Here is a 109,463-nt window from a genome sequence, read left to right as displayed (position 1 = left end):
GCCCCACGACGAAGCGCCTGCAGGAAGGCACGGACCTCATCGGCCGTCGGAACGGTGACCTTGGCTTCGGCGTAGATTGGCTCGACCGCACCCGTCGCGCCCGTCCGGTTGTCCGATTGCAGGGCGGCTGCGGGCAGTTCGGGCGCGAGCGTGGCGGTGCGAACCGGGAAGGTGGGGACGCCCTCGCTGGCGGCGGCGTTCGTTTCGGTCTCCTCGAACTTGTCCTCCTCACCGCCGAGGAGCGCCATGAGGGCCGCCTTTGCGGGTCTGGCGGAGGCGTCGGCGTTCCGCGGGGCGGGCTGCGCCGCGACCAGGGTCGTGGCGCCGGCGGGTTCGTTCGTCGCGCTTTCGGGCAGGCTCCAGAGGCCGCGAATGAGATCGATGCCTCCGGCACCGGCGTATCCGAGTAGCGCGGCGGCGGCGAGTGCTCCGCCGACGATGAGGCCGGTTCGCCCGGCGCGCCTGCTTGAGGGGTTGTCCCGCGAGAGGCTAAGCCAGCGGGGCAATTGCTCGCTCTGGTCGTCGACGGACGTCAACTCGACCCGGCTGTGCTGGTTCGCCGGCACCGGCTGAGCCATCCGCGAGGTGACGATGCGCGGGGAATCCATCGGGTCGTGCGAGGCGTCGTCCGCCTGGACATGTGTCGCGTAATCGTATTGCGCATCATCATCGGTTGCGAAGGCATTCGCCGGCTGCGCCGTGGCGCGATCCGGCAGGTGGGCCGAAATCCGATGCGGGTGCGGGGCGGCCGGGTGCGTGGGCTCGGCGGCGGCTTCGGCCGGGGCGGGAGCCGTGGCGCGTGCGGTTTCGATGGGCACGCCGTACCAATCGGTTTGCGCAGCTGCGGGCTCATAGCGCTCGGCCGCGGCAATCGCGAGGCCCCTTGGGTCGCGGCTCGAGGTGGGCGGGATGCGGGCGGCAACGGACGAGACCGTCGCGCTCCAGGGCGCAGCGTGGGCAACCGGCGGGACATCGGCAGGCAGGGGGACGGCGCGCTCCGGCTCGCTCTGGCGCGAAAGGGGGGTGGCGTGCTCCGAGAGGAACCGGGCGCCCGTGTGTGGTTCGCCCGCCGCCGGCGCCGGGTGCCGGGAAACAGATCTGTCCGTCGGAGAGGTCTGCTCGTGCACGTCGCGGCCGGCGGTCGGTTCCGCGACAAAGGTCTCGCGGGGCTCTTCGGACGGGCTCCTGTCATGGGCAACCAGGCTCGTGTGGTTGCCCGATCCAGGGATGTCGGAGGCGGCTTCGGCGCCGCGCAGCTGACGCGCGATCTCGCTCGCGATATCGCCGACGAGATCGCCGGTGCGTGCGACCTCGCTGGTCTGGGCGCTCGAAATCTTGAAAATGGGTGGCGGAGGCGGCAGCTGGCGGCCGCGGAAGGTGCGGGCCGGAGATTTGCCCTCGGCGGCTGCGAGCGGCTTTGCGTCGTCGGCACGGCGCGCAGGCGTTCCCGGGATGCGCAGCACGTCGAACGTGCGCGGCGTCGGCATTTCGCTCTCGGCCAGGAGATCCTCGATGGTCGCGGCAAGCGAGCGAACGGCCTCGTCGGCGCTCGCCGGAGCGGCGACCTCGCGGGGCTCGAACACGTCGGATGCCTCGCCGGCCTCCACGCCACGGTGCGGCGCGGGGCTCGGCGCGGGCTGTCCCGAGGCGCCTGCTGCGCGTTCGATGGTCCGGGAACCGACGATACCGTGCGCTGCTTCATCATTGCGCAGGCCGCCTGATGGTCGGATGGGAGCCACGGACGACATCGGCGCAGGCAACTCGGCGGCGGAATGGGAGTGCGCCGGAGCGAACGCGCCATCGCACGCCGGAGCGGCGGTGCGCGGGGCAAGCGTCGCACCGCCCGCAATGGTGGGCGCGCGCGGCCGGGTCGGGGCGCTCGGAACCGGTGCCGGATCGCCGGGCTGTGCCGCTGCCAGCGGACGGGTGGTACCGGTCGGCGCGACGATATGGGCGCCCGCGCCGCTGGCACGCGGGCGTATGCCGGGCAGAGTAGGGCCGAGGTTATGGGGTCCATGCTCGCCGGCGCCCGGAGCGCCCGGCGAATTGCCGCTGGCGGCGGCATCGGTGAACGCTGGCGTCTGGCGGCGAATAGCGTCGGTCATGGCACTCGTTCCTCGGTTACTCTGCGATCCGGAGCTCACTCGTCTCGCTCCCTCGGGCCTCTCCGGCCGGTCGTGGATTTCATTCCAATTCAAACCAAGCCCGTCTCGCTACTGGCTGCGCGCGGCCGACCGCCAGGCGAGGAATTGCTGGAACAGTTGCTGGCGTGCCTCGGCGGTCAAAGTGGCGTGGCTGCCCTGCTGAAGCTCGCCGTCGAGGAACTGGTTGAAGGCCGCCTGGAGCGCTTCGGGATCGGCCGGCTTGTTGGCGTCGAGCCAATCCTGGACAGGCTGAAATCTCGTCCAGCCCGGAAGCGTGGCGTGGAGGCTCACTTCGCGCCACTTGGGATGGCGCGGAGCATCGAGGAACCGCTCGAAGCGGGAGAGGAAAGATTCGATGAACTCCACGACGCGGCGATGGCGATCGGTCTTCGGCGACCAGTTGTAGACCGCCATCACGGCACCAACAGCGATCGACGAGACCGTCGAATCCGCAGGTACGAGGCCAGGATAGTCTTCCGCTGATAGCCGTACGGGAAGATAAGTGTCCTGGAGTGCGGCGACGTAGGGCACGTCGAGGAGGCGAAATTCCTTCTTGTCGGCGAGGTCGGCGATGACGGAGGCCGGGCGGCCGGCGACGTAGACGGTGGCAGCGATCTCGCCCGCGCGGATTTTCTCGATGGCGAGCGCCTGGTCCATCGACACCGGTCGAACCTCGATGCCGAGGGCCTTGAAGACGGTCGTCGCGGTCATGTAGGTGCCACTGCCGGCGACGTCGAAATTCACGGGTTGCCCCGCGAGATCCTCGATGCGCTCTATGCCGGCGCCGGCAAGGAGATGGAGTTCCTCGTTGTAGAGCTTCGTGACGTAGTGGATCCGCTCCTTGATGCTGTCGTGGATGGCCTCGCGCTCGATGTGGGCGAGGACGTCCGACTGCACGATCGCCACATCCACCCCCTTGAGATAGAGGAGGTCCGTGACGTTCTGCACGGAGCCCTGTCCGAGGATGGGCAACACGCGTATGTCGCCCTCGGGATTGAGGACGGCCGCGAGATCGGCCGCAATCCTGACGTAGGTTCCGCCGATGCCGCCGGAGATCACCCCGACCGTGCCGGTGTTCACCTGCTCGACGCGGGCGGCGTAGGTCGACTGGCTGGCCGCGGGGTCGGCGCTTGCGGCGGAAGCCACCGATGCCGGAGCGAAAAACAGCATCAGGAACGAAAACGCGCGGCTGATGCCCGACGTTCGTGTGCGGGCCGATGCCGATGGGGCGTGGATCGCGGTGCCCGGCAGGTGGCCGGCATTTTCCTCGCGGTCAACATATACACCCTGCATTTCCGCCTCCACCAGGAAACGCGCGTCACGCAAGGCGCGCGCCGGTCAGGGCGCATCGCCGAGTGTGTCGGTTGCGGAAAGCCTAGTGCGAGAGTGCGCAGCCATGCGCGCTTCGCCCGCAAGGGCGGATTTCGCACCACTTCGCGAGGTCCCAACCACTCGCACGCGGTACAGTTGCTGGTCGTTTTCCCCATGGTGGACAGAGGTCCATCCACCGGGGCTCATAACTGCAATTGAGTGTGGCGAATTTGCGATGTCGGGAACGGCTGCAAGGGCCTCTGCCGGGCTATTGTCCGGCGACGGCGAATGGCGTCATGGAGCATTTCTCGGCGGGCGAGGCGGCATGGCGAGAAAGCGACCCGGCCAGCGGCCTGCCGCACCCTCCGGCCCGGACGGCGACCCGGCCTGGAGTTCAGGCCAGACGGCCGTGGCAGTGCTTGAATTTCTTGCCGGAGCCGCAAGGACAGGACGCGTTGCGGGCCACCTTGCCCCAGGTTGCCGGATTGGCCGGGTCGATGCGCGCGGCGGCCTGACGGTTGCGCAGTGGCGCCTGCTGCCCGTTGGCGGCGCGCGCGGCACGCTCCTCGGCGTTCGGGTCCGGGCCGAAGATCTCGTCGGCGTCCGGGTACGGCGAGAAATCGAGGCTCTCGACGTCGTGGTGCAGTTCCATCTCCGGGAGCGGCTCCTCCTCGATCGGCATGCCACCGTCCATTCGCAGTTCGACGTGCATGAGCTGGCCGGTGACGGCCTCGCGCATCTTGGCCAGCATCGACTCGAAGAGCGCGAATGCCTCGGTCTTGTATTCGTTGAGCGGGTCACGCTGGCCGTAGCCTCTGAGGCCGATCACCTCGCGCAAATGCTCGAGCGTCACGAGATGCTCGCGCCAGAGGCTGTCCAGGGTGTGCAGGATCACCATCTTTTCGATCTGGCGCATCGGCTCGGGGCCGATATCGGCGACCTTGCGGGCGGCCTTGGTATCGGTCTCGCGCGTCACGCGCTCGTGCATCTCCTCGTCGGCGATCCCCTCCTCCGCGGCCCAATCGGTGACCGGGAGTGAAATGCCGAAGATGCGCTCGATCTCGGTCTGCAGTCCCGCGGCGTCCCACTGCTCGGCGTAGGCGTTCTTGGGAATGTGCTTGGCGATGAGATCGTCGACGACCTCGCGGCGCATGTCGGCGACCGCCTCGGAGACGTCCTCGAGGCTCATCAGTTCGATGCGCTGCTCGAAGATCACCTTGCGCTGGTCGTTCATCACATCGTCATACTTTAGGATGTGCTTGCGAGCGTCGAAATTGCGCGCCTCGACCTTCGACTGCGCCTTCTCGAGCGCCTTGTTGATCCACGAGTGGACGATCGCCTCGCCTTCCTGGAGGCCGAGACGCTGGAGCATGCCGTCCATCCGGTCGGACCCGAAGATGCGCATCAGGTCGTCCTCGAGGGAGAGGAAGAAGCGCGAGTGGCCGGGATCGCCTTGGCGGCCGGAGCGGCCACGCAGCTGATTGTCGATGCGTCGGCTCTCGTGGCGCTCGGTGCCGAGGACGTAGAGCCCGCCGGCCTCGAGAGCCTTGCGCTTGAGGTCCTCGACCTCCTTCTGGATCGCCTCGCGCCGCTCGCGCACGGCGTCGGCCTCGGGCGTGCGCCCTGCCTGGCGTTCGAGGTCGAGCCAGTCGGCGAGGCGGAATTCGACGTTGCCGCCGAGCTGGATGTCGGTGCCGCGGCCGGCCATGTTGGTCGCGATGGTGACGGCGCCGGGCACACCGGCCTGGGCGATGATGCGGGCTTCCTGCTCGTGGTAGCGGGCGTTGAGCACCTGATGAGGGAACACTTGTCCGGTCTTGGACCGACCGAGCATGGTCTCCACGTAGTCGGCGGTCTCGCGCAGGAAGCCGCGATAGGCATCGTCGGCGCCGTTCTTGGGATTGTCGGCATAGCGCCGCAAGGTTTCGGCGAGCGAGCGCATGTACGTGCGATCGTGCAGGAGGGCGGCGAGACGTTCGGACTTCTCGATGGACGTCGTGCCGACGAGCACCGGCTGGCCGCGCCGGTGGCAATCGGCAATGAGGGTGACGATGGCGCGGTACTTCTCCTCGGCCGTCCGATAGACCTCGTCGTCGTCATCGATGCGCGCGACGGTCACGTTGGTCGGAATGGCGACGACCTCGAGCCCGTAGATGTTGAGGAATTCATCGGCTTCGGTGGCGGCCGTACCGGTCATGCCGGCGAGCTTGTCGTAGAGGCGGAAGTAGTTCTGGAAGGTGATCGAGGCGAGCGTCTGGTTCTCCGGCTGGATCGCCACGTGCTCCTTGGCCTCGAGCGCCTGATGGAGGCCGTCGGAATAGCGCCGCCCCTGCATCATGCGGCCGGTGAATTCGTCGATGATGACGACCTGGTCGCCACGCACGATGTAGTCGCGGTCGCGCTGGAAAATCCGGTGGGCCTTCAGTGCCTGATTGATGTGGTGGACCAGGCTGACGTTCTCGATGTCGTAGAGGGAATCGCCCTTGAGCAACCCGGCGGCACGCAGCAACTCCTCGGCTTGCTGGTTGCCGGCCTCGGTGAGGGAGACCTGCCGGGTCTTCTCGTCGACCTCGCAGGCGTCGGCCGTGAGCGAGGGGATCAGCGAATCGATGGCGTTGTAGAGTTCGGAACGGTCCTCGACGGCGCCCGAGATGATGAGCGGCGTGCGCGCCTCGTCGATCAGGATCGAGTCGACCTCGTCGACGATCGCGAAGGTGTGACCGGAAAGTTCGGCGGGTCGGCCGCCGAACTGGACCATGTCGGCGACGCTCATCTTCATGTTGTCGCGAAGGTAGTCGAAGCCGAGTTCGTTGTTGGTGCCGTAGGTGACATCGGCGGCGTAGGCCATGCGGCGCTGTTCGTCGTCGAGGCCGTGCACGATGCAGCCGACCTCGAGGCCGAGAAAGCGGTAGATCTGACCCATCCAATCGGCGTCGCGCTTGGCGAGATAGTCGTTCACCGTGACGACGTGGACGCCGCGGCCGGCGAGCGCATTGAGATAAACCGGCAGAGTGGCCACGAGGGTCTTGCCCTCACCGGTCTTCATCTCGGCGATGCGGCCTTCGTGCAGCACCATGCCGCCGATCAACTGAACGTCGAAGTGGCGTTGGCCGAGGGTGCGTTTGGCGGCCTCGCGAACCGTGGCGAAGGCTGGCGCCAGGAGATCGTCGAGGCTCTTGCCAGCGGCGATTTCGGCTTTGAAGCTGGCGGTGCGCGCCTTCAGCTCGGCGTCCGTCAGGCGGGTGAGTTCGGGCTCGAGCGCGTTGACCGCCTGCACACGCGAGGCGAACGTTTTCACCCGGCGCTCGTTCGCGTCGCCAAAGAGCTTGCGTGTGATGGAGCCGAAAGAGAGCATGGGTGGCGTGTCCTCGCATGCACGTGGCAGGGTCCCGTCGCCCGACCACATTGGGGGCTCCAGCCGCGAACGATGCCATTCGACCTGTGAGACAGCGGTCAGGACGACGGGCAGGGCCAGCTGGCACCGGTGGGATGGTCGCGGCTCTTGTCGTCGTCGCGCGTTGCCGCGGTCCCGACAGGTGCGCGCGCTCGCCGGCAGCAGACCCTGCGACCACGGCGGAGACATAGGAGGGTGCCCCAGTGTTGTCAACGCGACGAGGGGGGCGACGCTCCGCGGATCGAGGCCGTTGCACGGCCGTTCCCGCTCGCCGAAACGTGACCGGGCCGCAGCTCTGCCGCATTCATTTCGCTAGTGTCACCTACCGTCCGGTGGTATCGCCCGGCCAACATGAGCCCTGGCCGAGTGGTTGCCAGGGTCGCCATGGGCGTCGGCGAACGATCCGATCGGACGTGCGGGCCGGCCGAAGTTTTCGCGGTCGGCGCACGAGGAACAGACGTCTTCACATCCAGGTCCCGCGGGCGAACCTCAGAGCGGCGGGCGAACACTTACGGCAAAGGCAGGTGTCACCCATGACAATGAGAGTTTCGGGCACGTGGCGTGCCGGTTGGGCGCTGGCATCGTTCGTTGCCGGCGTGCTGGTTTTCCAGGCGGACGTTCGGGCAGCGGACCAGGAGGTCCTCGTCAAGGTCAATGGCCGGGACATCACGGCGGCCGATGTCCGCTTCGCCGAGACCGAAATCGGGCCGCAGCTTTCGAGTGTGCCGGAGCGTGAGCGTCGGCGGGTGATCGTCGAGTATCTCATCGACAATGCGCTGATGTCGGAAGCAGGCAAGGCCGACAACCTCGCGAGCGGCGCGGCCTTCGACAACCGCCTCGCTTATTACCGCGAGCGGGCCCTGCGTGATGCATACTTCGACAGTGCCGTCGCCGGACAGGTGACCGTCGAGCAGGCCCGCGCTCTCTATGATGCCCAGTTCGGCGCGGCCGAGGGCAAGGAGGAGGTCCGCGCCCGGCACATCCTGGTCAAGTCCGAAGCGGAAGCCAACGACGTCATCGAGCGGGTCAATCGGGGCGACGATTTCGCGGCGCTGGCGGGGGAGCTGTCCATCGGGCCGAGCAAGACGCAGGGCGGCGACCTCGGCTATTTCACGCGTGGCACCATGGTGCCGGCTTTCGAGGAAGCGGTTTTCGCGCTCAAGGCGGGCGACGTTTCGGAGCCGGTCGAGACCCAATTCGGCTGGCACGTCATCAAGCTCGAGGATCGCCGCATGCAGCAGGTGCCGGCGTTCGATGACCTCAAGGACCGCATCATGGGCTCGCTGCTGCAACGGCGCGCCGAGGAAGTGCTGACGATGCTGCGCGAGAAGGCGAACCTCGAGTTCGTCAATCAGGAACTGCGCAAGGACATCGAGGAGGCCGCGCGCGGCTCCTTCGGCGCGCAATAGTCGACCGGCGAGGGCGTCGCGACGAGGTCTGGACCTCGTCGGCGAACGCGAACACGGCGCTATGTTCTCGGGGTGAACGTCCAGTGGGGGGCGGCCATGCTGGCGGCCCCCCTTTCGATTCCCGTGGCGGCAACCGCGACGTTGAAATCGGCAGGGCGTGCGCCGAAGATGGCGGTGCTTACCGCTTGCCGCCGCAACCCGCCGAGATCGAGAGTGTCCCATGCGACAAACCCCTGCCGCCACGCCCCATGCGCTCGATCCGCTGAGCGCCGAGGAAATTGCCATCGCGGCGGAGGTCGTGCGCGGCGAGGGCGGGCTCGATGCGTCGGCCTGGTTCGAGACCATCACCCTCGACGACATGACGCCACAGGCGCGGGCGTTTCCCGCCGCGGATGGCGATACCGGGACGGCCCGGGGCGCGCGGTTCGCCTATGTCTGCTGCTACGAGCCCTCGAGCAACCGAACGCTCACCGGTCAGGTGGACCTTGCCGCCCGGCGTCTCGTCCGTTTCGAACACGTTCCCGGTGCCCAGGCGCGCATCACCTTCGACGAGTTCGTGCTCGGCGGCGAGATCGCCAAGGCGGATGCAGGCGTGCGGGCGGCACTCGCCAAACGTGGGATCGCCGAAGCCGAGATCGACCGCGTGGTGATCGAGCCCTGGGCGGCCGGCAACTTCGGGATCGCGGGCGAGGAGGGCATGCGCCTTGCCTACGGTCATTGCTGGCTCGCCAACGATGCGAACGACAACGCTTATGCGCGCCCGATCGCGGGCCTCCATCCGGTCATCGATCTGCGCGCCCGCAAGGTGTTGCGCGTCGACGACTTCGGCGCCGAGCCGCTGCCGCCCGATCCGGGGCCGCTCGTCCCAGCCACAGCCCGCGTCGATCTCAAGCCGCTCGACATCGTGCAGCCGGAGGGGCCGAGCTTTACCGTCGATGGCTATCATGTCGCCTGGCAGGGCTTCGAGCTGCGCGTCGGTTTCGATCCGCGCGACGGGCTGATCCTGCGCAACATCGGCTACCGCGAGAAGGGGCGGCTGAGGCCGATCATGCGGCGGGCCGCGCTGGCGGAGATGGTCGTGCCCTACGGCGATCCACGCGGGGGAAATTTCCGACGCAATGCCTTCGACACCGGCGAATACGGCATCGGCCAGCTCACCGAATCGCTGAAGCTCGGTTGTGACTGTCTCGGACACATGCACTACTTCGACGTCCACGTTCACGACTGGAACGGGGCTCCGGTCGCGATCGAGAACGCGGTCTGCATGCATGAGGAGGATTACGGCATCCTCTGGAAGTTCACGGATGCGGCCGCCGGGGTGCGTCTCGTCGCCCGCTCGCGCCGTCTGGTGATCTCCTCCATCAGTACCATCGGGAATTACGTCTACGGGCTCTACTGGTATTTCTACCAGGACGGCACGATCGGCGTGGAGATCAAGGCGACCGGGATTCCATTCCCGAGCGGGATCGTGGCGGGTGACGCGGCGGCGAGCGATTATGCGACCGTGGTCGGGCCCGGTGTCGAGAGTCACGTGCACCAGCACAACTTCTGCTTTCGATTCGACATGTGCGTCGACGGCGCAGCCAACAGCGTCGAGGAGGTCAATTGCGAACCGCTCGCGATCGGGCCCGGCAACCCGCACGGCAATGCCGCGCGCATCGTCGCCCGGCGTCTCGGGCGCGAGAGCGAGGCGCGGCGCACCATCGATCTGGCGAGCGCGCGCTACTGGAAGGTCATCAACACGAAGGTCCGCAACGCGCATGGCGCGCCGGTCGGCTACAAGCTGGTGCCGGGCGCCAACACGCTGCCCTTCAACGCGCCCGAAGGCCCGATCGGGCGCCGCGCCGGGTTCATGTACAACCATCTCTGGGTGACGCCGTTCGCTCCGGAAGAGAAATACCCAGCCGGCTGGTTCCCGAACCAGCATGCGGGCGGCGACGGCCTGCCGCGCTGGACCGAGGCTGACCGGGCGATCGACGGGCGCGAGATCGTCGCCTGGTACACGCTCAACTATCACCACGTGCCACGACCGGAGGATTTTCCCATCCAGCCGGTGGTCTATGCCGGTTTCCATTGGATGGCCGCCGGCTTCTTCGATGCCAATCCGGCGATGGACGTGCCACAGGCGCGCGCCGAGCCTTGCTGTCCGAAGTGATGGTGGCGGACGAGGGGCGCGCCTAGGTACGAACGGCGAGGGGTGGCAACTCGATCGCGGAGAGGAAGCCCGCGAGGTCGTCCGTCACGTGGTGGATGTGGTCGGGCGGCGCATCCCATTCGCCGATCTCGCGCTGGGAGGGGTGATCCTCCATGCTCGAGGAGATCAGGACCGTGGTCATGCCGAGTTCATGGGCAGTGACGAGGTTGTGCGGCAAATCCTCGAACATCGCTGCTCGCGCACCTTCGAGGCCGTGCCGTGAGAGGAAGAGATCGAACGCAGAGCGGTGGGGCTTCGGCACGTAGTTGGCGGCCTTGATGTCGAAGACGTCGTCGAAGAGGTCGAGGACACCGACCTTGCCGGCGACAGCCTCGGCATGCCCGCGCGAGCCGTTCGTGAAGATGTAGCGCCGGCCCGGCAGGCGGGCAATGGCCGCGGCCAGCTCGGGCGCCGGGGCGAGCACGGAATGGTCGATGTCGTGCACGAAGTGGAGGAATTCGTCCGGCTCGACGGCGTGGCGCTGCATCAGTCCGGCGAGGGTCGTGCCGAATTCGAGATAATAATCCCGGCGCATCCTACGCGCCTCGTCGGGCGAAAAGCCGAAGCGGCGCTCGATGAAAAGGTTCATCCGGTCGGCAACCTGCGGAAAGAGGTTGCACTCGGCCGGATAGAGGGTGTTGTCGAGATCGAAGATCCAGACGTCGATCCCGGCAAAGCAGCGGCAGGCGCCGGGGCTGTCGTCACGGGCGCATGCGGTCATCTGGCGGCTCCTGGACATCGGTTCGTTCGAAGTGGTGACGGTGGCCCGCCCGCGCAAGCACAGGCGGCAATGCTCAGCGCTCGTAGAGCCGGCCGAGGTCGGGCATCGGATCGGTTAGGCCGGCGAGCCTCAGGCAATGCCAAGCGAGGGCGTGGTTGGACGAGGTGACCGGCACACCGACCGCTCTCTCGATGGCCGCGCACGCTTCCATGAGGCGAATGCTGGTGCACGAGACGAAGACCATGTCGACGGGCCGCGCGGCGACGACGGTGGCGATCGCCTTCTCGAGGCTGTCGGCATCGATGGCCGCGACCGTCGGATCGTGCTCCTCGTTGAACGAGCCGAAGACGGGCACCTCGTAGCCGCGCCCCTCGATGTAGTTCTGCACGATGGCGTTGACGTCGGCGCGGTACGGGGTGAGCACGGCGATGCGCCGCGCGGCGAACGCATCGAAGGCAGCGAAGGCGGCGGTGATCGGCGTCGTGGCGCGGGCCGACGGCTTGACGCCCGCGATCGCGGCGAACACGCGCTCCTCACCGAGCACCATCGAGGCCGAGGTGCAGCCGTAGGCGACGACATCGAATTCGTCGCCGGGCAGCAGGAGTTCCGCGATGCGTGGAATGTCGTCGCCCATCGCCCGCAGCGTCTCGGGGGTGATGCTGGGCGAGTTGCGGATGCGGGCGTGATAGACATCGACGCCGGGCATGCGGACGGCGCGGCGGAACTCGTGCTCGATGGTGTAGTCGGTCGCCAGCACGATGAGGCCGATGCGGGCGCGCGCGCCGATGGCCTTCTGCGTGGTGAAGGGCAGGTGCTCGATCAGGTGGGTTCGGCGCGCGGTCTCGGCGACGGGACCGGTGCGGGTTTCATCCAGCGTCATGACGCATAGCCTCCGTATCGATCGCCGGCCGGCGCTGTCCGATGAGGTCGGCCAGGATGCGGGCGCAGCCGTGTGCCATGGTCCAGCCCATGTGGCCGTGGCCGCAGTTGAGCCAGAGGTTGTCGATCGGCGAGCGATCGACGATCGGCATTCCGGTCGGCGTCATTGGACGCAGCCCGGCCCAGTAGGTCGGGTGGTCGAAGTCGGCGGCGTGCCCGAAGAGCCGGCGGGCCTTGGTCAGCATCTGCACGAAGTCCTTGGGCCGGTGGCTGGTGTCGTAGCCGGCGATCTCGGCCGTCGCGGTCAGCCGCAGGCGCTCGCCCATCGGACAGTAGGCGAGAAGGTTGTCTTCGTCGACACCGCCGAAACGCGGCGCGCGGTCGGGGTCGGTGATCCGCAGGGTCGCCGAATAGCCTTTCACCGGATAGATCGGCAAGCGGATGCCGAGCGGGGCGACGAGGGCCGGGCTCATCACACCGGTCGCGAGCACGAAGGCATCGCCCGTGATCTCGCCGTCGCGGGTGGTGGCAGCGCGGACTACGTCGCCCGAGAGGCGAAAGCCGTTCACGTGCGTGCGGTAGCGCAAGACCGCCCCGGCGCGCGCGCAGGCTTCGGCGAGATTGCGCGTGAAGAGGTTGGCGTCGCCGCTCTCGTCGTCCTCGGCCACGAGCGCGCCCGCGATCTCGGAAAGGGCGCCCGCGAGCGCCGGTTCGCGCTCGGCGACGGCGTCACGCTCGAGCACGGTGATGGCGATGCCGGCTTGGCGCAGGATGCCGCATTTGGCGGCGGCGGCGGTAAAGCTCGCCGGTGTGCGGTAGAAATAGACGAGACCACCCCGGCGGCCGTCGTAGGCGACACCGGTTTCGCGAACGACGTCGTGGAAGACCTGTTGGGAGTAGACGCAGAGGGCCGACTTGGCGCGCGTGTTGATCGTTGCGCGCTCGGCGGTGCACTGGCCGAGGAAGGCGAGGACCCAGGACCACTGCCTCGGCGAAAGGCTCGGGCGGAAACGGATCGCCTGATCCCCCCGCCAGAGCGAGCGCAGCATCATGCCCGGCGCCTTGGGTGACGACCAGGCGTAGGCATGGCCAGGAGCCATCAGACCCGCGTTGGCAAAGCTCGTGAAGCTGGCCGGGGCGTCCGCGCTGTCGACGATGACCACTTCGTGGCCGTCCTTGAGCAGCTGAAACGCCGTCGTCACGCCTGCAATGCCCGCGCCCAGGACAACGATCCGCATCGGCACGTCCCTGCCTCCCCGAGCCGCAGATGGCGCCCGTGTCCGGGTTCGAGCGGACACGGGCGCCAGCCAAATCAGTCGCGGGCCGCGATGATGGAGATTTCGACCGTGTACTGGGGCGCCGCGAGCGTCGACTGAACACAGGCGCGGCCCGGCGTCTGGCCGGGAACCACCCAGGCATCCCAGACCGCGTTCATCTCGGCGAAGGTCGAGATGTCGGTCAGCCAGATCGTCGCCGAGAGCATCTTCGTCTTGTCGCTGCCGGCTTCGGCGAGCAGCTTGTCGACGCGGGCGAGAATGTCCTTGGTCTGCTCGCCGACCGATTTGCCGGGCGCACCCTGCGCAACCTGACCGGCGAGATACACCGTGTTGCCGTGAACGACCGCCTGGGTCATGCGCGGGCCCGGCTGAATACGTTGGATTGTCATGGTTTTTTCCCCTTCCCTCTCAACATGCGACGCGCACCGAATGGCGGCCCTATGGAAGGTCGCCACGTTAGTCGAGCGCGCGCCGCGTGGGAAGGGTTGGCGGCCCTTCTTGGGGCCTAGTGACGAGAGGCATGGCGTGCCTTGGGCCAGCAGCGTGTTGGTCTGCGGCACGATGGGCGACAAGGCGCTTGCTGGATGTCTGGAGCGACGTCTCGGATCCGCAATCGGGGCTCGGTGGCAGTCTCTGAGCGCCACCGGCGGGCCGCTTGCTGAGACCGCGCGCTAACGTTGCGTAAACCGCAACCGGCAATCCTGTCGCACCGGACCGTCGCAAGGGGCCGGAGCGGCAGGATGATAGAATGAAGCTCGCGGGTGACGAGGTCGGGCGAAATGGGACGGGCGCGCTGTGGCGCGGGGTCGAGCGCGCGGGCGCCGCTGTGCCGATCGCCCTCGTGGTGCTGCTGGCGGCCATCGCCAACGGTCTCGTCGTGCGCGTGCTCGAGGAATGGTCGCTGCCGGGGCGTGGGGGGCTGCTCACCGGTATCGGTCCCTTCGAACTCGTGGCTGTCGCCGTCGCGAGCCTGATGATCATCGAGGCGCGGGGCGCCGGGGCGCCGCCCGAGCGCTTCGGCTGGGCCGAGGTCATGGTCGGGCTCGCACTGCTGGTTCCGAGCAGCGCCGCGTCCTGGGGGGTCGTGCTGGCCTATGGCGGGCTCGCGAGCTTTCGGGCGCGCGGCGAGGCGCGGCACGCCTATCTCCTGCTCTCGGCGCTCGCCGTCGCGGCGCTCTGGAGTTCACTCGGTGTCAAGTTGTTGGCTGGGCCCCTGACGGCGTTCGATGCCGGCCTCGTCGGCTGGCTGCTAGAGGTGTGCGGCACCGCGCCGGTGGTCACTGGGCACGTCGTCACGGTCGCAGGGGACCACCGGCTGATCGTGCTCTCGGCCTGCAGTTCGCTCGCCTATGCGCCGCAGGCGTTGGTCGCCGTCTGCGCGGTGGCACTCATGGGCGGTCGACCGCACGCCTCCCGGCTCCTCACCGCGATCGCCGGCGTCACACTGCTGCTGATCCTGGCCAACACGGCGCGCCTTGCCGTCATGGCGCTTTCTGCCGAGCAATACGCATTCGCGCACGGGCCGATCGGGGCCAACCTCTTCGACGGGCTCATGGTTTTCTCGGCGATCGCGGCCGGGTGGTGGAGTTCGCGCGCATGAGGGCTTTGCATCCGCGTATCTCGGGGCTCGCCCTCGTCATTCTCCTAGCCGGCCTCGGCATCGCACTGAAGACGGAGCGGTATACGGGGCGGCACGGGGGTGACGACCGGGTCGTGTCGGCCAGCGTCGTTCAAGCGCTCGATGGGCATGGCTGGCGGCTCGTCCACCGGCGCATGCGGGGGCCCGATCAGGCATACAGCTTCGTGGCCTTCGCGAAATCCGGCTGTGAGCGCACGCTCGGCGTCGCCCTCTTGGGGCGCACGCACGAACTGGCAGGGTTCGCGCGCCGGGAACTCGGGCCCGCGACCCGCTTCGTCTTTGCCGGCGGCCTCTGGGAGGAGCTGCCCTGGTGGGCTGGCGCGGTGAGTCCAGGGCTCGGCCTGGCGCGGCGGCTCGGACTGGCGGGCCACGAGCACACAGATGACGTCCTGGCGCTCGCCTGGCAAGGCGAGGATGGCGGATTGCTGACCCATTGGCCGATGGATACGGGCGGATGCGCCATGCCGGAACCGGGCGAGCTGATCGGCTCGACCGCTGTGGTGGGGCCGGTGCGTGCACCTGCCGCATAAGGCAGCATACGCACGAATTTGTGTCCCCGCCAAGCCATCCGTGACAGGTGACAGGCCCCTATCGCGATCGAAGGAAGCGCAGCGGCCAACACACCTAATTACTGTTCAGTGATTTTCCGGATTTTAGTTCGACTTTAAGCAACTGAGGTCAATCTGCTTGCATGACAGGTTTGGAATGCGCAGGTCCTAGGGCTCAGGGGGGCAATCCCTCCGCAACGTCTGGATTGGACAATGCACTCTCGGAATGAGGGAAAAGTGGGACGGACGGCGGCTCGGTTGGCCGGCGCGGTGGTGTTGGCCGCCATGTTGTTCGCGGCGCCGGCGACAGTCTGGGCGGCGCCCGGCGGCAATGGTAACGGCAACGGCAATTCGTTCGGCTACGGTTGGTACAAGAACAATGGCGGCGGTGCCGGCGCGCCACTGCCCGGCGTCGCGTTGACGCTGCTCGGCCAGGTCATCGGTGTCGGCGGGCTCGCGCTCGTGTATCGTCGCCGCCAGGCGCGCAAGCACCAGAGCGGCTCCAGCGAGCGACCGCACTAACTTTCCCCGGTTTTCTCAACCGACGGTGAAACCGGCGGAACGCGCGAACAGCGTGCCCGCTCCGTGCCCCGTGAAAAGTTCCAGCAGGGTGGCGTGCGCCACCTTGCCGTTGAGGATCACGACGGCCTCGACGCCCGATTCCACAACCTCGATGCAGCTTTCGACCTTCGGGATCATGCCGCCCGTGATGGTGCCGTCGGCGATGAGCGCGCGCGCCGCCTCGACGGTCAGCTCCTTGATGAGGTTGCCGTCACGATCCAGCACACCCGCGACATCGGTCAGCAGCAGCAGGCGTTTGGCGCGCATGGCCGTCGCGAGCGAGGCGGCGAAGGTGTCGGCGTTGATGTTGAGCGTCTGACCGTCAGCCGCGACTCCGAGCGGGGCGACCACGGGGATGAGGTCGCTCGCGATGATCACGTCGACGATGTGCGGGTTGACCGCCATGGGCTCGCCGACGTGGCCGAGATCGACGGCCTTCATCAGATTCGAGGTCGGATCGACCATTGTCTTTTCGAGCCGGCGGGCCCGCATCAGGTTGGCGTCCTTGCCGCAGATGCCGACGGCATTGCCCCCCTCGCGATTGAGGGCGGCCACGATCTGCTTGTTGATCGAGCCGGCGAGGACCATCTCGACGACGTCGATGGTGGCATCGTCGGTGACCCGTAGGCCGTGGCGGAACTCCGACTTGATGGCCAGCCGGTCGAGCATGGCGCCGATCTGTGGACCGCCACCGTGGACCACGACGACATTCACGCCCGATTGCTTCAGCAGCACGATGTCGCGGGCGAAGGTGCGTGCGAGTTCGGGGTCGCCCATGGCATGACCGCCGTATTTCACGACGACGGTCTGCTTGTCGTAACGCTGCATATAGGGAAGCGCCTCGGACAGGATCCTGGCCTGATCCTGGGCCGAGTGGTCGTCGGGCGTAGGCGCACTGCTGGACTTGGTCACGGCTCGAACTCGACTAGCGGGCCTGCGGCGAGGGGTCGCCGCGGCACAGTTGCCGCTGGTCAAACCGCTCCGCAGGCCCCACTGTCAAGGGTCTCTAGCGCGGGCGTGTCTCGGGGCTTGCCCAAGAGACGCCCATTTGCTTTGCAAGCCAGGAATGGAGCCGGTAGCGGACCGGTAACGTCGAGAAGGGCGCGGCCAGCGCGCCACGGTGTGGTGAGTTTGTTCGGGGTGGCGCGGGGTGATGGCGGAGGCGGCGGCAGTCGGTCCCGGGGCGATCCAGCCTTCACCCAACCTGCAGGCCAGCCTGCAGCGGGCCGCCCGCTATGCCAGTGAGCAGGGGCACGGCGCCATCACCATCGAACACCTGCTGCTGGCCTTGACCGAGGACCCGGATGCCCTCGTCGTGCTAGCGACCAGCGGTGTCGAGCTCGGCCGACTGCGGCACGATCTCGCCGATCTCCTTGCGCGCAGCGGCGCGGTCGCGGAACCGACCGGCGGGGGCCAGATCACGGCTTCGAACGACCTGCGCAAAGTGTTCGACTACGCGAGTGCCGCTGCTCGCCAGTCGCAGCGCGGCGTGCTCGACGGGGCGATGCTGCTGGCGGCGATCATCGGTGACGGGCGGAGCGCCGGCGCGCAGTTTCTGCGCGGCCAGGGGGTGACGGCCGAAGCTATCCTCAAGTCACTCGACCTCATTGCCAGGTCGGTTGCCAGGCGCTCCGGGAACATCCCGCCCGCCGGGGTGAATGCGGCCACCGGGCCCGGCGCGTCCGCCAAGGCCGGTGCCACGCCGACGGTGACAACCGCCGCGTCGGCGACTGGCGGCGCGAGCCCGGACCCGCAGCCGACTACCGGGCCGCGCGGTGCTTCCGAGGCCGAGCGGACCGGGGCTCACCGCCGTCCATCGGCCACCGAGGGGGACACTGGCGGCGCCGAACCTCGATCTCATCGCCCAGGCGATCACGCGGACCTCGCGCGGTTACCGGCGGCTGCGTCCGGCCCCGCTCCCACCGCCCGCAAGCGCGTGGCGGGTGAGCGTGAACTGGCGCGGCTCGACGGCATCGCGGGGCATTCGGAACGGGCCGAGCAGGTCGGATCGCCATCGGTCGGTGCCGCGCGCGCGCCGGCCGTTGCGCCATCGCGTCAGCACGCAGGGCCTGCCGGTGAACCGTTCGGAGCGTCGGATCAGGACGGCGTTCGTGCCGGTCCGGTCGGGGGCGGCGCCCGGCCCGTGGCTGCCGCTGCTCCCCCGGTTCCGAACGAGTCCCTGCCCGATGGGCCACCGGCATCGCTTTCTCCGGTCCGCCGGCCGCAGCCAGCGCCGCATGGCCAGCGTGTTTCGACGGTTCGCCCGCCCGAACGAGGTGCCCAGGCTGCTGGCGGCGGCGCACCGCGCCCGCCGCACCGCCAATTCCAGGCGGCTCCCGGGCAGCCGCAACCGGGGGCTCACGCTCACGAAGGCTTCGAGCAACGACCGCCACAGGACATGGCGCGGCGCGGTGCGCCACCAGCCTATCCGGTCGAGCAGAAGGGCGAACGCACCGCCGGGCCGCCGATCGAGCGCCCCGGCGGGTTTACGCGCCGACCGCACGACCCGGTCCACGCGCCAGTCGACCCGCCCGCACGTGGCATCCAGCCCGAGGCGGTCGCTACCGTGCCCCGCAGCGCTCCCGTTCGCCAGCCCGTAAGCGCCCCGGCGCCCGCCCCGGCAGCAAGCGGCCCACAGCGAGCCCCGGACGAATTCCAGTCGGGGCTGCTGGTCGAGAACGTGCCGCGACGCATGCGGGTCGGGGTTCCCGCGAAGGTGGAGGCGCGCCTCTCGCGCGAGGATCTGCCGGGACTGATGGACGGCCTAAGGGGGGCGGGCGAGATCCAACAACACGAGGTGTTCGTCACGCGTGTCATGGCGGTTCGGCTCAAGGCGCCGGATGGCGGGTTCGATATCGAATCGACTTCGCCCGAGATGCAGTGGGTGGACGGGGGCCCGGCATCGCGGCTGGTCGACGAGCATGCCAGTTGGCGCTGGACGGTGACGCCGACCGCCCGCGGCTGGCGGCCGCTGGTGCTGGTGATCACCGGCCTCGCAGTCGGTCCGGACGGGCTGGCCGCGGAACGGCGCGTGCCGGATCAGGAGATCGAGGTCCAGGTTCGCGTCAACTACGTCGCCGAGGCGCGGCGCATCGGGGGCTGGCTGGTCGTTGCGGTGCTCGGCGGTGTCCTCGGGGCTTTCGGAGAGCGGCTCGTTGCGCTTTTCGGGTGTTGCGGCTAGGAGCGCTCGGTTCGCGGCGCTGAAGTTCGCCGGGTCAGAGGCCTGCCGCCTCGATGATCTCGGCTCGCACTTCGCTGATACCCAACCCTTTTTCCGCCGACGTCACGGCAAAGCGGGGAAACGCCGCCGGGTGGGGCAAGAGGGCCTGGGCAACCGATTTCACGACCTTGTCGAGCGCGTCGCCACGCAACTTGTCGGCTTTCGTCAGCACCGCCTGGAACGGAACGGCGGCACCGTCGAGGAGCTTTGCGATTTCCCGGTCGATCGGCTTCATGCCGTGGCGGGCATCGATCAGTAGGAAAACCCGGCGCAAGCCCACGCGCCCGCGCAGATAGTCACGGATCAGGCGGTTCCAGGCATCGACCTTGCTCTTGGGTGCTTCAGCGAAGCCGTAGCCGGGCAAGTCGACGAGATAGAGCTGGCCGGCGAGGTCGAAGTAGTTGATCTCCTGCGTGCGACCGGGCGTGGAGGACGAGCGGGCGAGGTTTCGCCGGCCGACCACGGCGTTGAGCAGGCTTGATTTGCCGACGTTCGAGCGGCCGGCGAAGGCGACCTCGGGTCGATCCGGGGCGGGCAGGCCGGCGGCATCGACCACGCCCTTGACGAACGTGCAGGGGCGGGCAAAGGCGCGGTCGGCGGCCGCCAGCGTTTCGGCATCGAATGCCGACACGGTCATGCCGAGGTTCATCGGGCCCGGCGGGACCGTATCGTCGGCACCGGGGTCGCCGGCCATGGTGTCCTCCCTCCGGGCGCCCTCAGGCACCGTCCGCCGGCTTGCCGGAACGCTTCAGCCAGGAGAAACTGCCCTTCAGATTGTCCCAGAGTTCGATCTTCACGCCCTGCCGGCGCATGATGACGTACTGCTGCAGGACCGACAGGATGTTGTTCCAGGTCCAGTAGATGACGAGGCCAGCCGCGAACGGCGCGAGCATGAAGGTGAAGAGCAGCGGCATCCAGGCGAAGATCTTCTGCTGGATCGGGTCGGCGGGCGCCGGGTTGAGCTGCATCTGCAGCCACATCGTGATGCCCATGATGACCGGCCAGACGCCTATCACCAGGATATCCGGGACACCGAACGGCAGGAGCCCGAAAAGGTTGAAGATCGTGGTCGGGTCCTTGGCCGAGAGGTCCTGGATCCAGCCGAAGAAGGGGGCATGGCGCATCTCGATGGAGATGTAGAGAACCTTGTAGAGTGCGAAAAACACGGGGATCTGGACCAGAACCGGGAGGCAACCCGACATGGGGTTCACCTTCTCCTTCCTGTACAGCTCCATGATCGCCTGTTGCTGCTTAACCTTGTCGTCCTTGAAGCGCTCCTGAATCCGGACCATCTCCGGTTGCAGGTTCTTCATCTTGCTCATCGAGACGTAGGACTTGTTGGCCAGCGGGAAGAAAAGCAGCTTGACCAGCACGGTGACGGCCAGGATCGCCACGCCGAAGTTGCCGAGCAGCTTGTAGAGATAGTCGATGACATAAAAGAGCGGCTTGGTAATGAAATAGAACCAGCCCCAATCGATCAGCAGCTCGAACTTCTCGATCTTCTCGCTTTCCTGGTACCCTTCGATGAGATGGACGCGCTTGGCGCCGGCGAACAGGCGGCTTTCGGACGTGGCGGTCTGGCCGGGAGCGACGGTGATCGGATCGAGCAGGTAATCGGCCTGGTAGAACTGTGTGGTGGAGGCATCGCGGCCGGTGAAGCGCGCGGTGTATTTCGCGCCCTGATCGGGGATCAGCGTGGCGGCCCAGTACTTGTCGGTGATGCCCAGCCAGCCGCCGCTTCCGGTATAGGTCTTGAGCCGCTCGTCCAGAACCTCGCTATAGGTGAGGTAGGTGTAGCCTTCCTCGCCGATCACGCCGATCGGGCCTTCGTGGAGGATCCAGAGCCCCTCGACGGCCGGGGTGCCGTGGCGCGAAATGAGCCCGTAGGGCGCAAGGGCAACCGGCGCGCCGGTGGTGTTCGTCACCTCCTGGCGGACCTTGAAGAGATAATTCTCGTCGATCGAGATGACGCGGCGAAAGACGAGGCCGGCACCATTGTCCCAGGTGAGGGTGATCGGCGAGTTCTGCGTCAGCGTCCCGCCCGCCGCCGTCCAAACGGTATCGCGGCCCGGGACGGCCACTTTCTCGCCGCCGGCCGGAGCCCAGCCGTATTCGGCATAGTAGGGGCGGGGTGTACCGGCGGGCGAAAAGAACGTCACGCTCGGGCTCTCGCGATCCGTCGTTTCCTTGTAGCGCTTGAGGACGATGTCGTCGATACGGGCGCCCTTGAGGTTGATCGTGCCGCGAATGCCGGGCGTGTCGATGGCAACGCGGGGTGTTGCCGCGATTGCCGTCTCACGAGGGCTCGCCGCTAGCCCTGGGGCGAGTGGGGGAGCGAGTGTCTCGCTTCCGGGTGCGCTCGCGGCTCCAGGTGCCTCGATCCCAGGCGTCACGGCTCCCGGTGCCACGCCGCTTTCGCGCTGCTGCTGCTGGCGCAGCAACTCGGCCTGTTCCTGGCGGCGCTGCTCCTCGCGCACCTTCGGGCCGACGTAGAGGATCTGCCAGGCGAGCAGCACGCCCATCGACAGCGCGATGGCCATGAACATGTTGCGGTTGTTGTCGCTATGCATCGTGGGGTTCCGCGCGCTCGAGGGGAGTGTCAGGCATTCCGCACCGTCTCGGATCGGGCGCGGCCGCGCCGGCTTCGGGCGAGCGATCCCGCCGGGCAGGCCGCGACGCGCCCGGGTCGGTCATCATGGGCGCGTCGGCCGGGCTACGCTCGGCGAGCCACGCTGCGCTGGTGCTCGCCCCCCGCCCTTGCGGCGCGGATGGCGTTCACCAGCCCTGCGGGCCCGGCCGGAGTTGATCTGATCGACCGCGCTCGCCAAGTCGACGGTCAGGGCATCGAAGGGCTGTTTTAACGCGGCGGTTCTGGCAATCAACACATAATCGAAGCCGTCGCGCAGCGCATCTTCGCCGAGCAGCCGCACGGCTTCGCGCAGGCGCCGGCGGATGCGATTGCGGACCACCGCGTTGCCGAGCTTCTTGGTGACGGTGAAGCCGACGCGGGCCGGTCCAGAAGGCTGCCCATCGGGCACCGGGCGACGCGCGCCGGCCACCAGCGCGGCCGGAACCGACCAGTTCGGAGCGTCCCGCAGGGCGAGGAATCGTGCCCGCTTGCGCAGGGAATGGGCTGGTGAGCGGCGTCGAAGCATTGGCCGATAGCCCCCGTGCCAATTGGCGTGAGAGCGAGGCGTGCCATGCGACCCCAGCCCGCGACCGCAAACTCGCGCGTGGGCGACGCCGGCCGACCCGCGCACCGTCGCCTAGGCCGAAAGCCGCTTGCGGCCGATACGCCGGCGACGGGCGATAACCTTGCGGCCGCCCTTCGTGGCCATGCGTGCACGGAAGCCGTGGCGGCGCTTGCGCACGAGCCGCGAGGGCTGAAAAGTACGTTTCATGCAACTCCTCCTCGAGGATGACGAACGGGTGGCGTGCAGCGATCCAGGTCCATTGGACACGCCTCATGGATCGGCAGCGACCAGCACCGGCAATTCGGAATGTGCAGGGTGTAGTGCGGAGGTGCCGGCAAAGTCAATCTCGCTGGCGTGTGAACGAGCCAGGAATGGCAACTTGCATGCACGCCCGACGTCGAGGTGCCCATGCGCAGTGATCCGCACAAGGCCCTTCTTCAATTCATCTGACAGTCGGTCACGAACGCGAGAGAGGCCGTTCTGGTGGCGCATGGGCTCCGCTATCTGCATGCTCGTGCCAGGACCAGGGCACGGCAAGGGACGGAGCAAGGAACGAGATGGCAGAGCTTGCGGACACGAGCCCGGTGATGATGGGACGCTCCGGGACCACGCGCAGGTCGTTCGTGACGGGTGGGTTGGTGCTCGCGGGCATCGGGCTCGGGGCGGGCAGGGCCTTCGCGCTGGACGCCGGCGACTTCTTTGCGCCACGTACCGACGCGGCCGGCACGTCGATGACGCATGAACGCTGGAGCCAGTTGCTCGCCACGTATGTCAAGCCGGGCGCCGACGGGCTCAACCGTGTCGACTATCGCGGCTGGAAGGCGCAGGGCCGGGCCGAACTCGCGGCCTATCTCAGCGAACTTGCAGCGGTCGACCCGAGGCAGCTTTCGCGTTCGCAGCAGTACGCCTACTGGGCAAACCTCTACAATGCCAAGACGATCGATGTCGTGCTTGACGCCTATCCGGTCGAGAGCATCAAGAAGATCTCGCTCGGCGGCAGTCTCCTGTCGACCTTCACGGGCGGTCCCTGGGACGCCAAGGTGGTCACGATCGCCGGTCAGGACCTCACGCTCAACAACATCGAGCACGACATCATGCGGCCCGGCTTCGGCGATCCGCGTGTGCACTACGCCGTCAATTGCGCTTCCGTCGGCTGTCCCAATCTCGGTACCAGCGCTTTCGAGGGCCCAACGCTCGAAGCCCAGCTCGAGGCCGGCGCGACGGCTTATGTCAACAGCGCGCGAGGCGTCTCCTTCACCGGAGGCGAGCTGACGGCGTCCTCGATCTACGACTGGTTCGCGGAGGATTTCGGGGGCGACGAGGCGGGTGTGCTGTCGCATCTGCGCAAGTACGCTGAGGGTGCGACCGGCGAGGCCCTGGCGCGCGCCAAGACCATCGACGATTATCACTACGACTGGAGCCTGAACGATGTCGCGGGCTGAGCGGGCGCAATCGCCGACCACGGTGACGAGCGATGGCCCGGCTCGGCCATCCTGGCGGGGAGATGAGAATATGACCGACTCGCCGCAGGATGCCCGGCCGGGCTCGAGCCTGAAACGCTTCGTGCCGCTCGCCATTCTGGCGGCGGCGCTGACCCTGGTCTTCTCGATGGGCTGGCACACAGCGCTCATCCGGGAGATCGGACTCAACCTCGGGGCCATCCAGGCGTTCGCCAGCGAGAACCTGCTGTTGGCGCTGCTGATATTCGTCGTTGCCTATGCTGTCGCGGTGGTCGTCATTCCGCCGGTCGGCTCGGTGATGACGATCGGGGGCGGGCTCGTGTTCGGCGCCCTCGCGGCGGTGCCAGCGACGGTCGTCGGGGCGACGATCGGGGCGACGGCGCTGTTCCTCATCGTGAAATCCTCACTCGGGGAAGCGCTGGCGGCGCGGGCAGGTGCCTGGGTGGAGCGATTGCGCGCCGGCTTTCAGGAGAACGCGCTGAGCTACATGCTGTTCCTGCGCCTGGTGCCGGCGTTCCCGTTTTTCGTGGTCAATGTGGTGCCGGGCCTCATCGGCGTGCCGCTCAGAACCTACGTGATCGGCACTTTTCTCGGCATCATTCCGGGAACGGCCGCCTATTCGTTGCTGGGTGAGGGAGCCGGAAGCATCTTCGAGAAGGCCAACGCCGGGTATCGGGCGTGCCTCGCGGCGGGCGGTACGCAAACCTGCCACTACGAACTCTCGCTCGGGGATCTCGTCACCGCGGAACTCGTTGCGGCCTTCGCGGCACTCGCCGTCGTCGCCCTCATTCCGGTCGTCATCAAGCGCTTCTCCGGGCGCAACGCGGGCGGCTGAGCGCGTCCGGCTATCGTGACGAACAACATCTGCTGTAAGAATTCGGGCTCGTGCGGCGCCGCCGATGTCGGTCGTGTCGGGGATCGGCCCTCAATAGGGAGCTAGGCATGGGCGAGTTGCTCAGACCGGATCTGTGCGTCATCGGTGGTGGCGCCGGCGGGCTTTCCGTCGCGGCGGCGGCCTCACAGCTCGGGACCAGCGTCGTGCTGATCGAGCGGGGCATGATGGGAGGCGACTGCCTCTATCGAGGCTGTGTGCCATCCAAGGCGCTGCTGGCGGCCGGCAAGCGCGCGCAGCTGATGCGCTCACAGGGAACGCGTGCCTTCGGCATCTCGCCGACCAGTCCGGTGATCAACCACGCGGCGGTACGTGACCACGTGTGGAATGTGATCTCCACCATCGAGCCCAACGATTCCGTCGAGCGCTTCACGGGCCTCGGCGTCAAAGTTATCCAGGAAAGCGGTCGCTTCAAGGACGCTTCGACGGTCGTTGCCGGTCCCTATGAGATCAAGGCGCGGCGCTTCGTCGTGGCGACGGGCTCCTCGCCGTTCGTGCCGCCGATCCCCGGCCTCGACAAGGTGACCTATTTCACCAACGAATCGATCTTCGAGAACGGCGAGAAGCTCGAGCATCTCATCGTCATCGGTGGCGGGCCGATCGGGCTCGAGATGGCGCAGGCCCATCATCGCCTCGGCAGTCGCGTCACCGTGCTCGAAGGCGCCAAGGCCCTCGCCAAGGACGATCCGGAGTTGACGCAACCGGTGCTCCGGGCCCTGCGTGACGAAGGCATCACCATCGAGGAGGGCGTGCGCGTCGAGGGGGTGGAGCCGGGCGGCAAGGGCGGCGTTCGCGTCGCCGTCTCGCGCGGAACCGAGCAGGGCGTCGTCGAGGGCTCGCATCTTCTCGTCGCCACCGGCCGTCAGCCCAACGTCGAGGGACTTGCCCTCGAAGCGGCTGGGATCCGCTTCGATCGCCGCGGCATCAAGGTCGGCGCCAACCTCAAGACCTCGAACTCCAAGGTCTGGGCGATCGGCGACGTCACGGGCGGGCTGCAATTCACGCACGTTGCGAACTATCATGCCGGGATCGTGGTGCGACAGGCGCTCTTTCGGCTGCCGGTCAAGGTGAACAACGACATCGTGCCCTGGGTGACCTTCACGGACCCGGAACTGGCGCACGTCGGGCTCAGCGAGGACGAGGCCACAAAGCGCCGGCTCAAGTTCGGCGTCCTGCGCTGGCCCTACCACGAGAACGATCGGGCGCAGGCCGAGCGCATCACCGGCGGCATGGTCAAGGTCGTGGTCGGGCGCGGAGGGCGGATCCTCGGCGCCACCATCATGGGCGACAAGGCGGGTGAACTGATCCAGATGTGGGCGCTCGCCATTTCCTCGGGTCTGAAGATCAAGGCGATGACGGCATTCATTTCGCCCTATCCGACGCTTTCGGAGGTGAACAAGCGGGTCGCCTACACGTACTTCCTGCCCAGCCTCGCCAATCCGCTGGTGCGGCGGGCGGTCGCGTTCCTTCGGCGCTTCGGCTGAGCCGGGCACGGCGGACCTGCGTATCGCTCTCGGGCGCCGGTTCGCACGGCGTGCTGGCATCGGGTTCGCAAGGGGTGGGCGGCGGGCGACCGGCGCCCGGACAGCGGCCGACGGCGGAAGCGAGAACGACGAGTGACTGGTCGATGGGCGTGAACGACGAGATCGAGACCCCCGAGGTCCAGCGTGCGCGCGGTGCGCACGGGGGCCGGCCGACCGGTTCCGTCGGACACATCGATGCCGGGGAGGACGCGGGGGCGCCCGCCGACGCGGCCACGGCTGGCGAGGCCCGGGCGATCGGCCCGGTGCCGGTCGGCGGTTCGCTCTCGCGCAAGCTGCTGCTGGTGACGCTCGCGGCCGTCATGGTGGTGGAAGTCTTCGTTTTCGTTCCCTCGGTCGCCAATTTCCGGCGCAACTGGCTGAACGATCGGCTGGTCGCCGCGCAGATCGCCTCGGTTGCCTCCGAACTCGCCGAGGACGGCACGCTGCCAATGTCGCTCCGCGACGAGTTGCTGGATTCCGCGCAAGTCAAGTCGATCGCCTTCCGGCGCGCCGACCAGCGGCGGCTGATCATCCGCGACGACATGCCGCCCGATGTCCATGCCTTCGTCGATCTCACCGCCGCCTCGCGCTGGGGGCTGGTGACGGACGCGCTCGCGGTGTTCGTTGCGCCCGAGGGCCGGATGATCGCGGTGCGCGGCAATCCGGGCTTCAGCCATGCCGACCTCATCGAGATCGTCCTGCCGGAAGCGCCCCTCAGGAAGGCGATGGTCGACTACGGTCTCAACATCCTGGGGCTCTCGATCATCATCTCGCTATTCGCGGCCGTGCTCGTCTATCTGGCGCTCAACGCGCTCTTCGTGCGGCCGATGCGGGCGATGATGCAGAACATGATCCGCTTCTCGCAGGACCCGGAGGATGCCTCGCGCATCATCGTGCCGAGCGGTCGGCGGGACGAGATCGGGCGTGCCGAGCACGAACTCGCCCGCATGCAGAGCCAGTTGCGTCAGTCGCTGAAGAACAAGGCGCGGCTCGCCTCGCTCGGCCTCGCGGTCAGCAAGATCAACCACGACCTGCGCAACATGCTGGCGAGCGCGCAATTGATCTCCGACCAGCTCGAGACGATCGAGCATCCGACGGTGCGCCGTTTCGCGCCCAAGCTGATGAACTCGATCGACCGGGCCATCCGGCTCTGCACCGACACGCTGCACTATGGCCGCGCCGAGGAACTGCCGCCGCAGCCGGTGCGCTTCCTGCTGCGCGATCTCGTGGCCGAGGTCGGCGAGGCGCTCGGGCTGCCGCGCGCCCGTGAGATCGAGTTCGACATGCGCGTGGCGGCGGGGTTCGCCGTCAAGGCCGATCGCGACCAGCTCTATCGCGTGCTCTCCAACCTCTGCCGCAATGCCCTACAGGCGCTCGACCAGCGGCGCGAGGAGGGCGGCGGGCGCGCACCGGTGCTCAACGGCGGAGAGCGCAATGCGAGCGCGGCGCCAGCCGACATGATCACGGTGCGGGCGGTGCGCGACGAGCGCGGTGTGGTGATCGAGGTTGCCGACACGGGGCCGGGCGTTCCGCCAGCCGCGCGCAAGGTGCTGTTCCGCGCCTTCCACGGGTCCGGCAAGCGTGGTGGCACCGGGCTCGGTCTCGCGATCTCGGCGGAACTGGTGCGGGCCGCGGGCGGATCCATCGAACTCTTGCCAGCGGGCGGCGAGGGGCTGACCGGGCCGGGCGCCACGTTCCGCATCGTGCTGCCGCACGCCTAGCAGGTCGGCGCGCCGCCTCAGGCGCCAGCGGGTGACGCCGGCCGCGCGGCGCCCCGTGCGGCGCCGGCTTTGCCCGCCGCGACCGCCCAGGCGACGATCGAGGGCACATCGCAGGCGATCTCGCACCCGAGGCCGCCATGAAAGGCCCGCCAGTCCGCATCGTATGGCTCGCGCACCGCCGTCAGCACCGGAACGCCCGCCGAGAGCGCGGCTTCGAAATAGGGCCGCAGCCCCCGCCCGACGCTTTCGGCGCGCCCGAAGCGGTTGATGACGAGGAGGTCGACGCGCGCTTCGATGGCCTTCTGGAGCGCCGGTTCGGCGAGCGAGAGGCCGCCTTCATCGAGCCGGCAGGCGGTGGCGCAGGGGCCGCGATCCTGCCAGATGTTGAATTCCTCGCCCGTTCGCAGGTCGACGACGACGGTGGTCGCCGCGCACGTGCCGCCGCGATCGCCGGTCGAGACCTGGAGCAGGCCGCCGATCGAGAGGCCATGCGCGCGCAGTTCGCGGCAGACGGCGCCGAGCACGCCGTCGATGTCGTGGCCACGCAGATAGCGGATCGCGGCAAGCTCGCTCATGTCGATCCCTCCGAGCGTTCGGGCGCGGGTCCCATGCGCCAGGGCCTCGGCGCCGGGGGTGGGGGCGCGGGCGGCCGGGCGTTGGCCGGCCGGAGACGGGCCCCGGCCCCCGGCCCCGCAGACGCCTCGTGGGCGCATTGAAGCCCAACCCGAGGGAAATGAGAAGCCCGGGTGCGTCGGTGGGGGAGGCGAGGCGGTTGCGCGAGGGCGAGGGAATTGGGCATGATTTCGGCAGCGGAAGAAGGGGCAGGGCGGGTATGGGGCGGAAGCTGCCGTAGCCGGTTGACTTGGCGGTCGCAGCGAGGTGGACTGCAATGCGTGAGGAGCGGAATTGAGCGGGTGCGACATGATCGGTGCACCGGATCAACGCGATTGACCCGGAGCGGCCCTGAGCAGGCCCAGCATGGCCGGCGCGATGGCGTCAGCGGTGCGGAGGAAGCGGTCATTCTAGGTCGACCATCATCCGTGACGCTGTTGTCGGGTCGGCGTGATCGCTCGACATCTGCAAGCGGACACGATCCCATTCATGGGGGCTTGGGGAGACACGTTGTTTCCTGTTCCGCAAGGGGCGCTTGGGCACAAACCAGGAAGCGTTCTCGACGGCAATTAATTCACCGACATGCTTGCGCCGCGAAGGCAAGGGCTACGCTCTGGTCGATCGCGCGTTCGTCATCGACGAAGGCAAGAACGGTCCTGGCGCGAGTTTGACCGATAAATCATGCCAGATTTGGGCGGGGACGGCGTTCGTGTGAACAGAGCATGGTTGTCCACGGTGCGTAAAGGGGCAGGCCGAGCACCGTGAGCCCCAGACCCCTTGAAGATGGTAACGGATCGAGGGCTCGAGCGACCAGGGACGTGGCGGACAGGTCGCCTCGGATGACAACGTCATCGGAAGTGGAACGGAATGACGAAGCTGAGTTGGCCGGCGGAAGCGCCGGCTGGAGGTTGGGGAAAGCCCCCGCGTCGCACCGCCGCGAGCGCACCGGCATCGAGGCGTGCATCGCCCGAGGATCGGGAGATCGACGCAAACCTCAACTGGCCCGACGACGTCAAGCCGAAGCTGATCACCGTCGTCCCTCGCGCGCCGACGCTTCGAGGGCTGCGCGAGAGGATGCGGGCACGCACCTTTGCGGCGTAGGAATTGATGGCGGTCGTGCTGGCCGACGTCTGCCTGCTTCCAGCACCTGAGCGACGCCCGGTACTGCCGCTTACGGCCGCCCCTTGTCGCTGCGGTCTGACGGCTCTTTGGCGCTCGGGGCGCTGCGCTTGTCGTGCAACGGCCACGCGACCCGCCGGGTTCGGCTTGGCTTCTCTGCTCGCGGTGGGGCGGTTGACGGTCCGGGCGCGTCGCGTGCTGCTGCGGTCCGGTGCGCGATCGCCCGTTGCCCGGCGGACGGGTCTGCGATCAGCGCGTGGTGGTGTCAGCTCGGCGGCGGCGTCCGGCGGCTCGATAGCCGCATGGCTCGACGGGATCGGCGTCGATGGCGTGGTGGCGGGCGGGGCGAACAATGCGATGGCGGCGGCCGGTTCGGTCGCGCGATCCGTCGCGGTCTGCGGGCGCAAGGTTGTCGGCTCGACCTGTGTTGCGGCGACCATTTGCGTCTCCACCTGCTCAGCGGCGAGATTCGTGGGGCGGACGACCTCGGCGGAGGGGCGCAGTTCGGCCGGCTCAAGCGGGGATTGCAGGACCCGCTCCGTCGCACGTGTCGTCGCCTCGACGGGGCGAACCGCTACCGGTGTCTCGGTCGCCTTATTGGCCTGGACTTCGATCGGAGCGCCGATGATCCCTCCGAGCGATGATGCACTCTCGACCGCGGCGCCCGATGGCGTCGCGGCCTCACCCTGCGGTCGGGCCACGGATGCAATGAACAGGGCGACGTGCAAGACGAGCGATGCCAGTCCGGCCGCCAGCCAGAGACCTGTGCCGCGCGGCGGCATCACGACGACCTCGTTCGCCGAGTGAGCAGCTTGATGTCCGTCAGCCCGGCGGCGGAGGCCATCGTGACGACAGCGACGAGGGGTTCGGCGGCGGCCCGGCGATCGGCGATGATCGTGACGGTTCGGGCGGGCTCCTCAGCCCACTGCGCGAGGGTTTCCCCGAGTTGGTCGAGGGCAATCGTCGAGTTGTCGACCTTCAGTGTACCATCTCGCGCGAGAAGAATGGCGCGCCGGACCGCTCCGGCAGTGACCAGAGCCTCGCTATGGGCCAGTTCGATCTCGCGATCGCTGTAGGGCCGAAGCGTGCTGGTGACGAGGAAGAAAATCAGAATCAGGAAGACGATATTGATGAGCGGAACGAGGTTCTCCTCGTTCGCGCCCGGCCGTCCGCGTCTCGTCTCGATGCCCATCACTTGAGGCTCCCGGTGTTGTTGTCTCAGCGCACCACCACGATGCTGGTCAGCGGGGCCGCCCGGGCGATTTCGAGGACCGTAACCACGTCCTGCACGCGTGCGCCTGCAAGGGGGCGAACGACGCCGCGCTTGCCGCCATTGCGTGACACCTCCTGAAGCGCCGAGGCCAGTTCATCGATCGTGACTGGGCGACCATTGACCGCGACCGTCTGCTCGCCGCGAACCTGGATCAACACCAATTCGTCAAGCTTCTGGGCTTCGCCACCCCGTGTCGCACCCGAAACCGAGGTTGCCGAAAACTCGAGGAACGTGGAGGCCAGCATGAAGAACACCAGGAGCAGGAATACGACGTCGATCAACGGCGTCAGACTGATGACCTGGCGCCTTCGCGTCTCGCTACTCAACCGCATAGTGCATCCTCTCGGCGCTTTGCCCGAAGTTGCCTGCGAGCCGCGTCGGATCGCCCTCGCTGGCGCGCCCCGTGAGCAGGCTGGTCACCGCGCTCTCCATCACTCCGCGCTCGGCCTCGATGCGCCCCTCGAGCCAGGCGCTCACGAAGGCAATTGGGATCGCCACGGCAAGACCAACCGCCGTCGTCATGAGTGCCACCCAAATGCCGCCGGCCAGCACCGTCGGGTCGGCGTCGGCGCCCGCGCTCTGGAGGGCTTGAAAGGCGCCGATCATGCCGAGCACGGTTCCGAACAGGCCAAGGAGCGGCGCGGCCTGCACCGTGACGTCGAGAAGGCGGAGATGGCGCCGGAGATCGGCGATGCTCTCCATGGCGAGCCGCTCGACGTCCTCGCGCACGTGACGCTCCTCACAACCCGACATCAGCCCGCACATGCAGCCGGCCAGCACGCGCGCGGCAGGCTGATGAACGGGCGTGAGGACCCGGCGAGCTTCCTCGCGGCGCCCGTCGAACCACAAACGCAAGGCCCTCTCGACCTTTCGACGCGAGCCTAGGCCAAGGCACAGGAACCGGACGATCTTCACGAGGATGACGGTCGTTGCAACGACCGACATCACCAAGAGCACGACGACCACGAAGCCGCCCTTGTCGATCAGCGACAGGGCGGGCGACAGATCGAGGCCGAACAACGAGAACGGCGTTGCAGCATCCGTCACTTCGATCGGGATTTCGCTGGTGGTCGGGAGTGTGGCTGCGGATGCGGTCGATGCTGGTTCTTGCAACAACTCCGTCGGGGGCGCAGTTGAGGGGTCTTGGCTTGCCATCGAATGTCTCGTCCGGTCTCGCGATCGTGCGTAATGCGGCGTGCTCGTCTCGCCCCGGGCCGATTGGCTCGAGCGCCAGGGCGAGCAATATCCGATCGGATGGGCCGGCGGCAGGAACGATCCGCGCCGGCCCGATCGATCGTGACCTAAGAAGCGTGGCTGCCCCGCTTGTGATCGACCTGCTCGTCGGACTCCTCATCGATCGGGGCGCCGGGAGAGTCGAAGTGCTCGCGCCAGGCGTTTATGGTCGCGAGCCCGAGGCTGTCGCCTCCGGCAGCGGCGGCCTGCGCGAGTTGTCGCAGCGTCACGCGGAGCGTAATGCGGCCTGCACGGCTCGCTGGCTCCTCATAGCTCGCCGGCGCTTGAGCAGCTGCAACTGCTGCAACGACCTCGTGTTTGATCGTTCGCAACTCTTCGGGGGCAAACGCCTCGACCAGATTCGAGAACCGCAGCGCGAGCTCCGCGTCGTAGGGCTGGGGATTGCCGAGACCATCTAGGAGTGGATTGCCCGGGTGCATATAGCCGCACGGCACGAGGCCAAATGGCACGGTGATATTGCCCGCATGGGTTTTTCCTGCTGCCATCAGTTTCGGCAGCACGTGGGTGTGGGGACCTGGAGGCGAGGCGCCTCCCGTTTCGGGACCACCGATCATCTGGTAGACTTCGACACGCCCCAGCGGTGTGACGGCGATGCGATGGGGATGAGCCTTCAGGATTGCCCCCATCGTTGGATTGCCAGTCTCGAACACCGAGCGACCCGCATTTTCCTCCAGAACTTCGATCAGCGCCGCATCACGGGTCCTGACCAGAAAATCGCACTGCTTGAGACCCAGCCCCATGTCGAATGCCGGGGCGCCTCGATCCTCGTCGCGGATCGCATCCTCGTCAGGACCGAGCGGCGTTACCACCTTTCGCCCGGCCATGACCGCGTCCGCCTCCGGCAAGCAGAGGGCAAGGCCCTGCCCCCAACGCTCCCGGTTCTTGGAGAGCTGTTCGTAGGCGATCGCTCGACATTGCGCGACCGCCTGTTCGTCGAGCCGAATCCCTCCCCGGGCGGTGGCGCGCGCAAGAGCGTCCGAGCGGTCGACCAGGAGGTTTTCCCCCACATCCTGATGGAATTCGGCAAGAGCGCCGAAACTCCCCATGCTCCAGCCGGTTCCGGCATCCTGAAGCGCCGAGGCGAGAACGTGGTCGAGGCGTGCATTCATTTCGTTCATCTCCCTTTCAAGCGGATTGACGTTCGGATGCGATGGCAGGCTCGCCCTTGATGAGCCGTTGCGGGATCACCAACAGAGCCCCGTCCGCGCTTTGACCGAGATGGACGTCGCAGCCATAGACGGCCGCCACCCGCTCGCGGGTGAGGACTTCGGCGGGGCGCCCGTCTGCCACCACGCGCTGCTCGTGCAAGAGCAGAAGGCGGTCGCACCAGCGGGCTGCGAGATGCAACTCGTGGATAGTCAGCAGGATGGTTTGTCCTGTCGTCGCCCGACGGCGCAAGAGGTCAAGCAGAGCGATCTGATGAGCCGGATCGAGACCACTCGTCGGCTCGTCGGCAAGAATGAGTGGCGCCTCCTGGGCGAGGGCCCGGGCGATCAGCGCGCGGGATCGCTCGCCTCCGGACAGCTCGCTGATAGGCCGCCGTCGCAGGTTCTGCACCTCTACGGCCGCCATCGCACGCTCGATGGCACATGTGTCTTGCGGCCCCGGCCGGCCGAATCCGGTCCGGTAGGGCAGGCGCCCGAGCCCAACAACCTTTTCGACGCTCATCGGCCAAGCCACGTCGCGGTCCTGAGGGATGAACGCGACGGTCCGTCCGAGGTCTCTGCCGGTCAGGTCGGTACGGCCGAGAAACTCGATGCGGCCGGTCGCCGGGATCAACCCGAGGAGTGCCGCGAACAATGTCGACTTGCCCGCGCCGTTCGGTCCCAGCACACCGACCACCTCACCGCGCGAAACGCGAAAATCGACCCCGCGCAGCACCTGCGACGAGCCCCGCCGAACGTCGAGTTGGCTGACGGAGAGGACCGTGGTCACAGCGCCTCCCTCCGCGTTCTGATGACCAACCAGAGGAAGAACGGGGCGCCGATGAGGGCGGTGAGCACACCGAGCTTGATGTCTCGCGACGGGGCGATCACACGCACGGCAATGTCCGCCGCGAGCACCAGCGTCGCACCACCGAGCGCACTTGCCGGGAGCAGCCGCGACGGTTGTGCCCCGACGAGCGGTCGCAGGAGGTGCGGCACGACGAGACCGATGAAGCCGATCGCACCGGCAACCGCCGTTGCCGCGCCGACTGCCATCGCGGAGCCGGCGACAACAAGTGCTTGAGTCCGTGTGGGACTGACCCCGAGCGTCGCGGCAACTGCCGGCCCGAGCGTCAGCGCGTCGAGCCCCCGCCAGGCCAGCAACAGCAACACCCAGCCAATCAGCATAAAGGGCGCGGCTAGCACCACGTGCACCATCGAGCGGTCTGTGAGCGAGCCGAGCATCCAGAACACGATCTCGAGGGCCGCGAACGGATTCGACGAGAGATTAAGCGCGAGTGTCGTGGCGGCTCCGGCAACGGAGCTGATCGCCACGCCGGCAAGGATCAGGGTCAGCGTTCCCGCATTCGGCCCGGCCAGTGCCCGCAGGACGACGACCGCGATGCCAGCGCCCCCCATGGCCATGAGTGGCAGAGCAATCGGCGAGGTGGTTGATAGCCCGCTGTAGATCGCCAGCACCGCCCCGAGCGCAGCCGTGGAGCTGATGCCGAGTATTCCGGGATCGGCGAGCGGGTTGCGCAGGTAGCCTTGTAGCGCGGCACCGGAGAGACCGAGCGTCGCCCCGATCATCGCACCGAGGATTGCCCTCGGCAGACGGATCTCCTGCATGACGAGACGGGCCGCCTCGTTGTCGCCTCCAAGCAGCGCATCGAGCGAGGTCGCCCAGGTCAGCGCGGCGGGACCGACGACGAGCGAGGCGGTGAAGCCCGTTGCGGCAAGCCCCGCAAGGCAAACGAGGAGGAGAGGAAAGGGCACTGTCACTGGCGTCTCGCCCCCTCGTCGAGGTTGGCAGGCGCGAAGGACGTGGTGGCGAGGGCTGGCGGCGCGATTGGCCTCAGGTCGAGGGATCGCGCGGCCTCGACGAGACGGCGAACGGCATGAAGGGTGAAGGGAAGCCCGCAGACCCAGTATTTGTCCGTCACCACCGCCGATGTGGTCCTCGATGCGACGGCCTCGAGGGCAGGATGCTCGAGTGCCACGGTCGCCTGCGTCCCCTCACGCCCGAAGCGTCGTCCGGTGACGACGAGATCGGGGCCGTTCATCACGAGGAGTTCCAGTGGCAGCGTGACCGTGCCCTTGAGACCGAGCCCGCTGCCGAGGTTGTCGAGTTGGGCGTGATCCACGACCTCTGCAGCAAGCGTGTTGTTGCCGGAGGTGTAGCTGTTGGCATAGTAGAGCGCGGCAATGGGACGAACAGGTTTGCGCCCGGCCTGGCCCTGACCCGCCTCCTCGGTGAGTGTCGCCAACTCGCGATCGAAGCCACCGATCAGGGCCCGAGCCGCAGCCTGTCGGCCGAGGACCTCGCCCATCCGCAGGATGTTGCTTCGGATGTCGGCGAACGAATTGGCCGGAGCGAATTCCTCCACGGGAAAGCCCAACCGCTTGAGCATCTCGACGGTGGCACGCGTGGTGAAGGTGCCGGCAATAATCAGGTCCGGCTGCATCAGGAAGATTTCTTCCGCAAGGCCATGATTGGGGACGAAGGCCCTGGCCTCGGCCGCGAGCACGGAGGTGTCGGCGCGGCTGGCGAGGTAGGAGACCGAGTGGAGCTGGCCGGGTGCCGCCAGCAGCATGGCGAGTTGGTCTGTGCACAGGTTCATCGAGACGACGCGCCGCGGCGGCTCGGCATGTACCGGCCCGGTCGGGGCGTCGAGTAGCGCAAACGACAGAGCCGCTGCCACGCCCCCTCGAACTGTCGTCCTCATGCGCGCCCCCTGAAGCCTGCCCCCTGCTCGTCGATCGGCTCCGGTGCGCGCCCGAGCCAGCGCTCGGCGATGCTGCGCCACATGGCGAGGCGCTCCCATCGAGGCTCGTTGGCGAGGGTGTCGTCATCGTCGATGAATGGGTTGGCAAAGAAGATTGAGATCATCGGCTCGTCCTTGCCGTTCCACATCTCGAAGCCCCAGGTGACGGGTTTTCCGTCTCGACCGTAGCCCCGGAAAATCTGTGCCTTGGACGGCCTGCGGTGGGCCCGCAGCTCCGGCGGCGTCGGAAAGGCCTCGCTTCCCTTGTTCTCGCCGATGCAGAGATGAAAATGCCCGCCGCGACCGAAGTGGACGGTGAGATAGCCATCCATCAGATCGATCTTGGTCGGCGCCGAAGGGCACTTCCATTCGTAGGCCGCACCCTGGATCAGGGGCCCGAAACGGATCCCCTCCCAATGCGTCTCGAAGATGTCGCGCAGGAAGGCTTCCAGCACCTGTTCGTCCGTCGGCACTCGCCACAACTCGCGCGAGATCGAACCATCGCCGGCGCGTAGCGTCTCGGTTGGCTCGGGCGAACATATGGGGAGCGCGATCATGTCCATTCCTCTCGTACCCCATTCCTCTCGTGCAGCGGATCAGAGGCGCCGCCATCCCCTGGCGCGTCGGCTTGGGCCTGCCCGATGCGACCGCCCGTCCTAGTCGGAGCTCGAGGCCCACCCGCCAAGGCAAACGGAGCGAAAAGGCCCCGCTGAGTGCCCTTTCGCCCCTGCGCTGTTGCTCGAGTGCGCGTCACGCGATCACTTGAGCGACCCGTAGTCATCACCAAGGACGTCCGACAGGTTCATGCGGATGCCCGTGTAGAACGATGCCCCGGCGGTCTCGAACGTGTATACCTCCTGGTAGTCCTCATTGAAGACGTTTTCGCCCCGTGCGTACCAGGTGATCTGGTCGGAGAGATCGTATTCCGCCCCAAGACGCACAACCGTGTATTCGGGCAGCGTGATGCGCGTCTGCGGCGTGGTGTTGACGAACTCTAGGTCGTCCATCTCGCCATTGTAGACGATGCCCAGATTGGCCCGGGCACGGCCGTCGAGAAACCGGGCGAAGATGTCGAGGCTGCCGGAGTGCTGCGGACGCCGAACCTCGAGCAGGCGCACACCGTTGCGATTCTCGAACGCCTCGAGATAGGTGTAGCTTCCCTTGATCGACAGCCAGTCTGTCGGGGTTGCCGTCAGGCTGACCTCGATGCCCTCGCGCGTGCTTTCCTCGTCTTCGTTGGCGACGCTGGACCTGAATCCCGTCGGGGTGAGCGAGAATGTGGAGAAGATCTCGTTGTCGAGATTGGCCTCGAAATAGGTGACATCGACGGTCAGAATGCCGGGGATGATCCGTTGCTCGATCCCGACGTCCCAGGAGACCGACGTCTCCGGCACGAGGTTCGGGTTGCCATCGAACGTGTCGGGCACGAAACCGAACTGCTCGAAGAACGAGGGGGGCTTGACGCCTTCGCCGTAGCTCGCGTGAAGACGCGTGCCGGTCTCACGTACGACGTAGGCGCCCGTCGTCCGGTAGGTCACGGCATCATCGAAGCCGTCGAAGTCGTCCGAGCGCACGGCGGCGGTGAGGAAAATGCTGTCGAGCAGCGACAGCCGATACTCGCCGACGAGACTCTTGGTCATCCGCTCCCGCCGCTCGCCAGCCGATCCGACCGCGGTCGGGGCGGTATTTCGGAAGGTCTCGGTCTCCTGCTCGTAGAGCTCGACGATGGTGTGCCTGGCATCGAGGAGCTCGGGGGTGTCGAACTTCAGGGTCGAGCGATAGCCGGTCGTCTCGCGCGTGGACGAGTTTCCCGACGAGAACCGGCCGAGATCGTTGAAGTTCTCGCGCTCGATATCCGACATGGAGAAATAGACGGCGTGTTCCCAATGGTCCTGGAAGGTGCTCAGCGTGGCTTCGACCCGCGCAAAGGCCTCCTTGCTGCCGGACTGTGAGAACCGGTCGATCGTGAAGCCTTGGGTCGGACTGCCGAACGTGAAATCCTGATCATCCGCGTCGCCCAGGCGGTCGACATGGCGAAGCACCGCGCTCACGTTGAAGAACGGCAGGAGATCGATGTCGCCCTTGAACGACAGGGTCCGGTTGACATAGCCGTCATCCTCCGATGTCGGGTCCGCGATGGTGCGTCCGAACTCGGAGATATCGAAGCCGTTGGTCGACAGTTGGGTGCCGCTCAGGGCGAAGCGAAAGAGATCGTTGCCATGAGCGATGCGGCCCGAGCCTTGGTAGGTGTCGAACGATCCTGCCTCGAAGGAGGCCTGCACGTTCGTGCCCCGGCTCCCTGCCTTCGTGACGATGTTGATCACGCCAGCAAGTGCGTCGGCTCCCCAGAGGGCGCTCTGTGCCCCTCGAAGCACCTCGATGCGCTCGATGTTCTCGGTGAGAAGACTGGAGAAATCGAACTCGCCTTGGCTCGGGTCGGCGACCTCGACACCATCCACGAGAACGAGCACGTGGTTGCCCTCCGCGCCGCGTATCCGGATCTGGGTCAGTTCGCCGAATGAACCGGTTCGCGAGACCGCGACGCCGGGAACCTGGCGCAACGCATCGGATGCATATTTGATCCCTTGCTGTTGCAGCTGCTCGCCCGTGATCACCGTGAACGCCGTGCCGACGGTCTCTCCGGCAACGGGGGCCCCGCCGGCCGTGTCGCCGGTGATGAGGATGCCCTCGAGCACGACCTGAGCGTTCGCGCTCTGTGTTGCGGACACGGCGCCCGCCAACACGCTCGCACCGCCCAGCAATCCGGTCAGCAGCGCCGCGCCGACGCCATTGCCACCTCGTTTACGCATTACTTTTAAGCCTCCCGACAGAACGATCGGGAGCCCGCAGGCGGCATGTCGCACGGCTCAGCAACGCGCGGGGGACATGCGCCTTGCAGCACCGCTTGACGGCAATGATGTCCGACGGGTCAGACGGTCGGTATCGAAGCGCTGTGCATCCCACGAGCTCCCCAATTGGGTTACAAATCGGTCGCCACAGCGTATCCGCCTCCGACGCGCCCACCGCGCGAGGGAAGAACGACCGTGCTCAGGCAGGTCTCCTGACTCGCGGCTCGAACGCTTGCCCTGCACCTTCCCGGCCTCTCGTTCAGTTGGCCAGTGGTACCTGCAGAACCTGCTTGCCGCTCACAGTTGCGGGGGCAGTCACGGCTCCGTTCCGACGAGAAATCAGAACGTCCCGTGTTCCCTTTTCCATCTCCTCAATACGGAGAAAATGGCACCTGAGCACATCCAACTTGAGCAACCGTGCCTGCCAAGTCAAGTCATGAAAGTTGACCGCGCTTGCGATCAGTGCGCTTGAGAAAACATCGTGTGGCAAGTGGGCGCCACCGTGAGCGCAACCCGGATATGCATCCGCCGCACAATCGTCTCGGCCTGCCTGATCGCGTGGCACACTCATTCGGCCGCATCATTGCGCCACGTCGGGAAGGGGTCCGGCAGGGTACGCCACGCGCGCGTGTCGATGTTGTCGCTGTTCGGGATTTCCAAGAGGCAGGCGTCGAGTTCGGAGCGGATGGCGGCCTCGTTCATGTCGGGTGTCCCGATGAATACGAGTTCCTGACGCCGGTCCCCCCAGACGTCGTGCCAGCCCTTCTCGATGCGGGCAACGGCGCGGTCGTCCTCGGGCCAGTTTGTGCGCGGCACGGACGCCCACCAGTAGCCCACGCCCGCCGTGCGCACGATGGGACCCGCCTGCGACAGTTCTCCGACGAATTCAGCCCGCGATGCGATCCAGAAAAAGCCCTTCGCCCTGATGACACCCGGCCAATTCCTGGCAAAGAACGAATGCACCTTGACCGGATCGAACGGCTGGCGTGCCCGATAGACGAAGCTCGAGATGCCGTATTCCTCCGTCTCTGGGACGTGATCCATGAATCCATTGAGCTCCTGGAGCCACGTCGGGTGACGACGGGCGGCCTCGAAGCTGAAGAGACCGGTGTCGATGATTGCGGACATCTCGACCTGCGCATTGCTCGTCTCGATGATGCGGGCATCTGCGTTGAGGGAGCGTATGATGGCCCGCGCGGCAGCGACCTCGTTTGAATTCGCCACATCAAGTTTGTTGAGCACGATGACGTCGGCGAATTCGATCTGCTCGACGAGGAGATCGACCAACGCGCGCCCGTCCTTTTCACCTGCCGTCTCGCCCCGATCCGCGAGGAAGTCGTGCGATGAATAGTCTCGCAGGAGATTTGCTGCATCGACCACTGTCACCATGGTGTCGAGACGGGCGACGTCGGCCAGGCTGTTTCCCTCCTCGTCGCGGAACTCGAAGGTGGAGGCGACGGGCAGCGGCTCTGCGATACCAGTCGATTCGATGAGGAGATAGTCGAAGCGCCCTTGCGCCGCGAGGCTCTTGACCTCCTTCAGGAGGTCGTCGCGCAGCGTGCAGCAGATGCAGCCGTTGGTCATCTCGACCAGCGTCTCGTCGGTGCGCGAGAGGTTCGCACCGCCGTCGCGAACGAGTTCGGCGTCGATGTTGACCTCGCTCATGTCGTTGACGATGACCGCGACCTTCTTGCCCTCGCGGTTGGCGAGCACATTGTTGAGCAGCGTCGTCTTGCCGGCGCCCAGAAAGCCCGACAGCACCGTGACAGGCAGGCGGCGATCGACGTGGTCTGCGTCGTTCGACCGCTGCGCGATGAGTTTCTCGTCCATGCCCGCTTGGCCCTTTCAACGTTGTCTGGAACATTGCGTATGTTATAATATACGTCAAGAGGTATGCAGGCTCCTGTGTTTGATGCCATCGAGGCTCCAACCGGCCGAGCGCCGCTGAGGCCATCGTGCTTGCGCGGGGCGTGGGTTGCGGGACCAGACGGAGGACCCGGAACGGGTGACCGAGTGTCACCAGTCCGCAACAGATGAGGCCAAGTTCCTCCAGCCAAGCGTTGCCAGCCTTTGCTCCGCCACCACATATCGTTATTATATAACATAACAGGTGTGGACGTGTCGCCTCTGGTTCGGGGCGTGTTGAACGAGAGGATGCGAAATTGACCAGGCCATGCAGGCGGAATTCGATGGCCTTGCGATCACGCGCCGCTGTGCCAAGGGCCAGGGCTGACAACCGCGATCGCGCGTCGAGCGTCTTGCCGGCGATCCGGGCCCGGCAGTTGCCACGCTGGCGGGGCCAGCTGGTGTCGGATCGCCGGACGAACACCTCTCTCTCGTGCGAGACCGACGGTCGCCGCGCCTTGGCGTGCCGTGCCATCGCCCCGGTATTGGCCAGGAGCGGTTCCGCCCATCCCATCAGAGAGCGGCGACACGGGTACCGGTATGAATTCCACTCCCTCAAACGCGCGAGCCGGGAAGCGATGCCCGTCGATCCGGCCTGCGCCGTTCGTGATCCTCCCGGCTGGATTTCGGATCTCAGCTGGTCGCGGTGGCGGGTCGTCAGACACCGGGATGGAAATCAGGGCGAATGAAATCTCTCAGAAGTGTCTTGGGAAGGGGGGCGTAACCGTGCGTTCGTATTCAACACTCCGGCTCGCGACCGGATGCATCCTTGCGGCCGGTGTTCCGATCGGGGCCCACGCGCAACAGCCGATCGAACTCGAAGGGATCGTAATATCCACGCCTTCACCGGTGCTTACTACCGGTACGTTGGTGGCGGCGGATGTAGGCATGCCCGGAACGCTGATCGTCGTCGAGGATGCCTTCGTGTCCACCACCGTCGCAACGGAGCGTGACGTCCTCAGCGAGGGCGGCGCGAACGTTTCCGGCGTGCTCGACGAGCGGCCGGGCATCACGAGTTCGACATTCGCTCCCGGAGCCAGCAGGCCGATCATTCGCGGTCTCGATTCATACCGGGTCCGAGTGCAGGAGAACGGCATCGGCTCGCACGACGTCTCGGCGATCTCGGAAGACCACGCGGTCCCGATCGACCCGTTTTCCGCTGACCGCATCGAGGTCGTGCGGGGCCCGGCGACACTGCGCTACGGCAGCGGGGCGATCGGCGGCGTGGTCGCCGTGGAGAACGAGCGCATTCCGACCTTCATACCGCCGACCGGCATTGCCGCGGAGATCATGGGAGGCTTCACGTCCGTCGACGATGGTCGTGACGGCGCCTTCAATGCCACCGTCGGCGCCGACGGTTTTGCGTTCCATGCGGATGCCTTCGTGCGCAAGGCCGACGACTACGACACGCCGCGCGGACCTCAGGCGAACTCGTTCATCGACAATAGGGGCTTTGGGCTCGGCCTATCGCGGATCTGGTCGGACGGCTTTATCGGCATCTCGGTCAGCCGCGTCGAGAGCCTCTACGGCGTGCCGGGAGAGGAAGCTGACGAGGGGGTGGACCCGCGCATCGACCTGGAGCAGGACAAGGTCATGGCGCGCGGCGAATGGCGCCCCAACGCCTTTGGCGTCGAGGCACTGCGCTTCTGGTTCGGCGCGTCCGACTACGCACACGACGAACTCGCCCGGCACGAGGAGGGCGAGGAGCATGGCGATCATGAAGAGGAGCATGAGGAGGATCACGAGGGAGAAATTCCCCTCTCGCTCGGCTCGCGCTTCACGAACCGCGAACAGGAGGGGCGCATTGAGATTCAGCACCTACCGGTCTGGACCGTGCTCGGTGAGATGCGCGGGGCAGCTGGAATCCAGGTCGTTCATCGCGAGACACGGGGCCAGAGCTTCGAGGGGGAGTCCCTTCTCGAACCTGTGGAGACGAATTCGCTCGCGGCCTTCGTCTTCGAGGAATTCGACCTCGATGCCACGTTGAAGATGCAGGCTGCCGCTCGCATCGAGCACACCAGGGTCGATGGAACCGGGTGGTCGGACTTTTCAGAGGGCGAAGGTCATAATGACCACCACCCATGGTTTGCAACGACCTTCACCGGAGTGCGTGATTTCGCTCCGGTGAGTGCCAGCCTCGGCGTCGTTCAGGACCTCTCCCTCGCCAAGGCTCGCCTCAACGCCCAATTTACCGAGCGCGCACCCGATGCGGCGGAGCTTTTCTCAAAGGGCATGCATGAGGCAACCGGCACATTCGAGGTCGGCAACCCCTTCCTGGAAAAGGAGAAAGCCTTCACGCTGGAGGCAGGACTGGCCCGGGCATCCGGACCGCTGCGCTTCGATGCCTCGGCGTTCTACACGCGCTACCATGGCTTCATTTATCGCCAGCTCACCGACGTCGAATGCGAGCCCGGTGCCCACAATGGCCACTTCCACTGCGCCGAGGCCGGTCACGAAGAACACGACCATGACGAGGAACACCACGAGCACCTGTTTGACCTCGTCTTTTTCCAGCAGCGCAACGCCACGTTCTATGGTTTTGAGCTGGCGGCCCAGTACGATGTGGCGCCGATCTGGAACGGCGTCTGGGGCATCGAGGCACAGTACGACTTCGTGCACGCCCGCTTCGACGAGGGTGGTAATGTGCCGCGTATTCCACCACACCGTCTCGGCGGTGCCCTCGTCTATCGCGACGACAACTGGTTGGCCCGTGCCGGTGTCCTACACGCATTCGAGCAGAACCGGATTGGCGAGAACGAGATCGCAACGCCTGGTTACACGAACGTCTCCGCAGAGCTGTCCTATACGGCGCGGCTCGAGCCCGGCGCGGGTTTAGGTCCCTCGATGACGATTGGCATCAAGGGTGAGAACCTGACCAACGAGGAGATCTTGAACCACGCCTCCTTCAAGCGTCGCGAAGAGGTTCTGGAGCCGGGCGCCAACGTCCGCGTCTTCGGCTCGATCAAGCTCAACTGATTGCCTCGAACCGCCGGCGTTCTACATTTTCCTTCAAGCGAGCCCGGAAGCAGTGCAGTACGCCACTCGCGTTCTGCACTGCATCCGGGGAAAGTGACGGGCGTGCCGCTACTCTGCTCAGCTCCCAGAAGCCGGACAGAAGTACCCATCCGGTGAAGGCCGCCTCGCGGGCGGGTTCGGACGCCGTTCCTATCGTGACGTTTGTTCATGACGGTAGTCCGTCCGGCATGAACGGGGACGACATCCTCACCGGGGGAGCTGGACGTGACGAGATGAACGATGGTGACCTGTGCCCGTTCTTCGGACCACCGATAATTTGTCGCAATGCTCCCGACACCGACCGTGCCCGCCGAGCGTCGACGAGCCCGTAGACCGCGTGTGGCGAACGGCCGCTTCTGTATGGGCGCGACGGTTTTGCGGTGCGAAATACGCTACGCCGCATGAGTCCGCACTTGGCCCATAACGCCGTTGCTGCGGCGCATAACGGTACCGAAGGGTCATGTCCGCTCCTTGTCACGAGCGACACCCCTCGATCCGCCCCTGCCAGCCCGCTTGCGACCGAATGGCGGCTCGGGCGCGGTGGGCGCTTCGGGCGCAATTCGCACGGACATCATGAGATGCGAGCCCCGTGAGGCGATGCCACATCTATTCGGGCTGCGGCGTGGGTGGCAAGCGGGCGCGCGTGTCGCGATCATTCCGAGGTGGCGGGTCGTGCCGGGCCGCAGAGCGAAGTGTAGCGGCGCGTTCATCGGTTCGCGAATGCCAGACGGTGCATGCCCGTGCTATCTCGCGGGGCCGAAGAAGAAGAAAAACGCAAGGCCTGCGAGCATGACGAGCGATAACAACGCATGTGTCGTCGCAAAGAAGTGCGAGGCCCGGCCGGCATTGCCTTGCGGCGGAGGGACGTTGCGGAACGCCATTTTCTGACCCGCGTGTTCCCGGATCCATTCGGCATCCTCGGCCGGCAGGATCATCTTGACCTGCGGCGCGCGGCGGAACTCGAGCTCGCTCGAGGGGGCATCGAGATACCAGGTCGTCTTCCAGCCGCGAATGTCGGTGTAGGGCACGAACAACGGCTCATGGAACAATGAGAAGGCCGGCATGACACGGAACGACACACCGGTTTCATGTGTGCGGATCGTCATGATGCCCTTCAGCGAGTTGAAGGCGCCGAGCCCGACCAGAACCGCGCTGCGCATGTTTCGCTCGCCGACAGGGGGACCGGGGTCGGCGGCATAGCTTTCGGCCAGATAGCGCCAGCGATAGGCTTTGGCCCGGAGCATTCCGCCGAAAAGGAAAGCGAACACGGCCAATCCGAATACGGTCAACATGTCTGGCGGAACTCGAAACGTGACGGGGATGGGCACTTGCAGGTGCTCGGGGCTTACCATCTCGACGTGAAAACATCGTAAGCCAGGGGGGGGCGCCGCGCCCCGCCCCGCCTCGCCTCGCCTCGCCCCGCCTCGCGTGTGCGGCCTCCTCCCGGGAGCCGCTGGCGTCGCCTTGCCTCGCCTCGCCCCACCCCCCCCCCTTGGCGCGGGCCACCTTCCGGCCGATAGTGGCGGCTCGGGCGGTGGCGCCGGCAGGCAGAGCATGGGGAGCAGTGAGATGGCGGCAGGTGATGGCAAGGCGGGCGCGGCAGGTGCGGCCAGCGGACCGGCCGGCGGCTCGGCGGGCGGCGGCGCGGGCGGCAAGCCGCGCGGGGCCCGCAAGGTCATCATCACCTGCGCGGTGACGGGCTCGATCCACACGCCCTCGATGTCACCGCACCTGCCCGTCACGGCCGAGGAGATCGCGGATGCCGCGGTCGGCGCCGCCGAGGCGGGCGCGGCCATCGTCCACCTCCATGCCCGCAACCCCGTCGATGGTCGCCCGGACCAGACGCCGGAGGCCTTCGGGCGCTTCCTCGGCGTCATCAAGCAGCGCTCGAACTGCGTCGTGAACATCACCACGGGCGGGGCCGCGACCATGACCATCGAGGAGCGCGCGCGCCCGGCCGCCCTCTTCAAGCCGGAGGTCGCCTCGCTCAACATGGGGACCATGAATTTCGGTCTCTATCCGATGCTCGCCCGCTTCACGGAATTCAAGCATGACTGGGAGCGGCCGTATCTCGAAGGCTCGCGCGAGCGCATCTTCCGCAACACCTTCGCCGACATCGAATTCATCCTGACGACCTGCGCCGAGAACGGCACGCGCTTCGAGATCGAGTGCTACGACATCGGCCATCTCTATACGCTCGCGCACTTCGCCGAGCGCGGCATCGTCAAGCCGCCGTTTTTCATCCAGTCCGTGTTCGGCATCCTCGGCGGCATCGGCGGCCACCCGGAAGACGTCATGATGATGAAGCGCACGGCCGACCGCCTCTTCGGCAGCGACTATCGCTGGAGCGTGCTCGGGGCCGGGCGCAACCAGATGACGATCGCGGCCATGTCCGCCTCGATGGGCGGCAACGTGCGGGTGGGGCTCGAGGATTCGCTCTGGATCGGAGCCGGTCAGCTCGCGCGCTCGAATGCCGAGCAGGTGACGAAGGTGCGCGGCATCATCGAGGGGCTGGGTCTCGAGGTGGCAACGCCCGACGAGGCGCGCGAAATCCTGGAGCTCAAGGGCGGAGACAAAGTGGCATTCTGAGCGGGCGCGGTTGACGTGCCGGGCGGCGGCGGGCCTAGTGGGGGCGGCCGGGCGGGCGGCGGCGTGCCGAAAGGCCCCGTAGCTTCGGAGCGAAAGGAGACGCCATGTCATTCCTGAAAAAACTGTTCGGTGGGGGCGGTGGCGCTGACACCGGCGGGGGCGGCGGCGAGGCGGTCGCGGCCGAGTTGGAGCACGAGGGCTTCCACATCAAGGCGATGCCGCAGAAGGAGGGTGGGCAGTACCGCGTCTGCGGCGAGATCAGTCGGACCGTCGACGGCGCGGTGCGCACGCACCGGTTGATCCGTGCGGACCTCTTTGCCTCGCGCGAGGAGGCGGCGAACGCGACCCTGCGCAAAGCCCGCCAGGTGATCGCCGAGCGCGGAGACCGCCTTTTCGAGTAGGTCGGGCTCGTGGCTGGCATCTGGTATCCCACCCCTTGGCATGGTTGTCAGCGCCAGCCCCTTCGACTAGCCACGGCCCGACGGGTGCGGTTCGAGTGGGCCCGCGCCCCGTGGCCGTCGAAGCCGAACCCGAAGGGGGAGACATGAAAATCTGCATCTACGGCGCCGGGGCGATCGGCGGCTATGTCGGGGTCATGCTGGCAGGGAGCGGGGCGGAGGTCTCGGTCGTCGCGCGCGGCCCGCACCTTTCGGCGATGCAGGCCAAGGGGCTCACGGTGCGTTTCAAGGACGGTGAGCGGACGGCCCGCCTCAGGGCCGCGAGCGATCCGGCCGAACTCGGGCCACAGGATTATGTGATCGTTGCCCTCAAGGCGCATCAGGCCTGGGAATCGGCGGAGAAGCTCGCGCCCCTGCTTGGGCCCGAGACGGCCGTCGTCACCATGCAGAACGGCATCCCCTGGTGGTATTTCCACGGGCTCGAGGGGCAGTTCGCCAACCTCCAGCTCCAGACTGTCGATCCGCAGGCCCGCCAGTGGAATGCGATCGGTCCGCAGCGCGCGATCGGGGCGACGGTCTATCCGGCGACCGAGATCGTCGAGCCGGGTGTCATCAAGCACATCTACGGTGACCGCTTCGGCTTCGGCGAGCCGAACCGCGAGGTGACGCCGCGCGTCGAGGCGCTGGTCGCGGCATTCGAGGCCGGCGGACTCTCCCCGCGCCTCTATCCCGACATCCGCGACGACATCTGGCTGAAGCTCTGGGGCAACCTCTGTTTCAACCCGATTTCGGTGCTGACGCGCGCGACGCTCGACGTGATGGCGACGGACCCGGGAACGCGGCGCGTCGCGCGGCGGATGATGGAAGAGGCCGAGAGCATCGGGCGGCGGATCGGGGTGCATTTCCGCGTCGACATCACCAAGCGCATCAACGGGGCGGCGGCGGTCGGGGCGCACCGCACCAGCATGCTGCAGGACCTCGAAAAAGGTCGCGCCATCGAACTCGACGCGCTTTTGGGCGTGGTCCAGGAAATGGGCCGTCTCGTCGGGGTCGAAACGCCGGCGATCGACATCGTGCTGGCGCTCACCAAGCAGCTCGGCCGCACGCAGGGCGTTTATCCGGTCTATCCCGAGGATGCCCTCGATCCGAGCGAACTCGCGGTGGATTGAGGGAACTTAATCTCCCATCGTCCTCCAATTTTTTGTCAGCTCCAATTCAACTGGTCCTGACAGATGGTACGGCTCTAATACTGGATAGACTCTACGATTATTTGCAATGCGGACGCCGATCTCAAATGGGGCGCCCTCTGCATGACTTATCTTTGCTTTGAATTGGATGTATCCAACCGCAGAAAGATCCACGGATTCTCTGGGGGAGGTTTTTAAGGTGGAAGTGGGAGGTTTGGCGGGCATTGTGCTGGATTGAGATCCGCTCACAAAATGAGGCGATGCCCGCAGGTGTGATATTGCCTCCAAGAGTTCGATATCAATATGTTCACCAGGGTTCAAATCCGGAATTTTTTGAAGAGGAAATTGGTGCGTCTTGGGTGCGGGGTCATGATATATTCCCCCATCGCCGTCATTGGACACGACGAACTCTTCGACCTCTGCCTCAGAAATGATCCGAATGTTTTTCAGCAACTTTTTAGATTCCACTCGCAATGTAAACGTTTCTTCAAATAAATCGCCACCTTCCGCCGAGGAATTGATGTCGTACTTATGTAGGAGTCTTGTAGAAATTTGATGGGCGGCGCTGTCGAATTCAGTGCCCCGACTCACACCTGCTTGCGTGCGGTGGGTGATGGTTTTTCCTAAATCCTCGGCTGCAGATTCTCCGCGAATCGCTCGTGCCGAATTGGCTGCCCATTTGGACAGCTTACCGCCCAAGTCCGTAACGTTAGTGTAAATTATATGATCGCTATGCTTTAGATTGAAGGGAATTGAGTGGGGGTCTTTCGTGAGTAATGCGCATGGCTTCTGGTGTGCCATCGCAAAGCCAATTTCCCACATTACGTTGGCATTGGCACCGTCTGTAACGGCGACAATTATGTCGGAGCTTATTATTGACCTCTTGATGCGGTCGAGCATATCATCGGCGGAAAAATTTGCAGGGTCGTCATTGCGTGCGACGCGATAGTCAAGCTTCGTTAGCGGTTCCTTTATTCCAAATTCATACAGGTCACGGAATTCTTCGTCAAATGGCATAACCACAAATGCAAAGGGTGACATTTTTTTATGCTCAGCTTGCGTTGATTGTTCCGATTGTGCAAATCGGCGGTTCTCAAAAACGAATCATTCTGATGCGTGCTCCTCCGCGACGAGCAAATTTGACTTTCGTTTGGCCTTTGGTCAAGTTTGGTGCAGCTGCTTAAGCGCATGTCGGCAATTGCGGGTGAGAGACGTTGGAGCCGATCGTGTGGACAAGTTGGACCTTGCCGTGGGCCTGGGCTCGTCGGGAATCATTCGTTGTCGATGTCTCAGGTTTGAGGAACATTGCGACACTTTGATGATTTGGGCTGATCGAAGCGCTGACACATGCTTTCGAATGCAACCCCCCACATCCGCCCCCCGACGCCGGCCGACGCCGAGGCGCTCGGCGGTCTCGTGCGTGCGCTCTGCGTCCATCAAGGTGATCCGACCGAGCACGCGACCACCGAGGCGGTTCTGCGCGACATGATCTCGCCGGGGCGGGCCGTCGATTGCCTCGTTGCCGAGGAGGCCGGCCGCCTCGTCGGCTATGTCACGTTCCAGTCCGCCTACGAGGCCGCCCATGCCGCGCGCGGGCTCTATGTCTGCGACCTCTTCGTCAGTGACGAGGCGCGCGGTCGCGGCGCCGGCCGCCGGCTGCTCGTCGCGGTCGCCAGGGAGGTCGAAGCACGCGGCCTCGTCTATCTCTGGTGGGTCTCGAAGGCCTGGAACAGCGAGGCGCAGGCCTTCTATGCGGGCCTCGGGGCGATGAGCGAGGCGGTCGTTGCCCACGCCATCCATGGCGAGCCACTCGCGCGCCTCATCGGCGAGGGCTGAGCCGTCGCCACGTGGTGCCCTCGGGCCGGGCCTCAGGTGAACTTGCGGAACATCCGGGTCTGGTCGATCAGCTCCTCGAGGGCGCGCATGCGCTCGCGGCTCTCGCCCCAGGTCGCGGTCTGGGCGGCCGAGATCAGGGCTTCGACGATGAAGAGTGTGACGACGGACGAATCCCAGGCGGACGGCGCCTCGATGCGGGCATTGAAGGCGACACGGGCCTGACGGGCGATCGGCGAGCCCCATTGGTCGGTGAAGAGGACAATCTCGAGGCCGCGCCCACGCGCCAGTTCGGCGAGCCGCTGGGCGTTCTGCTCGTAGCGGCGGATGTCGAAGATCGCCAGCACGTCGCCCTCCTGCATCGAGAGCACGTAGTGCGGCCAGGAGCTGGCGTTCGTCGGCACCAGGACCACGCCGTCGCGCACCACCTGGAGGTGGGTGAAGAGGTATTCGGCAAGGGGGCGGGTGATGCGCCCGCCGACGATGTGGAGGCGGCGCACGGGGTCGGTCAGCAGGGCCACGGCGGCATCGAAATCCTCCGTGCGCAATTGGCGCAGCGTCTGGCGCAGGTTGTCCATGACGGCGTCGGCGAAGCGGTTGAGGATATGGGTGTCGGGGGCGTGTTCGGCCCAGCGGTCGTGCTTGGAGATCGGGTTCGAGATGGTCGCCTCGAGTTCGGCGCGGAGCGCCGCCTGCAATTCGGGAAAACCGCCAAAGCCGAGCTTGCGGGCCATGCGGGCGACCGTCGGCGTCGAGACGGCGGCGGCTTCGGCGAGCGCGGTGATGCTGCCGAGACCGGACACCGGGTAGTTGGCGAGCATGGTGTTGGCGAGCTGGCGCTCGGCACGCGTCAACTTGTCGAACATCGCCCTGATGCGCTCGGCGACCGTCCCGGTGCGCGGCCCGTCGCCGTTGTCGGTGCTCTCCATCGGCGTCCAGTCTGGCATGGCGCGCGGGCGCTGTCGAAGGAAAGTCTACAAGCCGTCGGGAAATGAAACAAATCGTACAGACGAGCCATTGACTCTCGTGGGCCATGTGAAAGGATGGATTTACAAGGGCGCAGGGGGTAGCGGGTGATGGGCCAGCCCGGGGCGATCGCAGAGGCGGGGGAGGGCGGCGTCGCCGACGTGCGCAATCCCGCCGGACGCGGTGCATTCGTGGTCATCTGCGAGCACGCCTCGAACTTCATTCCTCCTGAGTTCGACGGCCTCGGGCTCGACGATCACGCCAGGGCGAGCCACATCGCCTGGGACCCCGGCGCCCTTGCCGTGGCCGGTCTCCTCAGCGAGTTCCTCGATGCCCCGCTGATCGCGGCCACGGTCTCGCGGCTCGTCTACGACTGCAACCGCCCGCCCGAATCCGAGAGCGCGATCGTCGCGCGCAGCGAGGTTTACGACGTGCCGGGCAATGCCAATCTCGATGCGCGCGCGCGCGCGGCGCGGATCGCCGGCTACTACCGGCCGTTCCACGATGCGGTGTCGCGCTGCCTCGACCGGCGCGCCGCCGAACGGCGCAGTTCGGCATTGGTGACCATCCACACGTTCACGCCCGTCTATGCCGGGCGGCGTCGCGATATCGATCTCGGCATCCTGCACGATACGGACAGCCGGCTCGCCGATGCCCTGCTCGAGGGGTATGGTGAGCATTGCGACTGGGTGGTTCGGCGCAATGAGCCCTATGGCCCGGCGGATGGCGTGACGCACACCCTCGTCAAGCACGGCCTTGCCCGCCGGCAACACAATGTCATGATCGAAATCCGAAGCGACCATGTCGAAACCGCCGCGCAGCAGGCCGACCTCGCGCGGTGCCTTGCGGCGCGATTGCCCAGGGCGCTGTCGAGGTGTGCGGCGGGGGCCGGAGCGAGGGGCACGTCATGAGCGAGGCGGGCGCCAGCAGACGCGCGATGCCGTCGTTCTTGCGATGGTACGTGCGGATCGTCGATGGCTTCAACCGCCTGGTCGGACGAGCGACCATGTATCTCATCTTCGTGATGATGGCGGTTCTCTTTTATTCCGCACTCTCGAAGTTGCCGTGGTTCTCGCCCTCGCTGTGGACCCTCGAGGTGGCGCAGTTCCTGATGGTCGCCTATTTTCTCCTCGGGGGCCCCTACTCGATGCAGCAGAACGAGCACGTGCGCATGGATCTCCTCTATGGCGCCTGGTCGGACCGCACGCGCGCCTGGGTCGATGCATTCACGGTGCTGTTCCTCATTTTCTATCTCTTCTGGCTTCTGGCCGGGGCCGTCTCGAGCACGCAGTACGCCATTGCGTACGGCGAGCGCAGCTATTCCGCCTGGAGGCCCTACATGTGGCCGATCAAGGTGGTGATGACCTTCGCGATCTTCCTCATGCTGCTGCAAGCGATTTCGGCGCTCATCAAGGACGTTGCGAAGCTTCGTGGAGAGGAGCTCTGATGAGCTACGAGGTCATCGCGCTGTTGATGTTCGCATCGATGATGCTGATGCTGCTGACCGGCCAGCGGGTTTTCGCGGCGATCGGAGCGGTGGCGGTCATCGCGGCGCTCGCCCTCTGGGGCAAGGGCGGGTTCGAGCTGCCGTTCTCGTCGGCCATGAAGCTCATGAAGTGGTATCCGCTGCTGACGCTGCCGCTGTTCGTCTACATGGGTTACATGCTGTCCGAGGCGCGCATCGCCGACGACCTCTACAAGGCATTCCACGTCTGGTTCGGGCCACTGAATGGCGGGCTGGCGATCGGCACCATCATGCTGATGGTGGTGATCTCGGCGATGAACGGGCTCAGTGTCGCGGGTATGGCAATCGGCGCGACCATCGCGTTGCCCGAACTCCTCAGGCGCGGCTACGACAAGATCATGGTGACGGGGGTGATACAGGCGGGCTCATCGCTCGGGATCCTGGTGCCGCCGAGCGTGGTGCTCGTGCTCTATGGCATGATCGCCCGCCAGCCGGTCGGCCAACTCTGGCTGGCGGGGGTGTTTCCCGGGCTGATGATGGCGAGCCTCTTCATCATCTACATCGTCGTTCGCTGCCGGTTGCAGCCGAGCCTCGGGCCGGCGCTGCCGGTCGAGGAGCGAAACATGCCGCTCGGCGAGAAGCTGGCGCTCTTGCGCGCGGGTATCCTGCCGTTCCTGATTTTCTTTTCGATGACGGGGCTGTTCGTGATGGGCTTCACGAGCCTCGTCGAGAGTTCGGCGGTCGGGGCACTCGCAGCCACGCTCGCGGCGATCGCAAAGGGGCGCCTGACGTGGGCCGTCATGGAGACGACGCTGCGAAAGACGCTCGGCATCAGCTGCATGTTCATGTGGATCATCATGGCGGCGCTGTGCTTCGGGGCGGTCTTCGACGGGCTCGGGGCCGTCAAGGCGATCGAGGGCTTCTTCATCGGCCAGCTCGGGCTGGGCCCGTGGGAAATCCTGATCCTGATGCAGCTTTCCTATCTGCTGATGGGTACGTTCCTCGACGATACCGCCATGCTGGTCATCGTCGCGCCGCTCTATGTGCCGCTCGTCAAGGTGCTCGGTTTCGATCTGGTGTGGTACGGCGTGCTCTATACGATCACCTGTCAGATCGCCTACATGACACCGCCATTCGGCTACAACCTCTTCCTGATGCGGGCCATGGCGCCGCCGGAGATCACGCTCATCGACATCTACCGCTCGATCTTTCCCTTCGTGGCGGTCATGATATTCGGTCTCTGTCTCGTCATGGCGTTTCCGCAGATCGCGCTGTGGCTGCCGCAGTACGTCTACGGGAATTGAGACCTCCTGCACATCGGGGGCGAGCCCGGCGCCCCCGGCCGGTCCGCGGACCGTCGGCTCAGAACGGGCTTTCGAGGAGAGGAGAAATCCGATGACCACCAGACGCAGCTTCCTCAAGACGGCCGGCGTCGCCGGCGTCGCGGCCGCCGCATCCCCCCTGGCGGCACCGGCCGTGCTCGGCCAGTCGCAGATCAAGTGGCGTTTGCAGACCTATGCGGGACCCGCCCTCGCCGAGCACGTGATCAAGCCCTCGATCGATGCCTTCAACAAGGTCGCGAACGGGGAGATGGTGATCGAGCTCTATACGGCCGACCAGCTCGTGCCGACGGGCGAGCTGTTCCGCGCCATGCAGAATGGCACGATCGACGCGGTGCAGTCGGACGACGATTCCATCGCCGCACCGACGGACGTGCGCGTCTTCGGCGGCTACTTCCCGCTCGCGCTGCGCTACAGCCTCGACGTGCCGGTGATCTTCAACCAGTGGGGCCTCAACGAGATCTGGAAGGAGGCCTACGACAAGGTCGACGGCGTGACTTGGCTGTCGGCCGGTGCCTGGGACCCCTGTCATTTCGCGACCAAGGATCCGATCAACAGCCTCGCGGACCTCAAGGGCAAGAAGGTGTTCACGTTCCCGACCGCCGGGCGTTTCCTGACGCAGTTCGGTGTCGTGCCGGTCACGCTGCCCTGGGAGGATATCGAGGTCGCGGTTCAGACAGGCGAACTCGATGGCATCGCCTGGTCGGGCATCACGGAAGACTATACCGTCGGCTGGGCCAACGTGACCAATTACTTCCTCACGAACAACATCTCGGGCGCCTGGATCGGCTCCTATTTCGCGAACTCGGAGCGCTGGAACGCGCTGCCCGAGCATCTCAAGACGCTTTTCAACCTCTGCATGGATTCCTCGCACTACTATCGCCAGCACTGGTACTGGGGTGGGGAGGCGAAGCTTCGCGTTCAGGGTGACAAACTCAAGCTCACATCGATCCCCGCCGACGAGTGGAAGACGGTCGAGGACGCGGCGGTCAAGTTCTGGGACGAAATCGCCGCCGAGAACGAGACGGCTGCACGGGTCGTCAAAATCATCCGCGAGTACAACGATGTGATGAGCAAGGCCAGCCAGCCTTACCGCTGCACCTGAGCCTCTCGAGGGCGCGGCCATCGGGCGGCGGTGACGAGGCGGCCGATGGTTCGAAACACAGGGGACCCGCGGGCAAGGCCCGCGGGTCTCGGGCGCATGCCAGGGGCGTGCGCCCCATTCCAATCCACCAGCAGGGACCGGGACCAAAATGGCGGGCAAGCTCACGATCGAGGAACTGAGGCAGGAGGTGGCCGCCGGCCGCATCGACACGGTCGTGGCGGCACAGGTCGACATGCAGGGCCGACTGATGGGCAAGCGCTTTCAGGCGGAATATTTCGTCGAGAGCGCCTGGCAGGAGACACACAGCTGCAACTACCTCCTGGCGACGGACATGGAGATGTTCACCGTCGACGGCTACAAGGCGACGAGCTGGCAGGCGGGTTATGGCGATTATACCATGAAGCCGGACCTTGCGACCCTGCGGCGCATACCCTGGCTCGAGGGAACCGCGCTCGTTCTTTGCGACGTGCTCGACCATCACACGCATGGGGAGGTGGCTCATTCGCCGCGCGCGATCCTCAAGCGCCAGATCGCCCGCCTCGAGGCCGTGGGGCTCGAGGCCAAGATGGCGTCCGAACTCGAATTCTTCCTTTTCGAGGAGAGTTTCGAGGACGCCAGCCGCAAGGGCTACCGGGGGCTCACACCCATCAGCGCCTACAACGAGGACTACCACATCTTCCAGACCACCAAGGAAGAAAACGTGATGCGGGCGATCCGCAACGGTCTCAACAACGCCGATGTTCCGGTGGAGAATTCGAAGGGCGAGGCGGACGCCGGTCAGGAAGAGATCAATGTCCGCTATGCCGACGCGCTGACGATGGCGGACCGCCACGCCATCATCAAGAACGCGGTCAAGGAGATCGCCTGGCAGAACGGTCGCTCGGTCAGCTTCATGGCGAAGTGGAACACCGCCCGCGCCGGATCATCCTCGCACATCCACCAGTCGCTCTGGTCGAGGGCGGGCAAGCCTATGTTCTTCGATCCCGCAGCCGATCACGGGATGTCGGAAATGATGCGCCAGTACCTTGCGGGGCTGCTGACGCACGCCAGCGAGATCACTTACTTCCTCGCGCCCTACATCAACTCCTACAAGCGCTTCATGGCGGGTACCTTCGCACCGACGAAGGCGGTCTGGTCGATGGACAACCGCACGGCGGGCTATCGGGTGTGCGGCGCGGATTCCAAGGCGGTCCGGGTCGAGTGCCGGGTCGGGGGGGCGGACCTCAATCCCTACCTCGCAATGGCGGCGCTGCTTGCCGCCGGGCTCGACGGCATCGAGCGAAAGCTGGTGCTCGAGCCCGCCTTCAGGGGCGATGCCTATGGCGGCTCGGGACGGGAAATCCCCAAGACGCTGCGCGACGCGACGGCGGCGCTCGACGGATCGGCAATGCTGCGCAAGGCCTTCGGCGACGACGTGATCGACCACTACGTGCATGCCGGGCGTTGGGAGCAGAAGGAATATGATACCCGCGTCACCGACTGGGAGGTGGCGCGTGGGTTCGAGAGGTGCTGAGAACATGACGAAGAACCTGCGTTGCATCTCGCCGGTCGACGGCTCACTGGTCGCCGAGCGTCCCGTCATGACGCTCGGGGATTCGGAACGGATCGTCGCCAGGACGCGCCGGGCGCAGTCGGCGTGGGCCGCTCGCCCCCTCGACGAGCGGATCGCACTCGTGCGCAAGGGCGTTGCGCGGCTCGGTGAAATGACTGCGGAGGTCGTGCCGGAACTCGCGCGCATGATGGGGCGGCCCGTGCGCTACGGCGGGGAGTTCCGCGGTGTCGACGAGCGGGCCACCTACATGGCGTCGATCGCTGAGATGGCCCTCGCGCCGATCGTCATCGAGAATTCCGACCGCTTCGAGAGGCGCATCCTGCGCGAGCCGCACGGTGTCGTCTTCGTCATCGCGCCCTGGAACTATCCCTACCTCACGGCGATCAATACGGTTGCGCCGGCGCTGATCGCGGGCAATGCCGTCGTCATCAAGCACGCCACGCAGACGCTGCTGGTCGGCGAGCGGATGGTTCGCGCATTCCTCGAGGCCGGCGTGCCGGAGGACGTCTTCGTCAATCTCTTCCTCGATCACGCGACGACCGAAGGATTGATTTCTTCGCGAGCCTTCGATTTCGTCAACTTCACGGGCTCGGTGGCGGGAGGACAGGCGATCGAGCGGGCGGCGGCGGGCACGTTCACCCCCCTCGGCCTCGAACTCGGCGGAAAGGACCCGGGCTACGTCATGGAGGACGCGGACGTCGAGGCCGCCGCGGCGACTCTGATCGACGGAGCGATGTTCAATTCCGGCCAGTGCTGCTGTGGCATCGAGCGCATCTACGTGGCTCGGCGCCTCTTCGACGACTTCGTCGCCAAGGCGGTCGAGATCACCTCCGGCTACGTCCTCGGCAACCCGCTCGATCAGGCAACCACACTCGGGCCGATGGCGAGCGAGCGGTTCGCCGCGACGGTGCGCGAGCAGACGGACGAGGCCATCGCCAAGGGCGCGCGCGCCCATATCGATCGCAAGCTCTTTCCGGCCGATGACGGGGCGGCCTACCTGATGCCGCAGGTGCTGACCGGTGTCGACCATTCCATGTCGCTGATGCGGGAAGAAAACTTCGGACCCGTGGTCGGCATCATGGCGGTGGACGGCGACGAGGAAGCGATCGCGCTTATGAACGACAGCAGCTACGGTCTGACGGCCTCGCTTTGGACGCGGGACGACGAACGGGCGGCCCGCGTCGGGGCCCGGATCGCGACGGGAACGGTCTTCATGAACCGCTGCGATTATCTCGATCCGGCGCTGTGCTGGACGGGCTGCAAGAACACCGGGCGGGGCGGGGCGCTCTCGGTCATCGGCTACCAGAACCTGACGCGGCCGAAATCCTACCATCTCAAGAAGGCATGATGTCCATGATTCCAAGGGCAAATTGGAGCTACCCGACTGCGGTTCGGTTCGGCGCGGGGCGCATCGGGGAACTCGCCGAGGCCTGTCGCGCCGCGGGCATCGCAAAACCGTTGCTGGTCACGGACCGGGGGCTCGCTGGTCTGCCCATCACCGGCCGGGCGCTCGATGTGCTCGAGGCGGGCGGGCTTGGTCGGGCGGTGTTCGCCGACGTCGATCCGAACCCGACGGAAAGGAACCTCGCGGCGGGCGTTGCGGTCTTCAAGGCGGGTGGGCACGATGGCGTCGTTGCCTTCGGTGGCGGCTCGGGGCTCGACCTCGGCAAGCTCGTCGCCTTCATGGCGGGCCAGACGCGGCCGGTCTGGGACTTCGAGGATATCGGCGACTGGTGGACGCGGGCCGACGCCGCCAAGATCGCGCCCAACGTGGCTGTCCCGACCACGGCGGGCACGGGTTCCGAGGTCGGGCGCGCCGGCGTCGTCACGAACAGCCAGACGCACGTCAAGAAGATCATCTTCCATCCGAAAATGCTCCCTTCGATCGTGATCTGCGATCCCGAGTTGACGGTCGGGATGCCGAAGGCGATCACGGCGGGGACGGGAATGGACGCGTTCGCGCATTGTCTCGAGGCCTATTGCAGCCCGTTCTACCATCCCATGAGCGAAGGCGTGGCGCTTGAGGGGATGCGGCTCGTCAAGGAATATCTTCCGCGCGCCTATGCCGACGGCAGCGACCTCGAGGCGCGCGCGCACATGATGAGCGCCGCGGCGATGGGGGCGGTCGCCTTCCAGAAGGGGCTCGGGGCGATCCATTCGCTGTCGCATCCGGTCGGGGCGATCTACAACACGCACCACGGAACGACGAACGCGGTGGTGATGCCGGCCGTCCTGACCTTCAATCGGGGGGCGATCGAGCCGAAGATCGCGCGGGTTGCCGCCTATCTCGGGATCGACGGAGGCTTCGATGGGTTTTTCGCGTTCGTGATGGAGTTGCGCGCCAAGCTCGCCATCCCGGACAAGCTCGCCGCACTCGGCGTCAAGCGTGACCGTATCGCGGAGATGGCCGAGATGGCGATCGTCGATCCGACGGCGGGGGGAAATCCCGTCGAGTTGACGCGTGAGGCCGCCGTGCGGCTCTTCGAGGAGGTGATATAGGGTTGGGGCGCGCGGCGCCGGCTGCCTCGCCAGGCTGCGCCGCTCACTCGCCCATCGCGCCGAGCGCGTCCGCAACGCGTGACCATTCCGTTTGCCCGCCGGGAATTCCGAGCCGCAGCCAGGTGGAGGAGTAGGGGAAAATCCGGCTCCAGATGCGAGACCGGGCAAGGGCGGCCTGGGCGGCGCCGGCATCGGGGGTCTCGTAGAGGCGAAAGAGGGCGCTGCCGCCAGCCGGCTGCCAGCCGGCCGTCACGGCAAGCGCGTCGAGGCGGAGCGTTTCGGCCTCGAGGCGCCGGGCGGTGCCGCCAGCCCAGGCGTCATCGGCGAGCGCGAGCGCACCGATGGCGATCGCGGGGCCAGACACCGGCCAGGGACCGGCCATTGCCGCCAGGCTGGAGATATCGTCCTCGTGACCGATGACGAAACCGAGCCGGATGCCGGCGAGACCGTAGAACTTTCCGAACGATCGAAGGACGAAAACGCCGCGCTCGGTGCCGATGTCCGGGGCGAGGGACAGTGCGGCGTCGTGGTCGGCGAAACTCTCGTCGACCACGAGGCGCGCGACCCGGCCGGAGAGTTCGAGGAGGTCATTCGGCGTGAAGGCGCGGCCTTCCGGATTGTTCGGGTTGACGACGACGGCGGCGGCGGCGCCGACGAGACCGGCAAGGTCGCCCGCCTCCTCGATGCGCCAGCCGGCGGAGCGCCAGCTCGCGGCATGCTCGTTGTAGGTCGGCGAGAGGATGCGCGCGGTGCCGCAGCGCGAGGGCGCGCGCTCGAGCAAGGGGAGCAACTGGATCGCGGCCTGGGCACCGGCCACGGGAAGGATCGCGGCGCACGTCGCATAACGCCGGCGGGCGGCGTCGACGAGGCGCTCGATATCCGCACGTGTCGGCAGGGACCGCAAGGCATGCTCGCCGAGCGGGGGAACCGGGTAGGGCACCCGGTTGATGCCGGTCGACAGGTCGATCCACTCTTCGTGCTTGCCGCCGAAGCGGGCGATCGCACGGTCGATATCTCCACCATGATCACGGGTCATATTCAGCTCCCCGCTCTCCAGGAGATGATAACCAGCGCGACAGCGAGCGCGAGCAACAGCGCAAGAAACATCATGGCGCGCCGGAAGAGAGCGAGCCCGTGGCGGATGTCCGTCGCCTGCGGATCGCGCGCCGTGCCATTGAGCCAGGGCTCCTCAGCGATGCGGTCGGCATAGACGCGTGGGCCCGAGAGGCGCACACCGAGGGCACCCGCCATGGCGGCTTCGGGCCAGCCGGCATTCGGTGAGCGGTGGTGGCGGGCATCGCGCAGCATGGTGGTGAACGCGGCGGCAGGCCGGCCACTGGCGAGGACGAACAGCAGGCCCGTGAGGCGCGCCGGGGCAAGGTTCACGACATCGTCGATGCGCGCCGAGGCCCAGCCGAAGGCCTCGTGCCGGGGGGTGCGGTGACCGATCATCGAATCAAGGGTGTTGATGGCCTTGTAGGCGACGATGCCGGGAAGCCCGAGAAGCGCTCCCCAGAAGACCGGTGCGACGATGCCGTCCGAGGTGTTTTCGGCGAGGCTCTCGAGGCTGGCGCGAGCGACCGCGGGTGCATCCAGCTGGGTCGGATCGCGTCCGACGATCATGGAGACGGCCCGCCGAGCGGTGGGAAGGTCACCGGCTTCGAGAGGGTCGGCCACGGCTGTGACGTGATCGTGCATGGCGCGGGTGGCAACGAAGGGCCAGGCGAGGAGGCCGGTGGTGGCGACGCCGAGCCAGCCGCCGGGCAAGATGGTGGCGAGGCCCCATGCCGCGCCCGTCGCCACGCCAATGGTCACCAGCGCCGCCAGCAGGCCTATCGCGCGGCCGCGAGCCATACCCCGAGCGGGTTCGTTGAGGGTGCGATCGAGGGCCGAGATGAGGGCGCCGATCCAGGTGACCGGGTGGCCGACGCGCTCATAGAGCCAGCGCGGCCAGCCGACGAGGGCATCGATCCCGAGGGCAACGAGCATCGCGGCGGCCGTCATCAGCGTGTCCCCGGCAAGGTCTGATTGACGCACACAACGCTCCAGCCTCCCGGCGCAGTAAATGCGAGCCGGGTTGCCGAGAGCGGTGCGATGGTGAACGCGATGGCCGCCTCGGGTGTGCCGATGGCGAGGGCGAGGGCGGCGCGGATCGTGCCGGCGTGGACCACCAGGCCGATCGAGCGGCCGGCTTCGGTTCGGGCGATTGCCTCGATCTCGGTGCCGGCGCGCGCGCAGACGTCGAGAAAGCTTTCGCCGCCCGGGGCGCGGTGGCGCACGAGGTCGGCGCGCGACAGCGGTCCGAGGTCGGGCAATTCGACGAAAGGTCGTCCCTCCCAGGAGCCGAAGTCCTGCTCCCAGAGAGCCGCCCTGGTCTCCGGGAGGCGGCCGGGCCAAAGCCCGGCGGCCGTTTCGAGGCAGCGGCGGGCCGGACTGGCATAGAGTGCGCTGATGCCCGGGAGTGAGGTTGCGACGGCCGCCAGCCGGTCGCGGTCGCTGCAATCGGCGGCGACATCGGTGCGCCCGGCGAGGCGGTCGGCCGGGATCGAGGGGGCATGGCGGATCAGCAGGAGTTCCGTGGTCGCCGGGCGCGTCATACTGCGTCCCTCCGATGTAATGCACCCCTTCCATAGCGTCCGCCGATGTGCTCTGGCTCGTTGCCATGAGCCAAATTCTTCTCGTCACCGGAGGGGCACGCTCCGGCAAGAGCGCAATCGCGGAAAGGCGCACACTGGAGCTTGGCGCGAGCGCTGTTTACATCGCCACCGCCGAAGCCTGGGATGGGGAGATGGCGGCGCGTATCGCCGCACATCAGGCGCGCCGCGGACCGGAGTGGACGACACGTAACGCGCCGATCGATCTCACCACGGCCCTTCGCGAAAGTGATGGAACCGGGCCGCGCCTCGTGGATTGCCTGACGCTCTGGCTCACCAACCTGATGCTGGCCGAGATCGATTGGGAGCGCGCGGGCCGCGAATTGGTCGAAACGCTCGGTCAGCAGCGCAGTCCCGTGGTTCTGGTCACCAACGAGGTCGGCCTCGGGATCGTGCCGGAAAATGCCCTGGCGCGTGCGTTCCGCGACAATGCCGGAAAGCTCAATCAATGGGTTGCGGAGGTCGCCGACGAGGTGGTGCTTGCGGTTTGTGGGTTGCCGCTCGTCGTCAAGTCGCCGCGCCCGGTGGATTGATTGCGCAGCCGATAATGGTTGCCCGCAGTGTTTCTCCAGGGCGCGGGTCAGCCGTCCCGCCGCAGGTCGGGGCAACATCGGATGTCTCGCATCTCGGATATGCACGGTTCGGGTTCGGCGTCCCGTCCATGCAAGGGGGCGAGCAAGATCGCTCGAAAGAGCCTCGGGCCCGACGTCGACGGGTCCGAGCATGGTCGAGGGGCTGGCGACCCGTCGTATCGCCAGCCGCGCCGGCCGGCGCGCCTCTGGCACCGGCCGAACCTCCCGCCGCGAACCCCTCCGGGCCTATGCGGCGGCCTCGTCCCCCCGCTGCCAGACGTAGCCGGCGATCGCTCCAACCATGGCCCACATCGCCGCATGGACGACGAGTGAGGCGGCGGAGAAGTGACCGGCGATTTCTGACGGAACGCCGCTGGTGTAGCCTTCGGGATGCGGGGCCCCGACGACATGGGGCGCGACGAGCAGAACCAGACCGGCCGCAATCGCGATCGGGGAAGAGACACGCAGCGCCAGATAGAGACCGAGCGCAGTTGCGGCGGCCGTGGCGAACCACCACGACTGGCGATCGACGAGGTCGGCGGCAGCCGATCCGGGCAATTCGGGGCTCAGCCCGAGAGCCGGGGCAAGGCCCGTTGCAACGAACGCGGCGGCTGCCCAGGCGAGTCCCGAGCGGGCCGTGATCGGTGCGCCTGCGATCAGCATCGCGGATAGCAGCATCAGCGCAAAGCCGAAGGTGAGCGCGATGGTGGAAACCGCCGTGAAGGCTTGGCGCTCGATGCCGTCGGCTGGCGCCCAGACGCTCGCCTCGCTGCCGTGTGAGGCGTCGCCGGTCGCCGACATGGTGACCTCGGGGTGGCCGAGCTTGCCCTGCGGGTCGCCGCCGAGCGAACTCTGCTGTCCGGAATGGCTATGCCCACCGTGACCGTGTCCGTGGCCATCGGCGGGCGCGCCCGACTCATAGGCCTCGGCTTTGATGATCAGCGGAGTCGTGGTGAATTCCTGCAGGGCCGCAGTCGCAAGCCCAGCAAGAAGGCCTGCCGCGAGGCAGGCCGCCAGCATCCGATGGAGCATGGAATTTCAGTGGCAGGGGAATGCGAGCGCGTGACGCGAGTCGTGCGCGGCATTGTGCAGAGTCATCGAGTGCGAGAAGCCGACCGTATAGACGAGGGCGGCGCCGGCAACGAACAGGGCGAGTGCGATGGCACGGACGCCGTCGAAAGCCGTGGTGGTGCGAGTGGTCGAGTAGTTGGTCATCTGCGTATCCCTTCTCATCGCCCCATCGGCGATCATGGCAGGCAACGTGTTGTGGCCGGTCTCCTGGCTCACGGGTCTCGCCGGGCTGCTCACCTTCCCAGCCGAAGCCAGTGGCCATTGAGCAGACGGTCGCCGTTCACAGTCGCGAGGGCGGCCGCAGATCGGAAAGCCGGACGTAGCGGCTCGCCTGCTGCGTTCCCGATTCTGCCTGTCCCCAGAAAGGGCAGGCAACCACAACCCCTGAGAATTAGCATGTGTCACCGCATCGGGCCAGCGCCGAGGCGCGCGCATGGGCATCGAAAAGCGCCGAGCCCCTGATAATTTTTCGGAGACCTACCCCGATGCGTGGCGGCATCGGCGTGACGGCGCGCGTGCGACCGCAGTCCGTCGGGTGGCAGATGACGATGACCAACCGCTGGCGCGCCATCAACCGTTCGAAACGTACGGAGGGGATGCGATCGCCCGGGCGAGCAGGGCCAGATCGTCGGGGATGAGCACGGTCCTGGCCCGCGGAAGAAGCGTTACATTCTCCCATTCGATGTGTCGGCGCTGCGTCATGAAGAAGCCGCGCAACATGTAACCGAGCGTCTGCGGATTTCCGGCGCGGCCACAGGTGGCGAGGATCTCGAGCTCTTCCGCGATCTCGCTGGCAAAGCCGGCGTCGGTCGCGTGCTCGACGGCGAGTTGGTCGAGGACGCGCGACAGATCATCGTCGCCCGTCGCGCGGCGGCGCAGGATCGGAAAGAGCACCTCTTCCTCGAATGCCATGTGGCGCGGCAGGTTGGTGGTGAGAACGGTCACGGCCATCGATGCGGCCACCCGGTCGATGTTGTCGGGTAGCGCGTCGGCGATTGCCTCGAGCATGTCGCAGAACTCGAGCTGAAAGCTGTGGTCGGCCTCGATCAGCTCCAGAGCATCGAGCCCGGTCCGACCGCGACCTGTCTGCGATCGAGGCGCGGGGGGCTGGTCATTCATCTCGCCGCCTCCAAGTTGGCTGAAACACGAGGCCCACATGCGCCCGACACCGAACGGGCCTGCGTCCTCACCCGGTATCGCGGTTCGCCACCGGAATGCGCGTCGGCGTTCCAGCGGGCGCAGGCATCGATCATCCCTTCCGAACGCTCCTACCAAAGGCGGCGAAACGCCTTGATCTGGATCAATGCGGCATGGGCGGTCGCGCGGGATTGAGACCGGCAGCTTTGCGCAGTCCGCGCATTGCGCTTGGCGACGCAGAAATTGGGGGGAGAACCTCATGCCGGCAGCGGAAAACCGGGAAGAAATGTCCGCGCTCACCGACGCGCTCGCGATCGGTGTGGGTGGATTGTGCAGCGCGATCGGCGCCCTGCTCGCTCTCAAGGCGAAGGATCCGGCCATGATGTTCCATGGCGTCGTGTTCCTGCTCGCGGGGCTCGGCTGGATCATGATGGTATTCGCCAGCATGTCCGGCCGTCACAAGGTGAGCGAAGCGGTCTATGACGATGGACCGGTCAAGTTCGCCGCCATCGCGACGGTCTTCTGGGGCATCGCCGGCTTCCTGGTGGGTGCGATCATCGCCTGGCAGATGGCGTTTCCGTTCCTCAATTTCGATCTGCCCTGGACGAGCTTCGGGCGTCTGCGGCCGCTGCACACCTCGGCGGTCATCTTCGCTTTCGGTGGCAACGCCCTTCTGGCGACGTCGCTCTATGTCGTTCAACGCACATGCAAGGTGCGTGTGTTCGGGCGCTGGGCACCGTGGTTCGTGGTGCTCGGTTACAACCTCTTTATCGTCATCGCCGGCACCGGTTACATCCTGGGCGTGACGCAGGGCAAGGAGTACGCCGAGCCCGAGTGGTACGCCGACCTCTGGCTGACGATCGTGTGGGTCGTCTATCTCGTGGTCTTCCTCGGCACGATCCTCAAGCGCAAGGAACGGCACATCTACGTCGCGAACTGGTTCTATCTCTCGTTCATCCTGACCATCGCGATGCTGCACATCGTCAACAACCTGGCGGTGCCGGTGTCGTTCACGGGGATCAAGAGCTACAACCTCTTTGCCGGCGTGCAGGACGCCATGACGCAGTGGTGGTACGGCCACAACGCCGTCGGCTTCTTCCTCACGGCGGGCTTCCTCGGGATGATGTACTATTTCATTCCCAAGCGCGCCGAGCGGCCGGTCTATTCCTATCGGCTCTCGATCGTCCACTTCTGGTCGCTGATTTTCCTCTACATCTGGGCGGGGCCGCACCACCTGCACTACACCGCTCTGCCGGACTGGGCCCAGACCCTCGGCATGACGTTCTCGATCATGCTCTGGATGCCTTCGTGGGGCGGTATGATCAACGGCCTCATGACGCTCTCGGGCGCCTGGGACAAGCTGCGCACGGACCCGGTCATCCGCATCCTCGTCGTCTCTGTGGCTTTCTACGGCATGTCGACGTTCGAGGGACCGCTGATGTCGGTCAAGGCGGTCAACTCGCTCAGCCACTACACGGACTGGACGATCGGGCACGTGCACTCCGGCGCGCTCGGGTGGGTCGGGATGGTGTCGTTCGGGGCTCTCTATTGCCTCTTTCCGTGGCTCTACAAGCGGCGCGGACTCTATTCGATCCGCCTCGTCGAATGGCACTTCTGGATCTCCACGGTCGGCATCCTCCTCTACATCACCGCGATGTGGGTGTCGGGCATCCTGCAGGGCCTGATGTGGCGCGCCTATGACGATGTCGGCTTCCTCAAGTACTCGTTCGTGGAAACCGTCGAGGCCATGCACATCCCATATATCATCCGTGCCAGCGGCGGCTCGCTGTTCGTCATCGGATCGCTGATCATGGCCTACAATCTCTGGCGCACCGCGCGGGGTGACGAGATGGTCGACGCACATGCGCAGCCTGCCGTTGCGGCGGCGCCGGAGCTGCGCGCCGCGGCAACGCCGGCCGAGTGAGAGGGGATAGATCATGCTTAGCAGACACGGTTTCCTGGAGCGGAACTCCATTGTTCTCTCGGTCGCCATCCTGGTGGTGGTCGCCATCGGCGGCATCGTGGAGATCGCGCCGCTCTTCTACCTGAAATCAACCATCGAGAAGGTGGAGGGGATGCGCCCCTACACGCCCCTCGAACTCGCCGGGCGGGACATCTACCTGCGGGAGGGCTGCTACGTCTGCCACTCGCAGATGATCCGCTCGCTGCGCGACGAGGTCGAGCGCTACGGCCACTACAGCCTCGCGGCCGAGAGCATGTACGACCATCCCTTCCAGTGGGGTTCGAAGCGTACGGGGCCGGATCTCGCGCGGGTCGGTGGGAAATATTCCGACGACTGGCACGTGGCCCACATGAACGACCCGCGTTCGGTGGTTCCGGAGAGCATCATGCCTTCGTACGGATGGCTCGGTCGGCGATTGCTGGACACCGACGACATCGCGGACAAGCTGAAGGCCCAGCAGATGGTCGGCGTCCCCTACACCGATGAAATGGTGGCCAGCGCGCTCGACGACCTCAGGGCACAGGCTGACCCGGAGTCGGATGGGGCCGAGGCCGTCGCGCAACGCTATCCCAAAGCGCAGGTGCGCGCTTTCGACGGCGATCCGGGGCGGCTCACCGAACTCGACGCCATGATCGCCTACCTGCAAATGCTCGGCACGCTCGTCGACTTCACGAAGTACGACGCGGCCGGCCCGAACCTGAGGTGAGGCGGAGATGACATACGAAACTGTCGCCGGAACGACGCAGTCCATCGCGCTCGTCTTCTTCATGGTGGTTTTCTTCCTCGCCGTTCTCTACGCGCTCTGGCCGGGCAACCGGGCCACTTTCGAGCGGGCCGCCCGGCTGCCGCTCGAGAACGATCCTGAGGCGACGGGGCGTCCCGTCAGCGGCGAAAAATTCGGGGGTGGCAATGTCTGACCGCAAGCATGTCGACGAGGTGACCGGGATCGAGACGACCGGGCACGTCTGGGACGACGACCTCAGGGAGCTCAACAAGCCGCTGCCGAAGTGGTGGGTCTACGTGCTCTATGCGAGCATCCTCTGGTCGATCGGGTATTGGATCGTCTATCCGGCCTGGCCGCTGGCGACCGACTACACGCGCGGGATCTGGGGCTACAGCCAACGCCAGGTCGTCGCCGACCAGGTGGCTGCGGCCAAGGCGGCACAGGGCGACCTGCGCAAGGCGATCGGCGAGGCGGAGCTTTCGGCCATCAAGAGTGACCAGAGGCTCCTCAACTTCGCCATGGCCGGTGGCAATGCGGCATTCGGTGACAACTGCGCTCCCTGCCACGGGCGCGGCGCGCAGGGTTTCAAAGGCTATCCGAACCTCAATGACGACGACTGGATCTGGGGCGGCACGCTCGATGAAATCCATGCCACCATCGCGCACGGCATCCGCAACTCGGACGAGAATTCGCGCCAGAACGCGATGCCGCGGTTCGGGCTCGACCAGATCCTCACGCGCGAGGAGATCAACGATGTGACCAGTCACGTGATCGCCCTCTCGGGGGGAACCGCCGATGCCGCATCGGCCGGGCGCGGCGAGACGATCTATGCCGACCAGTGCGCGTCCTGCCACGGTGAGAAGGGCGAGGGTAGCCGTGAGCTCGGCGCACCCCGGCTCAACGACGCCATCTGGCTCTACGGCGACGCCAGGGAGGATATCGTGCAGTCGATCGTCACGGGGCGAGGCGGTGTGATGCCGGCGTGGAACACGCGGCTCGACGATGTCACCGTCAAACAGCTCGCGATCTACGTGCACAGCCTCGGAGGTGGCGAGTAAGTCGATCGCGTGTGTGCCGCGTCGCCGGGGCAACCGGCGGCGCGGATCGGCGGGACCGGCGGGATCAACCGGCCGGCGCGGGCGCTGCGGCGGGCTGAAGGCTCGCCAGGGCGGACCGTCAACAAGAGATGGATGAGCACGGATGGCGGGCGAGATGTCGGGATCCGGGAAGCGGCCGGTTGCGCCAGAGGCCTACATCATCGATCCGGTCGGCCCTCAGGGTTCGGTGGGAGGCAAAGGCCAAGCTGCGACCGCAAGCGCCGGTGATGCCGCGCCCGGTGTCGTGCGTCACGACGTCGAGGCCGTCAACGCCAAGGACAACCGCGAACTCTATGCGGCTCGCGTCAAGGTGCATCCGAAGCGGGTGCGCGGGACGTTCCGTAACCTCAAGTGGGCGATGATGATCGTCGCCCTCGGTATCTACTACCTCCTGCCCTGGCTGCGGTGGGATCGCGGACCGAGCCTGCCGGACCAAGCCTTCCTCATGGACTTCGCGAACCAGCGTCTCTTCTTCGGGCCGCTCGAGATCTGGGCGCAGGAATTCTACTACGTCACGGGTATTCTGGTGGTCTCGGCGCTCGGGCTGTTCCTGGTCACGGCGCTGGCGGGGCGCGTGTGGTGCGGCTATGCCTGCCCGCAGACGGTGTGGACCGATCTGTTCGTTTCCGTCGAGCGCTTCATCCAGGGGGACCGAAATGCCCGGCTGCGATTGGAAAAGGCCCCCTGGACATTCGACAAGGCCTGGAAGATATCCGTCACGCATGCGATCTGGCTGCTGATCTCGCTCGCGACGGGCGGCGCCCTCGTTTTCTACTTCCGTGACGCGCCGACGCTGGCGGGCGAATTCGTCAGCGGGACGGCGCCCTACATCGCCTATGTCTTCCTCGGTGTCTTTACCCTCTCGACATATCTCCTCGGAGGGCTCGCGCGCGAGCAGGTCTGCATCTACATGTGCCCATGGCCGCGCATCCAGGGCGCGATGTTCGATGACCATTCGCTGCTTGTCAGCTACAGGGCCTACCGCGGTGAGCCGCGCGGCCCCCACAAGAAGGGCGATACCTGGGAAGGGCGGGGCGACTGCATCGACTGCAAGCAGTGTGTCGTCGTCTGTCCGATGGGGATCGACATCCGCGACGGACCGCAGCTCGAGTGCATCCAGTGCGCGCTCTGCATCGACGCGTGCAACGAGATCATGACGAAGGTCGGCCGGCCGGCGAACCTCATCGCGTACGACACGGTGCATCGGTTGGAGAGCAAGGGCCGGGGCGAGGAGGCAAAGCTGCACCTCGTGCGTCCGCGCACGCTGCTCTACATGGTCCTCATCCCGATCGTGCTGGCGCTCATGACGTACGGCTGGCTCAACCGTTCGGAACTCGATGTTTCGGTCCTCAGGGATCGCAATCCGCTCTTCGTCAAACTCTCGGATGGCGGTGTGCGCAACGGCTATACGATCAAGATCCTCAACAAGCGCCATGAGACGCGCCGGTTCGCGATCTCGCTGGAGGGGCCGCTCGAGGGAGTGACACCCGCCATGGAGATCATCGGGCTCGAGGGGGGTGAGCCGGTCGCCGAGGTTGTGCCGGATAATCTTCGCGCCCTCCGGGTCTTCATCTCCGTGCCGCGCGAGGCGCTCGCTCGGCTCCAGGATGATACGAGCGCGATCACGTTCGTGGTGCGTGATCTCGGGGATGGAAATGAAACGCGGCGGGAAACCACATTCAGGAGCCCCACACGATGAGCGCAGCGACGACTCGGAACGGACGGGAATTCCAACTGACCGGACGGCACGTCCTCTATGCATTCATTGCCTTTTTCGGCGTGATGATGGGAGCCAACGGGGTTTTCCTCTACTATGCGATCAGCACGTTCACGGGTGTGGAAACGTCCGATGCGTATCGCAAGGGGCTGGCCTATGACACGCGGATCGCGGAGGCGCGGCTGGCCGACGGGCTCGGTTGGGGTGCGGCGCTGTCGCGTGAGGGCGACCGGCTCGTGGTGACGGTTCGGAAATCCGACGGCGGGCCGGTTTCCGGGCTGCTGCTCGAGGCGAGCGTCGGCCGGGGGCCGACCGACCGCTTCGATGCCTCGATCGGTTTCGAGGAAACGGACCTCGGGCGCTACGAAAGCCAGCCGATCGTTCTCGCGGCTGGCAGCTGGATCGTCGCCGTCGAAGGCCGGCCGGCCGGGCAAGGCGCCGATGCCGCATCTCTCAAGCTCAAGGAACGGCTATGGATCTCGCAATAGCTCCCAGGGCCGGCGGCATCGGGACGGCAGGTTCGACGAATGGCGAGGCGAGGCGCCCGCTGATCGGCGCGCGCGCCACGCTCGCCGTCGAGAACATGAACTGCGGCGGATGCATGCGCAAGATCGAGCGTGTCCTCGAGGCCCATGCGGGGGTGATCGAGGTGCGCGCGAATCTTTCCGCCAAGCGCGTCAGCGTCGGCTACCAGCCGAACGAGACGGACGTCGAGGGGTTGGTCAAGGCGCTCGCCGGGGCAGGCTACCGTGCCGCGGACCTCGCCCTGCGGTCCCGCACCAACGATGGGGTCGCGAGCGACCGTGATCTTTTGCGCCGCCTCGCGGTCGCGGGATTTGCGACCGCCAATGTCATGCTCCTGTCCGTCTCGGTCTGGGCGGGTCTGGCGAGCGACATGGACCACGAGCTTCGCTCGCTGTTCCATTGGCTTTCGGCGATGATCGCGCTGCCCGCCGTGCTCTATGCCGGACAACCGTTCTTTCGCTCGGCCCTGACAGCGCTTTCGGCCCGTCACCTCAACATGGACGTGCCGATCTCCCTGGCGCTCATCCTGGCGAGCGCGATGAGTCTCTTTCAGACCATCCGAGGGGGCGATCAGGTCTATTTCGATGCCGGGATCTCGCTCACGTTCTTCCTGCTGATCGGGCGCTATCTGGACCAGAGTCTCAGGAGCCATGCGCAGGGAGCGGCACAAAATCTCCTCGGACTGAAGTCGGGCTGGGCGACCGTGCTCGACGGGCATGGCGCGACACGGCGGCTGGCCGCGCGCGACCTCGAATCCGGCATGGTGGTGCTGGTGGCGGCGGGCGAGCGCATTCCCGTCGACGGGCGGGTGCGCTCGGGCAGCACGGATGTCGACGAGCAGCTGATGACGGGCGAGACCGTGCCGCGATCCGTCGGGCCGGGGGCTCTCGTGCTCGCTGGCACCGTCGCGCTGACGGCGCCCTTGGAGATCGAGGCGACGGCGACCGACGAGGGGACGCTGATCGCCGAGATCGCGCGTCTCATGGAGGCCGCCGAGCAGAGCAAGGGGCGCTACGTTCGTCTCGCCGACCGAGCCGCGCGTATTTATTCTCCGGCAGTGCACATCCTCGGCGCGGCGACCTTCATCGGCTGGATGATCGCGGGCGCCGGTTGGGAGGCGGCGATGCTGCCGGCGATCGCGGTGCTCATCATCACGTGTCCCTGCGCGCTCGCGCTCGCGGTGCCGGCGGTGCAGGTGGCAGCGGTCAGCCGGCTTTTCGAGGCGGGCGTCATCATGACGGCACCGGATGGGCTCGAGCGCCTGGCGGAGATCGACACGGTCGTCCTCGACAAGACGGGAACGCTGACGGAGGGCGAGCCTGAACTCGCAACGGGCTTCGAGATCGACGATGCCGTGCTCGGGGCGGCGGCGGCGCTCGCGGCCTCGAGCCGGCATCCATACGCGCGGGCCGTCGTGCGCGCGGCCGAGCGACGCGGGCTCGCGGTCAAGGCGGTCGCCGGCGTCACGGAAAAGCCCGGTGCCGGGCTCAGCCGGTTCACGGAAACGGGCACCGAGGAGCGGCTCGGCTCCAGCGAGCACTGTGGCGTCGCGGTTGCAACCGGAGAAACTGGGGGAGACGGCGCGGCGGTGCTCTGGTATCGCCCGGCGGACGGTGGCGATGCGGTGGCGTTGCGCTTCGTCGACCGACTGCGGTCGGATGCCGCCGATACGGTCGCGCGGCTCGAGCAGGCGGGTTTGCAGGTCATCCTGGTTTCTGGCGACAGGGCGAGCACGGTCGCGGCCGCGGCGCGCGAGGCCGGCATCGCCGACTATCTCGCCGGGCAGAAGCCGCACGAAAAGATCGCGGCGCTCGAGGCGCTCGCCGGCCGCGGACGGCGCGTGCTGATGGTCGGGGACGGGCTCAACGACGCGCCGGCGCTCGCGGCCGCGCACGCCTCGCTGTCACCGGCGGCGGCGGTCGACATCAGTCAACTCGCCTCGGACGGTATCATCCAGGGCGGTCGGCTCGGACCCATCCTCGACGTGCTTGCGGTCGCGAGGCGGTCACGGCGGATGTGCTTTGAAAACTTCGCCATCGCGCTCGCCTACAATGCGGTCTGCGTGCCCCTCGCCATGGCGGGCTTTGTGACTCCGCTGATCGCCGCCATCGCCATGTCGACGTCCTCGATCGTGGTCACGGCGAATGCGTTGCGTCTCAGGGGCGCGCGTGTCAGGCTTGCGGGATGAGTGCACTGGCCTGGCTCATTCCCTCCGCCCTCGTGCTCGGGCTCGTCGGCCTCCTGGCGTTCCTCTGGGCGCTGCGGTCCGGCCAGTTCGAGGACCCCGACGGCGCCGCCTACCGCGTTCTCGACGACGATGGGGACGCGACCGGCGTGCCTGTTGAAGACGGCCGTGCCGGAACGACCGAACAGCGTGCCATTGGCGTGGAGGGCAGCGCAGGGGCGACCGGGCATGGCGCGCACGCCGGCTCAGGTGGGACATCGCGGGGCAACTGACGCCGCGCGGGAAGCAACCGGCCGGGCGCCGGGCTGGCTCGGCTCGAATTCCCGATGAGGGAGGCCCTCGGCCGCTACTCGTGACCCTTGCGCTCGATCTCGACGACGGCGCGGTAGGCGTGCCACGTCGCGTGGCCGAGCAGCGGGAAGACCACGATCAATCCGAGCATCAGGGTGGCGATGCCGCAGGCGGTGAAGGCGGCGATCAGCGCCGCCCAGAGCAGCATGGGGCGAGGATTTGTCGCGACGGCGCGAACGCCCGTCTCGATGGCCGTGTAAACGTCCGTGCGTTCGGCCGTGAGCATCGGGATGGAAACGACCGAAATCACATATGCAACGAGGGCGAGCCCGCCACCGACGATGGTGCCGAAAACCAGCATCGAAAGGCCATGCGCAGTGAAGAGCAGGCTCGGAACGAAGTTCTCGATCGCCGGCAGATCGGAGCTGCCGAAGAAGATGGCGAACAACATGAACGCGATGCGAAGCCAGGCGCCGAAGAGAAAGAGCAGGATGAAGCCCATGAAGGCGAGCTGGCCAGGGGACTTCGCCTTGGCGAAGAAGGCGTTCGATGCGGTCACCGGTTCGCCCGCCTGACGGCGGCGGGAGACCTCGTAAAGGCCGACCGCGAACATCGGTGCAACGATGAGGAAGCCGCCACAGAGGACGAGGATCGCCGACTGCCATCCGACGTGGGTCAAGCCCCATATGAACGTCAGGGACATGAATGCCGCCACGGCACCGTACGAAAGGCCGATCCGCGGTTCTGCCCAGAGGTCCTGCCAGCCGCGCCGCAACCACTCCCACGGCGCATCGAACGGCACCTGGCGTACCTTGGCGCGTGGGCCATAGCCCGCTTCAGACCCCAGCGTGCGCGTGTTCATGCCAACCCTCCCTGTGAGGTGGTCGTCCCCGACCGTGCCCCGGCCGGCCTCGATGCATCCGCACGCCGAGCGCGCGGCCGACGCGAATCGACAGGTCGGATCGCCACCTCTGGCGCGAGGATGGAGAACAAGGCAAGCAGCGACATTGATTTCGGTCAAGCCCCGCGCGGTCGTATCGAAGACGCAAGCGTGTCGGTGCGCCCGCCTCTACGGAGCCGGCTCGGTCGTGAGCGCCAGGAGGCCATCGATGTCGAGGTTGGCCTCCATGTGGGTGGCGAGGTCGTCGAGCGTGCGATCGACCTCCTGGTCGTAGCTCACGTCCGCCGAGGCCACGCCGACGCCTCGAAGGAACGCCGCGCGAAAGGCATCGTCGACGAACATGCCATGCAGGTAGCTGCCGGTGACACGGCCGTCGCGGGAGGTCGCTCCTTCGGGGGCGCCATCGACAATGGCGAAGGGGCGATCACGGTCCGGACCTTCGGTGCGCCCGATGTGGATCTCGTAGGCCTCGATCGGCGCGCCGCTCGAGGCATGGAGGGCACTGACGCGGGTGAGGCGCTTGTCCGGTGTCATGGCGGTCTCGACGTCGAGCAGACCGAGGCCGGGCGTCGTGCCGGCGGGGCCCTCGATGCCGTGCGGATCGGTGACGCTCCTGCCCAGCATCTGGAAACCACCGCAGATGCCCAGCACGCGACCGCCGCGACGGTGGTGGGCCAGGATGTCGATGTCCCAGCCCTGAGTCCTCAGAAACGCGAGGTCGCCGCGTGTCGATTTGCTGCCGGGGATGATGACGAGGTCGGTGTCGCCGGGGATCGCCTCGCCTGCCCGCACCATGCGCACGCTGACGCCGGGCTCGAGCTTCAGGGGATCGAGGTCGTCGAAGTTGGCGATGCGCGAAAGGGCGAGGCAGGCGATACGATAGCTGCCGCCGGTCGTCCCGCGCGGCAGGTCGAGGGCGTCCTCGGCCGGGAGCCGCGAGGCGCCCGAGAACCAGGGCAGGACGCCGAAGCCCGGCCAGCCGGTGCGCTCGGCGATGAGCCGGTAGCCGTCGTCGAAGAGCCGCACGTCGCCGCGGAACTTGTTTATGAGAAAACCCTTCACCATCCGCTCGTCGTCGGGATCGAGGACGGCGCGGGTGCCGACCATCTGGGCGATGACGCCGCCACGGTCGATGTCGCCGACGAGCACCACCGGCACGCCGGCGGCGCGCGCAAAGCCCATGTTGGCGATGTCGCCGGCACGCAGGTTCACCTCGGCGGGGCTGCCCGCGCCTTCGACGACGATCAGATCGAGGCTCCCGGCAAGGCGGTGAAAGCTCTCGAGCACGGGAGCCATGAGGCGTGGTTTGAGGGCCGCGTATTCGCGCGCGCGCACGGTTGCAACGCGCTTGCCCTGGACGATGACCTGCGAGCCGACGTCGCTCTCGGGCTTGAGGAGCACCGGGTTCATGTCGGTGATGGCCGGGCGGCGGCAGGCGATGGCCTGGAGCGCCTGGGCGCGCCCGATCTCGCCACCATCGACCGTGACGGCGGCATTGTTCGACATGTTCTGCGGTTTGAAGGGGGCGACGCTTAGCCCGCGCCGGACGGCAGCGCGACAGAGGCCGGCAACCAGCATGGACTTGCCGACGTTGGAACCTGCCCCCTGGATCATCAGGGCCCTGGTCACGGATGCCCTCCCAGCAAAGGTTTCGGGGTGGCGCCGCGGGCCGACGACGGGCGGTCGTTCGAAGCCCGCTGCTCCCCCCATGACATTTTCAGAACTCCACCCCGGGCTGACCCTTGATGCCGTCGCGGAAGGGGTGCTTGACCAGCGTCATCTCGGTGACGAGATCGGCGATCGCGACGAGTTCCTCCTTGGCGTTGCGGCCGGTGAGGACGACGTGCGTCATCGCCGGCTTTTCCTCGACGAGGAAGTTCACCACCTCGGCGATGTCGAGATAGTCGTAACGCAGGGCGATGTTGATTTCGTCGAGCAGCACCATGCGGTTGGCGGGATCGCGGATCAGCTCCTTGGCCTTCTCCCAGGCGGCGCGGGCGGCGGCGATGTCGCGGGCCTTGTCCTGGGTTTCCCAGGTAAATCCTTCTCCCATCGCGTGAAACTTGCAGAGGTCGGAGAAGTGGCGCTCGATCAGGGTGCGTTCACCGGTCGACCAGGCCCCCTTGATGAACTGCACCACGGCACACGGAAAGCCGTGCGCAATGCAGCGCATGATCATGCCGAAGGCGGCCGATGACTTGCCCTTACCGGCGCCCGTGTGGACGATGACGAGGCCCTTTTCTCCCTTCTTTTCAGCCATCATGCGGTCGCGGGCGGCCTTGCGCTTGGCCATCTTGTCGGCATGGCGGGTGGCCTCCTCGGGGGCGACGGCCGCCGAGGTCTCACTTGCAGCAACAGGGGGTTGCGCCGAGGCTTTGGTCATGCGCGGTTCCTTGACAACGAATGGCGTTGGGCATCAGGTGGGGCGATGCTGGTTCCTGTCCTTATGACAGGCGAAGAGGGAATGCGACAGGGCGCGCAGCCGATGCCGGGTGCGCAACCGAGGCGCAGCCGCCCCCGCGACCGTGACCGGAGGGGCCCCCAGCCACTGGCGAAAGCCGGGAAGGCGGGTGGCCGAGAGGCGCTGCCTCGAACTCCGCAAGCCGGGAGACCTGCCAGCACGAGGTGGTGTTGACGAGCGGACGGGGTGCGCCGCGGTCGGCAGGGCGCTGGCAATGCCAGGCGGTCCGGCTGGCCGATGGTGCGGTCGGCCCCCGCCCGATGAAGGGCGTTGCGGTGACAGACAGCGAGCAGGACGAGCGAAAACTGGAGCAGGCAGGGCGACCGGCCGGCCGGGTGAAGTTGCACGTCTGCGTGACGTGCCGCGGGGCGGCGGCCTATGGGCCCGACGGTGCGCTGCGCGATCCCGGAGCCGGCGAGCCGAGGCCGGGCGCGCGATTGCACGCGGCGATCGCCGAAGCGGGCCTGCCCGAGGGGGTGGAACTCGTGCCGGTCGAGTGCCTGTCGGCCTGCGTCAACGGCTGCTCGATCGCCATCTCCGGTCCCGGGCGCTGGGGCTACGTCTACGGCCGCCTGGACCCGGAAAACCATGTCGCCGACATCGTGGCGGGGGTGACGGCCTATGCCGCCAGCACCGACGGGCTCGTGCCGTGGCGCGAACGCCCGACGATCTTCCGCAAGCAGTCGATTGCCCGCATTCCACCGCAGGAGCATTGAATGGCCGATCTCGCAAAAATTCCGGTCACGGTCGTCACCGGCTTTCTCGGTGCTGGCAAGACGACGCTCATCCGCCACCTCATGGCGAACGCTGGCGGGCGGCGGCTCGCGGTGGTGGTGAACGAATTCGGCTCACTCGGGGTGGACGGCGAGATCCTGCGCTCGTGCGCGGACGAGAACTGCCCCGAGGAGAACATCGTCGAACTCGCAAACGGCTGCATCTGCTGCACCGTGGCCGACGATTTCATCCCGACCATCGAGGCGCTGATGGCGCTGCCGAGCCGGCCGGATCACATTCTCATCGAGACCTCCGGGCTCGCGCTGCCCAAGCCGCTGCTCAAGGCCTTCGACTGGCCGGCGATCCGCTCGCGCATCACGGTGGATGGCGTAATCGCGCTCGCGGATGCCGAGGCGGTTGCCGCCGGGCGCTTCGCGCCGAACCCCGAGGCGGTCGATGCGCAGCGCGCCGCCGACGACAGCCTCGATCACGAAACCCCGCTCGCCGAGGTCTTCGAGGACCAGATCGCCTGCGCCGACCTCGTGCTCCTGACCAAGGTCGATCTCACCTCGCGCGCCGAGATCGAAAAGGCCAAGGAGGTCATCGCTGCCGAGGCGCCGCGCAAGCTGGCGATCGTGGAGATGGCGGAGGGGCGTGTCGATCCGCGTGTCGTGCTGGGGCTGAACTCGGCCGCCGAGGACGATATCGCCTCGCGCCCGTCCCATCACGACGGGGCCGACGATCACGAGCACGAGGATTTCGACACCGTGGTGGTCGAGCTCGCGGAGGAGAGCGACCCCGAGCGGCTCGCCGAGGCGATCCGGCGCCTGGCGCGCGAGCAGCGCATCCTGCGGGTCAAGGGGTACGTGGCGGTTGCCGGCAAGCCGATGCGGCTCCTCGTGCAGGCGGTCGGCGAGCGCGTGCGGATGCAGTACGACAGACCCTGGGGTGCCGGTGACCGGGTGAGCCGTCTGGTCGTCATCGCCGAGCACGACGACGTCGATCCGCAAGCGATCCGCGCCGTGCTCGCGGGAGCATAATCGAAGAGACGGGGCGCGGCGATGCACGTCGTCTTTCGCGAGAGCCACGGTCTCGAGGAGACCGATACGCCATTCGATGTCGGCCAGGACCCGGCCGACCTCGTCGCGCTGTCATTCTCGGACAGCGACCTCGGCGCGTTCGCGGCCGGCTGGCGCAGGGCGGCCGGGTCGCTGCCGACGCTGCGGCTGGCAAACCTCGTGGCCCTGCGCCATCCCCTCTCGGTCGACACCTATCTGGAGCGCACGTTGCAGCATGCGCGCGGCATCCTGGTGCGGCTGATCGGCGGGGAGCAGTACTGGGCCTATGGCCTCGCGCAATTGAACGATCTGGCGCGCGAGAAGGGCATCGCGCTCGCGGTGCTGCCGGCGGACGGGCGGATCGACGAAAGGCTCGACAGGCTCTCGACGCTTCCGGTCTCGACGCTGCGGCGGCTTTCGGCGCTGTGCGATGCGGGCGGTGCGGTCGCGGCGCAGGCCGCGCTCGCCCAGCTGGCACTCGCGGCGGGGCTCTATGCGGGGCCGGTGGCGGGTGAGAAAAGCGTGCCGCCGACCGGTTATTATCTCCCCGGCAGGGGCGTCGTGGCGGGGCCGGCCGGGCGGGGCGACGGGCGGCCTCGCGCGATCGTCGTCTTTTATCGCTCCTATCTGACGGCGGCCGATACCGATCCGGTCGATGAACTCATCCGCGCGCTGGAGGCGCGCGGATACGAGGCCATCGGCCTCTTTGCGCCGACATTGAAGGAGCCGGACATCGCGGCCTGGGTGAAGGGTGAGATCGGGCGGCTCGAGCCCGACGCCGTCATCAACGCGACGGCGTTTTCGGCACGCGGGTCCGACGGTTCACCCTCGCCGCTCGATGCGGCAGAGTGCCCGGTGTTCCAGGTGGCGCTTTCGACGGCGCGCAAAAGGGAGTGGGCGGCGGCCGAACGCGGGCTCTCGCCGGCGGACCTTGCGATGCACGTCGTCCTGCCGGAGGTGGACGGGCGCATCTTCGCGGGCGTGGCGAGCTTCAAGTCACCGGAGCGCCGGGACCCGGAGCTGCAGTTCTCCCGCTTTGCCCATCGTGCGGACGGCGGGCGGATCGAGGCGGTCTGCGAGCGGGTCGACGGCTGGCGGCGCCTTGCAGGAACTTCGGTGGGCGATCGCCGCGTGGCGCTCGTGCTATCGACCTACCCGGGCAAGTCGCACCAGCTCGCGCATGCCGTTGGGCTCGATGCGATCGCTTCGGTGGAGGCGGTGCTCGAGGACCTCGCGAGGGAAGATTATCGGGTGGCGGCGGTCGGCCGGCTCGGCGAACGGCTGACGCAGGAAGCGATCGCCTGGCCCGTGGCGGACTACCGGTCCGCGCTCGCCGCGTTGCCGGATGAGCTGCAGAGCAAATTGCGCGAGGCGTGGGGCGAGCCGGAAGACGATCCCGCTGTGGCTGATGGCCAGTTCCGCTTCGCCGCGGTCGAGGCCGGAAACGCGGTCGTGGCGCTGCAACCCGAACGCGGGGAGGTCGCCAGCCGCGTGGAGGATTACCACGATCTTTCGCGCACTCCGCGCCATGGCTATGTCGCCTTCTACCTCTGGCTCCGGGCGCGCGGTGTCGCGGCGCTGGTGCACATGGGCGCGCACGGCACGCTCGAATGGCTGCCCGGGAAATCGGTCGCACTATCCGATGCTTGCTGGCCGGAGGTGCTCGTCGGGGGGCTTCCGGTCATTTATCCGTTCATCGTCAACGATCCGGGCGAGGCGGCGCAGGCCAAGCGGCGCATCGGGGCGGTGACGCTCGGGCACGTGCCACCACCGCTCGCATTGTCCCACGTACCGGTCGAACTCAACCGGCTCGAACGGCTCCTGGATGAATATTCGACCGCCGACGGGCTCGATCCGTCACGGCGCGATCGCCTGATCGCCGAAATCCGGGCCGAGGCGCGTGCTGCCGGCGTCGAGAGCGATCTCGGGCTCGCCGAGGAGGCGAGCGCGGCCGAGGCGATCACGCGCATCGACCGCTTCGTGTGCGACGTCAAGGAGAGCCAGTTCGGGGACGGGCTGCATGTCCTCGGGCGCGGCGAGCATGGAGCGGGCGAGCGCGAGGGGCTGCTTCGCGCGCTCGACGGAAAGCGGGTCGCCGCCGGTCCGGCGGGTTCGCCGTGGCGCGGGCGCGATGATGTGCTGCCGAGCGGGCGCAACCTCTTTTCCGTCGACCCGCGCGCCGTGCCGAGTCGGGCTGCGCACGCCCAGGGGGTGAAACTCGCCGAGGAACTGCTGCGTCGCCATCTCCAGGATCACGGCGACTGGCCGCGAGGACTCGTCGTCGATCTCTGGGGCAGCGCGACGATGCGCACGGCGGGCGAGGAATTCGCGATGGCGTTGCACCTTGCCGGGCTCGCGCCGCTCTGGGACAAGGGATCGGAGCGGGTGTCGGGCTTCGAGGTGCTGCCGCTCGTCATGCTGGGGCGCCCGCGCATCGACGTGACACTCCGCGTCTCGGGTCTGTTCCGCGATGTCTTTCCGGGGCTCGCGCAGATGTTCGAGCAGGCGGTGGCGGCACTCGCGGCGCGGGGAGAAGAGCTGGAGGACAATCCATACCTCCGGGACGAGCCGCGTGTTTTCGGTCCACGGCCGGGCCACTACGGGCTTTCGATGGGGGCGGCGCTCGAGGATTATTCACCGGAAGGGCGGGCGCAGGCGGGCGAAGCCTGGCTCGCGGCCTCGGCCTGGGCGATCGACGAGAAGGGCGAGGCCAGCCACGAACGGGCTGCACTCGAGATGCGCGTCATGGCTGCCGATGCCTTCGTGCACGTCCAGGACCTCGTCGAGACCGATATTCTCCTAGCGTCGGACTACGCCGCGCACGAAGGCGGTTTCGCGGCGGCGGTGGCCCGGCTCGGCGGGGAGGCTCCGTCGCTCTATCATCTCGATGCGACCCGTCCCGACAGTCCGCGCGCGCGCACCGTCGGCGAGGAGCTGGCCCGGGTGGTGCGGGGGCGGGCGGCCAACCCGGACTGGGCAAGCGGCATGATGCGCCACGGGTTTCGCGGAGCGGCGGAGATCGCGGCGACGCTCGACCAGCTTGCGGCGTTCGCACACCTCTCGCGCGTGGTGCCGACCCACCTTTTCGATCTCTACCACGAGGCGACGCTCGGGCGTGACGATCTCGTCGCCTTCATGGAGCGGGAAAATCCGGCGGCTCTGGCCGCCATGCGCGACAGGTTCCGGGCGCTTCGGGAAGCGGGGCTCTGGATGACGCGGCGCAACTCGATCGCGGCCATGATGGAGGCGGGCGTCTGATGGCCGACGTCGTGGATGAAAATATCGCCGTCGAGCCGGTGGTGCGGGGCTGGTGCCCCGGTGCGCTGCGGCCGATGGAATCGGGCGACGGGCTCGTCGTTCGCGTTCGTCCGCGTTCCGGCAGGCTGACGCCGGAACAGGCCGGCGCCATCGCCGATGCAGCCCGCAAGTACGGCAGCGGTATCATCGACCTCTCCAACCGGGCCAACGTGCAGTTGCGCGGTGTGCGCGAGGCGGGACACGGCGATCTCATCGCGCGGCTCACCGAGGCGGGGCTCATCGATCCGAGCGCGGAGGTCGAGCGCCGTAGGAACATCGTCGTGGCGCCTTTCTGGCGGGATGGCGACGACACGCTCGCCATCGCCGAGCGGCTTGCGGACGCCATGGCGCAGGGGCCGCGCGTGCCGGCCAAGTTCGGGTTCGCCGTCGACTGCGGCGCGACCTCGGTTCTGGGTCGGGTCGCCGCCGACATCCGGATCGAGCGCGGTGCATCGGGGGGGCTCATCGTGCGGGCGGATGGGGCCGTTCGTGGCATGCCGGTGGCGCCGGGGGAGGCCCCGGGGCTGGCTGTCAGGCTCGCCGAGTGGTTTCTTTCCTCGGGAGGTGCGCCGGACGGCCGTGGTCGCATGGCGCGCCATCTCGCGGCTGGCACTCCGTTGCCCTCCTGGTTCCGTGCGATCGAGGCGCCGGCCGAGACAGGTCCCTTGCCGGGGCCCGGGCGGCACGACCTCGGTCTCCTCGTCGGCTTCGCCTATGGTCAACTCCATGCCGATGCGCTCGAAGAACTGGCGCGGGCGGCGACCGCGATCCGGGTGACGCCGTGGCGGATGCTATTGCTCGAGGGGGCGAAGCGTCTCGAAGCTCTCCCCGACGGGGTCATGGTCTCGCCGGACGACCCGAGACTCGCGGTCGAGGCGTGCAGTGGCGCGCCGTTCTGTCCGCAGGCGCACGCGGCAACGCGGCCGCTCGCCGACCGGCTCGCGCGGCGGCTGCCCGAGGGGCAGCGGCTGCATGTCTCGGGCTGCGTCAAGAGTTGCGCCATGCGCGGGCCGGCCGACCACGTGCTGATCGCGACGCCGCGCGGCTTCGATCTCGTGCGTGACGGGCGCCCGGGCGACGAGCCGGTCGTGCGCGATCTCGAGGGAGAGGCGATCGCTGCCGATCCCGACCTCATTTTCGGAAAGCACTGATGCCACACCAATACGAGACAGACGGAGCGAAAATCTACCTGCGCTCGTTCGCCACGATCCGGGCGGAGGCGGAACTCGCCCGATTTTCGCCCGAAGAGGAGGTGGTCGTCGTGCGCATGATCCACGCGGCCGGCATGGTCGGGCTGGAACGGCATGTGCGTTTTTCTCCTGGAATGGCTATCGCGGCTCGTGCGGCGCTGGAGGCGGGGGCGCCGATCCTCTGTGACGCGCGCATGGTGAGCGAGGGGATCACGCGCCCGCGCCTGCCGGCGGACAACGAGGTGATCTGCACGCTGCACGATCCGCAGGTCGCGGACATGGCGAGGCAAATGGGGAACACGCGCTCGGCGGCGGCGGTGGAACTCTGGCGCCCGAAGCTCGCGGGTTCGGTGGTGGCGATCGGTAACGCACCTACCGCACTTTTCCATCTGCTCAACATGCTGGAGGATCCGTCCTGTCCGCGGCCGGCGGCGATCGTGGGCTGTCCGGTCGGATTCATCGGGGCGGCCGAATCCAAGGAAGCACTCATGCAGGACCTGCCGGCGCCATCGCTCATCGTCGAGGGGCGGCTCGGCGGCAGTGCCATCACGGTGGCAGCCGTCAACGCGCTCGCCAGTCGGAAGGAATGACGGATATGGCGGGAGGGCGGGTGGTGATGACCGACGGCGGGCGGAATGACGGACGCGGGGTCGTCTGTGTCGGGCTCGGCCCGGGTGACCCCGAGTTGATGAGTGTTCGCGCCGACCGGATCATCCGCGGTGCGCGCCACGTTGCCTATTTCCGCAAGGCGGGCCGGGCGGGCCAAGCGAGACAGATCGTCCAAGGGATGCTGGCCGAGGGCGTCACCGAGCACGCGATGGAGTATCCGGTGACGACGGAAATTCCGTTCGGCGATCCTGCCTATACGAGCGCGCTCGCGGGCTTTTATGCCGACTGGACGGAACGGCTCGCCGAACTCGCTCAGCACGAGCGCGTCGTGGTGTTGTGCGAGGGGGACCCGTTCTTTTACGGCTCCTTCATGCACCTGCACGCGCGACTCAAGGGTCGCGTGCCGGTCGAGGTGGTGCCGGGAATAACCGGCATGAGCGGCTGCTGGACGGCGACGGGCATTCCGATCACCTGGGGCGACGATGTGTTGACGGTTCTGACCGGGACTCTTTCGGAAGACGAACTGGCGCGGCGGGCGGCCGGAAGCGATGCGCTCGTCATTATGAAAACCGGACGCAACATCCCGAAGATCCGCCGGGCGCTCGAGGCGGCCGGCCGGCTCGAGGCCGCCTGGCTGGTCGAGCGCGGTACGATGCCCGGAGAGAAAGTCGAGTGCCTCGCCGAGGCGGACCCCGAGGCGCGGCCCTATTTCGCCATCGTGCTGGTGCACGGCCAAGGGCGGCGCCCATGACGGACAGGAATTCTGGTGCGGGCTGGCTCGCGGTGGCGGGTCTCGGGCCCGGAGCCGACTCGCTCGTCACGCCAGAGGTTGCGGCCGCGCTCGCCGGGGCGAGCGATGTCGTCGGATACATTCCCTATGTCGCGCGCGTCGCACCACGCGAGGGACTGAAACTGCACGCGTCCGACAACCGGGTCGAGGTCGAACGGGCGAACCACGCGCTCGAACTGGCGGCGGCGGGCGGGCGCGTCGTGGTCGTCTCCTCGGGCGATCCGGGCGTGTTCGCCATGGCTTCCGCGCTCTTCGAAGCCCTCGAGGGCGGGCCGCGGAGCTGGCGCGCGCTCGACATCCGGATCCTGCCGGGCATTACGGCGATGCTGGCTGCCGCGGCGCGGATCGGAGCGCCGCTCGGGCACGATTTCTGCGCCATCAACCTCTCGGACAACCTCAAACCCTGGGATGTCGTCGAGCGCCGGCTCCGCCTCGCCGGCGAGGCGGACCTCGCGATGGCGTTTTACAACCCGCGTTCGGCAAGCCGGCCGCACCAGTTCGCGCGGGCCCTCGAGGTGCTGCGCGAGGTGTGTGGCGGCGAGCGGCTGATCTCGTTCGCGCGGGCCGTGACGACGCCGGACGAGCGGATCGTGACCGTGCGCCTCGCGGAGGCGACGCCGGAGATGGCGGACATGCGCACGGTGGTCATCGTCGGCAATTCCGCGACGCGCGCGATCGACGGCACCCGCTGGGTCTATACGCCGCGCAAGGTCTCCGGGGGGACATCGTGACCGAGCCAGGCCATGACCTCGGCGAGGGAGCGCAGGACGAGGCGCTCCGGCACGTACGGGCGGTCGATGAGGATCACGGGGAGCGAAAGGTGGCGGGCGGCATCGAGCTTCGCGCTCGCCCCGACGCCGCCGGCGTTCTTTGCAACGACGAGTTCGATGGCGTGGCTGCGCAAGAGCGAGATATCATCCTCGATGGTGAAAGGACCGCGCGCGATCACGGCCCTCGCGTTCGGCAGGGGCAGTGGGGTGGTCGGGGCGTCGACGAGGCGGAGGAGGTAATCGTGCTGCGGCGCCGCCGCGAATGCTGCAAGGTGGAGGCGGCCGAGGGCGAGGAAGACACGGGCCGGCTCACCGGCGAGCGCGGCGACGGCGGCATCGATGTCGGGAACCCGGCGCCAATCGTCGCCGGGGCGGGGGCGCCAGGGCTCGCGCTCGAAGGCGGCGAGCGGAACACCGGTCGCGGCGCATGCGGCGACGGCGTTGGCGCTCATGCGGGCGGCGAAGGGATGGGTGGCGTCGACGACGGCGGTGATCGCCTCGGCGCGGAGGAAATCGGCAAGGCCCTGTGGGCCGCCGAAGCCGCCGACGCGCGTCGCCAGCGGCTGGCGAACGGGGCTGGCCGTCCGGCCGGCATAGGAGTAGATCGCTGGAATGCCAGCTTCGGCGACTGCGCGCGCGAGCAGGCCCGCCTCGGTGGTGCCGCCGAGTATGAGAACACGTGTCATGGCTGACCCTTGGCTCGCGATCATCGGTATCGGGGAGGATGGCCTGTCCGGGCTCGGAGAGGCAAGCCGGGCGGCACTCGCAGAGGCGGAAATCGTGTTCGGGGCCCCTCGGCACCACGAATTGGCAGGGACGGCCGGAAAACGAGCGCGCGAGTGGCCGGTGCCGTTCTCCCTGGCGCCGCTGATGGCGGTCCGCGGGCGCCGGGTGGCGGTCCTTGCTTCGGGCGATCCGTTCTGGCTCGGGGCCGGGGGCTCGATCGCACGTGTGCTTTCGCCGTCCGAGTGGCGCGCCTTTCCAGCACCATCGACGTTCGCGCTGGCGGCGTCGCGGCTCGGCTGGCGGATCGAGGAGACGCATTGCGTCGGCCTCCACGCGGCGCCGTTCGAACGGCTCCTCACGCGGCTCCATCCGGGAGCGCGGATGATCGCGACCGTGCGTGACGGCGCGGCCGTCGGGGAATTGGCGGGGTGGCTGACGGCTGCCGGCTTCGGGGCCACACGGCTCACCGTGCTCGAGGCACTCGGCGGATCGCGTGAGCGGGTGCGCGAGGCGCAGGCCGATGCCTATGCCTTCGACGATGTGACGCATCCTGTGGCGGTGGCGATCGAGCCTGCCGGGGCGCCCGGGATGACGACCGCCAGCGGCCTCGCGGACGACCACTTCGAACACGACGGGCAAATCACCAAGCGGCCCGTACGTGCCTTGACGCTCTCGGCGCTGGCCCCGAGGCCGGGTGAGGTGCTTTGGGACATCGGCGCCGGCTCGGGATCGATATCGGTCGAATTCCTGCTGGCGGCGGAAGCGAGCCGGGCCTATGCGATCGAGCCGAAGAGCGAGCGGGCCGAACGCGTGCGCCGCAACGGCGCGGCCTTCGGTCTCGGCCAGAGACTGACCGTGATCGAGGCGAGCGCGCCGGCCTGCCTCGGCGACCTGCCGGCGGCCGATGCCGTTTTCGTCGGCGGGGGAGCGAGCGAGGTACTGCTCGCCGCGGTCTGGTCGCACTGTCGGCCGGGCACGCGCATCGTCGCCAATGCGGTGACGCTCGAGACCGAGGCGCTGCTGGCGCACTGGTCGGAGCGCCACGGGGGGAGCATGCTGCGCATCGAACTGGCGGAGGCGGGTGGCCTCGGCAGCCGACGGGGGTGGCGCGCGGCGCTGCCGGTCGTGCAATGGAGCGTCGTCAGATGATCGTGGCGGGGATCGGTTTTCGCTCCGAGGCGAGTGTGGAGGCGATTCTGGGGGCGATCGCGGCCGCGCGGCGGGCGGCGGGGTTCACGGACGCCGGGGAGGCGGTCGGGATGCTTGCCACGCCGTTTTCCAAGGCGTCGGCGCCGGTGGTGGCCGAGGTCGCGCGGCGGCTCGGGGTGGTCATCGTCGCGGTCGATTCGCAGCGGCTCGCCTCCGTCGCGACGGCGACACGCTCGGCGCGGAGCCTCGCGGTGGCCGGCACGGGAAGCGTCGCCGAGGCCTCGGCACTCGCCGCCGCCGGGCCGGGGGCAAGATTACTGGCGCCGCGCGCCATTTCCGCCTGCCGGACGGCGACGGCGGCGCTCGCCGCGACGAGGGAGACGAACGTATGACGGTGCATTTCATCGGTGCCGGGCCGGGGGCGCCGGACCTGCTGACGCTGCGCGGGCGCGATCTCATCGCGGCCTCGCCCGTCTGTCTCTATGCGGGCTCACTGATCCCCGAGGCGGTGCTCTCGCATTGTCCACCCGGGGCGCGGATCGTCAACACCGCACCGCTCGATCTCGATGCGATCATGGAGGAGATCTCGCGGGCGCATGCGGCTGGTCTCGACGTCGCACGATTGCATTCGGGAGATCTCTCGGTGTGGTCGGCGATGGGCGAGCAACTGCGCCGGCTGCGCGAGCTTTCCATTCCCTACACCGTGACGCCGGGTGTGCCTTCGTTCGCGGCTGCTGCGGCGGCGCTCGGGGCCGAGCTGACGCTGCCAGGGCTGGTGCAATCGGTGGTGCTGACGCGAACGTCCGGGCGGGCTTCGGCGATGCCCGAGAGCGAGCGGCTCGCGGCTTTCGCCGCGACGCGCGCGACACTCGCCATTCATCTCTCCGTCCACGTGCTCGCCGAGGTGGTGGCCGAGCTGATACCGCATTATGGTCCCGGTTGTCCCGTGGCGGTGGTCTGGCGCGCGAGCTGGCCCGACCAGCGGATCGTGCGCGCGACACTCGCCACGCTCGAGACCTCCATCGGCGCGGAGATGGAGCGCACGGCGCTCATCATCGTCGGGCGGGCTCTTGCCGCCGAAGGATTCGACGAGAGCGCACTCTATTCGACGGACTACGACCGCCGCTTCAGGCCGCAGCGCGCAGAGGCGTCGGGCGGGGAGAGGGACGGCGGGGGAGGGAGGCCGTGATCGAAGGGCTCCGAGCGCCGATCGGACTGCCGCCCGGGCTCATCGTCTCGGCCCCGCGCTCTGGTGCCGGCAAGACGACGCTCAGCCTCGGGCTGATGCGGGCCTTGCGGATGGCCGGTCTCGTCGTGCAGCCCTTCAAGAGCGGTCCGGATTACATCGATCCGGCTTTTCACGCCGCGGCCGCCGGTCGCGCCTCCTTCAATCTCGACAGTTGGTCGATGCGCGAGGAGACAATTGGTGGCATCCTCGGCGAAGCCGCGGGCGCCGACATCATCGTGGCGGAAGGCTCGATGGGGCTCTTCGACGGCGTCGCACGGCCGGGGGCCAGCGGCATCGGGGCGAGTGCCGACCTCGCGGCGATGACGGGCTGGCCGGTCGTCTTGGTGATGGACGTGTCCGGGCAGGCGCAATCGGCGGCGGCGATGGCCACGGGGTTTGCCAATTTCCGTCCGGGCGTTTCGCTCGCAGGCGTGGTGCTCAACCAGGTTTCGAGCGCGCGCCACGAAGCACTGGTGCGCGACGGCATGGAACGCGCGGGGATCAATGTGCTCGGGGCGCTGCCCCGGCGTGAGGCGATCGCGCTGCCCGAACGTCACCTCGGCCTCGTACAAGCCGAGGAGCAGGGCGATCTCGAGGAGCGGATGGCGGCGCTCGCGACGCTCGTCGGCGAGCATGTCGATCTCGAAGCGGTACGGGCTGGAGCGAGGCCGACGCGAAAGCCGGGGCAACCGGGCGAGGCGTCGGGAAATCTGCCCCCACCGCCCGGAGGGCGCATCGCCCTTGCCCGCGACGCGGCGTTCTCGTTCGTCTATCCGCATCTGCTGGCGCATTGGCGGGCGGCAGGGGCAACGCTCCTGCCATTCTCACCCCTCGCCGACGAGGCGCCGGATGCGAGCGCGGACGTCGTCTGGTTGCCGGGAGGATATCCGGAACTGCATGCGGGACGGCTCGCGGCGGCAGGGCACTTTCGCGAGGGATTGAAGCGGTTCGCCGAACGCCGACCGGTGCATGGGGAATGCGGGGGGTACATGGTGCTCGGTGCCGGACTCGTCGATGCCAAAGGCGCACGCCACGAGATGGTCGGGCTTCTCGGGCTCGAGACGTCGTTCGCCAAGCGGCGCATGCACCTCGGGTATCGGGTCGCGGAACTCGTCGCAGGGATGCCGGGTTGCGGGGCGGGAACACGATTGCGCGGTCACGAGTTCCACTATTCCACGATCATCGCGCAGCCGGACGCGGCACTCGCCAAGGTCGTCGATGCCACCACAAGCCCGGTCGCCGAAGGAGGCTCGTGGCGGGGGCGCGTCAGCGGGACCTATTTTCATCTGATCGCCGAAGCGGAGGCCGCATGATGAGCGTGACGAGCGAGAACCGCGCGCCGGGCGAGGTGCTGGTCAGCTTCGTTTCGTCCGGGCCGGGCGATCCGGAGCTGCTGACGGTGAAGGCGGTCGACCGTCTCGGACGGGCCGATGCCGTGCTGTTCGACGACCTCTCCTCGGGGCCGATCCTCGCGCATGCGCGGCCGGGGGCGGATCTCGTCGCGGTCGGCAAGCGAGCCGGCCGGCCCTCACCTCGGCAGGATCATGTCAGCCGTCTGCTGGTCGATTATGCCCGCACGGGCGCCCGCGTCGTGCGGCTCAAATCAGGTGACGCCGGGCTATTCGGCCGGCTCGAGGAGGAATTGGTGGCGCTGCGGGGCGCGGGGATCGCCTACGAGATCATCCCAGGCGTGACTTCGGCGATGGCGGCGGCGGCGGCGGCGGGCATCCCGCTCACCCGGCGCCTGACCGCGCGACGCGTGCAGTTCGTCACGGGGCACGACGTATCGGGAGCGCTGCCCGACGATCTCAACATCGCTGCACTCGCCGATCCGACGGCGACGACCGTGGTCTTCATGGGACGCCGCACGTTCGCGGAACTCGCCGGTCGACTGATGGCTGAGGGACTTCCCGCCGGAATGCCGGCGCTGGTTGCCGCCGCGGTCAGCACGCCGGAACAGGAATTCTGGCGGGGGACGGTCGGCGAACTCGCTACGCTGCTTGCCGCGGGCGACGGTCCGGTCAATGCACGTTCGCCGGTGCTCGTGCTCTATGGGCCGCTCGCCGAGCAGGACTGACCGCACGGCATCGCACCTTGCAATTGGGAGCGCCTGTTTTCTTGCGCCTTCAGCGGACCTGCCAGCCCTGTGCCACGTTTTCCTGCCAGCCGACCCGGTGCAGCAATGGTGTGTCGTCCTCGAATGCCGGCTGGCCGAGGCAGAGGTAAGCCGTGAGGCGCCAGGAGGGTGGCACGTCGAGCAGTTGTTCGACCTCGCGCGGCTCCAGGATGGAGACCCAGCCGAGCCCGAGGTTCTCGGCCCGGGCGGCGAGCCAGAGCGTGTTGATCGCCATGGCGGTCGAAAAAGCGAGCGTTTCAGGCATGGTGCGGCGCCCGAGCCCACGCCCCTCGGCGGGGTCGATTTCGGTGAACACCGCGAGATGCTCGGGCGCCTCGCGCAGGCCGGCGAGCTTCAGGCGCATGTACTCGTTGCGGGCCTCGTCGTCGTAGGCGCAGGCGGCGGCGCAATTGGCCCGTTCGAAATTGGCCGCGACCGCCTCTCGCAGGGCCGGATCGCATACCCGCAGAACCCGCCACGGGCGCGAATTGCCGACGGACGGAGAAAGCTCCATTACGGCCGCGAGGCGCGCGATCGTCTCCTCCGGCACAGGGTCGCGGCGGAAGTGGCGCACATCGCGCCGCCATCTCAGAATATCGATCAGCACGTCGGCCGCATCGGGAGTGAACCGCACGGAGAGACCTCCTTGTCGACTTCGACTGTGCATCGCATCGGGTGATCGTCAAGCGGTCCGGCATCGACGTGCCTTGACCGACCTCGGGGCTCGGCTACGATCACAGGCCCAGCGGAGGCCCGACGGGCCGGATGACAGTCGCTTCAAAAAAGACGAATTCAATCAAAAACCTGTGTTGGAACGCGCGCTTGCGCACGGGGTGTGCTGGATGATCGAGCTGTTGTTGATCGGTATCGGAACGGGCAATCCCGAGCATCTGACGCTCGAGGCGATACGGGCGCTCAATTCCGCAGACCTGGTGATGATTCCGCGCAAGGGCGACGAGAAGGCCGATCTCGCTGAACTGCGGCGTTCGATCTGCGCCGAGGTCATCTCCAGCCCCTCCTGCCGCGTCGTCGAATTCGATCTGCCCCGCAGGGACGTGACCAACCCCTCCTACAGGGCCGGCGTCGACGACTGGCACGATGCGATCGCCGATGTGTGGCGACGGACCATCGTCGATGGTGTCGGCACGTCCGGCCGTGTCGCGCTTCTCATCTGGGGCGATCCCGCGCTCTACGATAGCTCGCTCAGGATCGCCGAGCGGCTCGCGTCGTCGGGGTTGGAACTCGCCGTGCGTGTGGTTCCTGGGATCATGAGCCTCCAGGTGCTGACAGCCGCGCACGCCATCGCGCTCAATGCGATCGGGCGTCCGTTCGTGGTGACGACAGGTCGCCGGTTGCGGGAGGAGGGCTGGCCGGCGGCCGCCGACACCGTCGTCGTGATGCTCGACGGGGAATGCTCGTTCACGACGCTCGCTCCAGCAGACATCACGATCTGGTGGGGAGCTTTTCTCGGGATGCCGGAGCAGATCGTCGAATCCGGGCCGCTGGAGGCAGTGGGTCCGAGAATCGTGGCGGCGCGGGCGGCGGCGAGGGAGCGCCACGGCTGGATCATGGACTGTTATCTGCTGCGGCGCGGAGCGGGCTGAGCCTCCGACCGGCCGTCCCTCGATCAGCGTTCCGGGTGACAGCTGTTCAGCCGTTGCTCGCGACCACGAGGGGAGCCGAGTTGACCGCCTCGAGCTGCGTGTTGAGCAGCGTGATGTTGTTGAGGATCGTCGGATTCGAGGGGTCGCTGCGCCAGGCCGCCTCGAGAGTCATGCGCGACTTCTCGAGATCGCCGCGCAGGAGATAGGAATAGCCGATGTTGTTGAGCATGACCGAGTTGCTGCCGACGAGCTTGCCGAGTTCGGAATACGCCCGGTCGGCGAGATCGAAGCGGCGGATCTGGTCGTAAGAGGCGGCAAGCCCGAGCCAGGCCTCGGGGTCCTTGGGCGTATTCTCCACGGCGCGCTTGAAGCTGGTCGCAGCGAGGCCATAATTGCCCTCCTCGAACTGCATCTGCGCCTCTGCCAAAGCAGCCTCGGGAACGACGTCGGAGGCTACAAGTGAAAGCGTCTCACCGTCCGTGTGACCGGCGCAGCCCGCCAGCGCCAGCAGCACCACGAGCGTTCCAGCGGCAAAGCCTCGAGCGCGCATCACTCCATCCCCCTCGAAATCGTCCGTCGATCGCCGTCGGCTCCGATTGGCGCACGGTTTGTGCCGCCAAGTCGGCGATCGGCTCGTCTTGCACATAGAACGACGATTCGTTGGAGCTGCAAGCCGGCAGTCGGTCCGGGGGGCGCAATGCGTGGGATTTTAGACAACTATGGATAAAAACCGTGTGTGCATGTTGATGCCTCCGGAAAGGCTTGCGCGCTACAAACAATTCGTCAACAGCGCTCTGAAAATTCGGGCAGACGGATGAAACGCGACAATTACCCGTTGAAGACAGTGACCCGCCGACCCTCCTTCTTCAAGGAGAAGGCGATCGCGATGACGATCTCGCTGGTCTCGGCGATCGCGGCAGCGCTCATGGCCCAGGACCTGATGACCAAGAAGCAGGTCGTCCAGAGGATCGTCGAAGCGCCTGCCCCGGCCGCCGCCCCCTCCATCCAGACCACACGCGTGCTGGTCGCGCGTTCCGAACTCAACTATGGCGATCGCATCAACACGGCTGTCCTTCAAGTCGTTGATTGGCCTTCTCATTCCGTTCCCGAGGGCGCTTACGGCAACATCTCGCAATTCTTCTCCGAGCATCGCGAGCGTGTGGCACTGACCCGGATCGTGCCGGGTGAGGCAGTGCTCGGCTACAAGGTGACCGGACCCGGCCGGCGCGCCGGCATGGCGGCGATGCTGCGCGACAATATGAAGGCCGCGACCATCCGGGTGGACGAGTCCGGCAATGTCGGCGGATTCGTCAGGCCCGGCGATACGGTCGACGTCCTCGTCACACACGTGGAGAAGAATGTCACCGATGAGGGTGGCAAGTCCAAGACCGAGATGACGGACGTGCTGCTCGAAGGCATCCGCGTGCTCGCCGCGGATCAAGTGGTCGATCAGGGCTCCAGCACGCCGACGCTTTCACGCACGATCACCCTCGAGGTGACGACGCGCCAGGCGCAGAAACTGGCGCTGGCTGCCCAAATCGGTACTCTTTCCCTGGTGATACGCGATCCGGCGGATGTGGAAAACACTGTGCATGAACGGGTGACAACCGCCGACTTCCGAGGGGACGTCGATGCGGGTGGACTGCTCATTCCGACAGCCGCAGTTGCCGATCCAACCCCGAATCAGGCTCCTGTAACGAAAGCAGTCGGTCCGGTGGTGTCCGTCGTCAGGGTGACCACACGCGAAAGCTACGAGGTTCCGAGTGAAGGCGCGCGTCTGACGCGGGCGGGAGGGACCTGAAAAACCGGAAGGTGAGCGGCTCCGGCCGCCTGCCGACAGGCGAGCGAACGCACAACGGACCGATTTCGACCCCGCAAGGGGGGCGGTTGCGTGCGGGTCGTGATGTCGGAGGTGGTGGTCGTGTACGAGCAGCTTTTCGGTCTGGTGCGGCATTGCGCACCAGCGCGTGCGGCATCCCCGGATGACCGGACGATTGAGGGCCGGCGGCGGCCCGGCTCCGGGATTTCAATCCTCAGCCTCGTTGTCGTGCTGCTCGCGGGCCTCGTCGGCCCGTTGGCCGATGCGCGCGCGAACGGGGCGACGGTCAGCGTCGCGGCGAGCACGGATGCGGTCGGGCAGTACGGTGGCTCCGTGTCTCAGACCGAGGTCGTGCTGCACAAGTCGGTCATCATCCGGGTGCACAAGCCGTTCGCGACGGTGATGGTCGGCAGCGACAAAGTGGCCGATGTCGTTGCGATCACGGACCAGACGCTCTACGTCGTCGGCAAGGAGATCGGCTCGACCCGCCTCGTCATCCTCGATGCGGACAAGCAGGTGCTGCGGATCGTCGAGGTGGCCGTCAACGCGGACATGGAGATGCTGCGCCAGCGGCTCGCGGAAAATCTTCCGTCCGAGCAGATCGAGGTCTCGGCGATCAACGAGGGCATCCTGCTCAGTGGAACCGTTCGCGATGCGAGCGAGCTCGAGAAGGCGATGGCCATCGCCGAGCAGTTCGCCCCCAAGAAGGTGACGAACGGGCTCAAGGTGGCAGCGAGCCAGCAAGTGCTGCTCGAGGTGCGCTTCGTGGAGGCGACCCGGACGGCAGCGCGCGAACTCGGTGTCGGAACGCGCACGCGCGGCAAGAATTTCAATGTCGACACGGGCGGTCAGGCCTTCGTCGTCGATCCCGGCCCGATCGTGACCAGCGCCCTCAATTCGGGTGCCGCACCCTTCGGAACGATGATCGCGCGCCTTCTCGACAGTGGCACGGACGTCGATCTCATCATTCGTGCGCTGGAGGAGAAATCCCTGGCCCGGCGCCTCGCGGAGCCGAACCTCACGGCGCTTTCGGGCGATACGGCGAGCTTCCTGGCCGGCGGCGAGTTCCCGATCCCGATCGGCGCGGAGGACAACCGGATCGTGATCGAATTCAAACAGTTCGGTGTCTCCCTTGCGTTCACGCCGACGGTGCTCGGAAACGGCCTCATCAATCTTCGGATCGTTCCGGAGGTGAGCGAGATCGACCAGGCGACCACGGTGCAGGTGGCCGGCGTGACGGTGCCGGGGCTCGTCGTCCGGCGCGCGGATACCACGGTGGAACTCAACGACGGGCAGAGCTTTGCGATCGCTGGCCTGCTGCAGCACACGCACCGCAAGACGCAGGAGCAGATCCCCTGGCTCGGCAACGTTCCGGTGCTCGGTGCCCTCTTTCGCAGCGCCGAATACCAGAAGCAGGAGACCGATCTCGTCATCATCGTCACGCCGCGGCTGATCCGCGCGAAGGCACCGGGCGAGCGCCTTGCGACACCTCTCGACGAGACGGTGCCCGGCAACGACGTCGATCTGTTCCTGCGCGGTCGCCAGGAGCTTGCGGCCCGCGAGACCGCGAGCCGCGGGGGGCGGCCGACGGCCGGTCAGCCCTTCGGTCACATCATCAGGCTCGGCAAGGAGATCTCCTATGCAGCGGCGAAATGACATGGGCGCGGGTCGCCTCGCAACGGGGTTCGCCTTGCTCGCGCTGCTGGCGGGGTGCCAGGAATACCTCGACCGGCGCGACGGACTGACACGCCATTCGGGAGATGCCCCGCACCTCAACGCCCACACCCATGCCATCGATCCCTGGCCGCCGGCTTCGCGCGTGCATTATCCGCCCATGGACGGCGAGCGGGCCCGCCGGGCGGTCGATCGCTATCGCACGAACCAGACGTTCAAGCCCAACCAGCAGGGAACGACGGATTCGATTCCTTCGGGTGGCGGGGGAGCCGGCGGCTGACGGGGGCGATCGGCGCGGGCTCCCGTGGCTCTTGCATTTTATGACCCTCCGACGCGGGGCCGGACCAGCGGTGCCCCGCCCGGTGCCACGCCGCACCCGGGGATCGTAAAGCGCGGCGACCCCACGGTTGCGCGCCCGGTGGGTTACGGACACCAGGGACCGGGGGCACACCTGAAAGGTCGGCATCGCCCGATGCGGGCATGCAATTCCGACGCCAGTCGGACCCGTTGGCGTGAACTGCGCAAACTTCGATGGTAAAGCAGTCTCAATACGATAAAATTCCGTTCATCTGCATTACCTGTCGCGTAACACACGGCGAATAGAGTGCCCATGCGTTTGTGGGGGCGTGGAATGCGGTTGGATGAACTCGATACGGGCGGACACTCCGTCATTGCGGTGGCTGATGCCGATGTCGGTGAGCGGGCAAGAGTGGCGAGCTTGCTGCGGGAGGACGGCCACGAGGTCGACGAGTTCGGCGGCCTCAGGCAATTCTGCGAGGAGCGCACGCGATTTCGCCATGACCTCGCGGTGATCGATGCAAGTGTCGATGATTGCGACGCGTGGCGCCAGTCGAGGCTCACGAATCCCCGTCCGACCGGTTTCGGTCCCGCCGTCCTGTTCCTCATTGGCAGGACCACGAATCCTGGACTCGTTGCCGTGCCGAGCGACGGGGTGGTTTGCTTCCTTCCCAAGGATGCCGGAGGCGACCTGTTGCGATGCAACGTGAGGCTTCTGTTGCGGCACCTGCGGCTCGCGCGGATGGTCGAGGTCGAACGGTTGCGCGCCGAGCAGCGGACACGCGTCATCGGCGGCCTCGTCGAAGTGCGACGCCGGGGAGCGGGGGGCTCCGCGCGCTTGCTTTCCCGACCCTGGACCGGTTGACGGGGCTTGCGTGCGGGCGGGGCACGTGGCACACGCCGAGCCTGCGGCGAGTACGGTCGGCGGTGGGGCCCGGCCAGGAAATGGCGATGGCAGGCCGCATCCGCGTCAGGACGAGGAGGCGAGCCATGAAGCTGTTGAGGTACGGTGCGTGCGGACGTGAGCGGCCCGGGATTCTCGGACCCGACGGTGTGATCCGTGATCTTTCGGGCGCGATCGGCGATCTCGCCGGAGCCACGGTCTCGCTCTCGTCACTCGGGGCACTGGAGGCGGTGGCGCTGGAGCAGCTTCCCGAGGTGGAGGGGAACGTGCGGATCGGGGCCTGCCTCGCCGATGCTCCCAACCTGCACTGCATCGGGCTCAATTACCGCCAGCACGCGATGGAGACGGGGCTGAAAATCCCCGTCGAGCCCATTCTCTTTTCCAAGGCGACATCGTCGATCAGCGGGCCCTACGATCCCGTCGTGATCCCAAAGGACAGCGAGAAAACCGACTGGGAGTGCGAACTCGGCGTCGTCATCGGGCGCGATGTGGAGCATATATCGGAGGCCGTCGCGCTCGAGGCGGTGTCGGGTTACCTCGTCTTCAACGACGTGTCGGAGCGCGCCTTCCAGATCGAGCGCTCGGGCCAATGGGTCAAGGGCAAGTCGGCGCCGACGTTCGCCCCGATCGGTCCCTTCCTGGTGACGGCCGACGAGGTTCCCGATCCGCAGAATCTGGGAATGTGGTTAACCGTGAACGGTGATGAGCGGCAGCGCTCCAACACGTCTGACATGATCTTCTCGGTTGCCGAGATCATCTCGTACATGAGCCGCTTCATGCGCCTGAGGGCTGGCGACGTGATCGCGACGGGGACGCCCGCGGGCGTCGGGCTCGGGATGAAACCGCCGCAGTATCTCAAGCCGGGTGACGTCATGGCACTCGGTATCGACGGGCTCGGCGAGCAGCGCCAGGACGTGGTTGCCTATGGCGCGCGGGCCAGCGCCTGAATTCCTGATTTCACGAACCCCGCCGATGGTGCCGCGCCGGGCCGGCTGCCGGCGCGCCTTGACCCGAAGCACTGGCGGTGTGCTATCGATTGGGTCAGGGGAGCTGTAACGGACCGGTGCCCCTGCGATCAGTGCGGCCGCGCCGCCGCCTTCGGCTCCGAACCATGCCGACGATGAACCCAGCCGGACGTCAGGTCCGCGCACCTACGCTCACGTTCAGTGAGCAGTTCTCGCCCAAACTCCTCACGGTCCTTCAGGAGGGGTATGGGGCGCGCGAACTGCGGGCCGATGCGCTGTCCGGGTTGACGGTCGCCATCGTGGCGCTGCCGCTGTCGATGGCGATCGCCATTGCCTCGGGAGTGACGCCCGATCGCGGCCTCTATACGGCCGTGGTCGGCGGGTTCCTCGTCTCGTTGCTGGGGGGTAGCCGGTTCCAGATCGGCGGGCCGGCCGGCGCCTTCATCGTCCTGGTCGGCGCGACGGTGGCGCGACACGGCGTCGATGGTCTGGTCCTCGCCACCATGCTGTCGGGCTTCATCCTGCTGGCACTCGGCTTTCTGCGGCTCGGAAGCTACGTCAAACTGGTGCCGTATCCGGTGACGGTCGGCTTCACGGCGGGCATCGGTGTCATCATTCTCATCACCCAGATCAAGGAGTTGCTCGGGCTGCGGCTCGAGGGCGTCGAGCCGGGACCCATCGTCGAGAAGCTCCAGGCGATCGGTGGTGCGGTCGGCACCGCCAATCCGGCGGCTGTCGGGGCGGGGCTCGCGACGGTCGCCATCATCCTGGCGCTGCGTCGGGCGAGGCCGGGGCTGCCGGGCATCCTGATCGCCGTTGCCCTGGTCTCCCTCGTGTCGGGGCTCGCTGGATTGCCGGTCGAGACGGTGGGCAGCCGGTTCGGCGGGATTCCTCACACGTTGCCATGGCCGGGCTTGCCGGAGGTGAGCGGGGAGCGGATCGTCGCCGTCATGCCCGATGCCATCGCATTCGCCATGCTGGGAGCGATCGAATCGCTGCTTTCGGCGGTTGTCGCGGACGGGATGACGGGCCGGCGGCACCGCTCGAACTGCGAGCTCGTCGCCCAGGGTGCGGCCAATATCGGGGTCGGTCTCTTTGGCGGGTTCTGTGTCACCGGGACGATCGCGCGCACCGCCACCAACGTGCGTGCCGGTGCGCACGGTCCGGTGTCGGGCATGCTGCATGCGCTGTTCCTGCTCGCGTTCATGCTGATTGCGGCGCCACTCGCGAGCTATATTCCGCTGGCCGCGCTCGCTGGCGTGCTGGTCGTGGTGGCGGTCAACATGGTCGAGTGGCAGGCGATCCGCTCGCTGGCGACCGGTTCGCGCGGGGATGCCGTCGTGCTTTTCGTGACGCTCGCGGTCACGGTGCTCCGGGACCTGACCGAGGCGATCCTCATCGGCTTTGCGCTCGGGGCGGCACTTTTCATCCGGCGCATGTCGCTCATGATCTCGGTGGAGAACAATACGCCGCTGGCGGGCGAGGACGTCGCGGACTTTGCGCGCGCGGGCGAACGCAGCCCCTACGAACCGGGCGAGGCGGAGGCCGACGGGGCCGTCGTCTATCGGATTTCGGGTGCGTTCTTCTTCGGCACGGCTTCGCTGGTCGAGGCGACCTTGAGCCGCATCTCGACGCGGCCGGAGACACTGATCATCGATTTTTCGACCGTGCCACTGCTCGATTCCACAGGCGCGCACGTTCTCGAAGGGCTCGCGCGAAAACTCGAGGCAGGCGGGCGGCGGATGATGGTGGCGGGCGCGTCACCGTCCGTCGAGCGCGAACTCGTCTCGCATGGGCTCGGGGCGCACGGTGTCACGTTCCATCCGGATGTCCCCGGGGCGCTCGAGGCACACCGTCGGCGGCGCGAGCCGGGTCATCCGGCGCCCGCCGGTCAGCCGCCCGTGCCGATCAATGTGAAGGGAGCCCAATAGGAGGGGTGCGTGCGACCGTCACCCTGCGTCGAGGTCGCGATCTCCAACATGGCGCGCTGGAGGGCAACGGCGCGCGGCAGGCCGGGCTCGGAGGCCATGCCGGTGAAGGTGCGGGTGGTTATTTCCACGGCCGCATCGGAGATCACGGGCCAGTGGGAGACGAGGAGGGCGCGGGCGCCGGCACGAAGGAACGAGCGGGCGAGTCCCGAAAGGGCGCGGCCGTCGCTGTCGCCGGCCGCCGCCGTGTTGCAGGCCGAGAGGACGACCCAGTCGGCGTCGAGGCGCAAGCGCGCGATTTCCGATGCGCTGAGAAGGCCGTCGTCCTCGTCGCTGGGTTGTTTCGGCAGCGTCAGGATGAGGCCGGCCTCGCTCGCGTCGTCGATCTCGCCCGGCACCACGGCGTGGGTCGCGAAATAGAGGATACGAGTGGCGGCGAGGCGCCCGGATCGGCTCAGCGACTTCACCATCGCCTCGGTCGCATCCTGCCCGAGGAACAAATCGACATCCCCGCCCGGTACCGTGCGAGCGACGTGCTCGACCTCGGTTCGTGTCTCCGGAAGGGAGGGTATCGTCGGCAGTGATGCGAGGTCCGTCACGGCGCCGCGAAAGCTCCTCGTGACTTCGGCCGCGGGACGTTTCGCGGCATCGTTCCGCTCGGAGCCGAAATCGGGGTCCGCGAACGCCATGAAGCGGCCGGAACTCGTTGCGGCGGCGACATCGGCGGGGCGGAGATCGACGACCGATGGCAGGTAAGTCGTGGCAAAGCGCTTCGCGAGCCAAGCGACATCCGCCATGCCGGCTCCAGCCGGCGGGCGGTTCGTGACCAGGACATGAAGGGGAAGGCTGGTCAAGCTCCCGTCAGCGACCACGAAGAGGTGGTCGACCTCGGCGAGCGTATCGGTGAACGGGGCCAGCAGCAGCTGATGAAGGCGGTGAGCCAGTTCCACGTCGAACCCCGCGCCATCGTTTCCCTCGACTTCTGGGTCGAGCTGGCGACGCAAATCCGCGATCGCGGGGGCAAGCGTCTCCTCGCCCTCCGACAGGGAGCGGAAAGCGGCGGCGGCACGGGTCAAGACGAAGGCGGCGGTGCGATCGGTTGCAGGTGAGAGAAAAACCAGCGCATCGCGCTCGCCCAGACGAGTGCGGGCCTCCTGGAAATTGAGCGGTGTTACGCTGGCGAAATCCTCGTAGACAGGCAGCGCCGTCGAAAGACGGGCTCGGGCTTCGTCGTATTGCCTGGAGAGGTGGGCGCGTTCGCTGGAAACGCCGTCGTCGAAGTCGAATTGCACGCCGGCCGCGATGCGCTCGAGATGGGCGAGGCGGGAGTGGACTGCCTCGACTTCGGCGATGAGGCCAGCGACTTCGGGCGAGAGGGTCGCGCTGCGGCGCAACCCCACCTGGATGGCGGTCGCCACGTCATCGAGACGGGCGAGTTGGAAGGCCTCGAAGGCGCCGGCCACGTCGGATTCGCCGGAAGCGGCCCCGCGCACCGCCAGCGCGTGCCAAGCCTCGGTCACGCGCGCGAGCGGTCCCTCGAGGCGAGCGATCGCATCGGCGATGTCCTGACTGCCCGCACGCCATTCGGCCGCAAGACGCAAGCTCGCGATGCGGGCGGCTTCGGCGAGCGCGATCCGCGCGCCGTCCCGGTCGCCGGACGCAACGGCGGCGAGCGCGCGAGAGGCGTGCGCATCGACGACCGCCGGGGCGAGCGTGAGGGCGGCGCTATCGCGTGCGGCGGCGTCGGGATAGTTGCGGGCGAGATCCTGGAGGAAGGCGCTGCGAGCGACTTCGGCCGCCCGGTCGTATCCCAGGATGGAAAATGCTTCGGCGAGGCCGGCGAGCCCCTCGAGATATTGTCCCTCCGTCCCGAACTCGCCGGCATTCTCGAGCATGGGGTCGAGGAGGCGACGGGCGAGCGCCACCTTGGCGGCCGGATTGCGCTCGAAAATGAACCGACAGATTGTCGCAAGATCGCCCGGCGCCGCGTGATAGGGAACGAAGTAGGCGGCAAAGAGGGTCACCTCGCGGGCAGTCTCGGCGGGCTTGCGGCCCTTGCGGCAGGCCGAGGGCCGCCGGTTCGCGACGCCGGCCTTGGCAAGCGTGCGGTCGATGGAGGCAGCCAGGCGGCCATCGATGCGACCGGCGTGGAGGGCGGCGATGGCGCGGGCCATTTCACCGATACCGCGCCCGGTGGAGGGATCGAATCCGGCGGTCCAGCGGTCGACAAGCGCCGCGGAGGGCGCCTGCGAAGTGGCGAGCCCACGGATGGAAAGGCGTGCCTCGACGGCCTCCATCCGCGCGAGCAGGGCCCGGTTCGGGCGAGCGCCGGCAGCAATGGCGCGGGCCTTGCCGATCGCGCCTGCGGCCGGAGCGTGCCAGCCCTGGTCGAGTTCGAGTTCGGCCAACTCCACCAGGCTCGCGATGCGATCGGCGGGTGGGACGTCGCTCACGTCAGCCAGAAACCGCTCTCGCTCGCGCGCCCAGTCGAGCGCAAGGGCCGGCGAGCCGGAGGCTTTGAATCCCCGTGTCGCGATATCGGCGATGCAGAGTTCGGCGGAGCGCCGCGGACCGCTGTCGGTTTGCCCACAGGCGCCATTGTGACGGGCGAGGAGGCGGAGCGCGCGGCGATAGCCTACCTCGCCCCGGAAGCGTTCGTTGAGCAGTGTGAAATTGATGGAATAGAATCCATACCAGTCCGTTCCAAACGTCGTGGCAATGCTCTCGAGGAGAACGATATCGCGATGGGCGGCAACCGCCTCGTCGTGCTTCAAATGCTTGCGAAATGCGGCGACGATGGCCTCGACCTCGGTGTAGTGGAAGCCCGGCGTCAGCACGATGTCCGCGCCCGCATCGAGGACCTTCAGGAAGGCCGGGTGGAGCGAACGGAGGAAATCTTCGGGCAGGCGGTCCAATTCCGGGGAGGCGGTCAGCGCCGCGATGCGGTCCCGCAGCGCCAACAGGCGCTCACGCGAGGCCTCGGCGTGGCGGTTGCTGGCGTGGTGGTTGGCAACCACCTTGATTTCGACGATCGTATCGACGACCCGCTGCGGGAAATCGGCGGCATCCGTCGTGGAACCTGCCTCCTGGCTGGTCGCCGGCAGGACAGAGAGGATGAAAAACACGAGGGTGAGAAGAAATGCCCGCACTGTTCGACTTCTCGCCACCCTTCTTCCCGCCACCCTTCACCTCCTCGATGCCGCGCCCCGCCCGCGCCAAGTCGCACTTGCGTCGCGGACTGGGGTCGTCTCATGAAAGCATCCGAGGACGGCGATCACAACCCTTTCGGTCGTGGCGCGGACACCTGTCACTCGATGGCAACGGGGGCGCGTCCTCAGTCGCGGGCACGCAAGCGGTAACCGGTGCCATAGACGACGACTTCGACACCGCCATCGACGATGTTGGGGTGGACGATCCGTACGCCGAGAACGCCGTCGTAGCCGGCCTCGATCGCCCTTTGGCGCAATTCCTCGAGGGCGCGTTCGATGGTCTCGTCGAGCATGGCCTCATAGCGGGACATACGTCCGCCGAAGGTGTTGGTGATGTGCTCGCGCAGGTCCTTGATGATGTTCGCGGCGCTGACGGCGCTGGCGTGGAGGAGGGAGCCCGGCACGATGTCCTCGGCAAGGCTCTCGAGGCTGGTCAGCCGAATTGCGTGCTCGCTCATGGTGATGGGAATTCCCGCTCGATCGGCTCAGGTTGCGGTCGTCGGGTCACGCGGCTCGGCGCGGCGCGGGCGGGTGCGCTCGCGCGGATAGCGTGGACCGAACAGCAGTCGCCTCAGGAATAGATAGGCAAAGAAGAGGAGAATGAGTGCCGTGCCGATGGCGTAGGGATGCTTGGCGGCGAGGAGGTATGGAGAGATGTCGCCACGAAGCACGGCCGACAATGTGCGTTGCAGGGCAAAGAGATCGAAGGCGCCGGTCGAGGCCAGCGCAACGCCGAGGGCGGCGGCCTGATCACGGCTGGCGAGCACGGCGCGGCGCACGCCCGGTATGGCCAGCGACTGCATGCGGCGGGGATCCTCGGAAAGCGAGACGAGGATGCGCTCGCGGGCGCCGGTGGCGAGCCCGGTCACGTAACCGGAGAGCGTGTCCAGTTCGCCGGAGGTGAGGCTGCGCGCCAGGGTCCGCAGCCGTCCCGTCTCCAGTTCGGCGAGGACACGGCGCGCATCGGCGGGCAGTTCGAGGATGCGGGCGATCGCAAGGCGGTCGGCGAGCGCGAGGATGGCCGTGAGCGTCGCCTCACTGAAGTCGTCCGGCCGGCTCGAGCGGTGCAGTTCGTAATTCGCGACATCCTCGATGCGCCCGCCGGCAAGCCGCAGCCAGGCAAAGCCGAGCGCGAGTTCGCCTGTGTCGTCCGCGATCTCGAGGGCGGCGGGCGGCAATTCACGCATCGCGATGGTGAGCGAACCGTCGGCGAGCCGTCTCGATATTCCTTCCTCTCCCTCGCGTGTGACGACGAGCGCGACGATGCGGTCGAGGCGTGGAAGGTCGACCCGCGGGATGCCATCGACGAAGGTGCGGAAAGTCGGATTGGCGACGGCGAGGTCGATCACCTTCTGATGGGCGGAGCGGAACTCGTGCCAGACGGCGACGATGCGATCGGCGGTGGTCGTGGCCAGTTCGTCGATCTGGGCCGCCATCTGCTCGGAGATCGAGGCGGCGATCTCGCGTTTGACCGCCTCCTTGGCGGTCTCCGACTTCATTTCCTCCGCGATGATCGGCAGCACGCCGTGGCGCAGTTCCCAGATGTCCTTGGCGATGAGCACCACTCCGACACCGCCGGCGATGACGGAGACGATGCGGCTCAGAACCGCGCCGACGACACGCTGGCCGACGCGCCGGGCCATGCGCTCGAGGGTGCGGCGCACCAGCAGGACCATGGCGCCGGCGATCGCCTCGCTGCCGGCAACGACGACCTGGCCGGTGCCGACGCTGGCGGCAACGCCCTCGGCGGTCGGGTCGAACTCGGCGCGCGTGTCCTCGGCGACGAGGCGGGCGATGCCTCGGCCGTAGCGATTGCCGAGGTAGGTCCTGACGCAGCGCACCGCCGGAACCGCCGCATCGATTGTGGCAAGCTCGATGTGGCTCGCGATCTCGCGCCCGGCATCGCCGGCCAGTTCCTCGACGGCGGTCTTGAATGCGTCGGAGCGATAGACGCGTTCGGCCATGCGCTCGGCGAGGGCCTTGGCCTTGTCGCTGTCGGCGAGGGTGGCGACGAGCTGGTCCCAATCGGTTTCCTCGCGGAGCTGGTCGGCGGCCTCGTCGACGAGGCGATCGATCAGTGCGGCGAAGGCGTTCTCACGCCACTGGTCCGCGACGACGAGGGGGACGTCGACGCGGGCGATGCCGTCGCGAAAGGTCGTGACCGCGAGTTCGCGAACACGCTCGCGAAAGGCGTCCTCGTCGTCGACTTCGCAATCGCCGCCGGTAAGCGTGATGCCTGGAGCGCCGGCGGCGGGGCCAGTGATGGCGGACCCCTGCGCGAGTGCGCGGGTGGGGCCGACAACCGCGGCGAGGTCGGCAAAGAGGAACGCGACAGCCGTCAGGACAGCGATGCAGTGACGTGTCGACATTCGGCGAAGCACTCCTCGGGGCGCGGCAAGGCTCGACGGGCCATGCCGGAACGTGGCACATCAGACGCCGGCGACCGCGCGGGTCGATGCCGGAGCCGATGGGCTCTCGCAATACTGCCTATATGGGGCCGATCGCGCAAATATGACACGGGGCGGTTGCGATCTGATTGGCGGAGCGGGTGCCGGCCGACCAGGGGCAGCACCGGCGAAACGGGGGATGCATCGGGGCGATGCGAGACGGGGCCGTCGGAAGCCGTAACGGGCGGGGGGAGCGGACGGCGGCGATGCTGTTTGCGGCGATCGTCGTGCTCTGGCTGCTGTGGCCGCGTGCCTCGCCGGCGTGGCTGGCGCTGCTGGGCCTGGGCGGCCTTCATGCCCTCTGGAGCCGGGGGCTTATGGCGCAGGCCTGGCGATCTTTCGGCGGGCCGCTCGGGCTCGCGGCGCTGGCGTTCGTTCTCTATGCGCTCGCCAGCGCGCTCTGGGCGGCAGAGCCGGATGTGGCGGTGGGCAAGGCGCTGCTGCTCGGGCTCTTTGCGCTGCTGGCGGGCCTTGCGGCACAGGCCTTCATGGCGCACAGCGAGATGCGGATCAGCGCGCTGCAAAGGGCGCTGGCGGTGACGGCCGGCTTCGGCGTTGCCTTCTATGCCGTCGAGATCGCGGGCGATACGTTGATCTGGCGCTCGCTGATGAACTTCATTCCGGCGCTCCGACCGGGGAGTCCCAAGGACCTCGTGCTGGATGGCGAGGAGGTCACGCACGTTCGGGCCTTCTGGTTCAATTTCCACATCGCGAGCCTCGTGCCGCTGGTCTGGCCGGCGGCCGCGGCGTTCGTCGTCTGGCGGGGGCTCGGGGCGTGGCGGTTCCTCGCCGCTGGGGCGATCCTCGTCGGTGCGGCACTGACGGCCGGGTTTTCGGAGCACGGCTCCAGCGCGGTTGCGCTCTCCGTCGGACTTGCCGTGCTGCTGGTCGGATTCGCCTCGGCGCGCCTCGCGCTCGTGCTCGTCGTCGCGGGCTGGCTGGCGGCGACACTGCTGGTGGTCCCGGCCGCGCAGACGGCCTACCGCCTTGGACTGCACCAGGCGGAATGGGTGCCGTGGACGGGGCGAGCGCGCATCATCCTTTGGGATACGACGGCGGAGCGATGGCATGAGCGGCCGTTCTTCGGGGTCGGCGCGCGCTCGACCAAGGCCCTCGACATCGCGGACGGCAAGGATGGCTACGAGCGGCCGGAAGGCTTCATCTATCCGAGGCGGACCGGGCGGCACGCGCACAACGTCTTCATGCAGACGTGGTACGAACTCGGAGCGGTCGGCGGCATCCTACTGGCCCTCGTCGGGCTCGCCGGGCTCAGGGCGATTTGGCGGATGCCCCGACCAGCTCGACCCTGGGCGCTCGCGCTCTTTGCCAGCATGGCGGTGGTCGGCGCCTTCAGTTGGGGGATGTGGCAGGCTTGGTTCCTGGCCTACTTCGGTCTCGGGGTGGCGTTCTGTGGACTGTTGGCCCGCTTTTTCGGCGCTCCCGCGGGGGCGGTCGAGGTGAAGCGAGCGAGCGGGGTTTGAGAATCGCGCCGGCATGCGGCATGTGCTGTCGAGTGAGGCGCAGCCAACCGGACGGCGTGGTCGCGGCATGCGACCGCTCCCTTGGCCAAGGGGCGCCGAGGGCGCAGGCGCAGCAGACGAAGAGGAACTCCTCATGTCGAAGAAGGTCGTCACGATCGTCGGCGCGCGGCCGCAGTTCATCAAGGCGGCTCCGGTCGGCCATGCGCTCGCGAGGCACGGGATCGAGGAGGTGCTGGTGCACACTGGCCAACACTTCGATGCCATGATGTCGGACGTCTTCTTCGAAGAGCTTGCGATCGCGAAGCCGCGCTACAATCTCGAGGTCAACAGCCTCGGTCACGGCGCGATGACGGGACGGATGCTCGAAAAGGTCGAGGCGACCTTGCTCGAGGAACAGCCCGGACTGGTGCTGATCTACGGCGACACGAATTCGACGCTCGCCGGGGCGCTGGCCGCCGTCAAACTGCACATCAAGGTTGCGCACGTCGAGGCGGGCTTGCGCTCGTTCAACCGGCGCATGCCGGAAGAGATCAACCGCATCGTCGCCGACCACATGAGTGAACTGCTGTTCTGTCCGACGCAGACGGCGGTGCGGAACCTGGCGAGCGAGGGCATCACCAAGGGTGTGCACGCGGTCGGCGATGTCATGTACGACACGACGATCGCGGCGGTCGAGCGGGCGCGCGGGCGCTCTGGCATCCTCGAACGGCTCGGGCTGGAGGCGCGCGGCTATGCGGCCGCCACGGTGCACCGCGCCGAGAACACCGACGATCCCGAGCGCTTCGCCCGAATCGTCGCCTTCCTGGAGCAGCAGGCGAGCGAGCGCCCGGTCGTCATGCCGACCCATCCGCGCACACGCAAGCTCATGGAGAGCAGGGGCATCGCGCCGCGCAACGTCCGCCTCATCGAGCCGCTCGGCTATCTCGACATGGCTTGGCTGGCACACAATGCGGCGGCGATCTTCACCGACTCGGGCGGCCTTCAGAAGGAGGCGTATTTCCACCGTGTGCCTTGCGTCACCTTGCGAGACGAGACCGAGTGGGTCGAGACCATCGAGGCGGGATGGAACCGGCTCTGGACCAGCGAGGGCGTGGCGAGCCGCAGCGATATTCCCGACTACGGCGATGGGAACTCAGCCGACATCATCGCCGGACTGATCGAGAAAGCCCTTTGAAATCAGAGATTCAGGCGTGCTACTGCCGGCCGAGCAGGAGGCGCTTGAGCAGTGGCTTGACGGCGCGCACGAGCAGACGTCCCGCACGGCGCAGGGGGCGGTAGACGGACGCCGGGACATGGCGTTCGCCCCAGGCATCGGCACTGCCGGCAGCGCGCATCAGGCGCAGCGTCCAGCCCATTCGGGTGCTGCGGTTGCGTGCCAGGTCGGCCGCGGCGCGCGAGAGGCCGGCGAGGACCTGCGGCGACGAGGGGTCGAGGTCGGCGGCGCGCTGCTCGGGCGAGGCCGCGAGGCGGGCGTGCTCTTGCTCGACGACGCGGTCGAAGTGGGCGATGAAGCTCGCGAACGTCCAGCGCGGGTTCTGCGCCACCTCTTGCCAGGCACGCTCGATGACGGCGCTGGCCCGGACAGGGTCACGGATGATGGCCACGACCTCGTCCATGTTCGAATGGTCGCGGGCGAGCGGCACATAGTGGCGCCCGGGCTCGAGGACGCCCGAATAGTCGCCCGGATAAAGGATCATCAGAGTTCTGAGGGCGGCCGCCTCGAAGCAGCGCGGTGAGATGACGCGGATCACGATTTCACCGTCGCGGGCGCCGAGAAACCGGTGCTGGACCTCCTCGAAGGGGGCATCCGGGTGGTCGCGTTCGAAGGCTTCGACGAGCGGCTGCACGTCGCCGGCGAAGTCGACGAAGCTCGCCCCGCTCTCGGAGCCGAGGACCGCTTTCGAGTTCGCAACGAATTCGATCCAGCGCTCGCCGTAGATGCGTGAGGCCTCGCTCGTCTCGATGTCGCAGACGAGGCCATGGCGCCGGGCATCCTCGCGAAAGCGCGCGCCGAGCCACCACTTTTCCTGCGCGAAGGCGCCGAGCCAGGCCGGCACGCGGCGGGCGCGATAGGAAACGTCGATCGGGCGGTCGGTGTAGGCGGGGACCGGACGATGCACGAGATCCTCCGGCACGAAACCGGTCAAGGTCTGCTCGAAGCGGACCTTCTCGAGCCAGGGGGCACGATAGATGCGGCGGATGACGTCCTCGTTGACGACGGTGAAAACGACGTGGACGCCGAGCAGGCGGATGGTCTCGGCGGTGCGGTCGACCCAGCGGTATTCGTCCTGGATGAAGAGGATCTTGGGACCGGTGAAAGCGGCGATCGCCTCGGCCAGCGAGGGGCGAACGTAGGCATCGCCGGCGATGACGAGAGAATAGTGCAGGACCAGCGCGTCGGCCCGCGTGAGGTCGGGGGCGAGTTCGGCGGCGGCACGCACGTCCAGGGTGTGCACACGATGGCCACTGAGGCGCTCGAATGCCGTCACATGATCCCGAACGGTGCCCGTGTGCATGGCGGCCGCTTCGTAAAAGAGGACGATGTCGAGGGGGCGGGGCAAGGCAGGCGACGGGCCGACATCGGCCATCGCCGGGGTGTCGGGGGCGGCTGCAGTCGGCTCGTTCGGCATCGCTCTGTCCATTCGCGATCCTCGTTCGATCCCGCGTTCGGGCATCGTTCAGGGTGGTTCCAGCAGTCGCGCGCATTCGTCTGTGGACTGCGCACAACCATCGCCCGCTTGACCATGGACCTCGGCGGGCGATGCCGGGAAAAGGGGTGACTCGTCGGAACCGGGTTGGTAAGCCTCTCGGTGACGTGAGGCAACCGTGGCACGTGGGTGCTTTCCGGCACCGCGGCATCCCAAACCGAAGTGGTTCAGCCATGTGTGGAATTGCCGGTCTGGTGTCCCTCACGGGACAGCCCGTCGATCGAATCGACAGACGTCTCGAGGTGATGGGGGAACTCATCGTCCATCGCGGCCCCGATGGCGCCGGCCAGTGGCGCAACGAGCGCGGCAACTGCGGGCTGGCGCACAGGCGGCTGGCGATCATCGATCTCAGTGCGTCGGGGCATCAGCCGATGCCCGGACCGGATGGCTCGGTCATCACCTACAACGGTGAGGTCTACAACTATCTCGAGCTGCGCGACGAGTTGGCCGGCTCCTGGACCTTCCGCTCGAATTCCGACACCGAAGTGGTGATGGCGGCGCACGCCAAATGGGGCCGCGATTGC

General features: G+C 67.1%; 96 protein-coding genes and 3 riboswitches (1 of these 99 running past the window's edge). Of the genes, 53 read left to right on the top strand and 43 right to left on the bottom strand.

The genetic code is table 11. The annotated features are described in order from the left end of the window. From GC150_09820 to secA, 3 genes are all read right to left on the bottom strand, one after another. Nucleotides 1–1,583, bottom strand: a 1,583-nt coding sequence (locus GC150_09820) for a hypothetical protein (GenBank protein ID MBI1385196.1), incomplete at its 3' end; no start/stop codon positions are given. A 630-nt stretch (nucleotides 1,584–2,213) separates the two neighbouring features. Further along, the gene (locus GC150_09815; GenBank protein ID MBI1385195.1) at nucleotides 2,214–3,314 is read right to left on the bottom strand and encodes a TAXI family TRAP transporter solute-binding subunit; all 1,101 of its coding nucleotides are present in this window, start codon (nucleotides 3,312–3,314) and stop codon (nucleotides 2,214–2,216) included. 535 nt (nucleotides 3,315–3,849) lie between these two features. After that, nucleotides 3,850–6,810, bottom strand: coding sequence for a preprotein translocase subunit SecA (gene secA, locus GC150_09810; GenBank protein ID MBI1385194.1), 2,961 nt, complete (start codon nucleotides 6,808–6,810; stop codon nucleotides 3,850–3,852). A 572-nt stretch (nucleotides 6,811–7,382) separates the two neighbouring features. Here secA and GC150_09805 point away from each other — a divergent pair. Together GC150_09805 and GC150_09800 are read left to right on the top strand one after the other, a co-directional pair. Beyond that, complete coding sequence (locus GC150_09805; protein ID MBI1385193.1) at nucleotides 7,383–8,258, top strand: peptidylprolyl isomerase; 876 nt, start codon at nucleotides 7,383–7,385, stop codon at nucleotides 8,256–8,258. A gap of 220 nt (nucleotides 8,259–8,478) precedes the next feature. Further along, a complete protein-coding gene (locus GC150_09800) occupies nucleotides 8,479–10,413 on the top strand; it encodes a primary-amine oxidase (GenBank protein MBI1385192.1) in 1,935 nt (644 codons plus the stop codon). 22 nt (nucleotides 10,414–10,435) lie between these two features. Here the strand turns inward: GC150_09800 and GC150_09795 are convergent, their stop codons facing one another. The 4 genes from GC150_09795 to GC150_09780 all read right to left on the bottom strand — a co-directional run bounded on the left by GC150_09795 (nucleotide 10,436) and on the right by GC150_09780 (nucleotide 13,718). Further along, on the bottom strand, nucleotides 10,436–11,173 hold the full coding sequence (locus GC150_09795; GenBank protein MBI1385191.1) for a pyrimidine 5'-nucleotidase: 738 nt from the start codon (nucleotides 11,171–11,173) through the stop codon (nucleotides 10,436–10,438). Nucleotides 11,174–11,246: 73 nt separating this feature from the next. Then, nucleotides 11,247–12,053 (bottom strand): Asp/Glu racemase, encoded by an 807-nt coding sequence (locus GC150_09790; protein ID MBI1385190.1) that lies wholly within the window; start codon nucleotides 12,051–12,053, stop codon nucleotides 11,247–11,249. Beyond that, a complete protein-coding gene (locus GC150_09785) occupies nucleotides 12,040–13,290 on the bottom strand; it encodes an FAD-dependent oxidoreductase (GenBank protein MBI1385189.1) in 1,251 nt (416 codons plus the stop codon). Before GC150_09785 ends, GC150_09790 begins: the two co-directional genes overlap by 14 nt. Nucleotides 13,291–13,364: 74 nt before the next feature. Beyond that, nucleotides 13,365–13,718, bottom strand: coding sequence for a RidA family protein (locus tag GC150_09780; protein ID MBI1385188.1), 354 nt, complete (start codon nucleotides 13,716–13,718; stop codon nucleotides 13,365–13,367). Between the two features lie 359 nt (nucleotides 13,719–14,077). Here GC150_09780 and GC150_09775 point away from each other — a divergent pair, with 359 nt between their 5' ends. From GC150_09775 to GC150_09765, 3 genes are all read left to right on the top strand, one after another. After that, nucleotides 14,078–14,929: a hypothetical protein gene (locus GC150_09775; GenBank protein MBI1385187.1), complete on the top strand. Its 852-nt coding sequence runs from the start codon at nucleotides 14,078–14,080 to the stop codon at nucleotides 14,927–14,929. Then, nucleotides 14,926–15,498 carry a hypothetical protein gene (locus GC150_09770; protein MBI1385186.1) on the top strand — a complete coding sequence of 191 codons (573 nt, stop codon included), beginning with the start codon at nucleotides 14,926–14,928 and terminating at the stop codon, nucleotides 15,496–15,498. Before GC150_09775 ends, GC150_09770 begins: the two co-directional genes overlap by 4 nt. 276 nt (nucleotides 15,499–15,774) lie before the next feature. Beyond that, nucleotides 15,775–16,038, top strand: a complete 264-nt coding sequence (locus GC150_09765; GenBank protein MBI1385185.1) for a hypothetical protein — start codon at nucleotides 15,775–15,777, stop codon at nucleotides 16,036–16,038. Nucleotides 16,039–16,053: 15 nt separating this feature from the next. Here GC150_09765 and argB read toward each other — a convergent pair whose 3' ends face one another. Next, nucleotides 16,054–16,905 carry an acetylglutamate kinase gene (gene argB, locus GC150_09760; protein MBI1385184.1) on the bottom strand — a complete coding sequence of 284 codons (852 nt, stop codon included), beginning with the start codon at nucleotides 16,903–16,905 and terminating at the stop codon, nucleotides 16,054–16,056. A 325-nt stretch (nucleotides 16,906–17,230) separates the two neighbouring features. On the opposite strand from argB, the gene GC150_09755 reads away from it, so the two are divergent. Next, nucleotides 17,231–19,258, top strand: a complete 2,028-nt coding sequence (locus tag GC150_09755; protein MBI1385183.1) for a hypothetical protein — start codon at nucleotides 17,231–17,233, stop codon at nucleotides 19,256–19,258. A 34-nt stretch (nucleotides 19,259–19,292) separates the two neighbouring features. Here the strand turns inward: GC150_09755 and GC150_09750 are convergent, their stop codons facing one another. The 4 genes from GC150_09750 to GC150_09735 form a co-directional block, all read right to left on the bottom strand. Beyond that, nucleotides 19,293–19,934: a YihA family ribosome biogenesis GTP-binding protein gene (locus GC150_09750; protein MBI1385182.1), complete on the bottom strand. Its 642-nt coding sequence runs from the start codon at nucleotides 19,932–19,934 to the stop codon at nucleotides 19,293–19,295. Between the two features lie 79 nt (nucleotides 19,935–20,013). Further along, a complete protein-coding gene (gene yidC, locus GC150_09745) occupies nucleotides 20,014–21,867 on the bottom strand; it encodes a membrane protein insertase YidC (GenBank protein MBI1385181.1) in 1,854 nt (617 codons plus the stop codon). Between the two features lie 123 nt (nucleotides 21,868–21,990). Then, nucleotides 21,991–22,452 (bottom strand): ribonuclease P protein component, encoded by a 462-nt coding sequence (gene rnpA, locus GC150_09740; GenBank protein ID MBI1385180.1) that lies wholly within the window; start codon nucleotides 22,450–22,452, stop codon nucleotides 21,991–21,993. Nucleotides 22,453–22,563: 111 nt separating this feature from the next. Then, nucleotides 22,564–22,698, bottom strand: coding sequence for a 50S ribosomal protein L34 (locus GC150_09735; GenBank protein ID MBI1385179.1), 135 nt, complete (start codon nucleotides 22,696–22,698; stop codon nucleotides 22,564–22,566). Between the two features lie 350 nt (nucleotides 22,699–23,048). Here GC150_09735 and GC150_09730 point away from each other — a divergent pair, with 350 nt between their 5' ends. From GC150_09730 to GC150_09715, 4 genes are all read left to right on the top strand, one after another. Next, a complete protein-coding gene (locus GC150_09730; protein MBI1385178.1) occupies nucleotides 23,049–23,933 on the top strand; it encodes a DUF547 domain-containing protein in 885 nt (294 codons plus the stop codon). Next, nucleotides 23,920–24,786, top strand: a complete 867-nt coding sequence (locus GC150_09725) for a TVP38/TMEM64 family protein (protein MBI1385177.1) — start codon at nucleotides 23,920–23,922, stop codon at nucleotides 24,784–24,786. The genes GC150_09730 and GC150_09725 overlap by 14 nt, the downstream gene beginning before the upstream one ends. 107 nt (nucleotides 24,787–24,893) lie before the next feature. Then, on the top strand, nucleotides 24,894–26,327 hold the full coding sequence (locus GC150_09720) for a dihydrolipoamide dehydrogenase (protein ID MBI1385176.1): 1,434 nt from the start codon (nucleotides 24,894–24,896) through the stop codon (nucleotides 26,325–26,327). A gap of 143 nt (nucleotides 26,328–26,470) precedes the next feature. Continuing rightward, complete coding sequence (locus tag GC150_09715) at nucleotides 26,471–28,087, top strand: HAMP domain-containing protein (protein ID MBI1385175.1); 1,617 nt, start codon at nucleotides 26,471–26,473, stop codon at nucleotides 28,085–28,087. Between the two features lie 17 nt (nucleotides 28,088–28,104). On the opposite strand, the gene GC150_09710 is transcribed toward GC150_09715, so the two are convergent. The 12 genes from GC150_09710 to GC150_09655 form a co-directional block, all read right to left on the bottom strand. Then, nucleotides 28,105–28,662, bottom strand: coding sequence for a DUF2478 domain-containing protein (locus tag GC150_09710; GenBank protein ID MBI1385174.1), 558 nt, complete (start codon nucleotides 28,660–28,662; stop codon nucleotides 28,105–28,107). Nucleotides 28,663–29,547: 885 nt separating this feature from the next. Beyond that, nucleotides 29,548–30,600: a TonB family protein gene (locus GC150_09705; GenBank protein ID MBI1385173.1), complete on the bottom strand. Its 1,053-nt coding sequence runs from the start codon at nucleotides 30,598–30,600 to the stop codon at nucleotides 29,548–29,550. Next, the gene (locus tag GC150_09700) at nucleotides 30,600–31,010 is read right to left on the bottom strand and encodes a hypothetical protein (GenBank protein MBI1385172.1); all 411 of its coding nucleotides are present in this window, start codon (nucleotides 31,008–31,010) and stop codon (nucleotides 30,600–30,602) included. The genes GC150_09705 and GC150_09700 overlap by 1 nt, the downstream gene beginning before the upstream one ends. 26 nt (nucleotides 31,011–31,036) lie before the next feature. Further along, nucleotides 31,037–31,423, bottom strand: a complete 387-nt coding sequence (locus GC150_09695) for a biopolymer transporter ExbD (protein ID MBI1385171.1) — start codon at nucleotides 31,421–31,423, stop codon at nucleotides 31,037–31,039. Further along, nucleotides 31,410–32,246, bottom strand: coding sequence for a MotA/TolQ/ExbB proton channel family protein (locus GC150_09690; protein MBI1385170.1), 837 nt, complete (start codon nucleotides 32,244–32,246; stop codon nucleotides 31,410–31,412). The genes GC150_09695 and GC150_09690 overlap by 14 nt, the downstream gene beginning before the upstream one ends. 146 nt (nucleotides 32,247–32,392) lie before the next feature. Beyond that, complete coding sequence (locus tag GC150_09685; protein ID MBI1385169.1) at nucleotides 32,393–33,454, bottom strand: hypothetical protein; 1,062 nt, start codon at nucleotides 33,452–33,454, stop codon at nucleotides 32,393–32,395. Between the two features lie 16 nt (nucleotides 33,455–33,470). Next, the gene (locus tag GC150_09680) at nucleotides 33,471–34,226 is read right to left on the bottom strand and encodes an ATP-binding cassette domain-containing protein (protein MBI1385168.1); all 756 of its coding nucleotides are present in this window, start codon (nucleotides 34,224–34,226) and stop codon (nucleotides 33,471–33,473) included. A gap of 50 nt (nucleotides 34,227–34,276) precedes the next feature. Then, a complete protein-coding gene (locus tag GC150_09675) occupies nucleotides 34,277–35,272 on the bottom strand; it encodes an iron chelate uptake ABC transporter family permease subunit (protein ID MBI1385167.1) in 996 nt (331 codons plus the stop codon). Next, nucleotides 35,269–36,216 (bottom strand): ABC transporter substrate-binding protein, encoded by a 948-nt coding sequence (locus GC150_09670; GenBank protein MBI1385166.1) that lies wholly within the window; start codon nucleotides 36,214–36,216, stop codon nucleotides 35,269–35,271. The genes GC150_09675 and GC150_09670 overlap by 4 nt, the downstream gene beginning before the upstream one ends. After that, nucleotides 36,213–36,818 carry a hypothetical protein gene (locus GC150_09665; GenBank protein ID MBI1385165.1) on the bottom strand — a complete coding sequence of 202 codons (606 nt, stop codon included), beginning with the start codon at nucleotides 36,816–36,818 and terminating at the stop codon, nucleotides 36,213–36,215. Before GC150_09665 ends, GC150_09670 begins: the two co-directional genes overlap by 4 nt. A 195-nt stretch (nucleotides 36,819–37,013) precedes the next feature. Continuing rightward, entirely contained in the window at nucleotides 37,014–39,065 is a 2,052-nt protein-coding gene (locus GC150_09660; protein ID MBI1385164.1) for a TonB-dependent receptor, read from the bottom strand. A gap of 223 nt (nucleotides 39,066–39,288) precedes the next feature. Beyond that, nucleotides 39,289–39,515: riboswitch (cobalamin riboswitch) on the bottom strand. Between the two features lie 156 nt (nucleotides 39,516–39,671). Then, complete coding sequence (locus tag GC150_09655) at nucleotides 39,672–40,934, bottom strand: GTP-binding protein (protein ID MBI1385163.1); 1,263 nt, start codon at nucleotides 40,932–40,934, stop codon at nucleotides 39,672–39,674. Nucleotides 40,935–41,549: 615 nt separating this feature from the next. Between GC150_09655 and GC150_09650 the strand changes: the two genes are divergently transcribed. Further along, the gene (locus tag GC150_09650; protein ID MBI1385162.1) at nucleotides 41,550–43,985 is read left to right on the top strand and encodes a TonB-dependent receptor; all 2,436 of its coding nucleotides are present in this window, start codon (nucleotides 41,550–41,552) and stop codon (nucleotides 43,983–43,985) included. Nucleotides 43,986–44,767: 782 nt separating this feature from the next. Here the strand turns inward: GC150_09650 and GC150_09645 are convergent. Further along, the gene (locus tag GC150_09645) at nucleotides 44,768–45,316 is read right to left on the bottom strand and encodes a hypothetical protein (protein ID MBI1385161.1); all 549 of its coding nucleotides are present in this window, start codon (nucleotides 45,314–45,316) and stop codon (nucleotides 44,768–44,770) included. Between the two features lie 277 nt (nucleotides 45,317–45,593). Here GC150_09645 and GC150_09640 point away from each other — a divergent pair, with 277 nt between their 5' ends. The 3 genes from GC150_09640 (at nucleotide 45,594) to GC150_09630 (ending at nucleotide 48,180) form a co-directional block, all read left to right on the top strand. Further along, entirely contained in the window at nucleotides 45,594–46,613 is a 1,020-nt protein-coding gene (locus GC150_09640; protein ID MBI1385160.1) for a 3-keto-5-aminohexanoate cleavage protein, read from the top strand. Between the two features lie 104 nt (nucleotides 46,614–46,717). After that, nucleotides 46,718–47,014 carry a hypothetical protein gene (locus tag GC150_09635; GenBank protein MBI1385159.1) on the top strand — a complete coding sequence of 99 codons (297 nt, stop codon included), beginning with the start codon at nucleotides 46,718–46,720 and terminating at the stop codon, nucleotides 47,012–47,014. Nucleotides 47,015–47,157: 143 nt separating this feature from the next. Next, nucleotides 47,158–48,180 (top strand): 2-dehydropantoate 2-reductase, encoded by a 1,023-nt coding sequence (locus GC150_09630; protein MBI1385158.1) that lies wholly within the window; start codon nucleotides 47,158–47,160, stop codon nucleotides 48,178–48,180. A 6-nt stretch (nucleotides 48,181–48,186) separates the two neighbouring features. Here the strand turns inward: GC150_09630 and GC150_09625 are convergent, their stop codons facing one another. After that, nucleotides 48,187–49,239, bottom strand: a complete 1,053-nt coding sequence (locus GC150_09625; GenBank protein MBI1385157.1) for a hypothetical protein — start codon at nucleotides 49,237–49,239, stop codon at nucleotides 48,187–48,189. Nucleotides 49,240–49,545: 306 nt separating this feature from the next. Between GC150_09625 and GC150_09620 the strand changes: the two genes are divergently transcribed. Beyond that, on the top strand, nucleotides 49,546–50,034 hold the full coding sequence (locus tag GC150_09620; protein ID MBI1385156.1) for a GNAT family N-acetyltransferase: 489 nt from the start codon (nucleotides 49,546–49,548) through the stop codon (nucleotides 50,032–50,034). Between the two features lie 32 nt (nucleotides 50,035–50,066). Here GC150_09620 and GC150_09615 read toward each other — a convergent pair whose 3' ends face one another. After that, nucleotides 50,067–50,960 (bottom strand): SIS domain-containing protein, encoded by an 894-nt coding sequence (locus GC150_09615; GenBank protein ID MBI1385155.1) that lies wholly within the window; start codon nucleotides 50,958–50,960, stop codon nucleotides 50,067–50,069. A gap of 147 nt (nucleotides 50,961–51,107) precedes the next feature. Here GC150_09615 and GC150_09610 point away from each other — a divergent pair, with 147 nt between their 5' ends. From GC150_09610 to GC150_09580, 7 genes are all read left to right on the top strand, one after another. Further along, on the top strand, nucleotides 51,108–51,908 hold the full coding sequence (locus tag GC150_09610; GenBank protein ID MBI1385154.1) for an N-formylglutamate amidohydrolase: 801 nt from the start codon (nucleotides 51,108–51,110) through the stop codon (nucleotides 51,906–51,908). Between the two features lie 26 nt (nucleotides 51,909–51,934). Beyond that, nucleotides 51,935–52,444 (top strand): TRAP transporter small permease subunit, encoded by a 510-nt coding sequence (locus GC150_09605; GenBank protein MBI1385153.1) that lies wholly within the window; start codon nucleotides 51,935–51,937, stop codon nucleotides 52,442–52,444. After that, nucleotides 52,444–53,766 (top strand): TRAP transporter large permease subunit, encoded by a 1,323-nt coding sequence (locus GC150_09600; GenBank protein ID MBI1385152.1) that lies wholly within the window; start codon nucleotides 52,444–52,446, stop codon nucleotides 53,764–53,766. Before GC150_09605 ends, GC150_09600 begins: the two co-directional genes overlap by 1 nt. A gap of 91 nt (nucleotides 53,767–53,857) precedes the next feature. Beyond that, complete coding sequence (locus GC150_09595) at nucleotides 53,858–54,907, top strand: twin-arginine translocation signal domain-containing protein (protein MBI1385151.1); 1,050 nt, start codon at nucleotides 53,858–53,860, stop codon at nucleotides 54,905–54,907. Between the two features lie 148 nt (nucleotides 54,908–55,055). Continuing rightward, on the top strand, nucleotides 55,056–56,420 hold the full coding sequence (locus GC150_09590) for a glutamine synthetase (GenBank protein ID MBI1385150.1): 1,365 nt from the start codon (nucleotides 55,056–55,058) through the stop codon (nucleotides 56,418–56,420). A gap of 4 nt (nucleotides 56,421–56,424) precedes the next feature. Beyond that, nucleotides 56,425–57,807, top strand: a complete 1,383-nt coding sequence (locus GC150_09585; protein ID MBI1385149.1) for an aldehyde dehydrogenase family protein — start codon at nucleotides 56,425–56,427, stop codon at nucleotides 57,805–57,807. Nucleotides 57,808–57,812: 5 nt separating this feature from the next. After that, nucleotides 57,813–58,958 carry an iron-containing alcohol dehydrogenase gene (locus GC150_09580; protein ID MBI1385148.1) on the top strand — a complete coding sequence of 382 codons (1,146 nt, stop codon included), beginning with the start codon at nucleotides 57,813–57,815 and terminating at the stop codon, nucleotides 58,956–58,958. Nucleotides 58,959–59,001: 43 nt separating this feature from the next. On the opposite strand, the gene GC150_09575 is transcribed toward GC150_09580, so the two are convergent. Genes GC150_09575 through GC150_09565 form a run of 3 tightly spaced genes read right to left on the bottom strand, consistent with a single transcriptional unit; the run spans nucleotide 59,002 to nucleotide 61,555 of the window. Further along, on the bottom strand, nucleotides 59,002–59,994 hold the full coding sequence (locus tag GC150_09575) for a threonine-phosphate decarboxylase (protein ID MBI1385147.1): 993 nt from the start codon (nucleotides 59,992–59,994) through the stop codon (nucleotides 59,002–59,004). A 2-nt stretch (nucleotides 59,995–59,996) separates the two neighbouring features. Continuing rightward, nucleotides 59,997–60,947: a cobalamin biosynthesis protein CobD gene (cobD, locus tag GC150_09570; protein MBI1385146.1), complete on the bottom strand. Its 951-nt coding sequence runs from the start codon at nucleotides 60,945–60,947 to the stop codon at nucleotides 59,997–59,999. Nucleotides 60,948–60,961: 14 nt separating this feature from the next. Then, the gene (locus GC150_09565; protein ID MBI1385145.1) at nucleotides 60,962–61,555 is read right to left on the bottom strand and encodes a histidine phosphatase family protein; all 594 of its coding nucleotides are present in this window, start codon (nucleotides 61,553–61,555) and stop codon (nucleotides 60,962–60,964) included. 65 nt (nucleotides 61,556–61,620) lie between these two features. Here GC150_09565 and cobU point away from each other — a divergent pair, with 65 nt between their 5' ends. Continuing rightward, nucleotides 61,621–62,145 carry a bifunctional adenosylcobinamide kinase/adenosylcobinamide-phosphate guanylyltransferase gene (cobU, locus tag GC150_09560; GenBank protein MBI1385144.1) on the top strand — a complete coding sequence of 175 codons (525 nt, stop codon included), beginning with the start codon at nucleotides 61,621–61,623 and terminating at the stop codon, nucleotides 62,143–62,145. A 285-nt stretch (nucleotides 62,146–62,430) separates the two neighbouring features. On the opposite strand, the gene GC150_09555 is transcribed toward cobU, so the two are convergent. From GC150_09555 to GC150_09545, 3 genes are all read right to left on the bottom strand, one after another. Further along, nucleotides 62,431–63,216, bottom strand: coding sequence for a cobalt transporter (locus GC150_09555; protein ID MBI1385143.1), 786 nt, complete (start codon nucleotides 63,214–63,216; stop codon nucleotides 62,431–62,433). A gap of 6 nt (nucleotides 63,217–63,222) precedes the next feature. After that, nucleotides 63,223–63,399: a CbtB-domain containing protein gene (locus GC150_09550; protein MBI1385142.1), complete on the bottom strand. Its 177-nt coding sequence runs from the start codon at nucleotides 63,397–63,399 to the stop codon at nucleotides 63,223–63,225. A 35-nt stretch (nucleotides 63,400–63,434) separates the two neighbouring features. Then, nucleotides 63,435–63,650: riboswitch (cobalamin riboswitch) on the bottom strand. 175 nt (nucleotides 63,651–63,825) lie between these two features. Next, nucleotides 63,826–64,773 carry a hypothetical protein gene (locus GC150_09545; protein ID MBI1385141.1) on the bottom strand — a complete coding sequence of 316 codons (948 nt, stop codon included), beginning with the start codon at nucleotides 64,771–64,773 and terminating at the stop codon, nucleotides 63,826–63,828. On the opposite strand from GC150_09545, the gene ccoN reads away from it, so the two are divergent. The 8 genes from ccoN to ccoS all read left to right on the top strand — a co-directional run bounded on the left by ccoN (nucleotide 64,652) and on the right by ccoS (nucleotide 72,875). Next, nucleotides 64,652–66,316, top strand: a complete 1,665-nt coding sequence (ccoN, locus tag GC150_09540) for a cytochrome-c oxidase, cbb3-type subunit I (protein MBI1385140.1) — start codon at nucleotides 64,652–64,654, stop codon at nucleotides 66,314–66,316. The genes GC150_09545 and ccoN overlap by 122 nt on opposite strands. A 13-nt stretch (nucleotides 66,317–66,329) precedes the next feature. Then, on the top strand, nucleotides 66,330–67,061 hold the full coding sequence (gene ccoO, locus GC150_09535; protein MBI1385139.1) for a cytochrome-c oxidase, cbb3-type subunit II: 732 nt from the start codon (nucleotides 66,330–66,332) through the stop codon (nucleotides 67,059–67,061). Nucleotides 67,062–67,068: 7 nt separating this feature from the next. Next, nucleotides 67,069–67,272 carry a CcoQ/FixQ family Cbb3-type cytochrome c oxidase assembly chaperone gene (locus tag GC150_09530; protein MBI1385138.1) on the top strand — a complete coding sequence of 68 codons (204 nt, stop codon included), beginning with the start codon at nucleotides 67,069–67,071 and terminating at the stop codon, nucleotides 67,270–67,272. After that, the gene (gene ccoP / locus GC150_09525) at nucleotides 67,265–68,137 is read left to right on the top strand and encodes a cytochrome-c oxidase, cbb3-type subunit III (GenBank protein MBI1385137.1); all 873 of its coding nucleotides are present in this window, start codon (nucleotides 67,265–67,267) and stop codon (nucleotides 68,135–68,137) included. The genes GC150_09530 and ccoP overlap by 8 nt, the downstream gene beginning before the upstream one ends. 154 nt (nucleotides 68,138–68,291) lie before the next feature. After that, nucleotides 68,292–69,875 carry a cytochrome c oxidase accessory protein CcoG gene (gene ccoG, locus GC150_09520; protein MBI1385136.1) on the top strand — a complete coding sequence of 528 codons (1,584 nt, stop codon included), beginning with the start codon at nucleotides 68,292–68,294 and terminating at the stop codon, nucleotides 69,873–69,875. Next, nucleotides 69,872–70,381, top strand: coding sequence for a hypothetical protein (locus GC150_09515; protein MBI1385135.1), 510 nt, complete (start codon nucleotides 69,872–69,874; stop codon nucleotides 70,379–70,381). The genes ccoG and GC150_09515 overlap by 4 nt, the downstream gene beginning before the upstream one ends. Further along, the gene (locus GC150_09510; protein ID MBI1385134.1) at nucleotides 70,366–72,606 is read left to right on the top strand and encodes a heavy metal translocating P-type ATPase; all 2,241 of its coding nucleotides are present in this window, start codon (nucleotides 70,366–70,368) and stop codon (nucleotides 72,604–72,606) included. The genes GC150_09515 and GC150_09510 overlap by 16 nt, the downstream gene beginning before the upstream one ends. Beyond that, a complete protein-coding gene (gene ccoS, locus GC150_09505; GenBank protein ID MBI1385133.1) occupies nucleotides 72,603–72,875 on the top strand; it encodes a cbb3-type cytochrome oxidase assembly protein CcoS in 273 nt (90 codons plus the stop codon). The genes GC150_09510 and ccoS overlap by 4 nt, the downstream gene beginning before the upstream one ends. A gap of 74 nt (nucleotides 72,876–72,949) precedes the next feature. Here the strand turns inward: ccoS and GC150_09500 are convergent, their stop codons facing one another. The 3 genes from GC150_09500 to cobO all read right to left on the bottom strand — a co-directional run bounded on the left by GC150_09500 (nucleotide 72,950) and on the right by cobO (nucleotide 76,178). Further along, nucleotides 72,950–73,756: a DUF2189 domain-containing protein gene (locus GC150_09500; protein MBI1385132.1), complete on the bottom strand. Its 807-nt coding sequence runs from the start codon at nucleotides 73,754–73,756 to the stop codon at nucleotides 72,950–72,952. A 207-nt stretch (nucleotides 73,757–73,963) separates the two neighbouring features. Further along, entirely contained in the window at nucleotides 73,964–75,409 is a 1,446-nt protein-coding gene (locus tag GC150_09495; protein MBI1385131.1) for a cobyric acid synthase, read from the bottom strand. Between the two features lie 103 nt (nucleotides 75,410–75,512). Beyond that, entirely contained in the window at nucleotides 75,513–76,178 is a 666-nt protein-coding gene (gene cobO, locus GC150_09490; protein MBI1385130.1) for a cob(I)yrinic acid a,c-diamide adenosyltransferase, read from the bottom strand. Between the two features lie 32 nt (nucleotides 76,179–76,210). Beyond that, nucleotides 76,211–76,430, top strand: a riboswitch (cobalamin riboswitch). A gap of 86 nt (nucleotides 76,431–76,516) precedes the next feature. On the opposite strand from cobO, the gene GC150_09485 reads away from it, so the two are divergent. The 7 genes from GC150_09485 to cobJ are packed head-to-tail and all read left to right on the top strand — an operon-like array spanning nucleotide 76,517 to nucleotide 84,645. Beyond that, nucleotides 76,517–76,972, top strand: coding sequence for a DUF1636 domain-containing protein (locus GC150_09485; protein ID MBI1385129.1), 456 nt, complete (start codon nucleotides 76,517–76,519; stop codon nucleotides 76,970–76,972). Further along, a complete protein-coding gene (gene cobW / locus GC150_09480; protein ID MBI1385128.1) occupies nucleotides 76,973–78,010 on the top strand; it encodes a cobalamin biosynthesis protein CobW in 1,038 nt (345 codons plus the stop codon). 21 nt (nucleotides 78,011–78,031) lie between these two features. Continuing rightward, nucleotides 78,032–81,286: a cobaltochelatase subunit CobN gene (gene cobN / locus GC150_09475; protein ID MBI1385127.1), complete on the top strand. Its 3,255-nt coding sequence runs from the start codon at nucleotides 78,032–78,034 to the stop codon at nucleotides 81,284–81,286. Continuing rightward, nucleotides 81,286–82,476, top strand: a complete 1,191-nt coding sequence (gene cobG / locus GC150_09470) for a precorrin-3B synthase (GenBank protein ID MBI1385126.1) — start codon at nucleotides 81,286–81,288, stop codon at nucleotides 82,474–82,476. Before cobN ends, cobG begins: the two co-directional genes overlap by 1 nt. Continuing rightward, a complete protein-coding gene (locus tag GC150_09465; GenBank protein MBI1385125.1) occupies nucleotides 82,476–83,105 on the top strand; it encodes a precorrin-8X methylmutase in 630 nt (209 codons plus the stop codon). Before cobG ends, GC150_09465 begins: the two co-directional genes overlap by 1 nt. Nucleotides 83,106–83,131: 26 nt before the next feature. Continuing rightward, nucleotides 83,132–83,875: a precorrin-2 C(20)-methyltransferase gene (locus tag GC150_09460; protein MBI1385124.1), complete on the top strand. Its 744-nt coding sequence runs from the start codon at nucleotides 83,132–83,134 to the stop codon at nucleotides 83,873–83,875. Further along, nucleotides 83,872–84,645, top strand: coding sequence for a precorrin-3B C(17)-methyltransferase (cobJ, locus tag GC150_09455; GenBank protein ID MBI1385123.1), 774 nt, complete (start codon nucleotides 83,872–83,874; stop codon nucleotides 84,643–84,645). The genes GC150_09460 and cobJ overlap by 4 nt, the downstream gene beginning before the upstream one ends. On the opposite strand, the gene GC150_09450 is transcribed toward cobJ, so the two are convergent. Beyond that, nucleotides 84,609–85,370, bottom strand: coding sequence for a cobalt-precorrin-6A reductase (locus tag GC150_09450; protein ID MBI1385122.1), 762 nt, complete (start codon nucleotides 85,368–85,370; stop codon nucleotides 84,609–84,611). The genes cobJ and GC150_09450 overlap by 37 nt on opposite strands. Between GC150_09450 and cbiE the strand changes: the two genes are divergently transcribed. From cbiE to cobA, 5 genes are read left to right on the top strand one after another with little or no spacing between them, the layout of a single operon-like run. After that, nucleotides 85,369–86,559 (top strand): precorrin-6y C5,15-methyltransferase (decarboxylating) subunit CbiE, encoded by a 1,191-nt coding sequence (cbiE, locus tag GC150_09445; GenBank protein ID MBI1385121.1) that lies wholly within the window; start codon nucleotides 85,369–85,371, stop codon nucleotides 86,557–86,559. The genes GC150_09450 and cbiE overlap by 2 nt on opposite strands. Next, nucleotides 86,556–86,951 carry a precorrin methylase gene (locus tag GC150_09440; protein MBI1385120.1) on the top strand — a complete coding sequence of 132 codons (396 nt, stop codon included), beginning with the start codon at nucleotides 86,556–86,558 and terminating at the stop codon, nucleotides 86,949–86,951. Before cbiE ends, GC150_09440 begins: the two co-directional genes overlap by 4 nt. Continuing rightward, a complete protein-coding gene (gene cobM / locus GC150_09435; GenBank protein ID MBI1385119.1) occupies nucleotides 86,948–87,748 on the top strand; it encodes a precorrin-4 C(11)-methyltransferase in 801 nt (266 codons plus the stop codon). The genes GC150_09440 and cobM overlap by 4 nt, the downstream gene beginning before the upstream one ends. Nucleotides 87,749–87,774: 26 nt before the next feature. After that, complete coding sequence (locus GC150_09430; GenBank protein MBI1385118.1) at nucleotides 87,775–89,100, top strand: cobyrinate a,c-diamide synthase; 1,326 nt, start codon at nucleotides 87,775–87,777, stop codon at nucleotides 89,098–89,100. Then, a complete protein-coding gene (gene cobA, locus GC150_09425; protein ID MBI1385117.1) occupies nucleotides 89,100–89,864 on the top strand; it encodes a uroporphyrinogen-III C-methyltransferase in 765 nt (254 codons plus the stop codon). The genes GC150_09430 and cobA overlap by 1 nt, the downstream gene beginning before the upstream one ends. Nucleotides 89,865–89,913: 49 nt before the next feature. Here the strand turns inward: cobA and bluB are convergent, their stop codons facing one another. Further along, the gene (bluB, locus tag GC150_09420; protein ID MBI1385116.1) at nucleotides 89,914–90,570 is read right to left on the bottom strand and encodes a 5,6-dimethylbenzimidazole synthase; all 657 of its coding nucleotides are present in this window, start codon (nucleotides 90,568–90,570) and stop codon (nucleotides 89,914–89,916) included. A 175-nt stretch (nucleotides 90,571–90,745) separates the two neighbouring features. Here bluB and GC150_09415 point away from each other — a divergent pair, with 175 nt between their 5' ends. After that, nucleotides 90,746–91,507 carry a precorrin-6A synthase (deacetylating) gene (locus GC150_09415; protein ID MBI1385115.1) on the top strand — a complete coding sequence of 254 codons (762 nt, stop codon included), beginning with the start codon at nucleotides 90,746–90,748 and terminating at the stop codon, nucleotides 91,505–91,507. A 46-nt stretch (nucleotides 91,508–91,553) separates the two neighbouring features. Here the strand turns inward: GC150_09415 and GC150_09410 are convergent, their stop codons facing one another. Next, nucleotides 91,554–92,057, bottom strand: coding sequence for a tetratricopeptide repeat protein (locus GC150_09410; GenBank protein ID MBI1385114.1), 504 nt, complete (start codon nucleotides 92,055–92,057; stop codon nucleotides 91,554–91,556). 264 nt (nucleotides 92,058–92,321) lie between these two features. On the opposite strand from GC150_09410, the gene cpaB reads away from it, so the two are divergent. From cpaB to GC150_09380, 6 genes are all read left to right on the top strand, one after another. Further along, complete coding sequence (gene cpaB, locus GC150_09405) at nucleotides 92,322–93,308, top strand: Flp pilus assembly protein CpaB (GenBank protein ID MBI1385113.1); 987 nt, start codon at nucleotides 92,322–92,324, stop codon at nucleotides 93,306–93,308. Between the two features lie 102 nt (nucleotides 93,309–93,410). Then, nucleotides 93,411–94,982, top strand: coding sequence for a BON domain-containing protein (locus tag GC150_09400; GenBank protein MBI1385112.1), 1,572 nt, complete (start codon nucleotides 93,411–93,413; stop codon nucleotides 94,980–94,982). Then, complete coding sequence (locus GC150_09395) at nucleotides 94,966–95,280, top strand: hypothetical protein (protein ID MBI1385111.1); 315 nt, start codon at nucleotides 94,966–94,968, stop codon at nucleotides 95,278–95,280. Before GC150_09400 ends, GC150_09395 begins: the two co-directional genes overlap by 17 nt. A gap of 351 nt (nucleotides 95,281–95,631) precedes the next feature. Further along, a complete protein-coding gene (locus GC150_09390) occupies nucleotides 95,632–96,162 on the top strand; it encodes a hypothetical protein (protein ID MBI1385110.1) in 531 nt (176 codons plus the stop codon). A 125-nt stretch (nucleotides 96,163–96,287) separates the two neighbouring features. Next, nucleotides 96,288–97,148 carry a 2-hydroxyhepta-2,4-diene-1,7-dioate isomerase gene (locus GC150_09385; GenBank protein ID MBI1385109.1) on the top strand — a complete coding sequence of 287 codons (861 nt, stop codon included), beginning with the start codon at nucleotides 96,288–96,290 and terminating at the stop codon, nucleotides 97,146–97,148. A gap of 173 nt (nucleotides 97,149–97,321) precedes the next feature. Next, nucleotides 97,322–99,097 (top strand): STAS domain-containing protein, encoded by a 1,776-nt coding sequence (locus tag GC150_09380; GenBank protein MBI1385108.1) that lies wholly within the window; start codon nucleotides 97,322–97,324, stop codon nucleotides 99,095–99,097. Here the strand turns inward: GC150_09380 and GC150_09375 are convergent. From GC150_09375 to GC150_09365, 3 genes are all read right to left on the bottom strand, one after another. Beyond that, nucleotides 99,058–102,243 carry a CHAT domain-containing protein gene (locus GC150_09375; protein ID MBI1385107.1) on the bottom strand — a complete coding sequence of 1,062 codons (3,186 nt, stop codon included), beginning with the start codon at nucleotides 102,241–102,243 and terminating at the stop codon, nucleotides 99,058–99,060. The two genes, GC150_09380 and GC150_09375, sit on opposite strands and share 40 nt — an antisense overlap. A gap of 185 nt (nucleotides 102,244–102,428) precedes the next feature. Continuing rightward, nucleotides 102,429–102,761 carry a heavy metal-binding domain-containing protein gene (locus GC150_09370; protein MBI1385106.1) on the bottom strand — a complete coding sequence of 111 codons (333 nt, stop codon included), beginning with the start codon at nucleotides 102,759–102,761 and terminating at the stop codon, nucleotides 102,429–102,431. A 27-nt stretch (nucleotides 102,762–102,788) separates the two neighbouring features. Then, the gene (locus GC150_09365; GenBank protein MBI1385105.1) at nucleotides 102,789–104,672 is read right to left on the bottom strand and encodes a hypothetical protein; all 1,884 of its coding nucleotides are present in this window, start codon (nucleotides 104,670–104,672) and stop codon (nucleotides 102,789–102,791) included. A gap of 284 nt (nucleotides 104,673–104,956) precedes the next feature. Here GC150_09365 and GC150_09360 point away from each other — a divergent pair, with 284 nt between their 5' ends. Together GC150_09360 and GC150_09355 are read left to right on the top strand one after the other, a co-directional pair. Further along, complete coding sequence (locus tag GC150_09360) at nucleotides 104,957–106,231, top strand: hypothetical protein (GenBank protein MBI1385104.1); 1,275 nt, start codon at nucleotides 104,957–104,959, stop codon at nucleotides 106,229–106,231. Nucleotides 106,232–106,364: 133 nt separating this feature from the next. Continuing rightward, nucleotides 106,365–107,405, top strand: a complete 1,041-nt coding sequence (locus GC150_09355) for a UDP-N-acetylglucosamine 2-epimerase (non-hydrolyzing) (GenBank protein ID MBI1385103.1) — start codon at nucleotides 106,365–106,367, stop codon at nucleotides 107,403–107,405. A gap of 19 nt (nucleotides 107,406–107,424) precedes the next feature. Here GC150_09355 and GC150_09350 read toward each other — a convergent pair whose 3' ends face one another. Next, a complete protein-coding gene (locus tag GC150_09350; protein MBI1385102.1) occupies nucleotides 107,425–108,873 on the bottom strand; it encodes a hypothetical protein in 1,449 nt (482 codons plus the stop codon). A 239-nt stretch (nucleotides 108,874–109,112) separates the two neighbouring features. On the opposite strand from GC150_09350, the gene asnB reads away from it, so the two are divergent. Beyond that, nucleotides 109,113–109,463 carry the start of an asparagine synthase (glutamine-hydrolyzing) gene (asnB, locus tag GC150_09345; GenBank protein ID MBI1385101.1) on the top strand. 1,590 nt of this gene lie beyond the right edge of the window, so the window shows 351 of its 1,941 coding nt (coding positions 1–351); its start codon is at nucleotides 109,113–109,115; the stop codon falls past the right edge of the window.

It is taken from the genome of Hyphomicrobiales bacterium (genome assembly GCA_016125495.1).
GTDB lineage: Bacteria > Pseudomonadota > Alphaproteobacteria > Rhizobiales > RI-29 > RI-29.
Note: the sequence above shows the minus strand (reverse complement) of the source record. Positions and strands in the feature narration are given on the sequence as shown.

Bases quoted from the DNA above. Each gene is read 5' to 3' on its own strand.
- GC150_09815 (MBI1385195.1), bottom strand. From the start codon at position 3,314: ATGCTGTTTTTCGCTCCGGCATCGGTGGCTTCCGCCGCAAGCGCCGAC.
- secA (MBI1385194.1), bottom strand. From the start codon at position 6,810: ATGCTCTCTTTCGGCTCCATCACACGCAAGCTCTTTGGCGACGCGAAC.
- GC150_09805 (MBI1385193.1), top strand. From the start codon at position 7,383: ATGACAATGAGAGTTTCGGGCACGTGGCGTGCCGGTTGGGCGCTGGCA.
- GC150_09800 (MBI1385192.1), top strand. From the start codon at position 8,479: ATGCGACAAACCCCTGCCGCCACGCCCCATGCGCTCGATCCGCTGAGC.
- GC150_09795 (MBI1385191.1), bottom strand. From the start codon at position 11,173: ATGACCGCATGCGCCCGTGACGACAGCCCCGGCGCCTGCCGCTGCTTT.
- GC150_09790 (MBI1385190.1), bottom strand. From the start codon at position 12,053: ATGACGCTGGATGAAACCCGCACCGGTCCCGTCGCCGAGACCGCGCGC.
- GC150_09785 (MBI1385189.1), bottom strand. From the start codon at position 13,290: ATGCGGATCGTTGTCCTGGGCGCGGGCATTGCAGGCGTGACGACGGCG.
- GC150_09780 (MBI1385188.1), bottom strand. From the start codon at position 13,718: ATGACAATCCAACGTATTCAGCCGGGCCCGCGCATGACCCAGGCGGTC.
- GC150_09775 (MBI1385187.1), top strand. From the start codon at position 14,078: ATGAAGCTCGCGGGTGACGAGGTCGGGCGAAATGGGACGGGCGCGCTG.
- GC150_09770 (MBI1385186.1), top strand. From the start codon at position 14,926: ATGAGGGCTTTGCATCCGCGTATCTCGGGGCTCGCCCTCGTCATTCTC.
- argB (MBI1385184.1), bottom strand. From the start codon at position 16,905: ATGCAGCGTTACGACAAGCAGACCGTCGTCGTGAAATACGGCGGTCAT.
- GC150_09755 (MBI1385183.1), top strand. From the start codon at position 17,231: ATGGCGGAGGCGGCGGCAGTCGGTCCCGGGGCGATCCAGCCTTCACCC.
- GC150_09750 (MBI1385182.1), bottom strand. From the start codon at position 19,934: ATGACCGTGTCGGCATTCGATGCCGAAACGCTGGCGGCCGCCGACCGC.
- yidC (MBI1385181.1), bottom strand. From the start codon at position 21,867: ATGCATAGCGACAACAACCGCAACATGTTCATGGCCATCGCGCTGTCG.
- rnpA (MBI1385180.1), bottom strand. From the start codon at position 22,452: ATGCTTCGACGCCGCTCACCAGCCCATTCCCTGCGCAAGCGGGCACGA.
- GC150_09735 (MBI1385179.1), bottom strand. From the start codon at position 22,698: ATGAAACGTACTTTTCAGCCCTCGCGGCTCGTGCGCAAGCGCCGCCAC.
- GC150_09730 (MBI1385178.1), top strand. From the start codon at position 23,049: ATGGCAGAGCTTGCGGACACGAGCCCGGTGATGATGGGACGCTCCGGG.
- GC150_09725 (MBI1385177.1), top strand. From the start codon at position 23,920: ATGTCGCGGGCTGAGCGGGCGCAATCGCCGACCACGGTGACGAGCGAT.
- GC150_09720 (MBI1385176.1), top strand. From the start codon at position 24,894: ATGGGCGAGTTGCTCAGACCGGATCTGTGCGTCATCGGTGGTGGCGCC.
- GC150_09715 (MBI1385175.1), top strand. From the start codon at position 26,471: ATGGGCGTGAACGACGAGATCGAGACCCCCGAGGTCCAGCGTGCGCGC.
- GC150_09710 (MBI1385174.1), bottom strand. From the start codon at position 28,662: ATGAGCGAGCTTGCCGCGATCCGCTATCTGCGTGGCCACGACATCGAC.
- GC150_09705 (MBI1385173.1), bottom strand. From the start codon at position 30,600: ATGCCGCCGCGCGGCACAGGTCTCTGGCTGGCGGCCGGACTGGCATCG.
- GC150_09700 (MBI1385172.1), bottom strand. From the start codon at position 31,010: ATGGGCATCGAGACGAGACGCGGACGGCCGGGCGCGAACGAGGAGAAC.
- GC150_09695 (MBI1385171.1), bottom strand. From the start codon at position 31,423: ATGCGGTTGAGTAGCGAGACGCGAAGGCGCCAGGTCATCAGTCTGACG.
- GC150_09690 (MBI1385170.1), bottom strand. From the start codon at position 32,246: ATGGCAAGCCAAGACCCCTCAACTGCGCCCCCGACGGAGTTGTTGCAA.
- GC150_09685 (MBI1385169.1), bottom strand. From the start codon at position 33,454: ATGAATGCACGCCTCGACCACGTTCTCGCCTCGGCGCTTCAGGATGCC.
- GC150_09670 (MBI1385166.1), bottom strand. From the start codon at position 36,216: ATGAGGACGACAGTTCGAGGGGGCGTGGCAGCGGCTCTGTCGTTTGCG.
- GC150_09665 (MBI1385165.1), bottom strand. From the start codon at position 36,818: ATGGACATGATCGCGCTCCCCATATGTTCGCCCGAGCCAACCGAGACG.
- GC150_09660 (MBI1385164.1), bottom strand. From the start codon at position 39,065: ATGCGTAAACGAGGTGGCAATGGCGTCGGCGCGGCGCTGCTGACCGGA.
- GC150_09655 (MBI1385163.1), bottom strand. From the start codon at position 40,934: ATGGACGAGAAACTCATCGCGCAGCGGTCGAACGACGCAGACCACGTC.
- GC150_09650 (MBI1385162.1), top strand. From the start codon at position 41,550: ATGAATTCCACTCCCTCAAACGCGCGAGCCGGGAAGCGATGCCCGTCG.
- GC150_09645 (MBI1385161.1), bottom strand. From the start codon at position 45,316: ATGTTGACCGTATTCGGATTGGCCGTGTTCGCTTTCCTTTTCGGCGGA.
- GC150_09640 (MBI1385160.1), top strand. From the start codon at position 45,594: ATGGCGGCAGGTGATGGCAAGGCGGGCGCGGCAGGTGCGGCCAGCGGA.
- GC150_09635 (MBI1385159.1), top strand. From the start codon at position 46,718: ATGTCATTCCTGAAAAAACTGTTCGGTGGGGGCGGTGGCGCTGACACC.
- GC150_09630 (MBI1385158.1), top strand. From the start codon at position 47,158: ATGAAAATCTGCATCTACGGCGCCGGGGCGATCGGCGGCTATGTCGGG.
- GC150_09625 (MBI1385157.1), bottom strand. From the start codon at position 49,239: ATGTCACCCTTTGCATTTGTGGTTATGCCATTTGACGAAGAATTCCGT.
- GC150_09620 (MBI1385156.1), top strand. From the start codon at position 49,546: ATGCTTTCGAATGCAACCCCCCACATCCGCCCCCCGACGCCGGCCGAC.
- GC150_09615 (MBI1385155.1), bottom strand. From the start codon at position 50,960: ATGGAGAGCACCGACAACGGCGACGGGCCGCGCACCGGGACGGTCGCC.
- GC150_09610 (MBI1385154.1), top strand. From the start codon at position 51,108: ATGGGCCAGCCCGGGGCGATCGCAGAGGCGGGGGAGGGCGGCGTCGCC.
- GC150_09605 (MBI1385153.1), top strand. From the start codon at position 51,935: ATGCCGTCGTTCTTGCGATGGTACGTGCGGATCGTCGATGGCTTCAAC.
- GC150_09600 (MBI1385152.1), top strand. From the start codon at position 52,444: ATGAGCTACGAGGTCATCGCGCTGTTGATGTTCGCATCGATGATGCTG.
- GC150_09595 (MBI1385151.1), top strand. From the start codon at position 53,858: ATGACCACCAGACGCAGCTTCCTCAAGACGGCCGGCGTCGCCGGCGTC.
- GC150_09590 (MBI1385150.1), top strand. From the start codon at position 55,056: ATGGCGGGCAAGCTCACGATCGAGGAACTGAGGCAGGAGGTGGCCGCC.
- GC150_09585 (MBI1385149.1), top strand. From the start codon at position 56,425: ATGACGAAGAACCTGCGTTGCATCTCGCCGGTCGACGGCTCACTGGTC.
- GC150_09580 (MBI1385148.1), top strand. From the start codon at position 57,813: ATGATTCCAAGGGCAAATTGGAGCTACCCGACTGCGGTTCGGTTCGGC.
- GC150_09575 (MBI1385147.1), bottom strand. From the start codon at position 59,994: ATGACCCGTGATCATGGTGGAGATATCGACCGTGCGATCGCCCGCTTC.
- cobD (MBI1385146.1), bottom strand. From the start codon at position 60,947: ATGCTCGTTGCCCTCGGGATCGATGCCCTCGTCGGCTGGCCGCGCTGG.
- GC150_09565 (MBI1385145.1), bottom strand. From the start codon at position 61,555: ATGACGCGCCCGGCGACCACGGAACTCCTGCTGATCCGCCATGCCCCC.
- cobU (MBI1385144.1), top strand. From the start codon at position 61,621: ATGAGCCAAATTCTTCTCGTCACCGGAGGGGCACGCTCCGGCAAGAGC.
- GC150_09555 (MBI1385143.1), bottom strand. From the start codon at position 63,216: ATGCTCCATCGGATGCTGGCGGCCTGCCTCGCGGCAGGCCTTCTTGCT.
- GC150_09550 (MBI1385142.1), bottom strand. From the start codon at position 63,399: ATGACCAACTACTCGACCACTCGCACCACCACGGCTTTCGACGGCGTC.
- ccoN (MBI1385140.1), top strand. From the start codon at position 64,652: ATGCCGGCAGCGGAAAACCGGGAAGAAATGTCCGCGCTCACCGACGCG.
- GC150_09545 (MBI1385141.1), bottom strand. From the start codon at position 64,773: ATGGCCGGATCCTTCGCCTTGAGAGCGAGCAGGGCGCCGATCGCGCTG.
- ccoO (MBI1385139.1), top strand. From the start codon at position 66,330: ATGCTTAGCAGACACGGTTTCCTGGAGCGGAACTCCATTGTTCTCTCG.
- GC150_09530 (MBI1385138.1), top strand. From the start codon at position 67,069: ATGACATACGAAACTGTCGCCGGAACGACGCAGTCCATCGCGCTCGTC.
- ccoP (MBI1385137.1), top strand. From the start codon at position 67,265: ATGTCTGACCGCAAGCATGTCGACGAGGTGACCGGGATCGAGACGACC.
- ccoG (MBI1385136.1), top strand. From the start codon at position 68,292: ATGTCGGGATCCGGGAAGCGGCCGGTTGCGCCAGAGGCCTACATCATC.
- GC150_09515 (MBI1385135.1), top strand. From the start codon at position 69,872: ATGAGCGCAGCGACGACTCGGAACGGACGGGAATTCCAACTGACCGGA.
- GC150_09510 (MBI1385134.1), top strand. From the start codon at position 70,366: ATGGATCTCGCAATAGCTCCCAGGGCCGGCGGCATCGGGACGGCAGGT.
- ccoS (MBI1385133.1), top strand. From the start codon at position 72,603: ATGAGTGCACTGGCCTGGCTCATTCCCTCCGCCCTCGTGCTCGGGCTC.
- GC150_09500 (MBI1385132.1), bottom strand. From the start codon at position 73,756: ATGAACACGCGCACGCTGGGGTCTGAAGCGGGCTATGGCCCACGCGCC.
- GC150_09495 (MBI1385131.1), bottom strand. From the start codon at position 75,409: ATGATCCAGGGGGCAGGTTCCAACGTCGGCAAGTCCATGCTGGTTGCC.
- cobO (MBI1385130.1), bottom strand. From the start codon at position 76,178: ATGACCAAAGCCTCGGCGCAACCCCCTGTTGCTGCAAGTGAGACCTCG.
- GC150_09485 (MBI1385129.1), top strand. From the start codon at position 76,517: ATGAAGGGCGTTGCGGTGACAGACAGCGAGCAGGACGAGCGAAAACTG.
- cobW (MBI1385128.1), top strand. From the start codon at position 76,973: ATGGCCGATCTCGCAAAAATTCCGGTCACGGTCGTCACCGGCTTTCTC.
- cobN (MBI1385127.1), top strand. From the start codon at position 78,032: ATGCACGTCGTCTTTCGCGAGAGCCACGGTCTCGAGGAGACCGATACG.
- cobG (MBI1385126.1), top strand. From the start codon at position 81,286: ATGGCCGACGTCGTGGATGAAAATATCGCCGTCGAGCCGGTGGTGCGG.
- GC150_09465 (MBI1385125.1), top strand. From the start codon at position 82,476: ATGCCACACCAATACGAGACAGACGGAGCGAAAATCTACCTGCGCTCG.
- GC150_09460 (MBI1385124.1), top strand. From the start codon at position 83,132: ATGACCGACGGCGGGCGGAATGACGGACGCGGGGTCGTCTGTGTCGGG.
- cobJ (MBI1385123.1), top strand. From the start codon at position 83,872: ATGACGGACAGGAATTCTGGTGCGGGCTGGCTCGCGGTGGCGGGTCTC.
- cbiE (MBI1385121.1), top strand. From the start codon at position 85,369: ATGGCTGACCCTTGGCTCGCGATCATCGGTATCGGGGAGGATGGCCTG.
- GC150_09450 (MBI1385122.1), bottom strand. From the start codon at position 85,370: ATGACACGTGTTCTCATACTCGGCGGCACCACCGAGGCGGGCCTGCTC.
- GC150_09440 (MBI1385120.1), top strand. From the start codon at position 86,556: ATGATCGTGGCGGGGATCGGTTTTCGCTCCGAGGCGAGTGTGGAGGCG.
- cobM (MBI1385119.1), top strand. From the start codon at position 86,948: ATGACGGTGCATTTCATCGGTGCCGGGCCGGGGGCGCCGGACCTGCTG.
- cobA (MBI1385117.1), top strand. From the start codon at position 89,100: ATGAGCGTGACGAGCGAGAACCGCGCGCCGGGCGAGGTGCTGGTCAGC.
- bluB (MBI1385116.1), bottom strand. From the start codon at position 90,570: ATGCACAGTCGAAGTCGACAAGGAGGTCTCTCCGTGCGGTTCACTCCC.
- GC150_09415 (MBI1385115.1), top strand. From the start codon at position 90,746: ATGATCGAGCTGTTGTTGATCGGTATCGGAACGGGCAATCCCGAGCAT.
- GC150_09410 (MBI1385114.1), bottom strand. From the start codon at position 92,057: ATGCGCGCTCGAGGCTTTGCCGCTGGAACGCTCGTGGTGCTGCTGGCG.
- cpaB (MBI1385113.1), top strand. From the start codon at position 92,322: ATGAAACGCGACAATTACCCGTTGAAGACAGTGACCCGCCGACCCTCC.
- GC150_09400 (MBI1385112.1), top strand. From the start codon at position 93,411: ATGTCGGAGGTGGTGGTCGTGTACGAGCAGCTTTTCGGTCTGGTGCGG.
- GC150_09395 (MBI1385111.1), top strand. From the start codon at position 94,966: ATGCAGCGGCGAAATGACATGGGCGCGGGTCGCCTCGCAACGGGGTTC.
- GC150_09390 (MBI1385110.1), top strand. From the start codon at position 95,632: ATGCGGTTGGATGAACTCGATACGGGCGGACACTCCGTCATTGCGGTG.
- GC150_09385 (MBI1385109.1), top strand. From the start codon at position 96,288: ATGAAGCTGTTGAGGTACGGTGCGTGCGGACGTGAGCGGCCCGGGATT.
- GC150_09380 (MBI1385108.1), top strand. From the start codon at position 97,322: ATGAACCCAGCCGGACGTCAGGTCCGCGCACCTACGCTCACGTTCAGT.
- GC150_09370 (MBI1385106.1), bottom strand. From the start codon at position 102,761: ATGAGCGAGCACGCAATTCGGCTGACCAGCCTCGAGAGCCTTGCCGAG.
- GC150_09365 (MBI1385105.1), bottom strand. From the start codon at position 104,672: ATGTCGACACGTCACTGCATCGCTGTCCTGACGGCTGTCGCGTTCCTC.
- GC150_09360 (MBI1385104.1), top strand. From the start codon at position 104,957: ATGCTGTTTGCGGCGATCGTCGTGCTCTGGCTGCTGTGGCCGCGTGCC.
- GC150_09355 (MBI1385103.1), top strand. From the start codon at position 106,365: ATGTCGAAGAAGGTCGTCACGATCGTCGGCGCGCGGCCGCAGTTCATC.
- GC150_09350 (MBI1385102.1), bottom strand. From the start codon at position 108,873: ATGGACAGAGCGATGCCGAACGAGCCGACTGCAGCCGCCCCCGACACC.